Source organism: Pseudomonas psychrophila HA-4 (assembly GCF_000282975.1).
Lineage (GTDB): Bacteria > Pseudomonadota > Gammaproteobacteria > Pseudomonadales > Pseudomonadaceae > Aquipseudomonas > Aquipseudomonas psychrophila_A.
Map to the genome: position 1 here is coordinate 1 of NZ_ALJC01000018.1, position 115,343 is coordinate 115,343.

The window sequence follows — 115,343 nt, forward strand, 5'->3', positions numbered from 1 at the left end:
CCAAAAAGTTGGATGGGTGTCCAACTTTTTGGGGGCAGTTCATTCTGTGGGAGCCAGTCTGGGGAATACTGATCGATGGCTTGACCTTCTTCTGCGCTGCGATTTACACCGCTCAGTTGCCGAATGTTGGCCATCATGAATCAGAAGAAAAGTTCTCGCTGAGTGAAGCGCTCAATGGCATCACTGTGGTTATCAATCACGCGACGCTGTTGCTGGGGTTTGCCGCGACGCTGGTGCTGAACGTTCTGTGTTTTCCGATTTTTCTAGTGGTTGCACCTTACGCGATCAGTCATCGCTTCAGCGAAGAAATGTGGGGCTATTGCCTGGCAGCATCGGGGTTCGGCGCGTGTGTCGGCTCAGTTGTCACCGTGGTGGCTTCGGGGCATGAGCGACTGTTGGGGCTTGCGGTCATTTGCGGGCTGTTTCTGGCGGGTGCCATGGCGTTGCTCGGGCTGGGTACGTCGGCATGGATGGCTATTCTGGGGGCGACATTCGTCGGTATCGTCGAAGCCTCCTGGCTCACGGGCTGGGCAACCGCCATGCAGACACTTTCCCCGGAGAAGGATCTGGGCAAAGTCGTGGCGGTTGATACCTTCGTCACCAGCGGCGCGCACCCCTTTATTTATTTGGGCAGCGGTGTGGTCGGCGGGATTATCGGCTACTCCCAGACCCTGACGCTCACCGCTGTTGTCAGTGCGGTCGCACTACTGCTGATTGTCCTGACTGCCAACCTGTTCATGCCCAGGAGTGCGCGTCATGATCAAGTGCAATAACGTACAGGAACAGGCTCAGGATCTCTCGGTTCAGATCTTTGCGCGCTGGCAGGAACTACTGCAATCGGGCGACTTTATTCTGGGCGACGAGGTTCTGGCGTTCGAAGCTTGGATGTCGGGTCGGGTCGGGTCGGTGCGGCGGGGCGCACGCCGTGGCCCTCAACTCAGGAAACGTCTTTAACCTTTGCCGAAGACACTGCACGCCGAAAGGCCAGAAAAGCTGATGAGTAAAAATGAACGCGTGTTTCAGTTGGACGCTTTCGCGAAGTACCTCGTCGCCTTTTCCAGAATGTCGCGCTCCATTTTTGACGCGTGCCAGCTCAGCTCGCAGTCGGCTGATGTCAGCTGGGGTGAGCCTGCCTTAATACGTACCGGAGCGCAAAAAAACGAAGTAAATCGTGCAGGCCCCAAACGGTAATCTATATTCAGATTCAGCCAGATAGCCACATGCCATCTTTTCATCCTTGAATGGCTGGAGATTACCGTGAAAAAACTGTTCGTCGCTTTGACTTGCGTCGCTCTGCTATCTGGTTGTGTTGGGGATTTTGCACCGACACCGAAATGGCCATGGAAAGAAAAATCTCCTTGTAAAGAAGCCTGTACTGACGAAGCGGCTAACAAAGCGTACTCGGATGCGATGACCTACTGCAGTGAGACACAGGATTATTTCTATCGGGGTGGTAAGTACATTGCCGGAGGTCGTTTTGCTACAGCTGCTGTGGGCACGCTTGCAGGAGCTGTATTAGCGCCAATCACAAGTGGCGCCGCGTCCACGGCTTGGTCAGGCATTTCTGGGTCTTCTAATGCCTTGCAAGCGTCTATGGATGACAACTTCACTCAGGCTGCAGCTATACGCCGCAGAGCAAGCGTTGCCGAAGCAGGAAAAACTGGCATTCTGGCTTACAGCAATGCAACTACTCCTGGAGCAAAGGTCACGATTGCAGTCTCTATGGCTTTTAACTGCAGCGTGGCTGGTGCAGCGGCAGATGCATCCAGCTTGCAGGCTATTGCAGCGGCACCGATCAGTCCGCCCAGTGGTGCAGCCGCTACACCAACATCATTTCCGTCGGTTCCCGTGACAGTGCCATCTGAAGCACCCGCTGCGGCTACCCCTTCAGCAAAATAAAGGGCTATCCGGTTTTGCTAAAACATCAGCGCCTGATCCAACCCAGGGGGGTTAACCTGTTGCTGATGCTCGATGGCTGGCGGACGATGTTCTTAGCTTTCGCCAGCTCACGCGTGCTGATTGAATTGATGCAGTCGTCCCGCCTGAGAAGGAGCATAACTGTCTGCTCCTTCTCAGCTTTGCAGTTGCCGCGTAAAGTCGCACAGTTCGACAGCCCGAGAGGTCACTTCGCTGACGAAAGCTGAAGGCCGATCATTTCGATACATCGCCCTGTAAGGGACAGGAGGCAATGGCGGGTCGGTGATTATGATCGTTAATTTGCCTTCATCGACCAGCGGGCGAAAGCATTCCAGTGGAAGGTAAGTAACGCCTAACCCAGCAGCGGTTAGCCCGAGCATGGCCGTCAGGCTGTTGGAGGACAGCACCTTGGGAGGCTCGATGCCCATCGTCCCCAGCCATTTGTTGACGAACAAGCCGGATCCCGACTTTTTGCCCTGTACCAGTAAGGGGTATTTGGCCAATTCGCCAAGCCCGACTACCCCTGCGTGCCCGATCAGTCCGGGCGCAGCCATCCACGCGTTTTCAACGATGGCCAACGGGACCGAAGTGATCTCGGGTGCGGTGAATGTGTCCGGGATGATGATGAGGTCCACTAGATCATCCATCAGCTTTTCATGGAGGTTGCGGCTCATATCGACTTCAGCCTCCACGGTAAGTCCTGGAAAGTCGTTCACCAGTCTGGCAATCAGCCGAGGCAGCCATGTCAGCGCCGTCAGCTCTGTTACGCCCAGTCTGAGTCTTCGGGTAACAACGTGAGTTCCGTCCTTCAATGAAGTGATCCGTTCGGCCAAGATGAGCATTTCCCGAGCAATCACCAGCAACTCTTCCCCGGTCGCGGTGAGGCGTGCGCCACGCTGCGAACGATCGAACACTTGCAGGCCAGTTGACGCCTCCAGTTCCTGTATTCGCTTGGAGATGGCTGACTGCGTTGTATTGAGGTGTTCTGCCGCACGTTCGAAAGTCCCTAGACGTTCTATCCAGTGCAGGGCAAGCAGTTGCCGAAGATTGATCATTAACATTCCAATTGGGCATGTTTGGGCATCCGATAATATCGCTTTTTCTATTTGTCAGGGTCTTTATCCTCAGAGCCACACATCACCTGAGGAACACCCATGAGCGCTATCGATTCAACTTCAGAATTAGCGACGTTGCTGGCCGCTTTTTCCCGTACCTCTACGTCGATTATCAGCGACTGCCTGGATCGTCTTCCCGGGGCTCCACTCAAACCGTTTCATCGTATCCAAGGCACGATGGTCGGGGTGGCCCTGACGGTAAAAGTCCCGTGCGGTGATAATCGTGCTATCCATCAAGCGTTGGAAATTCTGAGCCCGGGCCAGGTTCTAGTCGTCGATGGCGGGGGGGATATCAGCCGGGCATTGATGGGCGACATCATGGCTGCGATCGCTGAAAAGCGCGGCGCGTCAGGCATTGTTGTCGATGGGGCTATTCGTGATCTGGCAACGATTGGCAAGAGTGCCTTCCCGGTGTTTGCCCGGGCAGCGTTCCATCGTGGCCCCTATAAGAACGGGCCTGGCGAAATCAACGTGCCTGTCAGTATTGGCGCTATGGTGGTTTCGCCCGGAGATATCGTTGTCGGTGACCACGATGGCATTGTGGCTTTCCCTGCATCGCAAGCAGAAGAACTCCTGCAACGGTGCTTGGGCACTGAGCAAAAAGAAGCAGAGATGCTGGCGCAGATCGCGTCCGGAACTTACAAAGGCGCCTACGCGGCCAAATAATCGGAATTGTCGGAGTGGGGAGGTCGGCTTCACATCTGCGTGGTCATGGTCAGTGGCGGGGCATGACGTCATCCTCGATCCGTGGCCGAGCGGGTAGCGCAATCAGGTAGCTGACGCTCTGCTCAGGGCGTTTCATTGATTGTGCTGATGATGACTATCGAAGGGGTCGTCTGTTTAATCGCCAAAACTGACTTCTATAATCGCCTCTAATTTCTTCTCGCCATCCGCCTGTTTTCAGGCAGCATCCCTTCTGGAATCCTACCCAATGCCAAGCGCCAGCCAGGCCCCTAGCGGCCTGCCCGAACATAATCAACAGAGTGTCAAACAGCAGTGGCTGGCGATTCTCTCGGTCGCCGTTGGGGCCTTCGCCTTGGTGACCAGTGAGTTTCTTCCGGTGGGCGTACTCAACGACATCGCTGGCGACCTCTGCATCAGCGCCGGTCACGCCGGACTGATGGTGACGCTGCCCGGCATCATGGCCGCTCTCGCTGCGCCAGTGCTGTCTGTCGGCATTGGCACCATGGACCGTCGCTATCTGCTTATCGGCCTGACCCTGATAATGATCATCGCCAACTTGGTGGTGGCTTACGCCAGCGACTTTGATTTACTGCTGTTCGGCCGTGTACTGCTGGGCATCAGCATCGGTGGTTTCTGGGCGACGGCCATCGCCCTCAGTGGTCGCTTGGCCCCCAAAGGGGTGGGCGTTGCTCAAGCCACCTCGATCATCATGGTCGGGGTGACCTTGGCCACCGTGCTGGGTGTGCCCGTGGGCACGTGGCTGAGTGGCTTGATGGGCTGGCGCATGACCTTCTTGGTCACGGCGCTCGTAGGTGTGCCGGTGCTACTGGCGCAGATATTTTTGCTTCCGCGCCTCACCCCACATAAGGCTATTCGCATCAGCGACCTACCGGCCTTGTTTATCAACCCGCAATCGCGAGTCGGGTTGATCGCCGTCTTACTGATTGGGTTGGCACATTTTGCTGCGTACACCTATGTCGCCCCTTTCTTCAAAAACAGTTCCGGTTTCGACGGGCCGACTATTGGCTCCTTGCTGCTGCTCTATGGCGTGGCCGGAGTCATGGGCAATATATTTGCCGGTTTTGCCGCCAACCGCAGTGTTCGTTACACCCTGTTGCTGGTCGCACTGATGATCGGCACCAGCACGGCGTTGTTTCCTTACTACGCCACCAGCATGACCGGCGCAGTGATGCTGATCGCGCTGTGGGGGTTCGCCTTCGGCGCCTTCCCGGCCTGTGCCAGTATTTGGATGTTTGTCGTCGCGCCCAAAGATGTCGAGCGCGGCATGCCTCTCTTCGTGGCCTTGTTCCAAGTGATCATCGCCTTGGGCTCGTTCTTCGGCGGGCAGATCGTTGATCAGATGGGCAGCACGGCGTTGTTGAGTCTGGCTACGGTTCTGGTGGGTTGTGGCTTTATGACGGTGCTCGTGCTGGGGCGTAACGTCAGTAATAGCCTGGCGGCCGAGCCCGCATAACCCGAGCGATGTACAAGCTAGCGGTTCTTTAAAAAGATCCCAAGACCACGCCTCAGGTATCAGGTATCCACGCACGCGTGGATCACCCGCTGCAAGGCGGCTCGTGTAGAATGCCGCGCAGGGTGTCACCGCAAACGCGGGAGGGCAGGTTTAATTCAGCGCAGGTCGGGCCGCCGCGCGGAGTAACCGTGCCTATGAGCCTGGATCCTTCACGTCAGCAAAATACCCGCGACAATCGCGCGTCACTTTCCGCTGCTGCATTTCTTTCGCGTTTCTTCGCTGCTGAATCAGCCGGCGGCTTGATACTGATGGCTTCTGCTTTGGCAGCACTTATCGTTGCCAACTCGCCTTTGGCTGGGAGTTACTTCGCGACATTGCACATCAACGTGGCTGGCCTTTCGATTGAGCATTGGATCAATGATGGCCTGATGGCTATCTTCTTCATGTTGGTCGGCCTTGAGATCAAGCGCGAAATGCTGATCGGCCAGTTGTCGAGCTGGAGCCAGCGTGCGCTGCCTGGTTTCGCCGCGCTAGGTGGCATGCTTGTGCCTGCGCTGATCTACATCGCTATCAACTGGGGTAACAGTGAAACCTTGGGCGGCTGGGCCATTCCCGCTGCCACCGACATCGCCTTTGCGCTGGGCGTGCTCGCGCTGCTCGGTAAGCGTGTCCCACTTTCCTTGAAAATCTTTTTGTCCGCCTTGGCGATTCTTGATGACCTGGGTGCGGTGCTTATCATTGCGTTGTTCTACACCAGTGGCTTGTCGGTCAGCATGCTTCTGGCATCGTTGGCCGTGATTGTTTTTCTGGTGATACTCAACCGTTGCGGTGTGACGCGGCTGTTTCCCTACCTGATCGCGGGTGGTCTGCTGTGGTTCTTCATGCTCCAGTCCGGTATTCATGCGACCTTGGCGGGCGTCATTCTTGCCCTGTGCATTCCACTGGGCGACTCGAACAATGAAAGAAAGTCCCCGCTTCTTTATTTGGAAGAAAAACTGCACCCGTGGGTCGCGTTCGCCGTTGTCCCCATCTTTGGTTTTGCTAATGCCGGGGTTTCCCTCGCCGGTGTTTCCCCCAATAACCTGGTCGACCCGGTGCCGCTAGGCGTCACCCTGGGGCTGCTACTCGGTAAACAAATCGGGGTATTTGGTCTGGCCGCGCTGGCTATTCGCGCAGGCCTCGCGAAACTGCCTGAGGAGTGCGGCTGGTTTCAGCTTTATGGCGTCTCGCTCCTATGTGGCATTGGCTTCACGATGAGTCTTTTCATTGGAGCGCTGGCATTCCCGGACAGCGCGCACTTGGTCGATGAGGTCAAAGTCGGCGTATTGATGGGCTCTGTTCTCTCCGCTGTGCTGGGGGTTGTTGTTCTTATTAGGGCCAACCGCGTTAGGTAAACCGCGCATAACCCGCTGGAGCAGCGAGCTGGCACACCTTGATGCAAGGTTGCGGCCAGGGGTATCCCGGCCTATGGTCGTAGGAGATTTACCGGCGTTTGGCGCAACAGGACGTTGCCGCCAGCCGCTGTCCATCCAGTGCAAAAACACGGGAAGTGACTCCATGCCAAACAATGCTCAACCTGCTGTTCTGGAATTGATCGGCAATACGCCGCTGGTGCGCGTTAGCCGCTTTGATACTGGGCCTTGTACGCTGTTTCTCAAGCTTGAATCGCAAAACCCTGGAGGGTCGATCAAGGACCGGGTGGGGCTGGCAATGATCGATGCCGCTGAGCGTGACGGGCGTTTGCGCCCCGGTGGCACCATCGTTGAGGCCACCGCTGGTAACACTGGCCTAGGTCTGGCGCTGGTCGGTCGCGCCAAGGGTTATCGGGTGGTGTTGGTGGTGCCGGACAAGATGTCCACCGAGAAGGTATTGCACCTCAAGGCGATGGGCGCCGAAGTTCACATCACCCGTTCGGATGTGGGTAAGGGCCATCCAGAGTATTACCAGGACATGGCCGCCCGTTTGGCTGCGGAAATTCCCGATGCTTTCTTCGCCGATCAATTTAATAACCCGGCGAACCCTCTGGCCCACGAATGCAGCACCGCGCCGGAGATTTGGGCACAAACCCAGCACGATCTGGATGCGATTGTCGTCGGGGTCGGTTCTGCCGGGACGTTGACCGGCTTGACCCGTTTCTTTAAGCGTGTGCAACCGGACCTAGAAATGGTGCTCGCCGATCCGCAGGGTTCTGTGATGGCCGAATACAGCCGAAGCGGCATCATTGGCCAGGCCGGTTCATGGGCGGTTGAGGGCATTGGTGAAGACTTCATTCCCTCGATTTGCGACCTGTCCAGCGTGCGCCATGCGTATTCGATCAGCGACGAAGAAAGTTTTGATCACGCGCGGCAATTGCTGCGTGCCGAAGGCATTTTGGGCGGCTCTTCGACGGGCACCTTGCTCGCTGCCGCACTGCGTTACTGCCGTGAACAAACCGAGCCCAAGCGCGTTGTCAGTTTTGTCTGTGATACCGGTACCCGCTACTTGTCGAAGGTTTACAACGACCAATGGATGAAGGATCAGGGCCTGTTGCCGTACACGCATTACGGCGATTTGCGTGACCTGATTGCTCGACGCTTTGAAGACGGTCGAGTAATCAGCGTAGGGCCGGACGACACGCTGCTCACGGCTTTCCAGCGCATGCGTTTGGCCGATGTGTCGCAATTGCCCGTGTTGGTGGGCGGCAAACAGCTGATCGGAGTGATTGATGAATCCGACATTCTGCTGGGTATGCATGAAGACGCTTCGCACTTTAGACTGACCGTCGCCAGCGCCATGGCAGACACGCTGCACACCTTGCCACCGAGCGCCAGTTTGGCTGAGCTTCAAGCCGAGCTTGACCGTGGGCTGGTCGCAATCATTGCTGACGCTTCAGGCTTTCACGGCCTGATTACCCGCGTCGACCTGCTCAATCACTTACGGAGATCCCTTGTATGAGTCAACACGATGAAACGGGCGCGCCCCACGCTTTTGCCACCCGAGTGATCCACGCAGGGCAGGTGCCGGATCCAACCACCGGGGCGCTGATGCCACCTATTTATGCCAACTCCACTTATCTGCAAGAGAGCCCCGGTGTTCACAAGGGCTTTGACTACGGGCGCTCGCACAACCCGACTCGGTTTGCACTTGAGCGTTGTGTTGCCGACCTCGAAGGCGGCAGCGCTGCGTTCGCTTTTGCATCCGGGCTGGCGGCCATTTCGACCGTGCTTGAACTGCTCGATGCGGGTTCGCACATCGTCTCGGGTAATGACTTGTACGGCGGCACCTTTCGCCTGTTCGATAAGGTACGCCAACGCAGCGCCGGGCATAGCTTCAGCTTTGTCGACCTGACTGACCTTGCGGCCTTCGAGGCCTCGCTGCAAGACAACACGCGGATGGTTTGGGTTGAGACGCCAAGCAACCCGCTGCTGAGCCTCACCGATCTGGCGGCCGTTGCGCGCATCTGCCGCGCACGGGGCATCATCTGCGTGGCCGACAACACGTTCGCCAGCCCGTGGATTCAACGCCCGCTGGAGCTCGGCTTTGATGTGGTGGTGCACTCGACCACTAAATACTTGAACGGCCACTCTGATGTGATTGGCGGCATCGCCATTGTTGGGCAAAACCCCGAACTGGCCGAGCGCCTGGGTTTCCTGCAAAACTCGGTCGGTGCGATTGCTGGGCCGTTTGATGCCTTCCTCACCTTGCGCGGCGTGAAAACCCTCGCCCTGCGTATGGAGCGTCATTGCAGCAATGCGCTGGAGTTGGCGCAATGGCTGGAACGCCAGCCGCAAGTTTCGCGTGTCTACTACCCAGGCTTGCCTTCACACCCGCAACACGAACTGGCGCGTCGGCAGATGCACGGCTTTGGCGGGATGATCTCCATCGACTTGAACACTGACCTGGCGGGTGCCCGACGCTTCCTTGAAAGCGTGCAGATCTTTGCGTTGGCCGAAAGCCTGGGCGGGGTAGAAAGCCTGATTGAACACCCAGCAATCATGACGCATGCCAGCATTCCGGCCGAAACCCGGGCCCAATTGGGCATCGGTGATGGGCTGGTGCGGTTGTCGGTCGGCGTTGAAGGGGTTGAGGATTTGCGCGCGGATCTGGCGCAGGCATTGGCGCTGATTTAAGCCGCCGCAACTGCGGGCGTTCCTTGTAGGCGCGAGCTTGCCTACAGGGATGTTGCTGTGAAAAAGCCGATAAGCGCTCAGACAGTGACGTTCAGGTCAAAGTCTAAGCCGACAGGTTCGGGTTTGGCGGGGTCAATGCGAGCAAGCTGCTCAAACGATAGGATTGATCGTGCGCTCAGCCCTCACTCATCCGCGCGTTGGCAGGTGAGTGAGGCCGTTGTGTTGTTAACGCAGGTCTGTGGATCAGATTTTTACTTGCCGGTCAGCGAGCGTACCGCGGTTCTTTTTGCGCCTGTCTGCGTAGCGCCATTCGTCACCGGCCTCAAAGCTTTTGATACGGTCCAAGACGTCTGAACCACCCGCGAGGTGCATTTCTTTTTCAAACAGCTCGCGTAGCCCTTTACGCTGTTGCAAGCGCACAACCGTGGTTTTCAGGAACACTGAATACTCATTGGCGGTGATTTCAAAGGTGCTCTGAATGGCTGCGTCTACCGGTGCGATGGCATGTGCGGCAGGGCGGCTGAAGTCTGTGCAGGGAATGGGCGCAGAGGTCTTGTCACCGCGCAGCAGCGCGTCATACATCGCATACGCTTCTTCATAGGTCTGTTTGAATGCCTCATCTTCCAGCAGTTTCAATGCTGTTTGATGGTGCTTTTCGGCCCGTTCCAGCATCGACTCAATATGCTCTCGTTCCTGACGTTGCAGCGCCAGCATCGGGTCTGTGGCGGTGCTGACCTCTTGTTTGTGATAGGCAAGATCGGTCGTCAGATCCTTTATCGGCTCGTCCTCGGGCTCATCCGGTCGCCAGAAAATCTCACCGTAATTGATGTCTTCCCGACCTATGATGGGGGGCGGCAGGGCTTTGGCTTTCGCTTTGGCGGGTCTGGACGCAGATTGTGCAGTGCCCGCTGCGCTCTGTTGCGCAGGTGTCGGTGTTGCTGAGCGTTTGAGCAGCCAGAACGTGCCCCAAATCACGGCCAGTTGAAAAACGACAACAGGGGGCAAGAACTGGGTGAACACGGTCACAACCGTCCAGATAATGCCGACGGGCAATAACCACTTTGGTCCTAAGTAGCGTGCCAAAATTAACGTCAGAATAATTACCAACTGGTACAGCGCTATTGTCACTTCCTTCCCTCCCTAGATGAGTCGCTACGATGGTGGCGGATAGTCTCAAAGTGCTTTCATTCTGGCTATCCGTTTATCCTCAAACCGACGAATCCCCGATCACCTTTCATCTAACATGGCCTAGCTATTTAAGTGTTTTTTGGCTCTAGGTCATTAGCCATGGCAGCCCTACAGTGAGTCCATCTTTTCTTCTATGGCTGACGAACATGGACTACACGCTTCAACACATTGAAGACGAAACCGCCTTACACGCCAGTTTTGATTTGATGCGGGTTTTGCGCCCACACCTTTGCGATCCTCAACGCTATGTGGCGCAGCTATTGCGCCAGTTCCATCAGGGTTATCGCTTGTTAGCGGCCTGGCACGGGCAAACGCTAGTCGGGCTTGCGGGCTATCGCACGACAGAAAACCTGATCTACGGGCGTTTTGTGTACCTCGATGATCTGGTCGTGAGTCCAGAGCGACAGGGTTCAGGCCTGGGGGCAGCACTGCTGAGTGCAGTCCGCGAAGAAGCCGTGCGCCTTCAGTGTGAAAACTTGGTTCTGGATACCGGATTACACATGGCTTTGGCGCAGCGCTTTTACTTTAGGCAAGGGCTGCTGGCCAAGGGCATGCACTTCACACAGACACTCAACGAGAACCGCGCATGAAAACTGCACTGCTGATCAACGCGAGCCCCTACGGCCGTTTTTCCCATGCCAATCAATTGGCTCACGAGTATGTAGCCGCTTTGCACACGCAGTATCCAGACTTGGAACTGATTAGACGCGATCTGGGCGAACACCCTTTGCCCCCATTGGGCCTTGAATATGGGGCCGCTTTAGTCACACCTACCCCCTTTGAGGCGCCAGTGTTCGAGGTATCTGAAACGCTGATTCGTGAACTGGAACGTAGCGATATCCTGCTGATTGCAACGCCCTTGCACAATTTCACTCTGCCTGCGGCCCTGAAACTGTGGGTTGACTACGTAGTGCGCATCCATCGCACTTTCAGCTCGGGTGCAGAAGGTAAAACCGGTTTGCTTGCTGATCGCCCGGTGTATGTGCTGGTCGGGTCAGGCGGTTTCCATCAGGGGGAGCGGGCGCGCCAACCCGATTTTTTAACGGATTACCTGCGGTTGGTGCTCAACACCCTCGGGCTGTTCGATATCCATTTTGTCTACTTGCAAGGTTTGGCTTTCGGTGACGACGCGGTCGACGCGGCGTTGCGAGAGGCCCGCGAACGTCTAGCCGATCACCAGATGCCGCGTCCGCATAGTTCCAGCTAGTAACTCAACCCCTCGATTGAGTCGGATCTTGCCCAGGGCGAGCTGTACAGTGCGCCCTATGACCTGATCAATGTGCGTCTGGCCGAGCCAAGTCACCGGATGACGGCTCAGACCTTGTGGAAGCGTGCTTGCCCGTGATTGGAACAATGCTGTATACGAGCCCCCGTGTCGTCTGCATCGCTGGCAAACCAGACTCCCATTGAGAGTAGGTTGCTCATGAAGTCTGTAGCCGCTGTCGACATTCGTTTCAGTGATGTTCCGCGATCCAGGAGTTGCCATGTCACCGTTGATCCTTGTGCTGATACTGGCGGCCAATGTATTTTCCAACACCGCTCAAGCTGGCGACATTGCAGCGCTGAGCGTGGTTAAACCAGTGGTCAGTTGCGCGACCTTGACCAAGGTCGATTTGCAAGACATTGGCGGCAAGGGCAGCCAAGTAACGTCTGCGACAGAGACCACCAACAATGGCATCGAGGCCTGTGAAGTGCAGGGTACGCTGGCGCCGAGTATCGTCTTCAAGGTGCTTTTGCCCACGCAGACCTGGACGCAGCGTTACCTGCAAGTGGGTTGTGGTGGCCTCTGCGGACGCCTTTCGCTGCAAGTGGGGGCCGCCGATGGATGTACGCCTCTGAACAACGGTGGTTTTGTGCTGGCTTCCACCGACATGGGCCATCGCTTTACCGATCACCACTTTGGTGACGACCCGCAAAAGCGCGCCGATTTTGCCTATCGCGGGGTTCATCTGACCGCCGTTACGGCGAAAAAACTCACCGCTGTGTTTTACGGCCAACAGCCGGTTTACGCGTATTTCAGCGGTTGTTCCGATGGCGGACGTGAAGCGTTGATGGAAGCTCAGCGCTACCCGGATGACTTCAATGGGATCGTCGCGGGCGCACCGGCGTCTAACTTTCAAGTGCAGAAATTAATCTTTCATGCATGGCAGACGCGTTCCAATCAAGATGAGCAGGGCAAACCCATTTTGATTGCCTCGCGCTTGCCCATCTTGCACAAGGCCGTGTTGCAGCAATGCGATGGCCTCGACGGGCAGGTCGATGGGCTGATCAGCGACCCGCGTGCCTGTCATTTTGACCCGGCCACGGTGCAGTGCGAGGCGTCAGCCACCGACACCGAAAATTGCCTGACCGAACAAGAAGTCACGGCTGCGCGGCGTCTTTACGACGGCCCGCATGAGCCGACCACTGGCGAACGCATGACCATCGGCGGCCCGCTGCCGGGTTCTGAGCTGGCGTGGGCCGGGGTGTTTGTACCGTTCAGCGCCGATCAGCAGACGTACAGCGAAGCGACGGCGCTGGACGTATTGCGCAACCTGTCGTTCGAGCACAACCCCGGTCCCGAGACCAAACTGGCTGACCTGCCGCTTGATCGCAGCACCTTTGATCGGTTGCGTGCCTTGCATCCGCTGTACGACGCGACCAACCCCGACCTTTCAGCGTTTGCCGATCAGGGTGCCAAGCTAATCTTGTGGCACGGCTGGGCGGATCCGTATGTCTCGCCGCTGAATAGCATCGCCTATCAGCAGGCGATGGAAGCCCAAATGGGTGCTTCTAAGGTTCAATCCTTTGAGCGTTTTTACCTGCTGCCCGGTGTCTATCACTGTGCGGGCGGTGAGGGGCCGAGCCGGATCGATCTGCTGACGCCACTGATGTCTTGGGTCGAAAAAGACCAAGCGCCCGATGCCATTCTGGCGATGCCGGCCACTAGTGATGGGCCTGCACGGCCTGTGTTCCCTTACCCGGATGTGGCGGTCTATGACCCACCGCGCGATATGAACTCACCTGCCAGTTATGTGCGCGGCGAGGCGTGGTTAGATGAAAAAACGCCGGACTGGATGGGCTCGGACTTCTTCCAGCCTTACGAGCCGCTGGAGCAGTAAGGCTGTGCCCTCAGGTACGCGGCACTAACGCTGATCGCCCATTGTCTATGCTCCTGACTCTGCCCAGCATGATGCTGCGCAGTTAAGGGCCATACGGCCTGTCGTACAGACTAGGAGGCAGCGATGAGCAAAAAAATACTCGTGGTACTGACCAGCGTCGAAAAGTACCCCAATCTTGATCGTGCGACAGGTTTATGGCTGGGCGAGGCCGTGCATTTCGTGCACAAGGTTGAAGCCGCCGGCTATGCCGTGGATTACGTTAGCCCACAAGGCGGATACACCCCGATTGACCCGCACAGCCTGGCCAAGGACATGGCCTCAGACATCGACTGGAAGTGGTATCACGATAAGGCGTTTATGAATCGCCTTGGGGCTACGCTTAAACCGAGTGAGGTAAACCCGGATGACTACGTGGCTGTTTATTACGCGGGCGGCCATGGGGTGATTTGGGACTACCCGGACAATGCTGAGTTGCAGGCGATCAGTCGTCATATCTATGAGCACGGCGGCGTAGTGTCGTCGGTCTGTCATGGCGCGGTGGGCTTGCTCAATATCACGCTCTCTAGCGGTGAGCTGCTGATTAAAGGCAGACGGGCCACGGGCTTCTCTAATGAAGAAGAAACGTTGGTGGGGCTGGCGGACGTTGTGCCGTATCTGACCGAAACCGAGTTGGTGAAGCGTGGCGCGCACTATCAAAAGGCCGATAAGCCGTGGGCACCTTTCGCCATCGCCGATGGGCGGTTGATCACGGGGCAGAACCCGGCATCGGGTGGTCCGGTGGCTGATCTGGTGCTGGCTGCCATCAAGTAAATCGACCTGCCATTGAGCCGATGCGGGTTCGCCAAGCGTGCATCGGCTCCCTTCAAGACCAACATTAAACTTTTGAATCGCAAACATATTCTGTAGCCTTAGCGCGCTCAATAGCTGGTCCGTGCCTGATAACACACATTCTCCCGGCGGGGCTCGACAGTCCAGAGCCGGTGGTACACTCGACTTTCGCGCACTAGCGCTTGCAGGTCTTGCGAACATGACGCAAATTTCTGAACGACTTCTGGTCCAAGCCCACCTCGACGCCAAGCAGCCAAAACCGCTGACGGCGGCGCAAGAGGCGACTCTTCGTGCAGCCATCGCTGCCGAACTCAAGGCGCGTGATGCGGTGCTGGTTGCGCACTTTTACTGTGACCCGGTGATCCAAGCCCTGGCTGAAGAAACCGGGGGTTGCGTGTCTGACTCCCTCGAAATGGCGCGTTTTGGTGCTGCCCATCCGGCCAAGACCATTTTGGTGGCGGGTGTGCGCTTTATGGGCGAGACGGCGAAAATCCTCACCCCCGAAAAGCGCGTGCTGATGCCGACGCTTGAGGCCACCTGTTCGCTCGACTTGGGTTGCCCGGTTGAGGAATTCTCGGCATTTTGCGACAAACACCCCGAGCGCACTGTGGTGGTCTATGCCAACACCTCGGCAGCGGTCAAAGCCCGGGCTGATTGGGTCGTGACCTCCAGTTGTGCGCTTGAAATCGTCGAAAGCCTGATGGACAACGGCGAGACGATTATCTGGGGGCCGGACAAACACTTGGGGCGTTACATTCAGCGCCAGACCGGGGCTGACATGCTGCTGTGGGACGGTGCCTGCATCGTCCACGAAGAGTTCAAGTCCAAGCAACTCGAAGACATGAAAGCGCTGTACCCGGACGCAGCTATTTTGGTGCACCCAGAGTCGCCGGAATCGGTGATTGAGTTGGCTGACGCGGTGGGGTCCACCAGTCAGTTGATTGCGGCGGCGCAAAACCTGCCGAACACAACCTTCATCGTGGCGACGGATCGCGGCATTTTTTACAAAATGCAGCAGTTGTGCCCGGACAAAGTCTTTATTGAAGCGCCGACTGCTGGTAATGGCGCGGCCTGCCGCAGTTGCGCGCATTGCCCGTGGATGGCCATGAACACTCTGGAGCGCACCCTTGAGTGCCTGCAAAAGGGTACGAACGAGATCTTTGTCGACCCGGCTCTGGTGCCCCACGCCGTTCGCCCGCTCAAGCGCATGCTGGATTTCACCCAGGCCGCACGTTTGAAACTGGCGGGTAACGCCTAAAGGCCCAGCCGATCAAAAGATCGCGAGCAAGCTCGCTCCTACGGGTTTATGGCGTACACAAAACCTGTAGGAGCTGCCGAAGAATGAGGCTGCGATGGGTTGCGCAGCGACTCAGTTCATCATGTCTTTAATCGCCCGCTCCTGATCCATCAACTCTCGCTGGCGCGCATCAAGGCGTGACGACAGCTGGAAGTTGTTGGTGAGCTTTTTAGCAAAAGCGATTTGCTGAATGGCCTTGCGATAGTCACCCATCAAGGCAAAGTACTCGGCTCGGGCCTGATGCAGGCCAATGATGTTGCCCGACAACCCGCGTGTTTCTGCGACCAAATACCAGACATCCGGATCATCCGGGCGACTTTTCAGCAGTGCTTCTAGGGCTTTTTCCGCATCGGCCGGACGGTTTTGCTTGAGCAGCAAATCAACCCGAGCCTGATTCAACGGGTAATTACCCGGGTACAGTGTGCGCATTCTGTCGATTCGTTGCTGGGCATCTGCCAGGCGGTTGCTGTCCATGTCCAGTTGGATTTGCGCCAAGTTGTAGGTGATGTCGTTAGGCGCCTTGTCGAGCAGGGGCTTTAAGTTGGCGCGGGCGTCGTTGAATTGACTGCCCTTGATTTGCGCAATCGCTAGGCCATAACGCGCTACGTCGTTTTTCGGGTTTTCGTCGAGTTGCTGGCGAAAGCGCTTGGCCGCCAAGCCTGGGGTGTCTTCGTATTGCAGTTGCACGCGGGCACGAATCAGTTGATAGCGCAGGCTGTCTTCGGTGCCGCCGATCTTGGCTTGTTCGGCACGGTTGCGGGTGTCAGCGATACGCGACTCGGTCACCGGGTGAGTCAGCAAGAACTCTGGCGGCTTGGCATCGAAGCGGTATTGACGCATCAAGCGCTCAAACATGGTGGGCATGGAACGTGGGTCGTAACCGGCCTTTTCGAGGTTGAGAATGCCGATGCGGTCAGCCTCTTGCTCGTTCTGCCGCGAGAAACGCCGTTGTTCCTGAAACGCCGCCGCTTGAGTACCCGCAATGGTGGCAATGCCGGCATCACCGGCGCCGGAGGCTGCCAATACAATGCCGGCGAGTAAGGCCGCCATCATTGGCAGTTGCATGCGTTGCTGGGCTTCTACCCCGCGGGCGAAGTGGCGTTGAGACAAGTGGGCAAGTTCGTGGGCCATCACCGAGGCATATTCGCCCTCGGTCTGGGCGTTCAGAAACAGCCCGCCGTTAACCCCAATAATCCCGCCAGGTGCCGCAAAGGCGTTGAGCTGCGGGCTGTCGATCAGAATAAATTCGAGCCGTCGGTCTTGTACCTGACTGGTCTCCACCAGCTTGTAAACGCTGTTTTCGACGTAGTCCTTGAGTTGCGGGTCGTTGAGCTGCGCCACCTGACTGCGCAGCATGCTCAACCAGGCACGGCCCAGTTGGTACTCTTGCGCAGGGGAAACGATGGCCGAGCTAGCGTCACCCAGAGACGGTAAATCGTCTGCGAAACTCGGTGATGCGAGCAGGCAAGCGAGCGTCAACAGGGTCGGGCGCAGAAAATTCATGCACAAAGCTCTAGTCAGTAAAGCCCTTACTGTAGCTGGACACTCGCTTGGCGACCAGTGGCGGTCTGCTTGGGGTATTCTAGCGGGCATGAAAAATGCCATTCATGGCATGTCTGAGGACGTAATAAATGACTGATGCGTTGGCGCATGAAGCGCTAGTGGATGCCAGTGGTCTGAATTGCCCATTGCCGTTACTCAAGGCCAAGCTTGCACTTAACAGTCTGGCCAGTGGCCAAACCTTGAAAGTGATCGCGACGGACGCCGGCTCGCAACGCGATTTCCGGACCTTTGCGCGTTTGACAGGGCATACGCTGCTACATGAAGAAGAAGACGCTGGCACCTATCGCTACTGGTTACGCAAGGCTTGAGGCCGGGCGGCACTTTCTCTTAAGGAATTTCGATGTTCAAAGTGTTACGTGATTGGGTCCAGCGCTACTTCTCTGATGAAGAGGCGGTGGTGTTGGCCGTGCTGTTGGTACTGGCTTTTACCGCCGTGCTGACGTTGGGCGGCATGCTGGCGCCAGTGTTGGCAGGTATGGTGCTGGCGTATCTGATGCAAGGTCTGGTGGTGGCGCTGGAGCGGCTGCGGGTACCGGCTGCGGCGGCTGTGGGACTGGTGTTCGCGCTGTTTATGGGGGTGTTGCTGGTCTTTATCGTGGTGGTGGTGCCGCTGCTGTGGCATCAGTTGATCACCCTGTTCAATGAGTTGCCGGGCATGCTGGCTAAGTGGCAGTCATTGCTGTTGCTGTTGCCCGAGCGTTATCCGCACTTGGTGTCGGATGAGCAGGTGTTGCAGGCCATTGAAGTGGCGCGCGGTGAGATCGGCAAGTTTGGGCAGTTGGCGCTGACGTTCTCGTTGTCGAGTTTGCCGTTGCTGGTCAACATCATGATCTATCTGGTTCTGGTGCCGATTCTGGTGTTTTTCTTCCTCAAAGACCGAGCGGTCATTGGCCGTTGGGTGCGTGGTTATTTACCGCGTGAGCGTGCGTTGATTACCCGAGTGGCTGAGGAAATGAACCGCCAGATTGCTAATTACATTCGCGGCAAAGTTATCGAGATCATTATTTGTGGCGGTGTGACCTACATCGCGTTCGTGACCATGGGCCTCAACTACGCGGCCTTGCTGGCGCTGCTGGTGGGGATCTCCGTCGTAGTGCCGTATGTGGGCGCCGTGGTGGTGACGGTGCCGGTGCTGCTGATTGCCTTGTTCCAGTGGGGTTGGAGCGACCAGTTCATCTACCTGATGGCGGTGTACGGAATCATTCAGACGCTGGATGGCAACGTGCTGGTGCCGTTGCTGTTCTCTGAGGCGGTGAGCTTGCACCCCGTTGCGATTATTTGCGCGGTGCTGTTGTTTGGCGGCTTGTGGGGTTTCTGGGGCGTATTTTTTGCGATACCGCTGGCGACCCTGTTCAAGGCCGTGCTGGACGCTTGGCCGCGTGAGCAGCAGGTGGTCGCGCCGCTTCTGTAACCGCTAAATCACAGGCATAAAAAAGCCCCGGCTCTTAAACAAGAGTCGGGGCTTTTTCGTTACATCAGCTTACGCTTGAATAACCGGGATGTTGGCATTTGCTGCCGACTCACGGAATTCGGCGATCTGATCAAAGCTCAGGTAGCGGTACACGTCCGCTGCCATGGTGTTGATCTCTGCCGCGTAGGCCATGTATTCCTCAACGGAAGGCAGACGACCCAAGATCGACGCAACCGACGCCAACTCAGCCGAAGCCAGGTAAACGTTCGCACCGTCACCCAGACGGTTCGGGAAGTTACGTGTCGAGGTCGACACAACAGTGGAATTCGGCTCAACGCGTGCCTGGTTACCCATGCACAGCGAGCAGCCTGGCATTTCCATACGAGCGCCAGCTTTGCCGTAGATACCGTAGTAGCCTTCTTCGGTCAGTTGGTGAGCGTCCATTTTGGTCGGAGGCGACAGCCACAGACGGGTTGGCAGCTGACCTTTGACCTTGTCCAGCAACTTGCCCGCAGCGCGGAAGTGGCCGATGTTGGTCATGCACGAACCGATGAACACTTCGTCGATCTTCTCGCCGGTAACGCTGGACAGCAGACGAGCGTCATCCGGGTCGTTTGGCGCGCAGAGCACAGGCTCTTTGATGTCGGCCAGATCGATTTCGATGATGTGCGCGTATTCGGCGTCAGCATCCGCTTCCATCAACTCAGGGTTGGCAACCCAGGCTTCCATCGCTTGAGCGCGGCGCTCAAGGGTACGAACATCGCCGTAACCTTCAGCAATCATCCAGCGCAGCAGGGTGATGTTGGAGTTCAGGTATTCGGTGATCGATTCTTTGGACAGCTTGATGGTGCAACCAGCCGCAGAACGTTCTGCCGAGGCGTCGGACAGCTCGAACGCTTGCTCGATGCTCAGGTTGTCCAGACCTTCGATTTCCAGGATGCGACCCGAGAATTCGTTGATCTTGCCTTTCTTCTCAACGGTCAACAGGCCTTTCTGGATCGCGACGTAAGGAATGGCGTGAACCAGGTCGCGCAGGGTGATGCCCGGCTGCATTTCGCCTTTGAAGCGAACCAGAACGGATTCCGGCATGTCCAGTGGCATTACGCCAGTGGCTGCGGCGAAGGCAACCAGACCCGAACCTGCTGGGAACGAAATGCCCATTGGGAAACGCGTGTGGGAGTCACCACCGGTACCGACGGTGTCCGGCAGCAGCATGCGGTTCAGCCAGCTGTGGATGATGCCGTCGCCCGGACGCAGGGATACGCCGCCGCGGGTCATGATGAAGTCTGGCAGGGTGTGGTGCGTGGTCACGTCGATCGGCTTTGGATACGCCGCGGTGTGGCAGAACGACTGCATTACCAGGTCTGCTGAGAAGCCCAGGCACGCCAGGTCTTTCAGTTCGTCACGGGTCATTGGACCGGTGGTGTCCTGAGAACCTACGGTGGTCATCTTCGGTTCGCAGTAAGTGCCTGGACGAACGCCAGTCACGCCGCACGCCTTGCCAACCATTTTTTGCGCCAGGGTGAAACCCTTGGTGCTTTCAATCGGGGCTTCAGGCTTTTTGAACAGATCGGTAGGACCCAGACCCAGTTCGGCGCGAGCTTTCTCGGTCAGGCCACGGCCAATGATCAGAGGGATACGGCCGCCAGCACGAACTTCGTCCAACAGAACTGGAGTTTTCAGTTCGAAGGTAGTGATGACTTCGTCAGTGCCGTGCTTGCAGACTTTGCCTGCGTGCGGGTACAGGTCGATCACGTCGCCCATGTTGATGTTGCTGACGTCGAATTCGATTGGCAGTGCGCCAGCATCTTCCATGGTGTTGTAGAAGATTGGAGCGATTTTGCTGCCGAAGCAGAAACCACCGGCACGCTTGTTCGGTACGTAAGGAACGTCGTCGCCGAAGAACCACAGAACGGAGTTGGTTGCCGATTTACGCGACGAACCCGTACCGACTACGTCACCGACGTAAGCGATAGGGAAACCCTGGCCGCGCATTTCTTCGATTTGTTTCATCGGACCGATGGAGCCTTGAACGTCCGGCACGATGCCATCGCGGGCCATTTTCAGCATGGCCAGGGCGTGCAACGGGATGTCAGGGCGTGACCAGGCGTCTGGAGCAGGGGACAGGTCGTCGGTGTTGGTTTCGCCGGTGACCTTGAATACGCGCAGGCTGATTTTGTCAGCCAGGGTTGGGCGGTTTTTGAACCACTCGCCTTCAGCCCAGGACTCAATCACGGCTTTAGCGTGAGCATTGCCATTTTTGGCTTTTTCAGCGACGTCGTGGAAGGCATCAAACATCAGCAGGGTGTGCTTGAGTTGCGCAGCGGCAACCGGTGCCAGCTCTGCGTCGTCCAGCAGGTCAACCAGGGTCACGATGTTGTAGCCGCCTTGCATGGTGCCAAGCAGTTCAACAGCGCGTTCTTTGCTGATCAGGGGTGAGGTTGCTTCACCTTTCGCGATGGCGGCCAGGAAGCCGGCTTTTACGTAGGCAGCTTCGTCAACACCAGGTGGAATGCGGTTGGTGATCAGGTCAACCAGGAATTCTTCTTCGCCGGCAGGCGGGTTTTTCAGCAGCTCAACCAGGCCTGCAGTTTGTTCGGCGTTAAGCGGCTGGGGAACGATACCCAGGGCTGCGCGCTCTTCGATATGTTTGCGGTAGGCTTCAAGCACAGTTATTACCCTCATCATTGGTCCCAAATGGGTGTCCGGGACGCTCATCCAGGAATGCCAGGCACTCATGCGCTGCGGGGCTTTTTGGGCCGCTTAGCCAGAGTTGCAAGGATTCCCAACAGAAGCTGTTTTCAAAGTTTTACGCCTTCCGAACGGGGAGGGTGATGAATATTGATGCGGGTATTTGCAGTGCAAACACCCCGCACCAACACCGTTCTTTAGGATCAACTGTGCTCGTGACGCTTTGAAAACAGCTTCTAACGGACATTGGCGCCTTAAAAGGCAGGCCGATTCTACGGTAAAAATTTGTTAAAGGTAAGTTCGGCCCTGAAGGTTGAGGGGTGATCTGCGTTAGACAAAGGGCTAACATGGCCGTCTGTTTCGTTCTGCAGTGCTCTATTTCGCCATGTCCAATCAAACCATCAAGACTCCCTGCATCGGCCTGTGCTCAACGGTTTACGGCGATCTCGTGTGCCGTGGTTGCAAACGCTTCCACCATGAAGTGATCCATTGGAACGGCTACAACGATGATGAAAAGCGGGCTGTGTGGCTGCGACTTGAGCAGCTTTTGGTGCAAGTCATGGCCGGCAAGGTAGAAGTTTTTGATGTGGCCGCGCTGCGCGGTCAATTGGTGGCGCGCAAAATTCGCTTTGTGCCGCATCAATCCGAATATTGTTGGGCTTACCAGTTGATTGCCCGTGGTGCGCGGGTGATCAATCAGTTGGAGATGTACGGCATGGTGTTGTTGCCGGAATTTCGCGATTGGGGCCTGCCAGAGTTGCGCGACGCCATTGATCGGGAATTCTTCCTTTTGTCCGAAGCCCACTACGAGCGTTACATCGCGCCGGGTTTTCTCAAGGATGTGATGGGGCAGTAAATTATTTTGTAGCCGCTGCCGAAGGCTGCGATGAGGTGCGTAGCGACCCGGCCTCTAAAGGTAAAGCGAAGGTCCTTCAGCCCTTATCGCAGCTTGCGGCAGCGGCAACACAGTCAGACTAGGCTTTGGCCGCTTTTTGCTCTAGATGCTTGACGATGTCATCCGGCTTGAGCACTAGGATGTCGCTGTCGAGCTTGTCGATCACGATTTCTGCCGTGTTGCCAATCAACGCCCCGGACAAACCGGTACGCGCGACAGTGCCAATCACGGTCACCACGGCGTCGAGCTTTTTAGCAATGTGTTGAATGATAATGTCGGCCGGTCCTTCTTTTATGTGCAGGCGATCGTCATCAATTTCGAACTGGCGCTGGAATTCTTTGCAGGCGGCCCGGTAACTGGCTTCGTATTCAGTATCAATCGGGTAGCTCGCATCCATCACGGCCAGTGTCGGTGCGGGGTGGGCGCTGACCACATGCAGTTGGCCGTGGGTCAGGCTGGCGATGCGGAACCCCTGATCAATGATGCTTTTGTGCAAGACCATGTGGTCCTCGTCAGCATTGCCGACGTCAACCGCTGCCAGCACCACGTCATTGCTCCAGGCGCGGGTGGTTTTGACCAGCAATACGGGGCTTGGACAGTCACGCAGCAGCTTCCAGTCTTCGGGGGTGAGCAGTAGCCTTTTTAGGATCGATTCACTGACGTGCTGTTTGATCACCAGTGCGCAACCCTCGGCTTGTTGCTCCCGGATGATGGTGGTGTGCAGGTTCTCGTGCCAGGTTTGTCGTGAGCTTACGCTGAACGCCTCACTTCGCAGGTTGCTCTCCAGCACGCTGAGTAAGCTTGAGTGGTCATGCTCTTTGTCGCAAATCAACAGGTGCAAATGCGCTTTGGTGCTTTTGGCGATTTCTTTGGCGCGTTTGAGGGCGAAGCTTTCCATCAGTTGGGGTTCGATGACGACCAAAAGGCTGCGTATGGTTTGCATGTCCATTGACTCCACGAGTAATAAGGGGGAATGCAGTCACTATAGTTGCTTGCCAGTTAGGCCTGCGTTGATACATATCAAGCTGCGCGGTTGGTGCTGCGGCACGGGGTCCGTATAATCGGCGCCTTTCGCCTCGTCCAGCCTTTGTGAGCCTCATGTCAGCGATTCTTCAAAACACGTTCGGCCCGTTGTGCAATCTCCAGTGTTCGGGGGTGCGTGCATGAACCTTCCTGAAATCCATGAGTTTCTGGGTTGCCGCACGCCGGATGGCTGGATTGCGGCCGCGTTGGCGGATCAGGAAACCCTGCTGATCGACCACAAAAATTGCGAATTCAAGGCCGCTAGCACGGCGCTGAGTTTGATCGCCAAGTACCACTCGCATGTTGACCTGATCAACATGATGTCGCGTCTGGCGCGTGAAGAATTGGTGCATCACGAGCAAGTCATGCGCCTGATGAAAAAGCGCAAGATCGAGTTGCGTCAGCTGTCGGCTGGCCGTTACGCCTCGGGTCTGCGCAAAGTGGTCCGCAATCACGAGCCGGTCAAGCTGGTCGATACACTGGTGGTCGGTGCATTTATCGAGGCGCGCAGTTGTGAGCGTTTCGAAGCGTTAGTGCCGCATTTAGACGACGAACTCGGTAAATTTTACTTCGGCCTGCTCAAGAGCGAAGCACGACACTTTCAGGGCTATCTGAAGCTGGCGTATCAATACGGTGACGCCAAGGACATTGCTCAGGTCATCGAGCGCGTGCGAACTGCTGAGCAAGAACTGATCGAATCCCCCGATATTGAATTCCGCTTCCACAGCGGTGTGCCAGCACTGTCTTAAGCCTTCCCTAAATCAAGGGTCGGAGCGGGCTTGCTCGCGATGGTGTCGGTGCGGTTCACCAAAGAAACGCATCGTCAACATCGCTGGCAAGTCAGGCGCCTACGCCTTTATGTGGCTGAAAAATAACCATATAGATAGCAAGCTAATAATAGCCTTGACATTAGCTGCCTAAGCAGTAACATTTGGACACATTACTGCTTAGGCAGCTTTCTGGTGTCCTAATGAAACACTTTCACCCTGATGATTTTCAAAACTGCATCCTGGGCCTGCTCTTGGGGCGTGCAGCCATTCTTAAAGATCGCATTATCGACAGCCATATGGAGCCTTTCGGCATCACGGCGGCGCAGTTCAAAGTGTTGATCATCATGGAGCAGTGTGATGTCGATACGCCGGCTGAGCTCTGTCGCAATCTATCTGTCGACAGCGGTTCGATGACCCGCATGCTTGATCGTCTTGAGCAAAAAAACTTGCTCATTCGCCAGCGCTCTGAGGCTGACAGGCGCCAGGTTCGGCTGGTCTTGACTGAGGAAGGGCAGGGGCTGGTTGCTCTGTTGCCGAAGATTGGTGCTGATGCCATGAATCAGTTGGCCGGTGCCATTACCCCGCAGGAGCTGCAAAGCCTGGAACAGATCCTCAAAAAAATACTGCTGGGGGCCGGTGATCCGATCACTATCCAACGCTTGGGTGAAAAATGAGCATCAGAACGCTACGAACAGGCTTAAGCCTGATGTGTGTGTCCCTTGCGTTGGCCAGTTGTGCCAGCTACAGCGGGTTGGCAACAGAAGGCACGAGCCTGCATGCCAGAGACCTCAACGCTACCCAAGCCCTGAGTGGCGTTAATGTGAGCCCCGCTGCTTGGCCAGAAAGAAACTGGTGGAAACGCTTGGGAGATGGACAGCTTGACGGTCTGATTGACGAAGCCTTGCGCGACAGCCCGGACATGCAAATAGCCAGCGCGCGTGCCCATCAGGCGACAGCAGCAGCGGGTGCGGCGAATGCGGAGCGCATGCCGACATTGAACGCAGAAGCTGATGTCACGCGCTCCCGTTTGTCGCGCTCGCAAGATCCTACGGGCAAGGGTGGCCGTTATGACACAGTGCGCGACATCGGTCTGACCTTTAATTACACCTTCGACCTGTGGGGCGGTCAGCGTGATGCGTGGGAAGCTGCATTGGGCGAAGCGCGTGCTGCTGAAGTAGACGCTCAGGCCGCGAGCCTCACGCTGGCCGCTGATGTGGCACGCGCCTATAGCAATCTTGGTCATGCCTACAGCGTTCGGGACCTCTCGAACGATGACCTGCAGCGTACCCGCAAAATGCTCGATTTGAGCAAGCAGCGTCTGCAAGCGGGCATCGACAGCCAGTATCAGTACCAGCAAACCGAAAGCCTTGAAGCCAGCTCTCAAGAGCAACTGATTAATGCTGAGAAACAACTCAAAAGTGCGCACATCGCCCTGGCAGTGTTGTTAGGCAAAGGGCCAGATCGCGGTTTTGAGATCGCCAAGCCGAACATTCTATCGCCAGCGGCGGTTGCGTTACCGAGCACATTGCCCGCCGAACTGCTGGGGCGTCGTCCCGATATAGTCGCGGCGCGCTGGCGGGTCGAGGCGGCCAGTAAAAATATTGCCGCTGCCAAAACCCGCTTTTACCCCAACCTCAACCTGACGGCCGCTGCGGGCACTCAGTCGTTGCTGGGGGATGCATTGTTTGGTTCGGCCAGTCGCTTCATGAATATTGCGCCGGCCATTTCGCTGCCGATTTTTGATGGCGGTCGCTTGCGAGCAGGGCTTGACGCCGAAGACGCTAATTACGATTTGGCGGTCGCGCAGTACAACAAAACCTTGGTCGCAGCGCTGGGCGATGTCAGCAACACGCTTGAGCAGTTGAACGCCATGAGTCAGCAAATCAGCACGCAAAAACGCGCAGCCGATATTGCCCAAGATTCTTACAACAGTGGGGTGCAGCGTTACGAATCTGGCGTGGGCAATTACTTGGATGTCCTCAGCATTGAGCAGCAATTGCTCCAGGCCCAACGCCAGTTGGCTGACCTGAATGCCGAACAGATCGATCTTTCGATTCAATTGATGCAAGCCCTGGGCGGTGGCTTTGAGCCCGGGAACACGGCCTCAGCCGTTCCTTCTCAAGCCTCCCTGGCAGAATAATTTCAGGTACTCGTCATGGCCACTGTGCAAACACCGAATGAAGCGCAACACGATCAAGATGCTGCAAGCCAGCGTAAACGCAAGTTCTGGCTGGGTGGGTTGGCTCTCTTGGTTATTTTGGTTGGCCTAGGTATCTGGGGCTGGCATGAAATGTATGGCCGTTGGAGCGAAAGCACTGACGACGCCTATGTAAATGGCAATGTGGTTGAAATCACGCCGCTGGTCACGGGTACGGTGGTGAGCATCGGTGCAGATGATGGCGATCTGGTTCATGAGGGGCAGGTGCTGCTCAATTTCGACCCGAGTGATTCGTTGGTGGGCTTGCAGAGCGCCGAGGCTAATCTGGCACGGACGGTGCGTCAGGTTCGCGGTTTGTTCAGCAATGTGAGCGGGACCAAGGCACAGGTGGCGGCACAAAAAATCGCTGTGCAAAAAGCCCAAGACAACTACAATCGCCGGAAAAATCTGGCCGCGGGCGGGGCAATTTCTCAAGAAGAGCTGTCCCATGCGCGGGATGACCTAGCGTCAGCGCAAAGTGCCTTGCGTAACAACGAGCAACAACTGGATACCACCAGCGCGCTGGTCGACAACACGGCCGTTGCTAACCACCCGGATGTACTGGCGGCCGCTGCGCAGGTTCGCCAGGCCTATCTGGAACACGCCCGTACCACGCTGATTGCACCGGTTACCGGTTACGTGGCCAAGCGGACCGTGCAGTTGGGGCAGCGTGTTCAGCCGGGCACTGCGCTGATGGCGGTCATCCCGCTTAATCAACTGTGGATTGATGCCAACTTCAAGGAAACCCAGCTTCACAAGATGCGCATCGGTCAGCCGGTGGACATTGAGTCGGACATCTATGGCAGCAGCGTGAAGTACAGCGGCACCGTCGACAGCATTGGTGCGGGCACAGGGAGCGCGTTTGCCCTGTTGCCAGCGCAAAATGCCACCGGCAATTGGATCAAGATCGTGCAGCGCGTGCCGGTTCGCATTCATATCAATGCGGATGAATTGGCGACACACCCACTGCGTGTAGGGTTGTCGACCACCGTTGAAGTCAATCTGCATGACCAGAGTGGCCCGGTTTTGGCGCAACAGCCGCCGCAAAAAGCGATGTTCACCACCAATGTCTATGAGCAGCAGTTGGCTGAAGCTGAATCCCTGATTACGCGTTTGATCAACAGCAACAGCGCTGTCACGGGCGCCGCTGCGCAACGCTGATCCGCCAATCCATAAGCCCTGCTGCACTGGCGGGGCTGCACTCCCGGTTTTAAAGGATTTGCGATGAGCACAAACGCGTCTTTTACCCCGCCCAGCTTACTGTTCGCCACCATTGGCTTGTCGCTGGCGACCTTTATGCAGGTGCTCGACACCACCATCGCCAACGTTGCACTGCCTACTATCTCCGGTAACTTGGGGGTGAGTTCGGAGCAGGGCACGTGGGTAATTACCTCTTTTGCGGTAAGTAATGCGATTGCCTTGCCATTGACCGGCTGGTTGAGCCGGCGCTTTGGTGAAGTGAAGCTGTTTCTGTGGGCCACGATTCTGTTTGTGCTGGCTTCATTTCTGTGCGGTATTTCGACCTCGATGCCTGAGTTGGTGGGCTTTCGGGTGCTGCAAGGGCTGGTAGCCGGGCCGCTGTATCCTATGACCCAAACCTTGCTGATTGCGGTGTATCCCCCTGCAAAACGGGGGATGGCACTGGCATTGCTGGCGATGGTCACGGTGGTCGCGCCTATTGCCGGGCCAATTTTGGGGGGCTGGATCACCGACAGTTACAGTTGGCCGTGGATCTTCTTTATTAACATCCCGATCGGCATTTTTGCGGTGATGGTGGTTCGCCAGCAACTCAAGGCGCGGCCGGTGGTGATAACCCGTCAGCCGATGGACTATGTAGGGCTTATTACCCTGATCATTGGTGTCGGCGCGCTACAAATTGTGCTCGACAAGGGCAATGACCTGGACTGGTTTGAGTCCAGCTTCATCTTGATGGGCACGGCGTTGTCTGTGGTGGCGTTGGCGGCATTCATCATTTGGGAAATGACTGACAAACACCCGATTGTGAACCTGCGTCTGTTTGCCCATCGCAACTTTCGTATTGGCACCATCGTGCTGGTGTTTGGTTATGCCGGTTTCTTTGGTATCAACCTAATCTTGCCGCAATGGTTGCAAACCCAAATGGGCTATACGGCCACGTGGGCGGGTTTGGCGGTAGCGCCTATTGGTATTTTGCCGGTGTTGATGTCGCCTTTTGTAGGCAAGTACGCGCACAAATTTGACTTGCGCTTACTGGCCGGACTGGCCTTTTTGGCGATCGGTTTGAGTTGCTTTATGCGCGCAGACTTCACTAATGAGGTGGACTTCCAGCACGTTGCCTTGGTGCAACTGTTTATGGGGATCGGTGTGGCGCTATTCTTTATGCCGACCTTGAGCATTCTGATGTCGGATTTGCCGCCGCATCAAATCGCCGACGGTGCTGGCTTGGCCACGTTCTTGCGGACATTGGGTGGTAGTTTTGCGGCATCCCTGACAACCTGGATATGGATTCGTCGGGCGGATCAGCATCATGCCTACATGAGTGAAAGCATAAGTACCTACGATCCGATCACTCGGCATGCACTGGATAATCTGGGTGGGGCGAGCACTCAAGCCTATGCCCGGCTCGATCAGGTGCTGACCAGTCAGGCCTACATGCTATCGACCGTGGACTACTTCACCCTGATGGGCTGGATGTTTATGGGCTTGATCTTGTTGGTGTGGCTGGCTAAACCACCGTTTGCGGCCAAGCCAGGGCCGGCGGCGAGCGGGCATTAAAGCCTGATCGTATGCAAACCTCGCGATCTTTTGATCTTTTAAAAGATCGCGAGCAATCGAGCATCGACCGGCTGCTCCTACAGCGGGCAGTGTTTATTGGGTGGCGTTAGGCAGCGCTAGTTGCGGATTGACGAAGTCGAACGCTGCTAGCTGCATGCCTTGCTCATCCACTTGCAGTGCCCAGCCTTGCTTGTCCCAGTCACCAAGCACGATGCGCTTGGCGGCGTGTTCGCCGATTTGCAGCTTGTGAATCGCCGGGCGGTGGGTGTGGCCATGAATCAGGGTCTTGACGCCGAAGTGCTCCATGATCCGCGGCACTTCTTCGGGAGTCACATCGACAATGTCATTGGCTTTCATGCGGGTTTGCGCACGGCTTTCGCTGCGCAGCTTGCGTGCGAGTGTGTGCCGAGTTCTCAGCGGCAAGTGGCGCAAAATCCACAATGTCACCGGGTTACGCAGGTAGCGTCGTAGACGCATGTAGGCTTCGTCGCGTGTGCACAGGCTATCGCCGTGCATCAGCAACACCGGCTCGCCGTAGAAATCTACAACGCTAGGGTCTTTAAGTAGGGTGCAGCCAGCGGCCTTGCAAAAGGCCTGGCCCAGCAGGAAATCGCGATTGCCGTGCATCAGAAATACATGGGTGCCGCTGTCACTCAATTCGCGCAGCGCTTCGCAGATGGAGCGCTGGTAGGGCGTCATTGCATCGTCGCCAATCCAGGCTTCAAAAAAATCGCCCAAAATGTACAGCGCCTGTGCCGAGCGCGCCCGCCCGGACAGGAAATCCAGAAACGCCCGGGTTATATCCGGGCGCTCCTCTTCCAGATGCAAATCTGAAATCAGCAATATCACTCAGTGATCTCTGCTTTCTCGATGATCACGTCGTCTGCTGGTACATCTTGGTGACCGGCTTTGGATGTAGTCGATACGCCCTTGATCTTGTCGACAATGTCTTGGCCTTCGGTCACTTTGCCGAATACGGCGTAGCCCCAGCCCTGAACGTTTTTACCGCTGTGGTTCAGGAAGCTGTTGTCAGCCACGTTGATGAAGAATTGAGCAGAAGCCGAATGCGGCTCCATGGTGCGGGCCATGGCAACGGTGTATTTGTCGTTCGACAGGCCGTTGTCAGCCTCGTTCTGGATGCTTGGACGCTTGTCTTTCTTTTCTTTCATGCCAGGTTCAAAACCACCGCCCTGAATCATGAAGTTGCCGATGACACGGTGGAAAACGGTGTTTTCGTAGTGACCGGCTTTTACGTATTCGATGAAGTTGGCGACAGTGATCGGCGCCTTTTCAGCGTTCAGCTCAATCACGATGTCGCCGTGGTTGGTGGTCAGTTTTACTTTTGACATGGTCGTTATCGCTCTATCAGAGAATTCGTTGGGCTTGGGAGATGCGTATTACACCTTGCGCCCCAGGCGGGCTGGGTAGATACAGCCGCGGGGCGGAGTTTAGCGTGCCTGCACCGCATTTCGATGGTGTTTTTGCGATATGGGGACTAAAAGCTAGCATTTCAAATGCGTTGATTGATCACCTGCTCTGTCAGTGGCTTGACGGCATCGGCTATGATAGGCGCTTTGATTTAGTCGGCCGCTTCAGGCCGCGCATCCGTTACGTTCAAGGATCCTATGAGCAAGCCCACTGTCGACCCCACTCTGAATCCAAAGGCTGGTCCAGCTGTACCGGCCAATTTTCTGCGCCCTATCGTGCAGGCGGACCTTGAATCGGGTAAATGCAAACAGATCGTGACCCGCTTTCCGCCTGAGCCAAACGGCTACCTGCATATCGGCCACGCCAAGTCTATTTGCGTGAACTTTGGGCTGGCAGAAGAATTTGGCGGCGTAACGCACCTGCGTTTTGACGACACTAACCCGGCCAAAGAAGACCAGGAATACATCGACGCGATCGAAAGCGACGTGAAATGGCTGGGCTTTGAATGGTCTGGTGAAGTGCGCTATGCGTCGCAGTACTTCGATCAACTGCATGACTGGGCGGTCTATCTGATCAAGGAAGGCAAGGCCTATGTCTGCGACCTGACACCAGAGCAGGCCAAGGAGTACCGCGGCAACCTGACCGAGCCAGGTAAGAACAGCCCGTTCCGCGATCGCAGTGTTGAAGAAAACCTGGATCTGTTTGCGCGCATGAAGGCGGGCGAGTTCGAAGATGGCAAGCGCGTGCTGCGTGCCAAGATCGACATGTCTTCGCCGAACATGAACCTGCGTGACCCGATCATGTACCGCATTCGTCATGCACATCACCACCAGACCGGTGATAAGTGGTGCATCTACCCGAACTATGACTTCACCCATGGTCAGTCGGATGCCATCGAAGGCATTACCCATTCGATCTGCACCCTGGAGTTCGAAGGCCATCGTCCCCTGTATGAGTGGTTCCTCGACAGCCTGCCGGTACTGAGCAAGCCACGTCAGTACGAGTTCTCGCGCCTGAACCTCAACTACACCATTACCAGCAAGCGCAAGCTCAAACTGTTGGTGGATGAAAAACATGTGAATGGCTGGGATGACCCGCGCATGTCGACCCTGTCGGGTTTCCGTCGTCGCGGTTATACGCCTAAATCGATTCGCAACTTCTGCGACATGGTGGGTACCAACCGTTCAGACGGCGTAGTGGACTTCGGCATGCTGGAGTTCAGCATTCGTGACGACCTGGACCACAGCGCTCCGCGTGCGATGTGCGTGCTGCGTCCGTTGAAGGTGATCATCACCAACTATCCGGAAGACAAAGTCGAGAACCTTGAGCTGCCTTGCCATCCTAAAGAAGACATGGGTGTTCGAGTGCTGCCATTTGCGCGCGAGATTTACATCGATCGTGACGACTTCATGGAAGAGCCGCCTAAGGGTTACAAGCGCCTTGAGCCTGCGGGTGAAGTGCGTCTGCGCGGCAGTTACGTAATCCGCGCTGATGAAGCGATTAAAGATGCCGATGGCAACATCGTTGAGCTGCACTGCTCGTACGACCCTGAAACCCTGGGCAAAAACCCGGAAGGCCGCAAGGTTAAAGGGGTTGTGCACTGGGTGCCGGCGGCTGCCAGCGTCGAGTGTGAAGTTCGTTTGTATGACCGTCTGTTCCGTTCGCCGAATCCTGAAAAGGCAGAGGATGGCGCAGGCTTCCTGGAAAACATTAACCCTGACTCGCTGCAAGTTCTTACGGGTTGTCGTGCTGAGCCTTCGTTGGGCAATGCGCAACCGGAAGACCGTTTCCAGTTTGAGCGCGAAGGTTACTTCTGCGCGGATGTCAAGGACTCGAAACCCGGCCAGCCGGTATTTAACCGTACCGTGACCCTGCGTGACTCGTGGGGCCAGTGATCAAGTTTTAAGGAAGAACTCGTGCTAACGATCTACAACACGCTCACCAAGAGCAAAGAAGTTTTCAAGCCTCTGGATGGCAACAAGGTACGCATGTATGTGTGCGGCATGACTGTGTACGACTACTGCCACTTGGGCCACGGTCGCAGCATGGTTGCCTTCGACCTGGTGACGCGCTGGCTGCGTTTCAGCGGTTACGATTTGACGTATGTGCGCAACATCACTGATATCGACGACAAGATCATCAATCGTGCGAATGAAAACGGTGAAACGTTTGAAGCGCTGACTGAGCGCATGATCGCCGCGATGCACGAGGATGAAGCGCGACTCAATATCCGCAAGCCGGATATGGAACCGCGTGCCACCGATCATATCGCTGGTATGCATGCGATGATTCAGACCTTGATCGACAAGGGTTACGCCTACGCACCTGGCAATGGCGACGTGTATTACCGCGTTGCCAAGTTTATGGGCTACGGCAAGTTGTCGCGTAAGAAGATCGAAGACCTGCGTATCGGGGCCCGCATCGAAGTTGATGAGGCCAAAGACGATCCGCTGGATTTTGTGCTCTGGAAAGGCGTCAAGCCGGGCGAGCCAAGCTGGGAGTCGCCATGGGGGGCAGGTCGTCCGGGCTGGCACATTGAGTGCTCGGTAATGTCGACGTGCTGCCTGGGTGAGACGTTCGATATTCATGGCGGCGGCAGCGATCTTGAGTTTCCGCACCATGAAAACGAAATCGCCCAAAGCGAGGCGGCGACAGGTAAAATCTACGCCAATGCTTGGATGCACTGCGGGATGATTCGCATCAATGGCGAGAAGATGTCCAAATCCTTGAACAACTTCTTCACCATTCGCGACGTCCTGGAGAAATATCATCCAGAAGTGGTGCGTTACCTGTTGGTTTCCAGTCATTACCGGAGCTCGATCAACTACTCCGAAGACAATCTCAAGGACGCAAAAGCGGCACTTGAGCGGTTCTATCACGCACTGAAAGGTTTGCCAAAAGTGACGCCGGCTGGTGGTGAGGCGTTTGTAGAACGCTTCACTCAAGTGATGAACGATGACTTCGGTACGCCTGAAGCCTGTGCGGTGCTGTTCGAGATGGTTCGCGAGATTAACCGCTTGCGTGAAACCGATGTGCAGGCGGCAGCGAGTTTGGCGGCGCGCCTTAAAGAGTTGGCGGATGTGCTGGGTGTATTGCAGCTCGAAGCGGATGATTTTTTGCAGGCTGGCGCTGAAGGGCGAGTGGATGCGGCAGAGGTTGATGCTTTGATTGCGGCTCGTTTGGCCGCACGTGCGGGCAAAGACTGGGCAGAGTCCGATCGTATCCGCGATCAACTTGCGGCAATGGGTGTTGTGCTGGAAGACGGCAAGGGTGGAACCACCTGGCGCCTGGCTGACTAAGGGTGCGACTACAGGGCTAGCGATATTCCCTGTAGGAGTGAGCTTGCTTGCGATCTTTTGATCTTGATCGCGAGCAAAGCAAGCGGGCAATAAAAAACGGCACCCTTGGGTGCCGTTTTTGTTGCGAGACGCTAGAGCTTAGTCGTGCAATGTTTCGGCGGCATACAGCGTATTTTCCAGCAAGCAGGCACGCGTCATCGGGCCAACGCCGCCAGGGACTGGCGTGATCCAGCCGGCGCGGGGCAGGGCGGTCTCGTAAACCACGTCGCCCACCAACTTGCCATCAGCCTGACGGTTAATGCCAACATCGATCACGATGGCGCCTTCCTTGATCCACTCGCCTTTGACCAGACCTGGTTTGCCTGCAGCTACAACCACCAGATCGGCACGGCCAACGTGGCCAGCCAGGTCCTTGGTGAAGCGGTGGGTAACGGTCACGGTGCAGCCAGCCAGCAGTAACTCCATGGCCATTGGGCGGCCTACAATGTTGGAGGCGCCGACAATAACGGCGTCCATCCCGTACAGGTCCTGACCTGTGCTTTCTAGCAGGGTCATGATGCCTTTGGGGGTGCATGGGCGCAGCAATGGAATGCGTTGCGCCAGGCGGCCAACGTTGTAAGGGTGGAAACCGTCTACGTCTTTGTCAGGGCGGATGCGCTCTAGCAATTTAGAGGCGTCCAGATGCTCTGGCAGAGGCAGTTGAAGCAGGATGCCGTCGATGTTTGGGTCTTCATTAAGACTGTCGATCAAATCGGTCAATGCTTGTTGAGTCGTATCGCTAGGCAGGTCATAGGCTTGGGATAAAAAGCCTACCTCTTCGCAGTCTTTACGCTTGTGCGAAACATAAACCTGGGAGGCAGGATCGCTGCCGACCAGAATCACGGCCAGGCCGGGAGTGCGCAGGCCTTGCTCGTGGCGCTCGGCGACACGTTTGGCAATCTGCTGGCGCAGGCTGGCGGCGATCGCTTTGCCGTCGATTAGTTGTGCAGTCATTACGCGTGATTAACCATCGTAAAGGGTGGAAAAAGGACGTGCATTCTCGCATGTCAGCGCGTAGGGGCAAAGGCGCTTGGTCTGCTTATTCCCCTAACTCCTTTATATTTCTAAACTTTTTAGAAAAAAGAGTTGACGACTTTCCGGCTCGCCTATAACATTCGTCGCACTTGTCGGGCACAGCCTAGCACTGGTTGAGAAGGTAGAGCGAAGTTGTTGTCCAGCTTGGTGATACTGAAAGCAATTAGTTTGTAATCGTCACAGAGTACAGATTAATAAGGCGCCCGTAGCTCAGCTGGATAGAGCATCCGCCTTCTAAGCGGATGGTCGCAGGTTCGAGTCCTGCCGGGTGCGCCATTAGGCAGCTTTGGCACAAGTAAGGCGATACAGGCAATATGGTGGGCGTAGCTCAGTTGGTAGAGCACGGGATTGTGACTCCCGTTGTCGAGGGTTCGATCCCCTTCGTCCACCCCATATTTAGTAAGGCGCCAGATTAATGATCTGGCGTCTTTGCTTGAAAAGTTTGAATGCGGATGTGGTGGAATTGGTAGACACACTGGATTTAGGTTCCAGCGCCGAAAGGTGTGAGAGTTCGAGTCTCTCCGTCCGCACCAAATTAGGTTTCGCAATGCTTCGCTGGTTTTTGCGGAACCGTTGAAGAGCCGCCTTAGGCGGCTTTTTTCATTTTCGGCAGTGCACTTTGTGAGTGCTTTGCTGCAAGTGATTAGTAGGTCGGTCGGTTCGTCGTTAATCCGGTGGAGTGTGCTGAGGTGCTAATGCCCTACTTGTCCGATCGGCCTTTGGGCTGCTAGGGATTCAGTGGGGTGATACAGGCAATATGGTGGGCGTAGCTCAGTTGGTAGAGCACGGGATTGTGACTCCCGTTGTCGAGGGTTCGATCCCCTTCGTCCACCCCATATTTAAAAAAACGCCAGATTAATAGTCTGGCGTTTTTGTTTTAAAAGTTTAGATTGCGGATGCAGTCGAGTGATAGGGCCTGATCTCATCGCCATTGAAATGGTCGCGTGAGCCTTGGTGTCGTTTCGGGGCGCGAAATTTTCCCGAAACCCAAAAAAGCGCAGTACCTGCAAAGGGATGCGCTTTTTTTTGGTTTGGGCTGTTTTGAATGTGTAGGCGTCGGGCTGCATTGTGTTGCTGGATAATGCCTGCGTTTCGTTTTTTCTGCCCTGCAGGCGTGCTTTCAAGCACTTGCTTGCGGCCTGCTTCTATATAGAAGGCTCTGAACTGGAGCCTGCGTGTAAAGATTCATGTGTTTTCAGGTGGTTAAGCAAATCATTGCTTGCGCTTAATAATGTACCTGCTGTTTCTGTGCGCGATTCCGGTAGGGTGACTTCTTGAGTTTGACCCACTAGAATGCATGCCCTTGATTATGGGGTCGGAAACGGCCGGCTAATGTCTGTGCAACGAGGAATATCCATGCAAGTTTCTGTTGAAAATACTTCCGCTCTTGAGCGTCGCATGACCATTGGCGTGCCAGCTGAGCGTATTGAGGCTGAAGTCAACAAGCGTCTGCAACAGACTGCCCAAAAGGCCAAGATCCCGGGCTTCCGTCCAGGCAAAGTGCCAATGAGCGTGATCCGTCAGCGTTACGAAGCTGATGCTCGTCAAGAAGCGCTGGGCAACGTAATCCAGGCTTCCTTCTACGAAGCAGTGGTTGAGCAAAAGCTGAACCCGGCTGGCGCACCATCGGTTGAGCCTAAAGTCTTCGAGAAAGGCAAAGATCTGGAATACATTGCCACTTTCGAAGTGTTCCCAGAATTCGAAGTGACCGGTCTGGACACTGTCGCTATCGAGCGCCTGAGCGCCGAAGTGGCTGATGCTGACCTGGACAAAATGCTGGACGTGCTGCGCAAGCAAAACACCCGTTTTGAAGTGACTGAGCGTGCAGCTCAGAACGAAGACCAACTGAACATCGATTTCGTTGGCAAGGTTGATGGCGAAGTATTCGCTGGTGGTTCCGCTAAGGGCACTCAACTGGTTCTGGGTTCGGGCCGCATGATTCCTGGCTTCGAAGACGGTCTGGTTGGTGCTAAGGCAGGCGAAGAGCGTGTTCTGACCCTGACTTTCCCAGAGGACTATCAGAATCTCGACCTGGCAGGCAAAGCCGCTGAGTTCACTGTGACGGTCAACACTGTCTCTGAGCCTAAATTGCCAGAACTGAACGAAGAGTTCTTCGCTCAATTCGGTATCAAAGAAACAGGTATTGAAGGTTTCCGCGCCGAAGTTCGCAAGAACATGGAGCGTGAGCTGCGTCAGGCAATCAAGTCCAAGGTTAAGAGCCAGGTAATGGACGGTCTGCTGGCTGCTAACCCGATTGAAGTGCCAAAAGCTTTGCTGTCCAACGAAGTTGATCGTCTGCGCGTGCAGGCTGTTCAGCAGTTCGGTGGCAACATCAAGCCTGATCAACTGCCGGCTGAGCTGTTCGAAGAGCAAGCTAAGCGTCGCGTTGTGCTGGGTCTGATCGTTGCTGAAGTGGTTAAGCAATTCGACCTGAAGCCTGATGAAGATCGCGTTCGCGAAATGATTCAGGAAATGGCTTCCGCTTATCAGGAGCCAGAGCAGGTTGTAGCTTGGTACTACAAAAATGACCAGCAATTGAACGAGGTTCGTTCGGTTGTGCTGGAAGAGCAAGTTGTGGATACTGTTCTGCAGAAGGCTAAGGTGACCGATAAAGCGGTCTCTTACGAAGAAGCTGTCAAGCCGGTGGAAGCTCCACAAGCCGACTGATTCCTGACGCGTTAGAAAACACAACCATAAGCCAGCCTCGAGCTGGCTTATGCGTATTCCAGACAAGACTTTTTGGGAGTGACTGCCGGACATGTCCCGCAATTCTTATATTCAGCAGAACTCTGACATCCAGGCCGCAGGCGGCTTGGTCCCGATGGTTGTTGAGCAATCTGCTCGTGGCGAGCGCGCCTACGACATCTATTCGCGCCTTTTGAAGGAACGAATCATCTTCTTGGTAGGCCCTGTCGAAGACTACATGGCCAACTTGGTTGCTGCGCAGTTGCTTTTCCTTGAAGCCGAAAATCCGGACAAGGACATCCATCTTTACATCAACTCTCCTGGCGGCTCGGTCACTGCAGGTATGTCGATCTACGACACCATGCAGTTCATCAAGCCAGACGTGTCGACCATCTGTATTGGCCAGGCCTGCAGCATGGGTGCTTTCCTCTTGGCTGGCGGCGCACCGGGCAAGCGTCACTGCCTGCCTAACTCGCGCATGATGATTCACCAGCCATTGGGCGGCTTCCAAGGGCAGGCGTCGGATATCGACATTCATGCCAAGGAAATCCTCAACATTCGTCATCGTTTGAACTCGCTGCTGGCTCACCACACGGGTCAGACTCTCGAGACCATCGAGCGTGACACTGAGCGTGACAACTTCATGAGCGCTGAGCGTGCGGCCGAATACGGTTTGATCGACTCTGTGTTTAGCAAGCGTCAAATGCCCGCTTAAGTAACTCAAATGTAGGTGGTTGGGTTAACCGACCACCTGTGGGCTTGAAAAAGCCCGCAGTTGCCTTCATCTTGTGTTGCAAGCCTATCGGATTTGGATCGATCGAATGACTGACACCCGCAACGGCGAGGACAACGGCAAATTGCTCTATTGCTCCTTCTGTGGCAAAAGCCAGCATGAAGTGCGTAAATTGATTGCCGGCCCCTCGGTGTTTATCTGCGACGAATGCGTCGACTTGTGCAACGACATCATCCGTGAGGAGGTGCAGGAAGCCCAAGCCGAAAGCAGCGCGCATAAATTACCTTCGCCAAAAGAAATCAGCGGCATCCTTGATCAATACGTTATTGGTCAGGAACGTGCCAAAAAGGTTTTGGCTGTAGCGGTGTATAACCACTACAAGCGCCTCAACCAGCGTGACAAAAAAAATGACGACGTCGAACTCGGCAAGAGTAACATCCTGCTGATCGGACCCACCGGCTCGGGTAAAACTCTGCTGGCTGAAACCTTGGCTCGTTTGCTGAACGTGCCCTTCACCATCGCTGATGCCACCACGCTGACCGAAGCCGGTTACGTGGGCGAGGATGTTGAAAACATTATTCAGAAACTGCTACAGAAATGCGATTACGACGTAGAGAAAGCCCAAATGGGTATCGTCTACATCGATGAGATCGACAAGATTTCGCGCAAATCTGACAACCCTTCGATTACCCGTGATGTTTCCGGCGAAGGTGTGCAGCAAGCGTTACTCAAGCTGATCGAAGGTACCGTGGCTTCTGTACCACCTCAAGGTGGCCGCAAGCATCCGCAGCAGGAGTTCTTGCAGGTTGATACCCGCAACATTCTGTTTATCTGCGGTGGTGCATTCTCAGGCCTTGAGAAGGTTGTCCAGGCACGCTCTACTCGCGGCGGGATCGGCTTTAGCGCCGAAGTACGCAGCAAGGAAGAGGGTAAAAAGGTTGGAGAATCCCTGCGTGAGGTCGAGCCTGATGATTTGGTCAAGTTCGGTCTGATCCCTGAGTTCGTTGGCCGTTTGCCTGTTCTTGCAACGCTTGATGAGCTTGATGAAGCTGCGCTGATGCAGATTCTTACCGAGCCGAAGAACGCGCTGACCAAGCAATACGGTAAGTTGTTCGAGATGGAAGGCGTTGATCTTGAGTTCCGTGCGGACGCCCTGAAAGCAGTGGCCAAGCGTGCGCTAGAGCGCAAGACGGGTGCTCGTGGCCTTCGTTCGATTCTTGAAAGCGTATTGCTCGACACCATGTACGAAATCCCCTCGCAGTCCGAGGTGAGTAAAGTGGTGATCGACGAAAGCGTCATAGAAGGTAAGTCCAAGCCGCTGTTGATTTATGAAAACAGCGAAGCGACTGCCAAGGCTGCACCCGACGCGTAAGTGTATTGCTGCGTATTACATCTTGCGTGTTAAAGAAGGGGCCTTCGGGCCCCTTTGTTTTTCCTATCGGCCAGCGCTTGTTTTTTTTCTAAGCAGCCCCCATCTTGGCTTCAAGCTTACATCCATCTGATTACGGCCTTATGGCCGCCGTAGAGGCGAAATCATGAAGACAACCATCGAATTGCCTCTCCTGCCATTGCGTGATGTCGTGGTTTATCCGCACATGGTTATCCCACTGTTCGTGGGACGCGAGAAATCAATCGAGGCCCTTGAGGCTGCGATGACGGGCGACAAGCAGATTTTGCTGTTGGCTCAAAAAAATCCTGCTGACGATGATCCGGGCGAAGACGCTCTCTATCACGTGGGCACTATTGCAACGGTCCTGCAACTGCTCAAACTCCCGGATGGCACCGTCAAAGTGCTGGTTGAGGGCGAGCAGCGCGGCGCTGTGGAGTATTTCGGTCAGGCCGATGGCTACTTGAGCGCTGAAGTCTCTCTGATTGATGAGGTGGCTGCTCCGGAGCGTGAATCCGAAGTCTATGTACGTAGCCTGCTCTCGCAGTTTGAGCAATATGTACAGTTGGGCAAGAAAGTCCCTGCCGAGGTGTTGTCATCGCTTAACAGCATTGATGAGCCAAGCCGTCTGGTCGATACCATGGCTGCCCATATGGCACTGAAGATCGAGCAGAAGCAGGAAATTCTTGAAATCATCGACCTGCAGGCGCGGGTAGAGCACGTTCTGGCGTTGCTGGATGCTGAGATCGACTTGCTGCAAGTTGAAAAACGCATTCGTGGTCGTGTCAAAAAGCAGATGGAGCGCAGCCAACGCGAGTACTACCTGAATGAGCAGATGAAGGCCATTCAGAAAGAGCTGGGTGATGGTGACGAAGGTCACAACGAAATCGAAGAGCTGAAAAAACGCATTGATGAGGCCGGCCTACCTAAAGATGCAATGACAAAGGCTCAGGCTGAGCTGAACAAACTCAAGCAAATGTCGCCAATGTCTGCAGAAGCGACTGTGGTGCGTTCATACATTGACTGGTTGGTGCAGGTGCCGTGGAAGGCTCAGAGCAAGGTGCGTCTGGACCTGAAGCGCGCTGAAGACATTCTCGATGCCGATCACTATGGTCTGGACGAAGTCAAAGAGCGCATTCTCGAATATCTCGCCGTGCAAAAGCGCGTGAAGAAAATCCGTGGCCCGGTTTTGTGCCTGGTCGGTCCCCCTGGTGTTGGTAAAACCTCTCTTGCAGAGTCCATTGCCAACGCGACTAACCGTAAATTCGTGCGCATGGCCCTGGGCGGTGTACGTGATGAAGCGGAAATTCGTGGTCACCGCCGTACCTATATCGGTTCCATGCCGGGTAGATTGATTCAAAAGATGACAAAAGTGGGTGTGCGCAACCCGCTGTTCTTGCTCGATGAAATCGACAAGATGGGCAGCGACATGCGCGGTGATCCGGCATCTGCTTTGCTAGAAGTGCTGGACCCTGAGCAAAACCACAATTTCAACGACCATTACCTTGAGGTCGATTACGACCTGTCCGATGTGATGTTCCTGTGCACCTCGAACTCCATGAACATCCCGCCAGCGTTGCTGGATCGGATGGAGGTGATTCGTCTGCCGGGCTACACCGAAGACGAAAAAATCAATATCGCTATCAAATACCTCGCTCCGAAACAAATTGAAGCGAATGGTTTGAAGAAAGGCGAGTTGGCATTCGACAACGAAGCCATCCGCGACATCATTCGTTATTACACCCGTGAAGCCGGTGTGCGGGGCCTTGAGCGTCAGATTGCAAAGATTTGCCGCAAGGCAGTCAAAGAGCATGCGATGGAGAAGCGCTTCTCCGTCACTGTGACCTCTGAGCTTTTGGAGCACTTCCTGGGTGTCAGAAAATTCAGTTATGGCTTGGCAGAACAGCAAGACCAGATTGGTCAAGTGACCGGCCTAGCCTGGACTCAAGTCGGTGGCGAATTACTCACTATTGAGGCCGCTGTCGTGCCAGGCAAAGGTCAACTGATCAAGACCGGTTCGCTTGGTGATGTGATGGTTGAGTCCATTACAGCGGCTTTGACGGTCGTCCGCAGCCGTGCCAAAAGTCTCGGTATCCCATTGGATTTTCACGAGAAACGGGACATTCACATCCACATGCCTGAAGGTGCTACGCCTAAAGACGGGCCGAGTGCTGGCGTAGGAATGTGTACCGCTTTGGTGTCAGCACTTACGCTGATTCCTGTGCGTGCAGATGTTGCAATGACCGGTGAAATAACCCTGCGTGGTCAGGTACTGGCCATCGGTGGTCTGAAGGAAAAACTGCTTGCGGCCCACCGTGGTGGAATCAAAACCGTAATTATCCCTGAAGAGAATGTTCGCGATCTGAAGGAAATCCCTGACAACATCAAACAGGATCTTCTGATTAAACCGGTTAAATGGATTGACGAGGTCCTGCAAATTGCGCTGCAATACGCCCCGGAGCCCTTGCCAGATGTGGCTCCTGAGATTGTTGCCAAGGATGAGAAGCGCGAGTCTGACGCTAAGGAAAGAATCAGCACGCATTAATACTAATTTGCCTGAGGTGCTTTCTTGACGCTGTTTAGAGCCCTTGTTATAAAGCGGCTCTATAAGTGTCCGCAGCACTCAGGCAAACGTTCAGGTTTTACCAAAAAACTTTAGAAACATACTCAGATAGATATAAGGGGACTTAGAGTGAACAAGTCGGAACTGATTGATGCTATCGCTGCATCTGCTGATATCCCGAAAGCTGCAGCTGGCCGTGCGCTGGACGCAGTAATCGAATCCGTCACTGGCGCTCTTAAGGCCGGCGACTCTGTGGTACTGGTTGGTTTTGGTACTTTTTCTGTAACCGATCGTCCTGCTCGCACGGGTCGTAACCCACAGACTGGTAAAACGCTGGAAATTCCTGCTGCTAAAAAACCAGGCTTCAAAGCCGGTAAAGCATTGAAAGAAGCGGTTAACTAAGTTTCTGCTACACCTTTACCCAACCGGGTCAGGCGCACGCCAGGCTTGGCAGCGGAGCGGTAGTATGGTCAATCTCGCATTGACGTGTTACGCCGGGGGTCGCGGGTTCGAGCCCGGTCCGCTCCGCCAGTTACGAGAAGGCGCATCCTCGGATGCGCCTTTCTTCTATCCGGACTCTACCCACGCTCCACGGTTGCTCATTGTGCAAGACCGTTTCTGGGGGAAGCATGCTGCAAAATATCAGGGACAATTCACAAGGCTGGATTGCCAAGACCATCATCGGTGTCATCGTCGCGCTCATGGCGTTGACCGGTTTCGATGCGATTTTTCAAGCCACCTCTACCAGCAAGGATGCGGCCAAGGTTAATGGTGAGGAAATCACTCAAGTTGAGCTCAGCCAAGCTGTAGACATGCAACGTCGTCAGTTGATGCAACAATTGGGCAAAGATTTCGACGCTTCGTTGTTGGACGAAAAAATGCTGCACGAAGCTGCCCTCAAAGGGTTGATCGATCGCAAGCTGCTGCTGCAAGGCGCCAACAACGCGAAGTTTTCCTTCTCTGAAGCTGCTTTGGACCAAGTCATCCTGCAGACACCTGAGTTTCAGGACAACGGTCAATTCAGCCCTGAGCGTTTCGATCAGGTAATTCGTCAACTGGGTTACGGCCGTCTGCAATTTCGCGAAATGCTAGGCCAAGAAATGCTGATTGGTCAGTTGCGCGCAGGTTTGGCAGGCAGCGGTTTTGTGACCGATGAACAAGTGAACGCTTTCGCTCGCCTTGAAAAGCAAACCCGTGATTTCGCTACCCTGAACATCAAGGCAGATCCTGCTGCGGTGAAAATCAGCGAAGAAGAAATCAAGGCTTACTACGACAAGCACGCCAAAGAATTCATGACGCCTGACCAAGTCGTAATTGATTACATCGAATTGAAGAAGTCTTCCTTCTTTGATCAGGTGGCGGTCAAAGATGATGAGCTACAGGCGCTTTATCAGAAAGAAATCGCCAACTTGGCGGAACAGCGTCGCGCTGCGCACATCCTGATTGAAGTCAACGACAAAGTCAGCGACGTGCAAGCCAAAGCCAAAATTGAAGACATTCAACAACGTCTGGCCAAAGGCGAAAGCTTTGAGGCTCTGGCCAAAGAGTTCTCTCAAGATCCGGGTTCGGCTGCCAATGGCGGTGACCTAGGTTATGCGGGCCCGGGTGTTTACGATCCGGTCTTCGAAGCGGCTGAATATGCCTTGAAAAAAGACCAAGTGTCGGAGCCCGTTCGCACCAGCTTTGGTTACCACTTGATCAAGCTGCTGGGTGTCGAAGCGCCGGAAGTACCGACGTTCGCCAGCCTGAAAGACAAACTAACGCGTGATCTGAAAACACAACAGGTTGAGCGCAGCTTTGTTGATGCGACCAAGCAACTCGAGGACTCTGCGTTTGAAGCCTCTGATCTGGCCCAGCCTGCTCAGGACTTGAAACTGACCGTCCACACCTCGGCGCCGTTTGGCCGTGAAGGTGGCGAGGGCGTTGCTGCTAACCGTGCTGTCGTTCAAGCCGCATTTAGCACTGAAGTGATGGACGAGGGTGCCAACAGCACCGCGCTTGAGCTTGACCCTGAGACTGTTGTCGTACTGCGTGTTAAAGAGCATCGCAAGCCAGAGCAGTTGCCTCTGGAAGCCGTTGCTTCGAGCATTCGCGCACAACTGGTTAAAGAGCACGCGAGTGCGGCAGCTAAAACCAAGGCCGACGAAATCATTGCAGGCTTGCGCGATGGCAAATTGCCGTTGAACCAGCCCGTTGATGGTCAGTCGTGGAAGGTTCAGGAAGCCGTTTCGCGAGGCCAGGACGGTATGGATCCTGCCGTGTTACAAGCGGTGTTCCGCATGCCTAAGCCAGCGTCCAAGGACAAGCCGACATTTGGCAGCGTTACCTTGGCTGATGGCACCGTGGTTGTATTGCGTCTGAACGGTGTTAACGATGCCGCGAAGCCGACTGAAGAAGAGAAAGCGTCGTATCGTCGCTTCCTTGCTTCGCGTGTTGGCCAGCAAGACTTTGCTGCCTACCGTAAGCAGTTGGAAAACGAAGCCAAGGTTGATCGCTACTAAGCGCTCTTCATAGCTTCACAAAAAATGGCCGCTCACTGAGCGGCCATTTTTATGCGCGACATAAAACCAAAAGATCGCGTGGAGCACTTGCTTCTAGACAAACACCATAAGCGTCCGCCACTACACCGTGCGTTATTCAACGGGCTCCCATCTAGGCGGCAGCATTTTGGTAATATCACTCGTCTGCTATGTCCGCAGGCGTGTAAGAGCATTCCTCAAGCAAACATAAGAATCATGCCCGATGAGACGTGCCGGCTAGATCAGAGGTAAGCGCCAATCCAATGGGTGCTGCCAATGTCGCTGTCCTTAGTTGAAATTACCCTTCTAGTTATGAAAGCCTGTCGATAATCACCTTTTGAATCTCTGATATGACTCGCTCCCAACGTCTTTTAGCTTTGATCGAAATTTTGCGGCGCCACCGTTTTCCGGTCGCCGGCGCAGTTTTAGCGAGTGAACTTGGTATCACCCTACGTACCCTGTACAGGGACATAGGTACCTTGAAGGAGCAAGGGGCAAGTATCGAGGGCGTTGCCGGACTCGGGTTTGTCCTGCATCCAGGGTTCACACTTCCTCCCTTGATGTTCACCGAAGAGGAGATAGAGGCTCTCGTGCTGGGTTCACGTTGGGTAGCCGGACGTGCTGACGAGCGTCTGGGGCACGCGGCAAGAAATGCCCTTAGTAAAATTGCCACAGTTCTACCTTCGGCCTTGAGAGACGAGCTCGAGGCTTCTGCATTACTCGTCGGGCCAGGTACCTCGATGATGCACTCAGCAATCGCACAACCGATCATTCGGAATACCATCAAGGCAGAACTGAAAGCGGAAATCATCTACAGGGATCTGAAGGGCATAGAGTCCTCTCGGACGATCTGGCCGTTCGCGCTTGGCTACTTTGATGACTCTCGCGTTTTGGTGACGTGGTGCGAGCTGCGTAATGGTTTCCGTCATTTTCGCGCAGACAGGATCATGACCTTCACCGCGTTGCAAGAACGCTACCCACGCAGGCGGCAAGCCCTACTCAAGGCTTGGCGGCTTCACCAAGGTATCGTCGATCAACAGTGATCACTGCTGACAGAAATGGGTAACGAGAGGACATAGTCTGGTTCGGGCTAGCAGGCGCTACGCCAATAGCTCCCTCTCTCTTTCACCTTATGGTAACCCCAGTGATCGCACCTAATTTCTTCATTCTGTACGTCGACAGCCCAGAGGCCAGCGCGAAGTTCTACACCGATTTACTAAAGATTGAACCGATAGAAGCCTCGGCGACGTTTGCACTGTTTCCTCTTGGGTCAGGGCTCATGCTGGGCCTCTGGTCTAAGCACACTGTAGAACCAGCGGTATCCGATGTTGGAACTGCGGGTGAAGTAGCCTTCTCGGTGGCAGATCGCGCTGTCGTTGACTCAACCTATCAAGCTTGGAGTACGGGCGGACTGAGGGTGGTACAAACACCCGTAGATATGGATTTCGGGTACACGTTTGTTGCTCTTGATCTTGACGGTCACCGTTTGCGGGTATTTGCTGCTTCAAGTATTTAGGGCTGTAAGCGACGAGCGAATACGCCTTGCATAGACTTGGTAGGCCTCCTTTGGTGCGGCGGCAGTGGATCAGGCTCATGATCGTCGCCGCTCTTTTGCCATTGCGTGAGGATATTTTAGGCCTTAAACGCAAAACGCCCGGTGCAGTCAATGCACCGGGCGTTTACGTAAAGGCTACAGCGAAGAGATTACTCTTCGAGGCTGCCCATTGCGGTGGTGTTGAAGCCGCCGTCTACGTACATGATTTCGCCGCTGATGCCCGATGCCAGATCGGAGCACAGGAAGGCGCCGGCGTTGCCGACTTCTTCGATGGTCACGTTGCGACGCAACGGGGTTTGCGCTTCGTTGGCAGCGAGCATTTTACGGAAGTTCTTGATGCCAGAAGCTGCCAGCGTGCGGATCGGGCCAGCCGATACGCAGTTAACGCGAGTGCCTTCAGGGCCCAAGCTGCCTGCCAGGTAACGTACACCCGCTTCCAGGCTGGCTTTGGCCATGCCCATCACGTTGTAGTTAGGCATAGTGCGCTCTGCACCCAGGTAGGACAGGGTCAGCAGGCTGCCATTGCGGCCTTTCATCATCGGGCGGCCAGCTTTGGCCAAGGCCACGAAGCTGTAGGCGCTGATGTCGTGAGCAATACGGAAGCCTTCACGGGTGGTAGCGTCTGTGAAGTCGCCGTCCAGTTGGTCGCCAGGGGCGAAACCTACGGAGTGAACGATGCAGTCCAGGCCGTCCCATTTCTTGCTCAGCTCTTCGAAAACCTTGGCGATTTCTTCATCGCTGGCAACGTCGCAAGGGAAGCACAGTTCCGGGTTAGAACCCCAGCCTGCTGCGAACTCTTCAACGCGGCCTTTAAGCTTTTCGTTCTGATAAGTGAAAGCAAGTTCAGCGCCTTCACGGTGCATGGCGGCAGCAATGCCAGAAGCGATGGACAATTTGCTAGCGACACCGACGATCAGGACGCGCTTACCGGCGAGAAAACCCATGTGTTGTTCCTCTATCAGGTTAATCGACAGCCACTGGTGCCAAAAAGGCGGCTTCCAGCAGCTGTTGTGTATATGGATGTTGCGGTGAGGCAAAGATACTTTGCGCATCACCCTGTTCGACCACTTGGCCGTGCTTGACCACCATCAGTTGGTGGCTCAGCGCTTTGACTACCGCCAGGTCATGGCTGATAAACAAATATGTCAGGTTGTACTTGGCTTGCAGCGAGCGTAACAACTCGACTACCTGGCGCTGTACTGTTCGGTCCAGCGCTGAGGTTGGCTCGTCTAGCACAATGAGCGCCGGTTTTAATACCAGTGCCCGGGCAATGGCGATGCGCTGCCGTTGCCCGCCAGAAAACTCGTGAGGGTAGCGGTGCCGGGTTTCCGGATCCAGACCTACTTCTCTCAAGGCTTCAATAATTGCCTTTTCCTGCTCCTCGGGTGTTCCCATGCGATGGATGCGCAATCCTTCGCCGACAATCTCACTGACGCTCATGCGTGGGCTGAGGCTGCCAAACGGGTCCTGGAACACCACCTGCATTTCCCGTCGCAGGGGTCTTACTTCTTGTCGCGACAAACAGTCTAGACGTTTACCTTCAAAACTGATCGGGCCTTTGCTGGCAATCAAACGCAAAATCGCCAGACCCAAGGTCGATTTCCCCGATCCGCTTTCTCCGACAATGCCCAAGGTCTGGCCCTGAGGTAGGCTGAAGTTTATTCCGTCGACCGCTTTCACGTAATCAACGGTCTTGCGCAACAACCCTTTTTTGATCGGGAACCATACTTTTAGGTCCTCGACTTCCAGCAACGGCGGGCCACTAACCGTGTTGGCTGGGCTTCCGCTGGGCTCTGCGCTGAGCAGTTCCCGGGTGTATGGATGCTGCGGTGAGCGGAACAACTGTTCGCACGATGCTTGTTCGACGATGCAACCACGCTGCATGACACATACTCGATGTGCAATTCGTCGAACAAGGTTCAAATCGTGACTTATCAGTAACAACGACATCCCCAGCCGCGCCTGTAAATCCTTCAGCAAATCCAGAATTTTCAGCTGTACCGTCACGTCTAGCGCAGTGGTCGGTTCGTCGGCAATTAACAACTCAGGCTCGTTGGCCAAGGCCATCGCGATCATGACACGCTGGCGCTGGCCGCCTGACAGCTCGTGAGGCAGCGCTTTAAGGCGTTTGTGGGGGTCTGGGATGCCTACCAGCTCCAGAAGCTCAAGGGTGCGTCGTGTGGCAGCTTTGCCGGTTAGCCCCTTGTGGATGCCCAGCACTTCATTGATCTGTTTTTCAATGCTATGCAAGGGGTTCAGCGAGGTCATGGGCTCCTGGAAAATCATGGCAATTTGATTGCCACGGATATGCCTGAGTTTTTTCTCGTCCAGATGCAGCAAGTCTTGCCCGGCGTACTGGATGCTACCGCTCGGATGACGCGCCATAGGGTAGGGCAGCAGCCGCAGAATGGAATGTGCGGTCACTGACTTGCCCGAGCCGCTTTCGCCCACCAATGCCAGGGTTTCGCCGCGCTTGATGTCGAAATTGATGCTTTGCACCACGCGGTGTGATTGCTCGCCCGTGGAAAACTCGACGGCGAGGTCGCGCACTTCGATCAGATTGTCCTGCGTCATCTCATTTCCTCGGATCGAAGGCATCGCGAGCGGACTCGCCGATAAATACCAGCAGGCTGAGCATGATGGCCAGCACGGCAAAGGCACTGATGCCTAGCCACGGCGCTTGCAGATTGGATTTGCCTTGGGCTACCAGTTCACCGAGTGACGGTGCGCCCGGAGGCAGGCCAAAGCCCAGGAAGTCCAGCGCGGTGAGCGTGCCAATGGCGCCGGTCAAAATAAACGGCATAAAGGTCATGGTTGAGACCATGGCATTGGGCAGGATATGGCGGTACATGATTGCCATGTCTTGCATGCCCAGCGCACGGGCAGCGCGCACATATTCTAGATTCCGCCCACGCAGAAATTCGGCGCGGACTACGTCAACCAGACTCATCCAGGAAAACAGCAGCATGATCCCCAGTAGCCACCAGAAGTTTGGCTGCACGAAGCTGGCCAGAATGATGAGCAGGTAGAGCACCGGTAAACCGGACCATATCTCCAGAAAGCGCTGGCCTGCGAGGTCGACCCAGCCGCCATAGAAGCCCTGAAGGGCGCCCGCGATCACGCCAATAATCGAACTCAAAACAGTCAGCGTAAGGGCGAACAACACTGAAATTCGAAAGCCATAAATGACCCGGGCCAACACATCTCGCCCCTGATCATCGGTGCCTAGCCAGTTTTCGGCCGAGGGTGGCGCAGGTGCCGGAACTTTCAGGTCGTAGTTAATGCTCTGATAGCTGTACGGGATAAGTGGCCAAACGACCAAGGCGTCTTTCTTGGCCAGCAGTTCGCGGATGTACGGGCTTTTGTAGTTGGCTTCGAGTGGGAACTCGCCGCCAAAATCTGTTTCGGGGTAGCGTTTTAGGGCTGGGAAATACCAGTCGCCGTCGTAATGAATCACTAAGGGTTTGTCGTTGGCGATCAGTTCGGCACCCAGGCTGAGCCCGAACAGCACCAGAAAAATCCACAGCGACCACCAGCCACGCTTGTTGGCTTTGAAACGTTCGAAACGTCGTCGGTTTAGAGGGGAGAGTTTCATCTCAATGCTCCCGGCTTTCAAAGTCGATGCGCGGATCAACCAGGGTGTATGAGAGGTCGCCGATCAACTTCACCACCAGTCCGACTAGCGTAAAAATAAACAAGGTGCCAAAGACAACCGGGTAATCGCGATTGATCGCCGCCTCAAAACTCATCAAGCCCAGACCGTCTAGCGAGAAAATCACCTCAACCAGTAATGCGCCGGTAAAGAAGATGCCGATAAAGGCTGACGGGAAGCCCGCGATCACCAGCAACATGGCGTTGCGAAACACGTGCCCGTAGAGCACGCGATGATTGGTCAGCCCTTTGGCCTTGGCGGTTACCACGTACTGTTTGTTGATCTCATCCAGAAAGCTGTTTTTGGTCAGCAAGGTCATGGTCGCGAAGTTACCGATTACCAGAGCGGTGATGGGGAGCGCCAGGTGCCAAAAATAATCGAGGATCTTGCCGCCCCAACTCATCTGCTCAAAATTGTTGGAGGTTAGGCCGCGCAGCGGGAACCAGTCCAGGTAGCTGCCCCCGGCGAATACCACAATCAGCAGAATGGCAAACAAAAAGGCCGGTATCGCATAACCGATAATGATTGCCGAGCTGGTCCAGACGTCAAAGTGGCTACCGTGTCGCGTCGCCTTGGCGATCCCCAGCGGGATCGACACCAAATACATGATCAGCGTGCTCCACAGCCCCAGCGAAATGGAGACTGGCATTTTTTCCTTGATCAGGTCGATGACCTTGGCGTCGCGGAAAAAGCTCTCACCGAAGTCCAGTTGGGCGTAGTTCTTGATCATGATCCACAAGCGTTCGGGGGCTGACTTGTCGAACCCGTACATCTTTTCGATTTCCTGGATAAGCGCTGGGTCCAGACCTTGCGCGCCTCGGTAGTTAGAGCCTGCTACCGAGACCTCGGAGCCACCGCCAGCGATGCGGCTCGTCGCACCGTCGAAGCCTTCGAGCTTGGCAATCATCTGCTCGACCGGGCCGCCGGGAGCCGCCTGGATGATGATGAAATTGATCAGCAAAATCCCGAATAGCGTCGGAATAATCAGCAGCAGTCGCCTGAATATATACGCCAGCATTTAAGGCTCCAGGCTTTCGCTAGTGGGTTTAGTCGCAGTGACGGGCTCGGCGTCAGGTTTTGCCCACCATGTTGTGGTTCCGATGTCGTACAGAGGAGTCACTGCCGGGTGGCCAATGTTGCTTGAGTAAGCCACGCGCCAGGTTTTGATGTGCCAGTTAGGGACGACATAGAAGCCCCATTGCAACACGCGATCCAGCGCTCGGGCATGGTCGATCAGGCTTTGCCGGGTTTCGGCATTGACCAGGCCTTCTGTCAGTTGATCGATGGCTGGGTCTTTGAGGCCGATGAAATTGCGACTGCCGGGCTTGTCGTAACTCTGCGACTCCCAATACTCGCGTTGCTCGCTGCCAGGAGAGTTGGACTGTGGGAACCCCCCAACAATCATGTCGAAATCCCGTGAGCGCAGGCGATTCAGGTACTGGGAGGTGTCGACACGGCGAATTTGCATATCGATGCCCAAGTCGCTGAGGTTGCGTTTGTAAGGCAGCAAAATGCGTTCGAACTCTGATTGCGCCAACAAAAACTCAATGTTGACCGGCTTGCCTTGGGCGTCGACCATCTTGTCGTCGACAATCCGCCAGCCTGCCTCTTGGAGCAATTGATAGGCGCGGCGTTGCTGGTCGCGGATCATTCCGCTGCCATCGGTGACACTCGGTTTGAAGACGTCTGTGAAGACTTTGTCCGGGATCTGGCCGCGCAGTGGTTCTAAAATAGCCAGCTCTGCCTCAGTGGGCGGGGCTTTGGCGGCCATTTCCGAGTTTTCAAAGTAACTGCCGGTGCGGGCGTAAGCGCCGCTGAATAACTGTTTGTTGGCCCACTCAAAGTCGAACAACAGGCTCAGCGCTTCGCGAACACGTACATCCTGAAACATCGGTTTGCGTAGGTTAAACACAAACCCTTGCATGCCGGTCGGGTTGTGGTTGCGTATTTCTTCTTTTTTCAAACGGCCCTGGGTGAACGCCGGGGCGTTGTAGGCGCTGGCCCAATTCTTGGCACTGATCTCGAACCAGTAATCGAATTGCCCGGCTTTGAGCGCTTCAAACGCAACGCTGTTGTCGCGGAAGTAATCGATGGTAATGGCGTCGAAGTTGTACAGGCCCTTGTTGATGGGCAGGTCTTTGCCCCAGTAGTTCTTATTGCGCTCGTAGCGAATTGAGCGGCCAGGTTTGATCTCGGCGATGGTGTAGGGGCCGCTGCCGACAGGGATCTCAAGGTTGCCCTTGGAGAAGTCCCGGCTTTCCCACCAATGTTTGGGCAGCACCGGCAGTTGGCCCAGAATCAGCGGCAGTTCGCGGTTTTTGTTGTGCTTGAAGGTGAACTTCACTTGCAGCGGGTTTTCCGCAATGGCCTTGTCGACATCGCTGTAATAGCCCTTGTACAGCGGTGAACCGTTTTTCATCAGCGTATCGAAGGTAAAGACCACGTCTTCGGCGCGAATCGGGTGGCCATCGCTGAACTTGGCCTCAGGCCGCAAGTAAAACCGTACCCAGCTATTGTCGGGTGCTTTTTCGATTTTTTCCGCTATCAAACCATAAGAGGTAAAGGGTTCGTCCAGCGTCTGACGGGTTAAGGTGTCAAAAGTCAGGTCAATATCATCGGCGGGCACGCCTTTGTTGATAAACGGATTAAGGCTGTCAAAACTGCCCGTCGAAGACTTGCGAAAGGTCCCGCCTTTGGGCGCATCCGGGTTGACGTAGTCCACATGCTTGAAGTTGGCCGGGTATTTGGGCGGCTCATCGTAGAGCGTCAACGCATGTTGCGGTGCTGCCAGCACGACGCTGGTCAGGCTGGCCAATAACAGGCTGGTCAGAGGTTTTAGCCACGTACGCAAAGGCATCATTGGGTTTTCTCCGTAGGCTTTATCCACCACGCGCTAAGGCCCAAGGTATAAGGCGGCGTAGTCACAAAGGCGAACCGGTTGCGGTACGCCAAGCGGTGGTAGTTCAGATACCAGTTGGGAATGATGTAGTGCTGCCAGAGCAAGACGCGGTCCAGTGCCCGACCAGCAGCCAGTTGCTCCTCACGAGTTTGTGCGGCGAGCAGCTTTTCAAGCAATTGATCGACCACCGGGTTGGCAACCCCTGCATAGTTCTTACTGCCCTTGACGTTGACCTGAGAGGAGTGGAAGAACTGCCACTGTTCAAGGCCCGGACTCAGGGTTTGGTCGAGGGTCATGAGGATCATGTCGAAGTCGAATTGATCCAGTCGTTGTTTGTACTGTGCGCGATCCACGGTACGCAGACGGGCCTCGATTCCGATACTGGCCAAGTTTTCTACGTACGGCTGCAATATGCGCTCAAGGTTAGGGTTGACCAGTAATATTTCGAACTTTAACGGTTTACCTTCGCTGTTGAGCAGGCGCTGGCCGGAGAGTTTCCAGCCACCTTGTGCCAGTAGCTCCAGCGTATGGCGCATGGTTTCGCGGGGGATGCCGCGGCCATCGGTCTTGGGCAGGTTAAAAGCTTGGGTGAACAGCTCGGGTGGCAACTGACTGCGCCAAGGCGAAAGCATCAACCATTCGTGGCCTTGGGCAATGCCGCTGGCCGAAAACTCACTGTTGGGGTAAAAGCTCGCGGCGCGTTGGTAAGCGCCGTAGAACAAGGTGCGATTGGTCCACTCGAAGTCGAACATTTGCCCCAGCGCTTCGCGAACCTTTGCGTGCTCGAAGGTGCTGCGTCGGCTGTTCATAAACAGCCCCTGGGTTTGGGTCGGGATTTTGTGCGTGATTTCAGCCTTGATCACATCACCACGTCGTACCGCCGGGAAGTTGTAACTTGTGGCCCAGTTCTTGGCCTGATGCTCGATATAAATGTCGAACTCTGCGGCCTTGAAGGCTTCAAACGCGACGTCGCTGTCACGGTAAAACTCCACTTCCACCCGGTCGAAATTGTATTTGCCGCGATTGACCGGCAGGTTGGCTCCCCACCAGTTTTTGACATGCTCGAACACCACCTGTCGACCGGGGGTGACCTTGGTGATGCGGTATGGCCCGCTGCCCAGCGGTGGCTCAAAGGTGGTGGCCTTAAAGTCGCGCTTCGCCCAGTAGTGCTGAGGCAGAACCGGCAACTCGCCCAGTCGCAGAATCAGCAACGGGTTACCCGCACGCTTGAAGACAAAACGAATGCGCTTGGGGCCTAGGATGTCCACGCGCTGGACTTCTTGCAGGTTGGTTCGGTACTGGGGATGACCTTCTTTGAGCAGCAAGTTGTAAGAAAAGGCTACATCGTAGGCGGTGATCGGGGTGCCATCGTGAAAACGCGCCTCCGGCCGTAGGTTAAAAACTACCCAGCTGCGGTCTTCGTTATATTCCACCGACTGTGCAATTAAGCCATAGCTGGAGGTGGGTTCATCGCCTGAGGGGGCGTATTGGCCCGTACCCGCCATCAGGGTTTCGTTGAGCTCGTTGACACCATATTGCAGAAAGTTGCCCGTCGATACCGGGCTGCTGCCTTTGAAGGTGTAGGGGTTGAGCGTGTCAAAGGTGCCGAACGCCATGATCCGCAGCGTCCCGCCTTTAGGCGCGTCGGGGTTAACCCAATCGAAATGGGTAAATGTAGACGGGTATTTGAGTGTGCCGAACTGTGCATAACCGTGGCTTTCGCTCAGGGTTGCGCTTGCGGGGAAGCTCAAAGCCAGATTGATCAAAATCAGTAGAAGGGGACGCATCAAGTCAGGTATTCGATCCGGGCATTGGGCTTAAGGTTTCCGTACAGTAACAGCTTGTATCTGTAGGAAAAAGGCCACGCCAGAAAGCGTTACGGGCAATCCACTTCCTGCAATTTTGTAGGAGTGTGATTGCCCGCATTCAACTCGCCAGACGTGCTTAGTGTGGTTTGTAGACCGTCAGCACCTGTCCGGGTTTGAGCGCCTTGGCCGAAGTGGGATTCCAGCGTTTGAGGTGCTGCATCTCAACATTGAAACGCTTGGCAACGATGTACAGCGAATCACCTTTTTTCACCGTGTAGGTGGTGGTTTTTTTAGCGACCGGTTTACGTGTGTCTTGCATGACCAGAGTCTGGCCAGCCTTGAGATTTTTGCCGCTGAGGTTGTTCCAGCGTTGCAGGTCTTTAACATCGACTTTATTGGTTCTGGCAATCAACGTCAGATTGTCGCCACTTTTAACCCGGTATTTGCGATTAAGGCGTGCGGGTGTATGACTCGCCACATTGTCGAACACCGCCTTTTTGGGGCGCATGCTGATCAGTTCTTCAGGCTTGAGGTTCGACAGGCTGGCTGTCAGAAGCCGTGCTTTAGAGGTTGGCACCAACAAGTTCTGCGGGCCATCAGTGGTGGCGCGCTGTTTGTAGGCTGGGTTGAGTTGGAACATTTCGTCTTCGTCGATCTCAGCCAGGGCGGCCACACGGGACAGGTCCATGGACTGTTTGATTTCGACCATTTCGAAGTAAGGTTCGTTGGCAATCGGGTTCAGGTTGATGCCATAGGCTTCAGGGGCCAAAACCACTTGTGACAACGCGAGCAACTTGGGGACGTAGTCTTTGGTTTCCTGCGGGAGAGGCAGGTTCCAGTAGTCGGTTGGCAAACCAAGCTTTTCGTTACGCTCTATGGCCCGGCTAACGGTGCCTTCGCCGGCGTTGTAGGCGGCCAGTGCCAACAGCCAGTCACCATTGAACATGTCGTGCAGACGCGTCAGGTAGTTCATGGCAGCCAATGTCGAGGCGGTAATGTCGCGACGTCCATCGTAGGCGCGGGTTTGACGCAGATTGAAATAACGACCGGTCGAGGGAATGAACTGCCAGAGCCCGACCGCATTGGCGTGGGAATACGCCATTGGGTTGTAGGCACTTTCAATTACGGGCAATAACGCCAGTTCGAGTGGCATGTTGCGTTCTTCAAGGCGTTCGACGATGTAGTGGATGTACAGGCTGCCGCGCTCGCCGGCGCCTTGTAGAAATGAAGGGTTGCTGGCAAACCACAAGCGTTGTTGTTCGATTCGCGGGTTGACGCCCAGGCCTTCTTGCAACTGGAAGCCCTGGCGCATCCGCTCCCACACATCTTGTGGGGCTGCGGGGCCAGGTTTTTCCTTGAGCCAGAGCGGCTCTTGCGCAATACGTTTGGTCAGTTTCAGGTTGGGGCGTTCGACGGTTTGGGTCGAGTGATCGAAGCTTTGGCAGCCTGCCAATGTGGCGGCCACAGCCACCGCGATGGCTTTAGCCAAGCGCGTCAATGCGTCTGAACTGATGGAATTACCTATAGATGACGACATTGGCTGAAAGATAGTTTCGGGCAAAAATGTCGGGCGATTCTAGAAAGCAGGGGGGACGCGGTCAACCGTTCAGAATTTTTGTGCCAACCGCGACCCTGATTAGAACTTATCTTTCCAGCTACGCAAGCTGGCAAAGACCGCGCTGGGCGAGTCATTGTCCTGCTTGTTCCATTCGTCAGCTTTTTCTTTAACGGATGTTTCATTGACCCGTAAAAAGGGATTCGTGCGCAGTTCGAGGGCAATGCTGGAGGGCAAACTGATGCTTCCTTCTGCACGCCAAGCTGTCACTTGCGCAATTCTAGCGGCAATATCCGGGTTGTTTGGTTCTACGGCGTGGGCAAAGCGCAAGTTGCTCAGGGTGTACTCGTGAGTGCAGTACACCCCTGTGTGCGCTGGCAAACCTGCCAGTCGGCTCAGCGAGTGGTGCATCTGGTCGGGCGTGCCTTCGAATAACCGGCCACAGCCGGCAGCGAATAAGGTATCGCCGCTAAACAACAACGGGGTTGAAGCATCGTCGTGGTAGTACGCAATGTGGCCCAGGGTGTGGCCAGGTACCAGATACACCTTGAACTCATGGCCCAGCACATTGATCTGATCGTTATCGTTCAGAGCCACGTGCCGTGCGGGGATGGTTTCCAGCGCCGGGCCCCAGACTTTGGCGCCGGTGCTGTTACACAATTGCTCAACACCGCCTACGTGGTCGAAGTGATGGTGGGTGACCAGAATATCGCTGAGTACCCAGCCCGGGTGCTGGTTTAACCAATCTAGGACGGGCGCGGCGTCACCCGGATCGACCACGGCGCAGCGCTTTTGAGTCGTATCCTGTAACAACCAGATGTAGTTGTCGCTAAAGGCGGGCAGGGCGTCGATCTGTAACATGGTGCAATTCCCAAGTGCGAAACAATGGCGCATCTTAGGGGCTGTTGACGCTTTATTGCGAGCCGCATTAAAGCGTCAGCCGCGCGTAAGTTTTGTAACGGGTGGATGGCGAGGTGGAAGAGCAATGACCGATAAAGCATTGGCTCAGGCGGATCCTGAGTGGCTAGCACTGATCAGCTCGGCCCGCGAATGGCTGTCTGGCCCCCTTGGCCAGTTGTTGCTGGAAGACGAGCAGCGGCTGCTTGAGGAAGAGCTGGGGCGCTATTTTGGCGGTTATCTGGTGCACTACGGCCCGGGTGCCGACACGCCGCCCAAAGCGCCGCAAGTACAACGCAATGTGCGTTTAGGTGCGCCTTTGCCGGGGGTCGAGATTATCTGTGAAGAGCAGTCCTGGCCGTTATGCGAGCATGCTGCCGATGTAGTGGTGTTGCAGCATGGTCTGGATTTTTGCCTGTCGCCCCACGGTTTGCTGCGTGAAGCGGCCAGTAGCGTGCGCCCCGGCGGGCATTTATTGATCGTGGGCATCAACCCGTGGAGCAGTTGGGGGTTACGGCATGTTTTCGCCAAAGATGCGCTGCGCAAGGCGCGTTGCATTTCACCTTCACGGGTCGCGGACTGGCTGAATCTGCTGGGCTTTGCGCTGGAGAAACGCCGCTTCGGATGCTATCGTCCGCCGCTTGCTTCCAAGGCGTGGCAAGGTCGATTGTCAGGTTGGGAGCGTAAGGCGGGTAGCTGGCAATTGGCCGGTGGCGGCTTCTATGTATTGGTTGCCCGCAAAATGGTGGTGGGCTTGCGTCCTGTTAAGCCATTACGCCGAGAGCCGAAGGGCAAGCTGATTCCCTTGCAGATGGCCAAGGTCAATCGGCGTCATACAGAACCCTAATTTAATATCGGGTCGGGTTAGCCCGGCCTCAGGTGCTGTCGATCATTAGCTGATTGACAGGCCGTAGCAGCCTTTTTGGATAGTTTGCAATGAGCGATAGCGTTGAAATGTTCACCGATGGTGCCTGCAAGGGCAACCCTGGCCCGGGTGGCTGGGGCGCTTTGCTGGTCTGCCAGGGCGTTGAGAAAGAACTCTGGGGCGGCGAACCCAATACCACCAACAACCGCATGGAGCTGATGGCGGCCATTAGAGGCCTGGAAGAACTTAAGCGTCCGTGCGACGTGTTGTTGGTCACCGATTCGCAATACGTGATGAAAGGCATCACCGAGTGGATGGTCAACTGGAAAAAGCGCGGTTGGAAAACCGCCGCCAAAGAGCCGGTGAAAAACGCCGACCTGTGGAAATTGCTCGATGAGCAGGTCAATCGGCACACGGTTAAATGGCAATGGGTTCGTGGGCACATTGGCCATCCGGGTAATGAGCGTGCCGACCAGTTGGCCAATCGCGGTGTGGATGAAATGAGAGGCGCCAAGTATGCGTAGTGTTGTACTCGATACCGAAACCACCGGTATGCCTGTCACCGATGGCCACCGGGTGATCGAGATTGGTTGCGTGGAGTTAATGGGGCGTCGCCTGACGGGCCGTCATTTTCACGTGTATCTGCAACCCGATCGTGAAAGCGACGAGGGCGCCATCGGCGTCCACGGCATTACCAACGAATTTCTGGTCGGCAAACCGCGTTTTGGGGAAGTGGCCGATGAGTTTTTTGACTTCATCAAAGGCGCGCAGTTAATCATTCATAACGCCGCGTTTGACGTGGGCTTTCTGAATAACGAATTTGCCCTGATCGGGCAGTCGGATCGCACAGACCTGACGCAGCATTGCTCGATCCTCGACACCCTGATGATGGCGCGGGCGCGTCACCCAGGGCAGCGCAACAGCCTCGATGCCTTGTGCAAACGCTATGGCGTTGACAACTCGGGCCGTGAGTTGCACGGCGCGTTGCTCGACTCCGAGATTTTGGCTGATGTCTATCTGGCCATGACCGGCGGCCAGACCAGCTTGTCATTGGCAGGCAATGCTTCAGATGGTAATGGCTCTGGCGAGGGTTCAGGTAATCAGGCCAGCGAAATTCGCCGTTTGTCAGCGGATCGTCAAACTGGTCGGATTATTCGTGCAAGTGAAAGCGACTTGGCCGAGCATGCTGCGCGCCTTGAGACCATTGCCAAATCGGCAGGAGGTCCGTCTTTATGGGCGCAGATTGTCGAGGCCAAAGGCCAGACCTTTCAGTAAGCCTGCGGGGGTTGTTCTGGTTGTCGCAGGTTGCGATGGCTTGCGCAGGAGGATTTCACAGCAAGAAAGAGGGATTTTTCATGCGCCTGGTTATGAGCCCCAACGAACCTGTTGTCTCGGTTCGTTTGGCAGATGAAGGTTTTGCCCCCTATGTGTGGGGCAATGATTTCAGTTTTGAAGTGAATGCCTATGCCCGTGCCGACCGCCATAAAAAGGTCGAGCACTGGCCTTTGGATATGATCACGCCCTATCGCAAATGTTATGGCATTGACCCGGATGAGTTTGCCAGCTACCGGGGAGCACCGGACAGCGCAATTTTTATGGCCTATCTGGATGATCAGCCTGTTGGGCACGTAGTGGTCAGCACTAACTGGAATGGTTTCGCCCATGTTGATGAACTGGCCGTCGCGGCCTTTGCCCGTCGCCATGGGGTGGCTAAGTCTTTGCTGGACGTGGTCAAGTTCTGGAGCCACAAGAAAAACCTGCCGGGCATCGTGCTTGAAACCCAAAACAACAACATCGGTGCCTGCCGCTTGTATGAGCGTTGTGGGTATCAGGTAGGCGGCATCGACTATTTACGCTATCGCGGCATCGACCCGCAGACCTGCGAAGTGGCGATCTTTTGGTACCTGCTGTTTGAGAAGTCTCTCTAATCTGTAGCCCTGCGGACCTTATCGCAGCCTTCTGCAGCGGCTACAAATGCCGACAATTAAAGTGATACAACACCTTGGTCCGCCAGCAAAGCCTCAGCTTTTTCACGCACGATATCGAGCAGGGCCTTAAGCGCCGGGCCGGGCTCTGAGCCTTTACGCGTCAACGCATACAGCGTCACCGGAACCGCAGGTGATAAGGGGCACACGTCTAGCCCGCTGGATTTGGCACCAATCGCTGTGAACGGATCAACCAACGCCAGCCCTTCGCCCGCCTCAACCATGCTGCGCATCATCTGATAGCTCTGCACCTCAATGTGCACCACCGGCGTCGGGCGCAAGGTGTGTAATTTGCTGTCCAGAGCCCGGCTCAACGGGTCGTGCTGTTGCAGTCCGATCATGGCTTGCCCGGCCAAGTCTTGCAGGGCTATGTACTTTTGCTTGGGGGATAGCCAGCCATGTGGCGCCAGCAGTTGAACCTTGCCCTGAACCAGTTTGAGGCAGTCAATGCCTGGCTGCTCGGTAGGGTGCAAGCTAAGGCCTACGTCGTTTTCGCCCATTAACAGGCTGCGCACGATTTCGCTGGGCTGTTGGCAACTCAAGGTGGCGGGTGTGTCAGGAAAGCGCCTTCTGAGTGTTGCAATGCTGTGGGGCAGTAAGGGATGTGCCAGTGTTTCGCTACACACCACGCGCAAGGTCGGTTCTTGATGCTGGCGCAGCGCTTCGCCAAGCCTGCGCAGTGGCTCAACGTCGAGATACAGCTGATTGAGCAGGGGTTGAAGCAGGAGGGTTTCGCGCGTGGCCTGGAGCCGTCCGCGAACGCTGGCAAACAGCATGAAGCCGAGCTGTTGCTCGGCTTCATGCAGCGCGGCACTGAGAGTGGCCACAGGCAATTGCAGCAACTCGGCCGCATGGTCGAGGTTGCCGGTTTGCAAAATAGCCTGGATCACTTCGATGTGACGTAAACGCATGCGTGAAGTCCATGTTCGACGGATGAGGTTTCAGCGTTGCCAAGCCTGACCCAAGTCTCATCCTGTGACTTCTGCGGTATGCCGGGAGTAGAGAGTTACACCGATGTTTCGAGCGTGTCAGGCTTTTGTGTCACTGGATTTTCAGGCTCACGAATCAGCTGGACTTCTGATTGGACCAGTTTGAACTCAGTGTCACTGATTTTTGTTACACGATCGCCAATAGCCAGTTTGTAGGTGATTACGGGCTGACCGTCTGGGGTATCGGAATTTTTAAACTCATGCACTGAATACACGCGGCCTTCCGCGTCTCTTGCATGAAATTGCCCAACTAAAACTGCAGCCATTTGTAGAGAACCTCTGGAGATAAACACCCAATTTTCGGTTCTGTAGACCGTTGATCAGTAGGGGAAGTTTAACGATTTGGAAAAAATAGTCCGGCTACTTTACAGGCTTGTAGGCCGATAGGGTAAACAGAGGTGCAAGAAAGGCGCCCGATCATCTATAACTAATCTTCCTACCGTCACAGACTCGGAGTTTTCCATGAGCAAGGTCTACAACGTAGCAGTGCTAGTTGGCAGTTTGAGGAAAGATTCGCTCAATCGAAAAGTAGCCCGTGCCTTGGCAGAGTTGGCCCCCGCGAATTTGAAACTGAACATTGTCGAGATCGGCGATTTGCCACTGTATAACGAAGACATTGATATCACCCCGCCACCTGCCGCCTACAGTGCTTTTCGTGATCAGGTGCAGCAGGCCGATGCCGTGCTGTTTGTGACACCTGAGTACAACCGTTCGGTTCCGGCGGCGCTTAAAAATGCCCTCGACGTGGGCTCACGCCCTTATGGCAAAAGTGCTTGGAGCGGCAAGCCTGGCGCTGTGATCAGTGTGTCTCCGGGTGCTATCGGTGGTTTTGGCGCCAACCACCATTTGCGTCAATCACTGGTATTTTTGAACGTACCATGCCTGCAACAGCCAGAGGCTTACTTGGGCGGTGCTGGCAGTGCATTCGATGAGTCGGGGGCTTTGTCGGAAAAAACCCGTCCGTTCTTGCAGGCTTTTATCGATGCTTACAGTCAGTGGGTCGAATTACTGAAAAAAGCGTGATTCAAACTGATCTTGATTCAAGGTTGTAGCGAGCTTGCTCGCGATCTTTTGGAGATCAAAAGATCGTGAGGCAAGTTCGCGTCTGTAGGGTCCGATTAGCTGCTTTGTGGCATTTCTCCATTGGCTAGGCGTTTGTTTATGTCGCTGATAACGTCCGGCAGGTCGCTGATGGTGTCTATCAAGTAGTGCGGGCGCGAGCCCTCGAACAGCGCATGAATACGTTTGCGCTCTGCGTTCAATCTGTCGGTGTCCAGCGCGCAGTATTGCTCGTAGGTCAGGCCCAGTGCGTTGCCGGAGCACACCAGTGCGACTGTCCACATGCCAGCACGACGCCCTTCGAGGATGCCGGGCACGGTGTCGTCGATTTTCACACAGGCAGCCACGTCATCAATGCCCAGGGCGATCACATTGGCCAGCGCCTGAGCGGGCCATGGGCGGCCGTTGGGCACTTCGTCGGTCGCCACGACGTGGTCAGCGACGTAGCCATTGATTGCGGCCAGTTCAACCACTTTGGCCATTACTTGTGCCGGGTAGCCTGAGCACGAACCTATTTTGATGCCTTGCTCGCGCAGCGCGGTGATCGTGCGCAGTGCGCCGGGGATCAGCGCTGAATGTTCAGCGATTTTCTCGACTTGCAGCGGCATGAAGCGTTGGTAAATCGCGGTGACATCGTCGTCGGTCGGTGCACGGCCAAACACTTTTTTGTAGCGCTCGGTAATCTGCGGTTGGTCGCACAGGGTGCGGATGTGGTCCCATTTGCCCATGCCCATCGGGCCACGGGCTTCTTCGATAGAAACGGGCACGTCGAACTCGGCAAACGCCTCGACAAAAATCTGAGTAGGGGCGAACGATCCGAAGTCGACGACGGTACCGGCCCAGTCGAGAATGGCTGCCTGAAGTTTGCTTGGGTTGATGTAGTTCATTTCTGTGAATCCTGTGTGAGCGACCTAGGCCGCACGAAAGAATTTGCAACGTCTTGAGGGAAAACTGGGTCAGGTATCCAGCACTTCCATTTCGCGCAACGCTTCGGCTATGGCATTCACGGCAGCGTGCATATCGGCCGAATCGACGTGCCCGATGCAGCCCACGCGGAATGTTTCGACTTGGGTCAATTTGCCGGGGTACAGGATGAAACCCTTGGATTTGACCCGTTCGTAGAACGTTTTGAACTGATAGCACGGGTGGTTTGGAGCATGAAAGGTGACGATAATCGGCGCCTGTATCGCGTCGGGCAGGAAGCTACGCAGCCCTAGTTTTGCCATGCCATCGATCAATGTCCGGCAGTTGTTGGCATAGCGCTGATAGCGTGCAGGCAAACCGCCATCTTCGTTGTGTTGCAGCAGTGCTTCATGCAGTGCCGCGACCACATGGGTCGGCGGGGTGAAGCGCCACTGGCCGGTCTTGGCCAAATAGGCGTGCTGGTCTTGGAGGTCCAACGCCAGCGATTGCGAGTTGCCCGCCGCATTGGCCAGCGACTTTTTGCAGGCGAACACAAACCCCATGCCGGGTACGCCCTCTAGACATTTGCCGGAGGCAGCGATCAGCGCATCGAACGGGACTTTTTGTGCGTCGACAGGTAGCGCGCCGAATGAGCTCATCGCATCAATAATCAGGCGTTTGCCATGTTGGGCGATTACTGCAGCGATCTCAGGCAGTGGATTCAGAATCCCGGTACTGGTTTCGCAGTGAATCAATGCAACGTGGCTGATGCCCGGGTCAGCAAGCAGCAGGTTGTCTATGTCGTCTGCGGTGGTTGGCCGGTCTTCGGCGGTTTCAAAGGTCGTGAAACGACGACCGAGTACCTCACAGATTTTCGCCACGCGTTTCCCATAGGCACCGTTGATGAGCACCAGCACATGGCCGTCCCGCGGCACCAGCGTCCCAATCGCGGCCTCGACCGCAAATGTGCCGCTGCCTTGCAATGGCACGCAGTGGTGAGTGGCGCCGCCATTGATGATCGCCAGCAGGTGTTCACAGAGGCTGGCGGTCAGTTGGTTGAAGCGCTCATCCCATGAGCCCCAATCGACCATCATTGCTTGGCGGGTGCGTGGCGAGGTGGTCAGCGGGCCCGGTGTCAGCAGGATCGGCGCAACAGGGGTCATTCTGGGTTCCTCACAAGCGTTGGGGGTGGCGACTCAATACCCGGCATAAGTTGCAGTTCGAGCGTGCATCAATCAAATTGTTTATTGTTATGCCAGTCATCGGTGAGACTTATAGTTATGAATTTATTTCAGCTCCGCGCGTTTGATGCAGTGGCCCGTGAAGGCAGTTTTACGCGGGCGGCTGCGCGCCTGTTCATCAGCCAGCCCGCGGTTACCGGGCATATCAAGACCCTTGAGGAGCACTACCAAATCACGTTGCTGCGGCGTACCGCGCGGCGTGTTGAATTGACCGAGGAGGGCACCAAGCTGGCGGCCATTACCCGTGCCATGTTTGGCCTAGTGGATGAGGCGCAGGTGTTGCTGGAGGCCAATCGGCAACTCCTCAGCGGACGGCTGGAGGTGGCTGCAGACGGCCCCCACTTGGTGATGCCGATGCTGGCAAGCCTGCGCGAGCGCTATCCTGCGATTACCGTCAATTTGCGTTTGGGCAATGCTCAGGAAACCTTGGCCGCGCTGCTCGCCGAGCATGTCGATGTGGCGGTGCTGACTGAGGTTGAGCCGCGTAAAGGTCTGACCCTGCGCGCACTGAGTGAATCGCGGATTTGTGCCCTGGTGCCCGCCAGTCATCCGTGGTTGGCGCTGGAGGAAGGTGTTGATATTGCGCAACTCGACACGGTGGTCATGGTGCTGCGCGAGCCCGGTTCGATTACCCGCCGCACCTTTGATAATGCCTGTCACGCAGCCGGTGTCAGTCCACGTGTGCTGCTGGAACTCGATAGCCGTGAAGCCGTCACCGAAGCGGTGGCAGCACAGTTGGGCGTCGGTATTGTGTCGTCGGCTGAAGTCAGTCACGACCCGAGGGTAGGTGCGGTGCCGATCAACGGTTCAGGGCTCATCAACCGCCATATGCTGGGCTGTATTGAGCGCCGCGCGCAGCTGCGGTTGATCAAGGCGTTTATGGAGTTGGGCGCGTAATTTGGATTTTTTGGTCGATTGACGACTTTTAGCCGTATAAACTTGCGCCCATTCGACGGCCAATCAATGCCGCGACACACCCGATTGAGAGAGTGAGTAATGGGCGCACAGTGGAAGGTTAAACACAAAGCGGACGCCGCCAATGCACGCGGCAAAATTTTCGGTAAGTTGGCCAAGGAGCTGACAGTAGCGGCCCGTAACGGCGCTGACCCGGACATGAACTCGCATTTGCGCCTGGTTTATGAGCAAGCCAAAAAAGCTTCGATGCCTGCGGACACCATCAAGCGTGCGATCAACAAAGGTGCCGGTATTGGTACTGACATCGTGCAATACCACCGCGTAACCTACGAAGGCTTTGCCCCGCATCAAGTGCCGCTGATCGTGGAGTGCCTGACTGACAACGTTAACCGTACCGTTGCCGAGATCCGTGTAGCGTTCCGCAAGGGCCAATTGGGCGCTTCGGGTTCGGTTGCATGGGACTTTAACCATGTCGGCATGATCGAAGCCACGCCTGATACGCCAGACGCTGATCCAGAGATGGCCGCTATCGAAGCCGGTGCCCAGGATTTTGAGCCGGGTGAAGAAGAAGGCACCACCTTGTTCATCACCGAAATCACTGATCTTGACTCCGTGCAAAAGGCCTTGCCAGAGCAGGGTTTCAAGGTGCTGTCGGCCAAGTTGGGCTACCTGGCAAAGAACCCGGTGACCAGCCTGACTGACGAGCAAATGGCTGAAGTCCAAGAGTTCCTGGCCAAGCTTGAAGAACAGGACGACGTGCAGGACCTGTTCGTAGCCCTGGCTTGATTTAGAGGTAAAGCCTGTAGCCGCTGCCGAAGGCTGCGATAAGGTCCGCAGGACCTTCGCTTTTAGAGGTAAGGGGCTGCTACGCAGCCCATCGCAGCCCGCGGCAGCGCCTACACGATCGTGGGTTTATCCCAAAATCTGGGTTATCTGCGCAAAATCCGGCCGCGCCAATACGTCGGGTTGAGTGCAACGCTGCTGCAAGTCCTCCCATGAAGCCCTTTGTTGATCACTCAAGCCTGAGTCGATTCGCTCCAGCAATTCCCCCAGCAAAATCCCGAATGCACGCACTTCGATACGCTGTAGCGCTCGACTCTGCGGGCTGTCGTCGAGGGCGTGGAAGCACGCCGCGCCAAAGTCACCGAGCAGGCAGTCACCTTCGGCGTTGAACAAAATATTGTGCCCGTACAAGTCTCCATGGCAGATGCCTTGCGCATGCAAGTGGCCCGCCGCCGAGGCAATGCCGCGAGCGATGCGCAAGGCGCTGTCGCGAGTGAAACGCGTGCTTTCGGTATACACATCACGGCTGCAGGTGGCGAAGCTGGGCAGGGCGGCAAGGTTCATGAACGAGGGGTCGATCAACGCCATGACCAGCCCGGCTTGTTGTTCGGGATGGCCCGCCACACGGCCTAGCACATTGATCAGGTTTGGATGCTGGCCAGCCGCGATGCAGGCGTTCATCTCATTGAGCGGCGAACCATCGCTGGTGATATCGCCTTTGTACAGTTTGACCGCCACGGCTCGGGCAGGTTGGCCGCAAGCCTTCCACTGAGCTTGATGAATAATGCCTGAAGCACCTTCACCCAGTTTTTGCTCCAGCGTAAGTTGTGACCAGTCGATGTCAGGCGTGTTGTCGGCTTCGCGCAGGGTGCTGGCGTCTTCACGTAGCGGATTCCCAGCGTAAGCCAGCCAGCTCAGCCCTGGCAGCGCCAGCACGACCTCAGGCAGTTCGGTGAACTGATTGGCGGCCAGCCGGATCAGCTCCAGTCGCTCACAGTTGGCCAAGCTCGCAGGCAACTGTTGCAGACGGTTGCCAGCGAGCATCAGTTTTTGCAGCAGCGGGCGCTGGCCGAGTTCTTCGGGCAGGTGCTGGATGCAGTTGTCGGTCAGGATCAACCAGCGCAATACCGGAGGCAGCGCGGCGGCTGGCACGCGCTCGATCTGATTGGCCTTGAAGCCGATCATGCTCAAATTTGCGCACTGCCCCAAACACGTGGGCAGCTCGGTGAACTGATTATCCGAGCAAAACAGAATGCGCAAATGCGTCAGTCGATGCAGATCGTCGGGCAGACGGCTGAGAGCGTTACCGCTCAGGTTGAGGATTTCCAGGGTGTCAGCCAGTTGGAAAATCTCTTGTGGGAATTCAGTCAGCCCGCACGACAGATCCAGACGTTTGTGGCCGACCAATTGGCCGGCGCGCAGTTTAGCGAAGGTATCCATAAGCAGGCTTTGAGTACTCGTATCCGTAGTAGAAAGTGCACAGTTGAATGTGTGTCAACGCAGCTCGCGCACCATGTGCGACAGGGTGCTCAGCACATCTTTACCCAACTGCATTGAGCGTTTTCCTGACCAGCCGGTGATCGCATCAGGTGCATCGTTGTTGTCCTTGAAGGGCATCTCAAGGGTCAGTGACAGGCAGTCAAAACGTTGGCCGACGCTGTTGCAGGCCAAGGTCATGTTGGCTTGACCGGGCTCGTCACGGGTGTAGCCATGCTCGGTCTGGAAGTCGCGGGTCAGGTTGCTGAGGTGGCTGCGAAAGCGCTCTTCAAGTGCGGCCAGACGTTCGGTGTAGCCGGGGTTGCCTTCACAGCCGGCGGTGAACACATAGGGGATTTCTTCGTCGCCGTGAATATCCAGAAACAGGTCGACGCCATAGGTGTGCATCTGCTCCAGGGCGAAGAACACCTCGGGGCTGACCTGTGGGTCAGTGTTTTGCCAAGCACGGTTCAAATCCTGACCGTTGGCGTTGGTGCGTAAATGCCCGTGATATGCGCCATCCGGGTTCATGTTAGGGATCAGGTACAGGTCGGCATAGTCGAGCAACTTACGCAGGTGCGGGTCGCTGCCTTGCTCCAGACGCTCAAGGACGCCTTGCATGAACCATTCGGCCATGTGCTCGCCAGGGTGCTGTTGAGCAATGATCCAGATCTTGTGTTTGCGACTAGCGCCGCTGCCTTTGCGCAGCAACGGGATGTCGCGGCCCTCTGCGCTTTTACCGACAGCCAGCACTTCGCAGCCCGACCACTGAAGTGCGTTCTTGATCAGTTGCTCATGGCGCTCGCGACTGTAAGGTTCGAAGTAAGCAAACCAGACGTGCGGTTGCTCGGCGTCTAGGGTGAAGGTCAGCGAGGCGCCGTCGAATTGCGTCGGCACGCGAAACCAGTTTTCGTGATCGTAAGACGCAACAGCCTGATAGCCATCCCAGGCTTTGTTGTAGGAAGACTGGCTGGCGTTGCCCAATTCAAAGCGGTGCGTCTGGCCAAGGTTCAAGCCATCTACCTTGAAGTGGAACCACTGAAAATGTGGGCTCTTGGTGTCTGGTTTGATTGCCAAGCGCACATGCAGCGGATTGCTGGCATCCAGTACTTGAATGTTGCCACTGTCAAAGTCGCTGCTGATATGAAGTGCGGAGGGCGCCACGGTCATCGTCCAAATCCTGGAATCAGATAATTGTGGCCGCTACTTTACATCGCAATTGCGACGCGCCAATACGGAATTTTGGAGGAAATGCTGGGGAAATAAGGAGGTGATAACGCGGGGGGCGTCGTCCTTGACGCTTGGCGAGAATAGCGTTTTTGAGAGTGATTCTCAAGTGCTAAATTGCCATTACGCCTATAGTCTTGGGCTTCAGGCTTCCGTTTGCCGATGTTCTTTTGCTATCATCGCCAGCATCGTAGCGGTCACCGAAAAAAACCGGCCGCACACCAGACTTCATTAGCCTGAAGCACGCTGAGCCAGATAACTGGCCACAAAAAAAAGACCCGGCTATAAGCCGGGTCAAATAACCGTGATTAGCCTGATGAGGAGATAATTCGAAAGACCGACCTAAGGTCCTTTGAGTTATCGGCTGATCTCGCGACCAGCTGCATGCAATACTAATCATTCTCATTTGCAAGTCAAATGTTTTTCCTCTTTTTTGGAAATTTATTTTCCATTTCTCCCGCGATCGCTCTAGCACGCTGGTTCTGCTCTTGCGTCATCACGCGCTCAATTACGCTTGATGGCATCTTTGCGTGCAGGCAATTGCTGCATGTCTAGCGCCTTGTCCAGCAGCTGCTTAGCGGATTCGATAAAGAACGCCACGGCCAAAAACTGATCTCGATGCTGACCCTGATGGTTTTCGGCTGCATTTTGCGTCATGGACAAGCCGCATCGTAGGTAATCGGATGCATTGACCAACGCTTCTTCTTCACTCAGGTCATCACTCACCAAGAACAATTTTTTCTCTCGAGAAGGCTGGGAAACAGCTGGTTTCAAATAATAGTCAAGTGCGCGCTGGGTTGCGGCGTTGTCTTTCAGGGCTTCGAGTTCAATGTCGAGGTCGGGATTGAGAGGGATTTTTGTTATAGGCGTCATGATTTACCTGCGTTTCTGAGATTAGTCGGAACTGCTGCACTAAGGTTAGTACAATAGGTATTTATAGCTTGGATATAAATAATACGGAATGTGTATTGTTGCCTCGATTTCATTCCGTATTGTTCCGCAGATGGATAAATGGATCGCTTTAGTCAGAACCAAATTGCGTGAGCTAAAACTCACCCAGGAAAAACTCGCCGAGCGCGTTGGGGCTTCCCAGGGCGGAGTTGGGCATTGGCTCAATAAACGCCGCCAACCTGACTTGCCAACAATGAATAAGGTGCTGCATGCCTTGGGGCTGGAGCACTTGGAAGTTGCCTTGGTGATTCGCGAGCGCAATGCCGCGGCGAATGACCCTCACATTGACGGCAGTGCATACGACATCACGTCAGCCTTCCGCTATCCGGTCAGTGACTGGGCGGGGGCGGGCCAGATTAACGAGAAAATGCTCGCAGGCTATGAGTCCGGCACCGTATTTGAGGTCAGTGACCATTACGCCAAGGGTGCAGCGTTCTGGTTGCAAGTGACGGGCGATGCAATGACTGCGCCGGTGGGCGCCAGCGTTCCGCAAGGGATGATGATTCTGGTAGACCCGGACATTGAAGCCGAGCCGGGCAAAATGGTGATTGCCCGTACGCCGGAATCTGTCGAGGCGACTTTCAGGCAGTTGAGTGAAGAGAGCGGGCAGCTTTACCTCAAGCCATTGAACCCGACTTATCCGAAAATTCTGTTTGATGAGCGCTGCTCGGTTATTGGTGTGGTTGTGCAGGCCACGACAAAGTTTTGAGTTCAACGCCGCACACAGCCCTCTAAAGGCGGGTACCGATATCGGTACCCGTTTTTTTATTCCATTTCGATCAGGGCACTCCCCTCACTGACCATTTCACCTTCTTCGCAGAACAAGGCCTTGACCACTCCGGCATGCGGCGCCCGCAGGCTGTGTTCCATCTTCATGGCTTCGAGCACCACCAACTGAGCACCGGCTTCGACTGCCTGGCCGACCGTCACCAGCACCCGCACAACACTGCCATTCATTGGCGCGGTCAAGCCGCCTTGCTGCCCGTGGCTGGCGCCAACGGCGGCAATCGGGTCGTGGAGGCTCACGCTGTGCATGTCGCCATCCCAGCGCAGGTACAGGGTGTCGGCGCGACGAATGGCCAAATGCTGACGCCGAACGCCGTGGTCTTCAATGACCAATTGTTCGTTGTGCAAGGTCGCCCCTGTCGCGCCAAGACTGACTACATGCTGCACGTCGTTAGCGTTCAAGACGACCAGTGTCTTGGCCGGTAAGCCACTGCGAAAACCCGAGGGTGTTGCCCACGGCGATGTCGGGTCGTCGATGCGTTGCTTCGGTGTCAGGCTTTGGCGGAACGCTTGAGCGGCTGCATCCCAAAATGCACTTGGCAATGGCTGAGCGGGTGGTAGTAATTGCGCCTGATAGCGTGGGATGAATCCAGTATCCAGTTCGGCTGATGCGAAGGCCGGATGTCCGATAATTCGCCGCAGAAAGCTCAGATTGGTTTTCAAGCCGCCAATTGCGAATTCATCAAGCATGGCCAGCAACCTTATGCGGGCTTGTTCGCGGTCTTCTCCCCAGGCAATCAGCTTGCCCAGCATCGGGTCGTAAAACGGTGACACCTCATCGCCTTCACTCACACCGCTGTCCACCCGGCGCCCCGGCCCCGGCGCTGACTCGCGGTACACCTCGAGCCGCCCGGTTTGGGGTAGAAAATCGTTGCTCGGGTCTTCGGCGTACAGGCGCACTTCAATCGCATGGCCGCGCAACGGCACTTGCGCTTGGGTGATCGGCAAGGCTTCGCCACGTGCCACTCGGATTTGCCAATCCACCAAGTCCAGTCCAGTGATGGCTTCGGTCACCGGGTGTTCAACTTGCAGACGGGTGTTCATCTCCATAAAGAAGAATTCGCCCCGCGCATCGAGCAAGAACTCCACGGTGCCCGCCCCGACATAGCCAATGGCCTGTGCAGCGCGTACGGCTGACTCGCCCATCGCGCGGCGTTGCTCCGCGCTCAGGCCGGGCGCGGGTGCTTCTTCAACGACCTTCTGATGTCGACGCTGAATCGAGCAATCGCGTTCATTGAGGTATAGGCAGTTGCCGTGTTGGTCGGCAAACACTTGGATTTCGACATGCCGAGGCTTGAGTACGTATTTTTCAACCAGCATGCGCGCATCGCCAAACGACGAAAGCGCCTCACGCTGAGCCGACGCCAGAGCTTCGGCCAATTGGCTGACATCCTCGACCACTTTCATGCCCTTGCCGCCGCCGCCCGCTGTGGCTTTGAGCAACACCGGGTAGCCGATACGCTCAGCAGCGACACGGAAGGTTTCGACATCTTGCGCTTCGCCGTGGTAGCCCGGCACCAGCGGCACGCCCGCGGTTTCCATTAAGGCTTTAGCGGCGGACTTGCTGCCCATGGCATCGATGGCCGAGGCGGGCGGCCCCAGAAAAATCAGCCCGGCGGCTTCAATGGCTCGCGCAAAGCCTGCATTTTCTGACAAAAAGCCATAACCCGGATGTATTGCCTGCGCGCCGCTGGCGTGGGCGGCAGCGATAATCTTGTCGGTCTTCAGGTAACTGTCGGCGGCTTTGCTGCCTCCCAAATCGACACAGATATCAGCTTCGCGGCAATGCCGTGCATCGCGGTCAGTGCTGCTGTGCACGGCAACGGTGGTGAGGCCCAGAGCCTTTGCGGTACGCATTACTCGGCAGGCAATTTCACCGCGATTGGCCACCAATACAGATGTAATGAGAGGGGCGTTCATGAGCGCGGCTCCTGAGTCGACGTTTCTGTTTGCCAGCACGGGGCTCGTTTTTGCAGAAAGGCGCGCAAGCCTTCTTGGCCTTCGGCGCTGACCCGAATCCGGGCGATGGCATTTTCGCAATAGCGGCGAATGGCCGGGGTCGGCGCGCCGTGGCTGACTTCGCGCAGCAAGTCCTTGCAGGCGCGCATGGCCAGTGGGCTGTTGAGCAATAGGTTGTCGACCCAGTGGGCGATCTGCTGCTCAAGCTCGGCGAGGGGATAGCACTCTGAAAGCAGCCCTAATTCACGGGCACGTTTACCGCTAAAACGTTCGGCGGTCAGCGCAAAACGTCGGGCGGCACGTTCGCCAATGGCCTGCACCACAAAGGGGCTGATCACGGCGGGGGCTAGGCCAATGCGTACTTCAGACAAACAGAACTGAGCATCGTCCGCGCCAATCGCCATGTCGCAAGCGCTGATCAGGCCCAATGCTCCACCGTAGGCGGCGCCTTGTACCACGGCCAAGGTTGGGATTTTAAGCTTGGCCAAGTTGTACATCAGATCGGCCAAATGCCGTGCGTCATCCAGATTGGTGTTGTAGTCGAGTTCGGCCGACTGTTGCATCCAGGCCAGGTCGGCACCGGCGCTGAAATGCTTGCCGCGTCCGCGCAGCAGCAGAAACCGCAGGTTGCTATTGCACTGCACTGCATCCAACGCGAGGATCAGTTCGCGGATCATCTCGGCGTTGAACGCATTGTTTTTTTGCTCGCGACTCAACCACAAGGTGGCAAAACCCCGGGGATCGGTATGCAGTTCGAGGGTGTTGAAATCGTTCATGTCCGTCAGTCCTTAATGGCTGTACGCGTAGAAGCTTTGTAGCGGCCACCGCAGCCCGTTTCGCAGCCTTCGGCAGTGGCTACAAAAGCGCGGTTACATGCGAAACACGCCAAAGCGCGTGGCTTCGATGGGCGCGTTCAATGCCGCCGACAAACCCAGCGCCAAGACCTCGCGGGTTTGTGCTGGATCAATCACGCCGTCATCCCACAAGCGTGCGCTGGAGTAGTAGGGGTGGCCCTGATGCTCGTATTGATCGAGGATCGGTTGCTTGATTTGCGCCTCTTCTTCTTGGCTGAACACCAAGCCGTTACGCTCAGCCTGCTCGCGCTTGACCTGCACCAGCACCCCGGCTGCCTGCTCGGCACCCATCACGCCGATTCGGGCGTTTGGCCACATCCAAAGAAATCGCGGGTCGTAGGCGCGGCCACACATGCCGTAATTGCCTGCGCCAAAGCTGCCGCCGATGATCACGGTGAATTTAGGCACCTTGGCGCACGCCACTGCGGTCACCAGCTTGGCGCCATGTTTGGCGATGCCGCCCGCTTCGTATTTTTGCCCGACCATAAAACCGGTGATGTTCTGCAAAAACACCAGAGGAATGCCACGTTGGCAGGCCAGTTCAATAAAGTGCGCGCCTTTTTGTGCCGCTTCGGCAAACAAAATGCCGTTGTTGGCTAGAATCGCCACCGGGTAGCCCTGCAAATGTGCAAAGCCACACACCAGCGTGGTGCCGAACAAGGCTTTGAACTCATCGAATACCGAACCGTCGACCAGCCTCGCGATGACTTCTCGTGCATCGAATGGCTGTTTGGCGTCAGCCGGGACGATGCCGTACAACTCGTCATTGGCGTACAGCGGGGCCATTGGCGTACGGCATTGCAATTGACCCAGCTTGCGCCAGTTGAGGTTGGCCACGCTGCGCCGGGCCAGCGCCAAGGCATGCTCGTCACTGTCAGCGTAATGGTCGGCGACCCCGGAGATCTTGCAGTGCACATCGGCACCGCCCAGGTCCTCGGCGCTGACCACTTCACCGGTGGCGGCTTTTACCAGCGGCGGCCCGGCCAGGAAAATCGTGGCTTGCTGACGCACCATGATCGCTTCGTCGGCCATGGCTGGCACATAGGCACCGCCCGCGGTGCAAGAGCCCATTACCACGGCAATTTGTGGAATCCCGACAGCGCTCATGTTGGCCTGGTTGAAGAAGATCCGACCGAAGTGTTCGCGGTCCGGAAACACTTCATCCTGACGCGGCAGGTTGGCGCCGCCCGAATCCACTAGATAAATGCACGGTAAGCGGTTTTGCTCGGCAATTGTCTGTGCTCGCAGGTGTTTTTTGACGGTCAACGGGTAGTAAGAGCCGCCTTTGACGGTGGCGTCGTTGGCCACAATCATGCATTCCACGCCTTCCACTCGGCCAATGCCGGCGATGATTCCGGCTGCCGGAACGTCTTCGCCGTACACACCATGAGCGGCCAACTGACTGAGCTCCAGAAATGGCGAGCCGCTGTCGAGCAGTCGGTCAATCCGTTCGCGGGGCAGCAACTTGCCGCGCGACGTGTGGCGTTCCTGTGCTTTGGCACCGCCGCCTTGCTGCACGTGCTCAAGCAAGGTGCGCAGAGCATCGACTTGTTTGAGCATGGCGTCGCGGTTGCTGGCGAACTCCGCCGAGCGCGGGTTGATGGTCGTCTTCAAAATCATGGGTTTGTTCCAAAAAGTTTTGTAAGACAAGCTGCAAGCGCCAAGTCTCAAGCAACACGTGAAGAGCGATATGCACAGAGGCTCTTATTGTTACTTACAGCTTGAAGCTTGCAACTTACCGCGGACGAAATTCATTTCGTTTCGTTAAACAGTTCGCGACCGATCAACATGCGGCGGATTTCGCTGGTGCCCGCGCCGATTTCATACAGCTTGGCGTCACGCAGCAGGCGCCCGGCAGGAAACTCATTGATGTAACCGTTACCGCCCAGAATCTGGATGGCGTCGAGGGCCATTTGCGTTGCACGTTCGGCGCTGTACAAAATCACCCCGGCAGCGTCTTTACGGGTGGTTTCGCCGCGCTCGCAGGCGGCCGCTACGGCGTAAAGGTAGGCACGGCTGGCGTTGAGTTGGGTGTACATGTCCGCGACTTTGCCCTGAATCAACTGAAACTCGCCGATGCTTTGGCCGAACTGTTTGCGGTCATGGATATACGGCACCACCAGGTCCATACACGCTTGCATGATCCCAGTCGGACCGCCCGAGAGCACCACGCGCTCGTAGTCGAGGCCACTCATCAAGACTTTCACGCCCGCGTTCAGCGTGCCCAGCAGGTTTTCTTGCGGTACTTCAACGTCGTCGAAGAACAGTTCGCAGGTGTTTGAGCCGCGCATGCCGAGCTTGTCGAAGTGAGTGCTGCGGCTGAAACCTTTCCAGTCTCGCTCAACAATAAATGCGCTGATGCCGTGTGCGCCTTTTTCCAGATCGGTCTTGGCGTAGATCACATAGGTGCTGGCGTCAGGGCCGTTGGTGATCCAGGTTTTACTGCCGTTCAGCACAAAGTGGTCACCGCGCTTGTCGGCGCGCAGCTTCATTGAGACCACATCCGAACCTGCGTTCGGTTCGCTCATGGCCAAGGCGCCAACGTGTTCGCCGCTGATCAGCTTGGGCAAGTATTTGAGTTTTTGCGCGTGGCTACCGTTGCGGTTGATCTGGTTAACGCACAAGTTGGAGTGCGCGCCATACGACAGCGCGACGGAGGCCGAGCCGCGACTGATTTCTTCCATTGCCACCACGTGGGCCAGGTAGCTCAGGCCGGTGCCGCCGTATTCTTCTGGAACGGTAATGCCGAGCAGTCCCATGTCACCGAACTTGCGCCACATGTCGGCCGGGAAGAGGTTGTCTTTGTCGATTTGCGCTGCGCGTGGCGCAAGTTCAGCGTCGACGAAGGCTTGCACCTGATCGCGCAGCATGTCGATGGTTTCGCCCAAGGCGAAGTTCAAAGTCGGGTAGCTCATGGGGCACCTTTGGTCGTTGTTCTTATAGGAGGCGTTAGGCGCTCTACGAAATGTATCTGCGCTCGGTTATGCGGCGTTGAAAACAGGCCCGCCTCACCTTCGCTCGAAAACATTTTGTACAGACCCGGACTGCATCGCCATGGGTAAGCTTTACGTTAACGTAAACTTGGTCGAGAAAGCTGTCAATGACCTTTACGTTAACGTCAACTTGGTTCAGAGTAATTGCGTTCTTCAAAGTGAGGGGCGCAGTTGCGCGCATTCCTCATGCTCCCAAAACAATCACAAGAGGAGTTGTCATGAAGCCGCATTCCGTCCCCAGTTACAGCCAAGGCGCGCTAGACAAGCCGCTACTGGCGATGACCATCGGTCAGGCTTTTGATCAAACCGCTGCGCGTTACCCCGAGGGCGAAGCGCTGGTGGTGCGTCATCAACAACAACGTTACACCTGGGCGCAATTGGCCCAAGAGGTCGACTTGCACGCCAAGGCGTTGTTGGCGCTGGGGTTGCAAACGGGTGACCGGCTGGGGGTTTGGGCGCCTAACTGTGCCGAGTGGTTTATCTGTCAGTTTGCCAGCGCGAAAATTGGCGTGATCTTGGTCAATATCAACCCTGCTTACCGTTTGTCCGAACTTGAGTACGTACTTAAACAGTCCGCGTGTCAGTGGCTGGTGAGCGCGAGTATGTTCAAAACTTCGAACTATCACGCCACGCTTCAGGAGCTGATTCCGGAGCTGGCCGAGCAGCCGGTAGGGCAACTGAGGAGTGAGCGTTTTGACGCCTTGCGCGGGGTTATCAGCCTGGATGCGCAGCCGCCCGCAGGCTTCTTGCCATGGTCGCAACTGACGGCATTGGGCAATGCGGTTGAACCTCAACAACTCGACGCACGACACGCCAGCCTTAATGTTGACCAGCCGGTGAATATTCAATACACCTCTGGCACCACGGGCTTTCCCAAGGGCGCAACCCTCAGCCATCGCAACATTCTCAACAATGGCTATATGGTCGGCGAAAGCTTGGGCCTAACGGCCAAGGATCGGCTGGTCATTCCAGTGCCGCTGTATCACTGCTTTGGCATGGTGATGGGTAACCTGGGTTGCGTGACCCATGGCACTACGATGATTTACCCCAGTGAAGCCTTTGACCCAGGCCTAACCCTGCAAGCGGTCGCTGAAGAGCGGGCGACGGGGCTTTACGGCGTGCCTACCATGTTTATCGCCATGCTCGACCACCCACAGCGTGCAAGCTTTGACTTATCGAGTCTGCGGACCGGGATCATGGCCGGCGCAACGTGCCCGATAGAAGTGATGCGCCGCGTCATCAGCGAGATGCACATGGGGGAGGTCCAAATTGCCTATGGCATGACCGAAACCAGCCCGGTTTCAATGCAGACCGCTCCGGATGATGATCTGGAATTACGCGTAACGACTGTAGGGCGTACTCAGCCACAGCTAGAGAACAAGCTGATCGACGCTGAAGGCAACATCGTTGCGCGGGGTGAGATAGGTGAACTGTGCACCCGTGGCTACAGCGTGATGCTTGGCTACTGGAACAACCCACAGGCGACCCGCGAAGCTATCGACAGTGAAGGCTGGATGCATACGGGGGACTTGGCCGAGATGAATGAACAGGGGTATGTACGCATCGTCGGGCGCAACAAGGACATGATCATTCGTGGCGGCGAGAACATTTATCCGCGTGAGCTAGAGGAGTTCTTTTTTACCCATCCGGCGGTGGCCGATGTGCAGATCGTGGGGATCCCCGACGAAAAATATGGCGAAGAAATTGTGGCCTGGATCAAATTTCATCCTGGCCACACCGCTAATGAGCTTGAGTTACAAACCTGGTGCAAGTCGCGCATCGCTCATTTCAAAACGCCGCGTCACTTCAAGTTTGTGGATGCATTTCCGATGACGGTGACCGGCAAGATCCAAAAATTCAAAATGCGTGAAATCAGTATTCTGGAGATCGGAAAGCTCTAATTCCCTGTTAGAGCGAGCGTGCTCGCGATCTTTTGTACATTCAAAAGATCGCAACACACGCTCGCTCCTGCAGCGGTAGCGTGAAACCCAGAAAGCACAAAGGGGAGCCGAGGCTCCCCTTTAATGTGGTGTTGTATGCTCTTTTTTTATTATTGAAGGGCGGTCTATTGTTGTTTTTGGAACTCACCCTTTGCTGCGTTTTTTTGCGATCCCCATTCGGGATCAAGAGCAAACGTATTTTTTTGAGCGCTGATCCACTTTCATCACGGTCTATCAAACCTGTGATCCAACCTGTGCGGGTGCTACCTGAAGGTAGTTTTATTGTTCTCTGCCCGGTTGCGAGGTGGCTCTTAAGCTCCTCGGAAAAGTAAACCTTCTCCAAAAAAATCTGTTAGCTGCGTCTCTGCCGTGTTGTTTTTGTTATGTCAGAGTCGTTTCGTATTGTTTTTATTATGTTGCTGCGGTTTTTATTCTTGTTATGCCATAGAGATAGCAGGAGCCGTGCCAACTTTTTAAAACCCTTATAAATCAACGGCTTGGTTTTTAAGGCAATAAAAAACCGGCCTGGGTTAGGGCCGGTTTGTTTCCGTGTTACTCGTTTGTGTGAGGGTGCGGTAACACCACGGCACACTTTTTTAACCCTGACGTGCCTTGGCGACCCGAGACCCGGTAACACGCCCCAGCACCTTGCAGATGTGTTCGCCGGCCAGTAACAGTTTGTCCATGTCGACCCCGGTTTCAATGCCCATGCCGTTGAGCATGTACAACACGTCTTCGGTGGCCACGTTACCGCTGGCGCCTTTGGCATACGGGCAGCCGCCCAACCCCGCAATCGAGCTGTCGAATACGTTTATACCTTCGAGCAAGCTGGCGTAGATGTTGACCAGCGCTTGACCGTAGGTGTCGTGGAAGTGCCCGGCGAGCTTTTCCCGTGGCACAACTGCGCCGACCGCCTCAAACATTGCCCGCGTGGCTGTCGGCGTGCCGGTGCCGATGGTGTCCCCCAGGGACACTTCGTAACAGCCCATGGCGTACAGCTCTTTTGATACGGCGGCGACTTGTTGCGCCGAGACGTGGCCTTCATACGGGCAGCCCAGCACGCAGGACACATACCCGCGCACGCTGATGCCGTGCTGTTGGGCTGACTCGATGATGGGTACGAAGCGCGCTAGGCTTTCACTGATCGAGCAGTTGATGTTGCGCTGCGAAAACGCCTCAGACGCGGCGGCGAAAACGGCGACCTCTTTTACCCCGGCTGCGACTGCGTCTTCAAAACCGCGCATATTCGGCGCCAACGCACCATAGACCACACCCGGTTTGCGCTGGATCTGGGCGAAGACATCAGCCGAACCGGCCATTTGCGGCACCCACTTGGGGGACACGAAACTGCCGACCTCTATATAGCCTAGGCCTGCGTCGGTCAGGGCGTTAACCAACTGCACCTTGTCGGCGACGCTGATGGGTTGAGCTTCATTTTGCAGGCCGTCGCGCGGGCCGACTTCAATCAGGCGCACATGGGCAGGAAGTGTCATTGGGGTCACCTATCAATGTGGATGATCCCTGTAGGCGCGAGCTGGCCTACAGGATTCAGGCAGTTTGGTTTTTTATGGTTTGCTCGAGTGCCTGAATACAGCGCTCTTCGGCGGTATCGAGCTCAAGTTGCATCTGCTGAATATCCAAAAGCTGTTGCTCGAGTTGCTGACGACGTTCGGCTATTTTGCCCAGCATGCTGTTCAACTGTTTTTGATTGCCGCTGCTCGGGTCGTAAAGCTCAATCAGTTCGCGGCACTCGGCCAACGAAAAACCAATGCGCTTGCCGCGCAGAATCAGCTTCAGGCTGACCTTGTCCCGTGCCGAATATATTCGCTCCTGGCCACGGCGCTCGGGGGAGAGCAGGCCTTGTTCTTCATAAAAGCGGATGGCGCGGGTGGTGATGTCCAGTTCACGGGCAAGATCGGAAATGCTGTACGTCTGGCTGCTCATGGGCACGCTCTTAAAGGATCATGCCGTTAAGCTAATGGTTGGTTGACGTTTACGTCAAGCAAGCGTTGCCCCTCGGACTTTTTTTCCAGCGCCAGTTGTTGCTGGCATACCTCGATCAATTGCTCGCGCATCCAGCGGTTGGCGGGGTCTTGTTCGGTGCTTTCGTGCCAGTACAGATGAGTTTCTACGTTCGGCAACTCACTGATCGGCAACGGCACAAAATGCAGGCGATGGCGATGGGCAAAACGCTCTGGCACGGTCATCACCATGTCGGTTTGATGCAACACATTCGACGCCATTAGATAGTGCTGCGAACGCAGGGTGATTTTACGTTGCAAACCGATTTTGCCCAGCGCCAGATCCACCTGGCCGAGGCCATTGCGGCGGGTTGATATATGAATGTGGGTCAACCCCAGATACTCATCCAGACTGATCGCGGCCTTGCTGGCCAAGGGATGGCCTTGGCGCATGGCGCACACATAACGGTCTTCCATCAATTTGACGTGACGCACCTGAGCGTCGGTATTGAGCGGCGCATCGACGGCGAAATCCAGACGTCCTGCCGCTAGGTCGCTGGTGGTCTCACGGCGATGGGACAAAAAGCTTTCAATCACCACCGCGGGTGCCTGACGGCGCAGACGCTGAAACAGTGGCGGCAAGATCACCGCTTCGGTCAGGTCGGTCATGCTGATACGAAAGGTCTTGTTGGCCTGCAACGGATTAAAGGTGCGACTTTCTTGTACCGAAACGCGCAACAGGGCCAGGGCGCTGCGTACCGGACTGATGATGTTTTGCGCCATGGGAGTGGGCACCATGCCTTGGGCAGTGCGTACGAACAACGGGTCGTTGAAGCTTTCACGCAGTCGGGCCAGAGCGTTGGACACCGCGGGCTGAGTGATGCCGATAATCTGTCCGGCACGGGTCAGGTTGGCTTCGGTGTAGATGGCGTCGAAGACGACAAACAGATTGAGATCGACCTTATTCAGGTTCATGGCGCGTAGCTCTTGTTGTTTGAGGTGAGGCAGCGGGCGAATCATATATTGCTTATGAATGGTAATACACACCGTAAATAGGCAGCGCAAATGATGGGCGGCTGATCTAGCATCACGCCGTCACCTACTCACATTGACGCTAAAAGGTTGCCACTCATGGATTTCGCCTACTCCCCGAAAGTTCAAGCGCTGCGCGAACGCATCACCGCGTTTATGGAGGCTTATGTGTATCCGGCGGAGGCGATTTTCGATCAGCAAGTGGCAGAAGGTGATCGCTGGCAACCGACCGCGATCATGCAAGAGCTGAAACTCAAGGCCCAGGCTGAAGGCCTGTGGAATCTGTTTTTGCCCGAGTCTGAACTGGGTGCCGGGTTGACCAACCTGGAATACGCGCCCTTGGCCGAGATCATGGGCCGTTCGATGTTGGGGTCCGAGCCGTTCAACTGCTCGGCACCCGATACCGGCAACATGGAAGTGCTGGTGCGTTACGCCAATTCGCAGCAAAAGCAGCAATGGCTTGAGCCGCTATTGCGCGGTGAGATTCGTTCGGCGTTCGCCATGACCGAGCCAGATGTGGCCTCGTCGGATGCGACCAATATGGATGCCCGTGCCGTGCGCGACGGTGATGAGTGGGTAATCAATGGTCGTAAGTGGTGGACGTCCGGCGCCTGCGACCCACGCTGCAAAATCCTGATTTTTATGGGGCTGAGTCACCCAGACAACGCGCGCCATCAACAGCATTCGATGATCTTGGTGCCTGTCGATACGCCGGGGGTGAAGATCGTGCGCGCACTGCCTGTGTTTGGTTACGACGATGCGCCCCATGGGCACGCTGAAGTGCTGTTCGACAATGTACGGGTGCCGTATGAAAACGTCCTGCTTGGCGAAGGCAGGGGGTTTGAGATTGCTCAAGGCCGCCTTGGGCCTGGGCGTATTCACCACTGCATGCGCTCAATCGGCATGGCCGAACGCGCCTTGGAACTGATGTGCCAACGCTCGTTGGCGCGCACAGCGTTTGGTAAGCCGTTGGCGCGACTGGGGGGCAATATCGACAAAATCGCCGACTCGCGGATGGAGATCGACATGGCGCGACTGTTGACCTTGAAAGCGGCCTACATGATGGACACGGTCGGTAACAAGGTCGCGAAAAGTGAGATCGCGCAGATCAAAGTCATCGCCCCCAACGTCGCGTTGAGAGTGATTGATCGGGCGATCCAGATTCATGGCGGGGCAGGGGTTTCGGGGGATTTTCCGCTGGCGTACATGTATGCCATGCAGCGCACATTGCGCTTGGCTGATGGCCCAGACGAAGTGCACAGGGCAGCGGTCGGCAGGTTTGAACTGGATAAGTACGCGACGAACCCGTAGGCGCCAGCGTGCCCCGCGATCTTTTGATCATTAAAAGTATCGCGGGGAAATACTTAATACACCCACACCTCAACCCGGCGATTCTTTACCCGGCCTTCGTCTTCGGTGTTGGTCGCCACCGGCATTTGTGCGCCATAACCACGAATTTCACGCAGTACCACGCCACTTTTGACCAGCTCTCGGCGCACGGTCATTGCCCTGAGTTTTGACAGCAACTGCGCGCGCTCCGGATCGTCCTTTGCATCACCAAAGCCCACCAGCGTGACCTCCTTGTTTAGTTTGTTGTGCGCCTTTAAATAATGGATCACGCGCAGTAAGTCCTGCCGTGCCTTGTTGTCGAGCGTGGCACTGCCTTCTTCGAAGCGAAAATTGACCGACAGGCGCTGCGCTTCTTTTGTCAGTGCCTGATAGTCCTCGGGCATGTGCGCGCCGGGCTGCACGTGGCTGGCCTGGACGGTTTGCGCGATAAAACCGTTTTGCGCCACGATGGCCTGACCTTTGGCACTTTGAGTGAATGTCACCAGTGCCTTGGCCAGCGGGTTCTGATTGAGAGGTGGTAAGTAAAAAAATAGACGTCGCGACAATGGGTAGTCTTCGCTAGCAATCAGACTGTTGAGCGGCAGCATGGGCTGCGACGCACCATCGACAATCGCCAGCGCTTTGGCAGCGCGAATGTACGGCAAGCCGATGAAGCCGATGGCGTGCGGGTCTTTGCTGACGGCGTCCGATAACGCCTCGCTGGACTCAAAACGCGACGCCGTGGCGCTCAGTGGGCGAGCGGCACGGCTTAGTACCAATTCTTTAAACGTGTCCCAAGTACCCGATTGGTCATCGCGGGCATACAAATGAATCGTGCCACCGACACCGCCAAGCGCTTCCCAAGTGCTGATTTCACCATTGAACACCTTGGCTAATTGCTCGGTATTGAGCTGATTCAGCGGGTTTTGCGGGTGCACAATAATTGCCAGTCCGTCGATAGCGATCACCTGTTCGGCTTCAGGACTTTTCAGGTCGCCGAGGGCTTCGAGTTCGACCAGTTCGCGGTCCTTGATCGGCCGTGATGAGGCCACCAAGTCGGCTTTTCCGGCTTTGAGCGCACTGAAACCTGTGCCTGAACCGTGAGCTGACACATCCACACGGATCTGCTGGCCCAAGGTCTTGGTGGCGACAATGCTGTACTCGTTGGGCGGGATGACCGGCACGCTGTGAATGTCGTGAAAACCTTGCTCTGCAAGCATGGCCGCCACCAGGGCGGGGCCGAGGTTGGCGCCGATGGTGTTAGAACCCTGAATGCGCAAGTCGGCAACAGGCCCGGCAAAGGCCATATGCGTGATTGCACATAACAGAATCAGCAACTTAAAACGCAGCATTAACGGGCACCTTTCTGGAGCCAAAGAAGTGCCAGCAATTTAAGTTAGAAACGTTTCAATAGAATGACGCGCAAGCGAGCTAGATCAGCTCAATTCCAACCAGATAGGCGCATGGTCAGACGGTTTTTCCATGGCGCGCAAATCGTAGTCAACGCCCGCGGCCTTGATCCGTGGCACCAGGCTTTGAGACGTCAGAATCACGTCGATGCGCAGTCCGCGCTTGGGTTCATCTTCGAAGCCGCGGCTGCGGTAGTCGAACCAACTGAAGCGGTCGGCCACTTCTGGGTGCAGGTAGCGGTAGCTGTCGACCAGGCCCCAGTTCTTGAGGCGCTCCAACCATTCACGTTCTTCTGGCAGAAAGCTGCACTTACCGGTTTTCAGCCAACGCTTGGCGTTGTCCGGGCCAATGCCGATGTCGCGGTCTTGCGGGGAGATATTAATGTCGCCCATCACCACCAGCGGCTGTTCGTTGCTGAACTGACCTTCGAGCAACTGCTGCAAATCGCTGTAAAAGCGCTGCTTGGCTGGAAACTTGGTTGGGTGGTCGCGGCTTTCGCCCTGTGGGAAGTAACCATTCATGATGGTTACTGGCTGGTCGTTTTCGTCAGCAAACGTGCCCCAGATAAAGCGGCGCTGCACGTCTTCTTCATCGCTGGCAAAGCCTTTGTGCAACGTCAACGGCGGTTTGCGCGAGAGCAGAGCAACGCCATAGTGGCCCTTTTGCCCATGAAAATGCACGTGATAGCCCAGCGCTTCAATGTCTGCGACAGGGAACTGATCATCATGGACTTTAGTTTCTTGCAGGCCGATGACGTCGGGCTGGTGTTTTTCGATCAGCGCTGCCAGCTGATGCGGCCGAGCACGCAGGCCATTGATGTTGAATGAAACGATTTTCATGGGCGGGCAGTCCTGAGTAAAAGGGCGATGTTAGTCGCTGTACGAAATGTTTTCGAGCGAAGGTTAGGCAAGGCGAAAACAGGCGAGAAGGCAGAGTCTACGGGTTGTAAATGAGTATTTCGAGCCTGTTTTCAACGCCGCATAACCGCGCGCAGATACATTTCGTACAGCGCCTTAGCGGCCAGCGTGCAGTGGGGCAAAAGCACTGCTACCGTAGGATGTGTTCTACCCAATGGAACTGTTGCGGCCCTTGCAGGCTCGTACTCAATACAAGTGCCGCCCTTCACGCGGTGCCATGGAGATTTGTGGACATGCCCACCTGCCAGATCCAAGTGCTCGACAGCGGCTATTCAAAAGAAACGCGCTCTTTGCTGTACCAGGCTTACCACCATGACCCGACTTTTCGTTATGTGTTTGAGTCGCATCGCAGGGGGTATGCACACCGGGTTCGGGCCACCGTTCGGGCGTTGGTCAAACAGCATTTTTTCCAGGACCTGCCTGCGTTGGGATTACTGGTCGATGACCGGCTGGTTGCCGTGGCGTTGATTGCCCCCCCGCAACGCCGGTTGGGCATTACCGAGAGCTGGGCGTGGCAGTTGCGCATGTTGCTCACCGCGGGCTTGCGGGGCACTCGGCGCTATCTTGAATACCATCAGGCGATCCAAGCGTGTGTGCCAGGCGACGCCGTTCACATGTTGCCGCTAGTGGCTATTCACCCTGATTTTCCAGAAATGTCCTATGGTGAACAGCTGCTTGAGGCCGTACATAATTGGTGCGCTCAGGACGAACATTCCGAAGGCGTCGTACTCGACAGCGGCAACCCGAGTTACCAAGCTTTTTATAAACGCCATGGCTACGTACAAATTGGTGAAGTAACGATAGGACCGGTTGTTGAGCAAGTATTTTTCCACGCCAACCCTCAGGTGTTACAAACAGCAACGGCTTAAGGGCATTTTTTTGCCCGTTGGCGCGCTCTATGACCACCTCTGCCCGTGATAGCATCCGCGCCTATGAAGTTTCCAGGAAGATTTACCAGTGGTGTTGTCCTGCTGATCAGTAGCTTTGCGGCATTTGCCCAAAGCGAACTGGTGGTTAAGGTCAAACCGGCAAACGATGCCCTCAAGGCCAACGTGGAAGGCTATATAGGCAGCCTCGGCGACCGCGATGAAGCGGCTTTGTCGCGCTTCAAGCGTGGCGCCGAAGAGCAGGCCCTGAAAGCCTCCCAGGCCTTGGGCTACTACCAACCCAAAATTGAAGCCGAAGTGACGGCTGGCGATCATCCGCGGCTGGTGTTGAGCATTGATCCGGGCGAGCCGGTGCATCTGCGAAACATCACGGTGCGTGTTGAAGGCCCGGCCGCCTCACTCAAAGCCTTTCGAATCCCTTCCAGTGATGATCTAAAACCGGGCGCCGTACTCAATCAGGGCAACTACGAAGACGCCAAGCGCCTGATTCAAAACCGAGCCCTGCGCTATGGTTTTTTCAACGGCAAGTTTCTTAAACACGAACTGTTGGTTGACCCTAAAGGCGGATTTGCCGACATCAATCTTATTTACCAAAGTGGCCCGCGTTACTCGCTCGGTAAGGTCAGCTTTGCCGGTGACGCGCCTTTCGACCAAACCCTTTTGGACCGAATGGTGCCCTTTAAGCCAGACACTCCGTACGACTCTGAACTGGTCGCGGAACTGAATCAAAACCTGCAATCGAGCGGCTATTTCGAGACCGTACGGGTGGGCGCTGCGCCAAGTACGGCGGTGGGGCAGGTGATCCCGGTGGACGTTAATCTTGAAACCCGCAAGCCGCGCACCATGACGCTTGGTCTTGGTTATTCAACCGACACCGGCCCGCGTGGCAAAGCCAGCTGGACCCGCCATTGGGACAACCCACGCGGCGACAGTTACGGTTTTGAATCCGAAATTTCCCAGCCCAAGCAAAACATCGGGGCCTGGTATGACATCCCGCTAGATCCTCCTCTGACCGATAAACTGCGTTTTGCCGCCGGTTATCAATACGAAGAAATTGCCAATACCGACACCTTGAGCAAGCTGCTCACCGTCGGCCCCGAGTGGCATAGCAAACTGGACAACGGCTGGACGCGGGTGGTGTCGCTGAAGTGGCAACACGAAGAATATCGCCTAGGCGATGACTCAGGTTTGAGCACTTTGCTGATGCCGGGCGTGAGTTACTCGGTGCTGCGCAGCGATAACCGCATTGACCCCAGTCACGGTTATAGCGTGGCGTTCGAAACCCAGTTGGCCAAACAAGGGTTGATGTCCGACACCAACCTGCTGCACGGCGATGTGAGATTCAAAGCGCTGAAAACAGTGTGGGACAAACACCGCTTTTTAGGCCGTATTGAGTTTGGTGGCAGCGCCACCAACGGCTACAAATCCGTCCCGCCGTCGTTACGCTTCTTCGCGGGTGGCGACCAAAGCGTGCGCGGTTATGACTACCAGACCTTGTCACCAAAGAACTCGGAAGGTGATCGAATCGGCGGGCGCTACCTGCTGGCAGGCAGCCTTGAGTATCAATATCAGTTTGCTGAAAAGTGGCGCTGGGCGACCTTTGTCGACAAGGGCAATGCGTTTAACAAGCTGGACTTTCCGAGCTTGAAAACCGGGGTCGGCGTGGGCATTCGCTGGATCTCGCCGATTGGCCCAATACGCCTCGATCTGGCCCATGCGCTGGATGACGATGGCGGTGTTCGTTTGCACTTCTCGATGGGGCCAGAATTGTGATTCGTGGTTTTAAAATAGCGGGCCTGGTGCTGTTGGCGTTGGTGCTGCTGGTGATTGCCAGCGTCGGTGTGATTGTGGGTACGCAAGCGGGCAGCCGCTGGGCGTTGGATCAAGTACCCGGTTTGCACGTGGATAACTTTGCCGGGCGCCTAGGTGCGCAATGGAGTGCCGATCACCTGTTGTGGGAGCAAGGCAGCAGTCGCGTCGAAGTCAGTCGGCCAATTTTTGCCTGGTCGCCCGGGTGCCTGATGCGAATGACGCTGTGTATCGATCAGTTGCAGGCAGATCAGGTCACTCTGCAATTTCCGCCGAGTGAAGACAGCAGCAGCGGGCCGATTAGCTTGCCTGATCTCAAATTGCCGTTGGCGATTGAGGTGGGGGTGATCAAGGTCGGCAACGTGTTGTTCAACGGAGTTGAGCAGCTTAAGGGCATGCAGATGACCGCGCAGTGGACGGCCAAAGGGCTGCAAATTGACTCGGTGCAGATTGAACGCGAAGACCTGAGCGTGGACGTGTCTGGCCTGTTGCAGCCCAATGGCGATTGGCCGCTGACCTTGCAAGGTACCGTTAACCTGCCTGCACAAGACAACCAACCGTGGGCGCTGGCGCTTAAGGTTGACGGTAATCTGCGGACAACGCTCAACCTCACCGCTGACAGCAGTGGTTATTTGGATGCTCATCTGAGTGGTGCTTTGGAGCCATTGGCCGAGAATCTCCCCGCGCAGGTCAACATCACCTCCGCGCAGTTCAAGGCCAGCAGTGAGCTGCCTGACACCTTGCAGCTCAATCAATTGGTGTTGTCGGCCAAAGGTGATCTCAAGGGCGGTTACGAGCTGAACGGCAGCGCCAGTTTGCCTGCCGAGCAAGCCCCCGTGAACCTGTTGCTCAAAGGTCGGGTGGATGCCAATGGCGCGCAAATCACGGCGCTGGATCTGACCGCTGGCGCGCAGCAACACCTGAAGTTATCCGGTCAGGTGGCGTGGCATTCAGGGTTGAGTGCCGAGGCCAAAGTCGACTGGCTGGAGTTTCCCTGGCACAACCTGTATCCGGTCATTGCCAAACCGGACGTCGACTTGCGCAAGCTTAGCGGCGAAGTCTCCTACACGGACGGCAAGTACCTAGGTAACGTCATGGCCGACCTTACCGGCCCGGCGGGGCCGTTCAGTGTCAGCAGCCCATTCAGTGGTGACCTCGAAAAAATCTTCTTGCCGCAACTGGAACTGGTCGCGGGCCAGGGTAAAGCCCGTGGTCATGCCAATGTGCAGTTTGCTGATGGAGTGGCCTGGGACACGGCGCTGGACCTCAGCGCGATCAACCCTGCGTATTGGGTGGCCGAGTTGCCTGGCACGTTGGCTGGCCCATTGCGCAGCACTGGTGAGTTCAAAAACGAGCGCCTTAAACTGGATGCCAACCTCGACCTTAAAGGCCGTCTGCGTGGCTTGCCAGCCATGCTTCAGGCCAAGGCTGTAGGCGAGGGCGAAGCTTGGACTGTCAGCGCGCTGGATATTCGTCTGGGGGACAACCGAATCAACGGCACCGCCAGCTTGCAGCAGCAAATCAAGGCTCAGCTTGAGCTGAACATGCCGCGACTGGGGCAGTTGTGGCCAGAGCTACGTGGGCAACTCACAGGTCGGGTCGACCTAGCGGGCACGCTCAAGGCGCCACAAGGCAAGGTCATGCTGCGAGGCCAGCAGTTGGCCTTTGCCGACAATCATCTGCAAAACCTGACGTTGGACGCGAACCTTGATCAGGCCCAGCGGGGTCGCATTGAGCTTAAAGGCAGCGGGATTCAATCCGGTGATACTCAACTCGGAGTGCTGACAGTCAGTGGCAGTGGCGACATCAAGCGTCAACAACTGCAAGTGGGACTGCAAGGACCGATGCTGCAACTGGGGTTGGCACTGGACGGCGGCCTCGACAAGGACAACTGGCGTGGACGCTTGCTCAAGGGCGACATCAAGGCCGGCGGTCAGGCGTGGGTACTGCAAAACGCGGCACGGCTCGAACGTTTGGCAGATGGCCGGATCACCCTGGGTGCGCAATGCTGGGCTTCTGGCCCGGCCAGTCTGTGCACTGAAGAACAGCGCCTGATGCCTGATCCAAAACTGCGTTTGCACCTTAAACAGTTCCCGCTTGAGAGCCTCGCCGAATGGTTCCCCAAAGACTTTCAGTGGCAAGGGCAACTTAACGCTGACATGGTGCTCGACATGCCAGCCAGCGGGCCTAAAGGTCAGGTGGTCGTGGATGCTAGCGGCGGCACCTTGCGCATTAAAGACAAAGGCCAGTGGATCGACTTCCCGTATCAGGCCTTCAAATTAACCAGCAACCTGACCCCTAGCAGGGTCGACGCGCGGTTCGATTTTGATGGTGGAAAACTGGGCCAAGTGATGTTGGCGGCCCGCATAAACCCGCTGCCCAAAAATAAGCCGATCACGGGTGAATTCCGCCTGAGCGGGCTAGACGTGTCGGTGGTTCGTCCGTTTGCGCCGATGGTTGAAAAACTGACCGGGCAATTGAATGGTTCGGGTTCGATCACCGGCGGTTTGGTGGCGCCTCGTATCACGGGTGACGTGTCGCTTACGGGCGGTGAAATCTCTGGTCCCGAGCTACCGACTAGCTTTGAAAACCTTCAGCTCAAAGCCCACATCATGGGCGAAACCATGCAACTCGAGGGTGGCTGGACCAGCGGCAAGCAAGGCCAGGGCACCATCAGCGGCAACGTCGCCTGGGGCCAAGCGATGGCGGTGAATATAGTGCTCAAGGGCAATCAGTTGCCAGTGACAGTTGAGCCTTACGCCAAACTGGAGGTGGCCCCGGACCTGAGAATCTCCCTTAAGCCGGACAACACCTTGTTGATCGCGGGCACGGTGAACATCCCCAAAGGAGAGATCACCGTGCGCGAGCTGCCGCCATCAACAGTCAAGGTGTCGGATGACACGGTGATCGTGGGGCAACAAACGGACGATGAGTCGGGTTCGCCTCCAATGGTGGTCGACATGGACATCACGGTGGTCGTGGGCCAAGAGTTGCTGACCTTCTCAGGCTTTGGCCTGAACGCAGACTTGGCGGGGCAGGTTCATATTGGCAATGACATGGACACCCGTGGCGAGTTGCGCCTGAACAATGGCCGTTACCGTGCCTATGGCCAGAAACTGACCATTCGCCGGGCGCGGCTATTATTCGCCGGGCCGATTGATCAGCCGTACCTCGACATTGAAGCCGTCCGCCAGACCGACAACGTGATCGCCGGGATTCGCCTCACGGGCAGTGCTGAGCAGCCGACCACACAAGTCTTTTCCGAGCCGGCCATGAGCCAGGAGCAGGCGTTGTCCTACTTGATTCTAGGCCGACCACTGACCGGTACTGGCGAGGACGAAAACATGCTGGCGCAAGCTGCGCTCGGGTTGGGATTAATGGGCAGTTCGGGCATTACCACCAGTTTGGCCAACCACCTTGGGCTTAAGGATTTTGAGTTGGACACCCAAGGCAGTGGCAATAACACCGCTGTGGTGGCCAGCGGCAAGATCAACGAACGGCTGAGTGTGCGCTATGGGTATGGGGTGTTTGAGCCGGCCAGTACCATCGCCTTGCGATACAAACTGAGCAAGCGGGTGTATGTCGAAGTGGCGAGTGGCTTGGCGAGTTCGTTGGATATTTTCTACAAGCGCGACTTCTAAATCAAAAGCCCCTCTCCTTCGGGAGAGGGCTGGGTGAGGGTTGCTCTAGCGATTAAGGTGAGTCATCGATTCTTGCGCATAACGCAAGCCCGAGACCGCGCTGGCAGGGAAGATGGCCGTCAGTGCTGCCAATTCACTGATACTGAGGGTGATGTCCAGCGCTGCGACGTTTTCTTCTAGGTACTTGCGTTGTTTGGTGCCCGGAATCGGAATCAGGTAATCACCTTGATCCAGCACCCAGGCTAACGCCAGTTGCCCAGCGGTCACGCCTTTATCAGAGGCCAGCGCCTGAACTTGTTTCACTAGCAGCAGATTTTTCGCAAAGTTGTCGCCTTGAAAACGCGGGTTGAAGCGTCGGAAATCATCTGCGGCAAAGTCGTCCGGGCTTTTCAGGGCACCGGTCAAAAAGCCCCGCCCCAGCGGGCTGTAGGGCACAAAAGCGATGCCCAGGCGCTGGCATGCTGCTAAGCAGCCGTTGTCTTCCGGGTCGCGGCTCCACAGCGAATATTCACTTTGCAACGCGCTGATTGGGTGCACCTTGTGCGCCCGTTCAAGGGTGGCCGCCGAGGCTTCGCTGAGCCCCAAGTACCGAACCTTGCCAGCCTTGACCAGATCCGACATCGCGCCAACGGTCTCTTCTATCGGTACGTTCGGGTCCATGCGGTGCTGGTAGTACAGATCCAGTGTTTCGACGCCAAGGCGTTTGAGGCTGCCTTCGATGGATTCACGAATGTACTCGGGCCGGCCGCTGATCCCTCGGGCTGCAGGGTTGGCCGGGTCACGCACAATGCCGAATTTGCTGGCCAGGAAAACCTGATCACGTTTGCCGCGAATGGCTTGGCCGATCAATTCTTCGTTGGTATGCGGGCCATACATGTCGGCGGTATCGAGCAGGTTGATGCCCAGTTCCAGCGCGCGGTGCAAGGTGGCCACGGCTTCACGGGTGTCGCTGCCGGTGGTGTAGAAATCGGTCATGCCCATGCAGCCCAAACCAATAGCGCTGACGTGTGGGCCGTTTTGACCCAGTTGGCGAGTGTCCATGCGAGGTGCTCCTGAATGAGGGTGACGCTATTGTTGACCTCGACACCTGCAAGATAAACCGGGTAAAAACGCTATCACTATTCGTTTTTTCTAAACAATAAGGTGGGAGACATGGACCGATTCAACGCGATGCTGGTCTTCACCCGCATTGTCGAGTTGGGTGGTTTTGCAAAGGCGGCCGACAGCCTGCATATGCCTCGGGCTTCTGTGACGGTATTGATCAAACAATTGGAATCACATCTGGGTGTGCAACTGTTGCATCGCACCACGCGGCAGGTGAGTCCGACGCTGGATGGTGCGGCGTATTACCAGCGCTGTGTTCGGCTGTTGTCAGACCTTGAAGAGTCCGAGGGGCTGTTCCGGGGCAGTCAACCCAAGGGCACGCTGCGGGTCGAGATGCCGTCAGCGGTAGGGCGTTTGGTGGTGTTCCCGGCGTTGCAGGAGTTTACCCGGCGTTATCCGCTGATCGAGTTAGAAGTCGGCCTTAATGATCGACCGGTGGACTTGATTCGTGAGGGCGTTGATTGCGTGATTCGCGGGGGGCTGACCTTGGATGATTCGCTGGTGGCGCGGCCCTTGGTGTTGATGGATCAAATGACCTGCGCCAGCCCAGGTTACTTGCATAGCCACGCAGAGCCGCATTCGCTGGAAGACTTGAGCGGGCATCAGATGATCGAATATTTTTCCAGCGCCTCTGGCAAGCGCTACGGACTGGAGTTTCAGATTGGCGATGAGGTGCGTTTGATCGACTTGCCCAAGCAAGTGTCGGTCAACAGCGCAGAAGGGTATCTGGCGGCGTGTACTGCCGGTTACGGCTTGGTCCAAACACCGTGTTATCACGTGGCGCAGCTGGTTCGCGATGGGCTTTTGCAAGAAGTGTTAAACGATTGTCTGCCGCCGCGTCTGGCATTGACCGCACTGTATCCACCGCATCGGCAACTGTCGCCGCGAGTGCGTGTGTTTGTCGATTGGTTGGTGGACCTGTGCAGCCGGCCCGACAGCGGTTTCACGCGTTAAACGAACTGTAGCGGGCTCTCCTCGTGATCTCTTGATCGCTTAAAAGATCGTGAGGCAAGTCCGCTGCTACAGGTGAGTCGGCTTTAACGGTGGTAATACCCAGGGCCGCCCTCGTAGTAGCGGTGATCGTTATGCCATCCATGACCAGGAAAAAACACGCATCCGCTCATGGCCAAGATGAGCAGCAGCGGTACCAGCCGTGTGACTCGACGTAACATGTGTACATCCTCATGGTTAGAGCGGGTGGCAGCTAAAAAGCTTCCCCGGCTGTAAGATGAGACCTTGTTTGTTTCAATTCATCTCCGTTAATCCAGCCTATTTTTTCAGGAACAAGTAATGACTCCTAAGCAACGTTTGGCATATTCGATTCTGATCGCCGTGGTGGTACTGGGCATCATGTTTGGTCTTTCGTACTTGCAAAACACCGGCGTGATCAACGAAAAAACCTTCCAGTACATCGCCATTGGCGTGGCTGTAGTGGTGGTAGTGATCAATGGCATCATGCGCCGCAAGACCAAGCTTTAAGCCTCGATTTTACCCATCAGCACGGCTTCAGCCTGTGGATGCAGGCTGTAGCTTTTATCGCTGTTGAGCACCACGACGCCTTCACTGCATAACCGTTTGAGTACCTCGCGGACGCTCAAAAACGACAGCGGAATATCCAGGGCCAGCAAATGGCTGTGCATACCGCGCACGCCCAATCGGCGATCATTTCCAGCGGCTGTCACCAGTGCATCAATGACCTTGAGTCGCACCAGGCTGGTACGCAGCCCAAAGCATTTGAGTAAGTGGCGGATCCGTTCATTACCTTGCAACGGCGCAAGCGCTTTTAGTAGCCCAGGATCGGGTTGAAAAGCGGTGTCGCGATGCTGTGGGTGGCCATCCGTTGGCAGTTGCGGGTTTTGCATGCAAAAACTCCTTTTCAGAGCCTGATCAGGAAAATAAAAAAGCGCTCTTATGTAACTAGACGAATGAGCGGCGTAAATCATGAACATTCACATGTAGAAAATTTGTCGTGAATGACTCTCAATTGCGAAACAACCCTGACTGGATAAGGGTTTCAAGCGATTATTAAATTTTTTTCATCCGGCTCGTTTTAGTAGAGACATTTGCCGGGTGATGTTTTCAATGGAGTGAGCGGCCGGGCTTTTTGTAATGAACGAAAAGGAGTCCGAGTGATCATTTCCAAACCGTTGAGCAAGACGTGTTTTGCCGTGCTGTGCCTAGGGCTGAGCATGAATCTGAGCCTGCCTGTGCTGGCACAAACGCCTGCCACTGATGTGCGTGCAGACATCCGCCGCACCACGTTTGGCGTGCCGCATATTCGCGCTGCCGATGAACGCGGGCTGGGCTACGGGATTGGTTACGCTTACGCCCAAGACAACCTGTGCCTGCTGGCCAACGAGGTGGTGACCGTCAACGGCGAGCGCTCGAAATACTTCGGCCCTCAACAACTGACGCTAGACGAACGCGATAACCTGTCCAGCGATGTGTTTTTTACCTGGCTCAACAACCCCGAGGCGGTGGCTGCCTTTTGGCAGGCGCAAACCCCCGAGGTACGCGATCTGGTCGAGGGGTATGTGGCGGGATTTAACCGCCAACTCAGCGAGCGTAATGGGCTGCCCGCACAATGCGACAACGCCTCTGTGCGGCCGATCACAGCGTTGGACTTGGTCAAGTTGACGCGTCGTTTGTTGGTAGAAGGTGGCGTAGGTCAGTTTGCTGAAGCCTTGGTGGCGGCCACTCCACCGCAACCCGCCTCGGCACAGATCAGCCGCCCAGCGGGTAGTTTCCAAGTAGCCGCCGAACGGATGCAGCGTTTTGCCTTGGACCGCGGCAGCAACGCCGTCGCGATTGGCAGCGGCCGTTCGCAAACGGGCCACTCGATGCTGCTGGCCAACCCGCATTTTCCGTGGGTGGGCGGCATGCGTTTTTATCAGATGCACCTGACCATCCCCGGCAAGCTGGACGTGATGGGCGCGGCCCTGCCGGGCTTACCGATGATCAACATCGGCTTTAACCCGCACGTGGCTTGGACCCACACGGTCGACACGTCCAAACACTTCACCGTGTACCGACTTGAACTCGACCCCAAGGACCCCACGCGCTACCTACTCGATGGCCAGTCGCGAGCGCTCGACAGAGACACCGTTACGGTCAGCGTCAAACAGGCTGACGGCAGCCTTCAGCCCGTGTCGCGAACGCTCTACAGTTCGGTGTTCGGCCCCATCGTGCAATGGCCTGGCCGAATGGATTGGGATAATCACGTAGCGTTCAGCCTGCGCGATGCCAACCTGCACAATGACCGCGTGTTGCAGCAGTGGTACGCGATGAACCACGCCAGCAGCCTCGATGATTTGCAGGCGTCTGTGAGTACGATTCAGGGCATTCCATGGGTCAACACCGTGGCGGTGGATGACGGGGGGCAAGCACTGTACCTAAACCTGTCGGTGGTGCCGTATGTCGACGCGGCCAAACTGACCGCGTGCAGCGATCCGCGTGCCGGCCTTGAGATCATTCTGCTCGACGGCAGCCGCAGTGCCTGTGACTGGACTGTTGATCCGAGTGCGGCACAGCCGGGTATTTACCCTGCGAGCAAACTGCCGCAATTGCGCCGCGACGATTACGTTCAGCATTCCAATGACTCGGCCTGGATGGCTAACCCTAATGCGCCACTGACCGGCTTTTCGCCGCTGATTAGCCAAGACAGCCTGCCGCTGGGGCCACGTGCGCGTTTTGCCTTGCAACGTTTGAGTCAGCCGGGCGCCATCAGCGTGTCGGACCTGCAAGGCCTTGTGATGGACGATCAGGTGTACTTGGCGGGGCAGGTCATGCCAGACCTGCTGGCATTCTGTGATGACGCCTTGAACGCTGGACAAGCACCCTTGGCGTCGGTGTGTACGAGCCTCAACGCGTGGGATCAACACGCGAACCTCAACAGCGGGATTGGCCTGGTGCATTTCCAAAACATCATGGCGCATCTGTCTGAGGTGCCGGATGTGTGGCGGGTGCCGTTTAACCCGGCAGACCCGCAACACACGCCGCGCGGCCTGAGTTTAGATAAGCCTGCGGTGGTCAAGGCGGTGCGTGAGGCGTTTATGGATTCGGCTGCAAAAGTGGCTGAAGAGGGTTTAAAGCCCGACGTGACCTGGGGTGAGATCCAAGTGGTCAGCAGTGGCGGCCAGCAGGTCCCGATTCACGGCGGTCCTGCGGCCCTGGGTGTGTACAACGCCATGCAAAGCGTGCCGAGCGGGGATGGCAAGCGAGAAGTGGTTAGCGGTACCAGCTATTTGCAAACCGTGACCTTTGACGAACATGGGCCACATGCCCAAGGTTTACTGGCCTTCTCGATCTCCAGCGACCCGGCTTCAAAGCATTCGCGGGATCAGACTCAAGCATTCTCGAAAAAACAGTGGCAGCCGTTACCGTTTACCGAAGCGCAGATCAAGGCTGATCCGAATTACCAACTGACCCAAATAAAAGGGGCTCTGTAACCGCTTATTTGGACCTTGGAGCGAGCTTGCTTCGCGATCTTTTGATCGTTTAAAAGACCGCGAGCAAGCGTGCTCCAACAGTTGATTTCAGCCGCGGGGCAGGGAGTTGATGACCGGTGTTCCGTTCTGGCTTACGCTCACGTACACCGGTAATACCTTGGGCAGAGACGCCGCTAGGTTGGGGATTTCCTGGGTCTTGAATACGCCCCCGATGCGCAATTGGCCAGTGGCGTTGTCTGCCAGCGCCAGCGGTGTACTGAGGTAGCGGTTGATCAATGGCAAGGCGTCGGCGAGTGTCAGGTTGTCCAGAATCAGCTTGCCGCTGCGCCAAGCCAGATCAGGCGCGTTGGCGTAGGTCTGGCTGATTTGCGGCGCGTCGTCCCCTGCCTTGAAGCGGGCCTGCATCCCAGGCTCCAGGCGCAAGCCGTCGCCACTCAGGTTTTTGTTACTGGTCACCAGCACCGAGCCTTCAAGCAGCGTGACACGCACCTGATCTTCGTACATCCACACATTGAACTGGGTACCGGTGACCCGGATTCGCCCGTCGGCCGCCTGAACCACAAACGGGTGAGTGACATCGTGACTGACCTTGAAAAACGCCTCACCCTTGCTCAGGGTGACGTGGCGCTGGTCTTTGTAATCGCTGAAGGTCAGTTGTGTGCTCAGGTTTAATTCAACCTCGCTACCATCGGGCAGGGTCACGTTGCGCACGCTAGTGCCTGCTTCTAGGCGCTCGTATGAGCTGGGTATCCAGCCGAGTTGCCAGCCGCTGTAGGCGGCCAGGGGCACGGCGACCACAGCGATAGCTGCTGCAATACCCAGCTGTTGCCAAGTGCTGCGACGAGGTGCGCGGGCCAGTGCAATCACTGGCGCGGGCGTCGGCGCTGTAGGCGGCAAATGCTCGCTAACATCCCAGATGTCGAGCATGGCTTCATATTCAAATGCATGCAGAGGATTTGCGTTTAGCCACACAGCGAAAGCCTCACGTTCCTGCTCGGTGCAATCGGGCTCGTGCAGACGCATACACCACTGGGCCGCAGCTTCAGTGATGGCATCGTATTCAGCTTCTGTGAGGCGTGTTTCGCTCATTTGCGCTCCTTGGTGCGGTGCATTCTAACCCTGCGCTTGCGCTTACGAGAACATGAGCCATGTCAAAAGGAGATCATTTAGCCTTATGCCTGGACTTTTCTCTGCTACGGTTATTTCGGCGATTGGTTACCAGACGCAACATCAATTAATGGAGTTAAGAAAATGTTGAAGAAAACGTTTGCTGCTGCGATCACTGCTGCTGTGTTGTTGGGCTCTAGCGCCGTCATGGCTCAGCCAAATCTGGATCCCAACTGGGCCTTTTCCAAAGAGCTTATTCAAGTCCTCAAGGATAAACACGGGTACACCGTGATCAAAAAGATTGAAGCTCAAGACCCTGCCAATGGGATCTGGAAGGCTGAAGGCATCAAATCCGAAACGGGTGTTGAATACGAAATTGTGTTCGATTCGGCCGGTAAAGTGATCTCCGAGAAGAAAGATTAAGGCTGAGTTTAGTCGTTCTCGGCAAAATCCTCTTTGAGCGATTACAGCCCGCTCGCACCTTGTGCGAGCGGGCTTGCTTTAGACCGTGCCTCGGTGTTTCAGCCATTGCTCCTGGGTTATCTCCCACAGATCACAAGAAAATTTCCCGCTGACAAAGCTACCTTCCTGACTGCTGACTAAGCGCATTCCACCACGTTCCGAAATCCGCCGCGAGCCCTCATTGGGCGCTGCTTTTGGCACGCGCATTAACGCGCGGCCTAGGGTGTGAAACCAGTAGGCGTCTATCACCTCGCATGCCTCGCTCATCAAGCCTTGCCCTTGCCAAGGCGGCGATAGCCAAAAGCCCCGATTGTTATCGACCTGATCCATCAGGCTGATGCTGCCGATCACGTCTTCAGGGCGGTCCAGCAGTCTGAGGGTCCAGTGCCACTCCTCGCCACGCGCCATGGCTGGCAGCGCGACATCACGCAAGAAACTGAGCGCTCCGTCTTCAGGGTAAGGCCACGGAACCCGGTCATTCAGGTAGCGGACCACTTCCCAGTGCGGGAATCGCTGCTGGATGGCACCAGCGTCCGCTAGGCTCAAGGGCAGCAACAATAATCGGGACGTCTGGAGGGTGGGCAGGACGTGCATGGGATATGGCTCCTTGCCATGGGTTTGCGTCGAGCTTAACCCTCATCAGCGTCCATAAAAAAGCCCTCGCAAGCGAGGGCCATTTGTAATGCCGTGATTAGCCGTTTGAACAGCCATTACCCATCACGCGGTACTCGAGAATATGACGCTGACCTTGATGGTCTTCGTACGTCATTTGTGCTGGAACCACCTCACACACATTAGCAATAGGCGACACGCTAATGACGTTGGCAATGTCCAATTCGGTGGCGTAAGTGTAGTGCTCAACGGCGGGTTGTTGTTGTGCAACTTTAAGATCGTCAGCCACGGCTAGTGTAGACAGACCCATAAGAGCAAGAACAATCAAACGTTTCATTTTCAATAAGACCTTAAACAATCACGACTAACTGACTTCACGTGCCTAATGGCGGTAGAAGTTGCCAGGCAACGGCTGTGTGTGCCTGGCACGAAGTACCGTGCCCTGTATCAATCTTGTGTGTAGGGATGGCTCTATAGTAGGGATTTACGGGTGTAGTTAAAGACCCAATACAGACACGCAGTTATTCCAAATGAGTAACAATGCGCTAGCAAATCGAACGCATAAAAAACCCCTCTTCTGAGGGGTTCCTGTTCATTTAAACGCTTTGCACGGCCAACGGTAAGCGCGAGCTTAAGTGAGCATTCTTTTAAGCCGCGGGGTCTAGCGTACGCTGCAGCCGTCACCCATCACTTGGTATTCAAGTACGTGGCGTTGACCCTGATGATCTTCATAGACCATTGTTGCCGGTACAACGTCGCAGACGTGAGGAACTTCGGACAGACTGATGACTTTGGCAATGTCCAGTTTTGTTCCGTAAGTGTATTGCTCTGGTGTCGGTGAAGCTTCATTGGCCAGTGCCATGGTTGCGAAACTTGCCAAGCATAATGCAATTAAGGTTTTCATGATGAAGGCCTTTAAAGTAACCAAGCGCTAGCGCTCACTGACTTCATTTGCCGATGGGGCGGGGGAAGTTACGAAGCGCATTGAATAACCAATGGCTGCGTACGAAGTACCGTACTGCGGTGTCTGTTCTTTCGGTTGATGGCCTGAATTTTACGCCGATTTCTCGAATTAAAAAGCGGTAATGGCAAAATGCTCTGTTACCGCATGGGTAACAATCTGGCTGTGCGTGGGTTATTTCAAGTGCCGAAAACCTTGGCCTTACTGGCATACTGCCGCCTCTGATTCAGGAGCCAGTCATCGCAATGAATGTCGAGTCCCCCCTCAGTGCCTGGCAACAGGCCGTCGAACAGCAAGGTTTTGTTCATGATCCCGCCCAGTGGCGCGCGGTGCAGGCGTTGCAGGAGTGCCATGAGGCCCTGCACAACGGAGCCCGCTCGGTCAAAGGCGTGTATTTGTGGGGGCCGGTGGGGCGCGGCAAAACCTGGTTGATGGATCAGTTCTTCCAAAGCGTACGGGTTCCGGCCCGGCGCCAGCATTTTCATCACTTTATGCAATGGGTGCATCAGCGGCTGTTTCAGCTAACAGGCACCGCAGACCCGCTCAAGGTGCTAGCTAAAGAGTTGGGCAAGGAACTGAAGGTGCTGTGCTTTGACGAGCTGTTCGTCAATGACATTGGTGACGCGATCATTCTTGGGCGCTTGTTCCAAGTGATGTTCGACGAAGGCGTGGTGTTGGTGTGCACTTCCAACCAGCCGCCGGAGCAGCTTTACAGCCAGGGCCACAACAAAGAGCGCTTTGCCCCCGCAATCAGCGCGATCCTCGCTCACATGCAGGTGGTGTCGGTGGATGGCGCAGAAGACCATCGTTTGCACCCCGGTATTGCGCATCAGCGCTATTGGGTGAAAGGCGCGGGACAGCCCAGCGTGATTGGTCAGGTCTTCAAAGACCTGACACGCGGGCAGGAAACGTCAGACGCACCGATCGTGGTTGGCCATCGTTCACTGAATGTGGTGCAGGCCAGTGCGGCCGTGTTGTGGTGCAACTTCCACGAGATGTGCGAACAACCGCTGGCGGCCAGCGAATTTATGGACATGTGTGATCGTTACAAGGTGATTTTGCTTAGTGAAGTGCCTTGCCTAAGTGCTGAGCAGCGCGAGGGCAAGATTGCCCGAGGGACCGAAGACGGTCCGGTGAAGGTCGAAGCGGGTGATCGTCAATTGCCGCAGTTGTCTAAATATGACGACAGCGTGCGGCGTTTTATCGCGTTGGTCGACGAGTGTTACGACCGCAAAGTGCCGCTGTGCCTAGAGGCACACGTGCCGATGGATCAGTTGTACACCCAAGGTTATTTGGAATTTGCCTTCCGCCGGACCTTGAGCCGCCTGCAAGAAATGCAACTGCAGCGTTTTGGTGTGCAATAACCCTGCGGCAGCGGGTTGAACGATGGGAAAAACTATCGTTCAAGCAACGCTATCTGCACCGTGCGGTATGAATCGCTGCTCCTAGGCCGGGCTAAATTTCATCGTTGAGCAAACGTTCTAGCTTGGATAACGCCTGCATTCGGGCTGGGACAGGTAGGGCAATGACGATTTCTCGACGATGGTTTATCGCGGGCTTAGCGATCACCGGCGTAGCAGCGCCAGCGGCGTATTTTGGGCATCGCGAGTTAACGCGCATAGACGAACCGATCACGCCCGGTGAAGCGACTGTCGATCTGGCCGACACCGCAGGGCAGCAGATTGCCGACCAACTGCGCGGGCTATGGAGCATTCGTTTTGAGGGGCGTGATGCCGGACTTGAAGGGCTGCCCGCCGCGGGGCTTGAAGTGTGGCTGGACATTGCTGCGCGTGGACGCGGAGTACGCGGTTATCTCGACACCGCGCACGTGCTGAAAAGCGAGCACGCACCGCGTTATCGGGTGCTGGGAGACCTTGTGACGCCTGATCCTGGGTTGATGTACTGGCGGCTTACTGGCCGCGATTCGGCTCAGCCCGACTACGAATTCAGTTTTAGTCTCGATGAAGTTTGGGGCGCGTACGGCAACGCTGGCAGCGGCACCCTTAGCGGCCGGGTGCAGCGACTGGATCGGCCTTTGGCATTGCCCGAGCAAGACAATCGCTTTGTTGCGCTTAAACGCACCTTCCCCGAGGCCCGCGAACGCATCGGCCTCAACCCGGCGCTGCTGGCCTGGCTGGTCTCGCCCCAACACCGTCTATTTCATCAGCTCTGGCATGCGTCCCGCGACACTTGGCATGAACTCTCCGAAGACAAGCGCAACGCTTTGCGCGGCCTCGGCTGGCAACCCGGTCAGCGCGACAAAGAGCGCGATGCCCGTGGCCCGCGTAAAGACCGCAATGGCTCGGGCGTGGACTTCTTTTATATGCATCGGCACATGCTGCTGACTGCGCGCTCCCACCAGCATTTACCTTCGTGGCAAGCGTTCCCCTTGCCGCAGCCCGCGCTTGAACGCGACCGTGCGGGGTTCGCCCGCTACTTTGACAACCAAGACGGCAGCGCCTTGCCGCCGACCTGGCTGGCGGAAGGGGATGAAACCTATTCCCAATGGCTGAGTGACATCAAGCAGGCCGAGACCTTTCACAGCAACTTCGAGGTCTGGGAATCGCGTTATCGCGACCCGCGCTATTTGTCGACATTGACCTTGGGCCAGTTTGGTTCCGAGGTCGAATTGGGCTTACATGACTGGCTACACATGCGCTGGGCTTCGATGCCACGTGACCCGTCAAATGGTGCGCCGGTGCCCATGGCGCGCGATCCGGCAGATTTTGCCGGACGTTGGTATGTGGCGGAAAACGACTTTCTCGGCGACCCATTTTCCTCTCACGTAAACCCGGTGTTCTGGCGTTTTCATGGCTGGATCGATGATCGCCTAGAGGACTGGTTTAGGGCGCACGAACGCTTTCATCCGGGGGAACTGACACTTCATGAGGTCAACGGTGTGCCGTGGTTTGCACCGGGGCGCTGGGTGGAAGTCGATGACCCGTGGCTGGGGCCAGAGACACACGGTTGTAGCACCACGCCGGGATTGGCAACGGACAAGACCGTAGAGATGGACCCCGAAACGATGAAGCTGGCGTTGCGCATTACCTTTGGCGACGAAAAGAAAATGACCGGCTTGCTGCGCCGAGTGCCACGTCGACCCTGGTATGCGCGCAATTTAGTGGTTAAAGACTAAAGACGCCCTCTCCCGAAGGAGAGGGTTAGGGTAGGGTTTTTGCCCCAAAGCCTAAATTACATCACCCGCCAGCCCCCACCCAACGCCTTGTACAACGCAATACTTGCCTGCAACCGCGCCATGCGCAGTTGCACATGTTGATCTTGCGCCTGATACAGCGTGCGCTGCGTCTCCAGCACCGTCAGCAGCACTTCGGCCCCGGCCTGGTAGCGGCTCTGGGCGATGTCGAAGGCGTGTTGCGCTTGTTTAAGTTCTTCGTCTTGCCATTGCCGTTGCTGGTCCAGACCGCTGGCGCTGTTAAGGGCTTTTTCGACGTCAGCAAAAGCGCTGATGATGCTTCCTCGGTAGGTTTGTAGCAGTTCTTGCTGGCGCGCCGTGGCTTTGTCGCGCTCGGCGCTGAGGCGGCCGTTGTTGAAGATCGGTGCCGCCAACCCCGCTGTGAGGTTGTAGAACGGGCTGCGCAATACGTCGCTTAAACGGTCTGCGCCTGAGCCCAGTGTTGCGCTCAAGGTCAGGTTGGGGAGCATGGCCGCACGGGCCACGGTGATGTCGGCCGAGGCCGCCGCTAGTTTGGCTTCGGCGTTGGCAATGTCGGGGCGCTGGCTCAGGAGCGCGCTGGGCAGTCCGCTGCCAATGCCCGGCCAGTTCAGTTGGGCGAACGTCGTGTCGCCCAACGTGAGGTTTTGCACTGGCTCGCCCAGTAGCACGGCGAGGGTGATGCGCGCTTCCTGGGCCTGTTGCGCAACCAGCGGCAATTGCCGTTGCTGGGCCGCCACCAAGCTTTTTTGTTGTGCCAACTCTAGGGCCGTGGCAGAACCTGCGTCATAGCGGGTTTGCACCACGTGCAGCACGCGCTGTGCATTGGCCAGATTGAGGCGGGCAATGCGCAGTTGTTCGTCAAACGCCAAGGTTTGCACGTAACTGGTGGCGACACCGCTGAGCAAGGTCAGCTCAACCGTGGCCTGATCAAATTCGCTGGCCTTGAGGGTGTGCAACGCACTGTCGCGGGCCGCGGCTTTGCCACCCCAAAAGTCCACCTCGTAGCTGGCCGTCAGATTGGCGTTAAAGTAGTCCACCGCTTTGTTGTCGTCGGTGGCATCCAGTTGGCTGTAGCCTTTTCCGCGCAGCAGTTTTTCGCGATTAGCGTTGCCGCCAAATTTCACTTCAGGCAGCAATGGAGCACCTGCGATCACCGCTGTAGCGCGGGCCTGCTGCACCCGGGCGACCGCTGCTGCCAAGTCGTAACTGCCGACTCGCGCCTGCGCTATCAGGCGATCAAGTGGCGGGCTACCAAAATGGCTCCACCAGTGTTGGCGGCTCAGTTGACTGGCTTGGGCGTGCGGCGATTGCCAGGCCGCAGGCGTCAGCACAGCGTTATCGTCGCGTGGCGCGGTTTGGCTGCACGCGCCCAGCAACAGGCACGTGGTCAGCACGCTCAAAGACAGCTTCATCAATAGGTTATTCACTGGTAAGGGCCGTGACCGGGTCGAGCCGGGCAGCTTTGCGGGCCGGCATAAAGCCGAAAATTACGCCAGTCACCAACGCGCAACCAAAGGCGCCGAGGACCGCGACCATCGAGAACGCCACTGCCACGTCGCACAGCAGCAGAATGGCGCCGATGACAAAGGCCAAGGTGATACCCGTCACCCCGCCGACCACCGAGAGCATCAGCGCTTCGGTCAAGAACTGGCGCAGGATGTCGCGCTGGCGGGCGCCCGTGGCCATGCGAATGCCAATTTCGCGGGTGCGTTCGCGCACAGTCATCAGCATGATGTTCATCACCCCGATACCGCCCACCAGCAAGGAGATGGCCGCAATCGAGCCGAGCATCAATGACAGGGTGTTACGGGTCTTGGCTTCGGCCTGGATCATCGCTGCGTTGTTGGTGATTTCGAAATCGCGGTTGCCGTGATGCAATTTGAGCATGAGCTGTTCGATAGCTTTTTCGGTCTGTTTAACCTTGCTCGCGTCGACGGCGGCAATCACGACGTATTCCGGATTGTGCGTGCCGAACAGGCGCACGCTGGCGGCGGAGTAGGGCACCACGATGCGCGTGTCACTGTCCGAATCGCCGGAGCTGGCACCTTTTTCGGCCAGCACGCCGACGACACGAAAAGGTACGTTCTCCAACAGGATGTATTGGCCAATTGGGTTGGGTACGTCCTTGAGGACTTTATCGCGCACTTTCTGCCCGATCACCGCCACGGCAGCACCTGCGTCTTCATCGGCCTGGGTGAAGAAGCTGCCTTGCACCACTGGCCAGTTAAAAATCGCTGAGAAATCGATGCCGTTACCGCCGGTGTACATCGTGTGGTCGACATTGCCGTAGCGCACACCAATTTCGGCGCCATTGATCGGCATGATCATCTTCACCTGTGGCAAGGTCGACAGGGCGGCCACGTCATTCAAGGTGATGATGCCCAGCGGCGCTCGTGGCCTGGGTGACATGCCGCTGAGGTAAATGATGTTGGAGCCAAAGGCGCCCATCTCAGCCATGACCTGACGTTTGCTGCCTTCGCCGACCGCCAGCATCACCACCACCGATGCCACGCCGATAACGATGCCCAGCAAGGTTAGGGCAGTACGAAAACGGTTAATCCACATCACCCGCCAGGCCGCGTGCAAGGCGTCCACCAACTCGCCTTTCCAAGCGCCACGGGCTTCGCTGCCTTCTTTTAGACGCTGGCGCAAGTCAATCGCTTGCAGGGCTTTGGGGTTGTCAGTGGTGGGCGGCGGGGCGCCATTGGCGCTGTCACTGATGACCTCGCCATCGCGCACTTCAATAATCCGGTTGGCACGCGCTGCAACCTCGCGGTCATGGGTAATCAGAATCACCACATGGCCCTGGCTCGCCAGTTCATCGAGCAGCGCCATCACTTCGGCACCGCTGTGGCTGTCGAGCGCGCCCGTGGGTTCGTCAGCGAGGATGATGTGCCCGCCGTTCATCAAGGCGCGGGCAATCGACACCCGTTGTTGCTGGCCACCCGACAGTTGATGTGGACGGTTGGCCATGCGATCTGCCAACCCCAAGCGCTTGAGCAGAGCCGCCGCCCGGGCGTGACGTTCGGCTGCTGGCAAGCCTGCGTAGATGGCCGGCATTTCGACGTTTTCCTGGGCCGAGGCCGAGGGGATCAAATGGTAGCCCTGGAACACAAAGCCGAAGGCTTCGCGGCGTAGCCAGGCCAGTTCATCAGACCCCAGGTGCGCGACGTCTTCTCCGGCAAACAGGTAGCGGCCCGAGGTCGGGCGGTCGAGACAGCCGAGGATGTTCATCAGGGTCGATTTGCCCGAGCCCGAGGCCCCGACAATGGCCACGAATTCGCCCGCATGAATCGACAGGCTGACGCCTTTGAGCACGTGAACTTCGGGCGAGTCGATGCCGCCATAGACCTTGCGAATGTCTTGCAGGTCGATCAGGGGAGTGGCCATTTAGCCTCCGTTACCGGTGGCCGGGCCGATCAGCAAGTGATCGCCTTCGTTCACGCCGTCGAGCACTTGCACCCGCAGGCGGTCGCTGATGCCTGTATGAATTTCGCGGGGTTCGATTTTGCCTTTTTGAGTCACCACGTGAGCGGTTTGCCGATTGCCTTCGGTGGTGCCTTGCAGGGCTACAATCGGGGCCAGCAGCACGTCCTTGGCCTGATCGGCGACGAAAAACACTTGGGTGGTCATTTCCGGCATCAGCACCTGATCGGTGTTGTCGACATCCAGCAACACGGTGTAAAGCACCACGCGGGCGCTGCCGCTTTTGCCCGAGCTGGCGGGGCTGCCGCCGCCTTGGCTGGCTTCATTGAGGGGTTTGGGTGGTACCGGCAAAATCTGCCGCACGGTGCTGTTCCAGCGTCGGTTGCCGCCGCTCAACGTGGTGAAGTACGCCTGCATGCCCGGTTTGACGTAGCCAATGTCGGCCTCTGACACCTCGGCCCACACGGTCATCGGCGACAGTTTGGCGATGCGCAGGATTAAGGGCGTTTGCTGTTGTGCGTTAAGGGTTTGACCTTCGCGGGCATCCAGCGCGACGACTGTCCCGGCCATAGGTGCGTAGATACGCGTGTAGCCCAGTTGGGCCTCGTCACTGCGCAAGCTGGCCTGGGCCTGACGGATTTGCGCTTGGAACATATCAATGCGTGCTTGGGTGGTTCGCACTTCAGCCTGCGCCGCCTGTAGGTCTTCGTCTCGAGTGGCGCCGCCTTGGGCAAGGTGTTGCTGGCGCAGGTATTTCTGTTTGGCCAAGTCGTGCAGAGCGCGCTGTTCTTGCAGTTGGGCCTTGAGGTTTTCAATGGCATAGCGGCTGGCGTCGAGCTTGGCGGTCTGGGTCGATGGGTCAATCTCGACCAGCAACTGGCCTTCTTTGACCTCGTCACCGACCTCGACATGGATCGTTTTGATTTGCCCTGAAGCCTGCGCGCCCACGTCGACATATTGCCGGGGTTGCAGCGTGCCCAGCGCGGTCACGCTGCTTTCAATGTCGCCACGGGTGACGGGCACAGTGTCATACGCTTCGCGACCTGGCGTCAGAAAGGGCCAGGCTGCCAAGGCGGCAACGAGCAATAAACACAGGATGATGAGGAGCGCACGGCGGGTCTGTCGAGGGCGTTTCATGCAGGGTTCCGGCCAATGGGGATCGGCCCGTCTTCGTAGCGCAGGGCCGGTTAGAGCCTGAAGCGAACGCTGTCGTCCATACGACAGACACGGGGAGCTGTTGAGTAAACGAAGGATAACGATAGGAATTTAGGCAGTTGTTTATCGGTATGTGACTGAATATTTCAGAGCTGTTTAAGCGTTCACACTTAAATCTATATGAGAATTACTATAAATTACGCCGGCGCAAGTGCCATCATCATGCTGCTACCTTATTCGGTCTGTTTCTGCGCTCATGGAATGTTGCCGCTGCTGCTGCGGCCAGGAGTCATGTTGGAAAACTACTATCGCGAACTGGTGAGTTTTTTGAGTGCCAGATTAGGCAATGCACATGCCGCCGAAGATGTGGTGCATGACGCTTATGTGCGCGTGCTGGAGCGCGTAAGCGATGACCCGATCGAGCAACCGCGTGCATTTCTGTATCGCACGGCGCTCAATCTGGTGATCGACGGCCATCGCCGCAGTGCCTTGCGCCAGGTTGAACCGTTGGAGGTGCTGGACACCGAAGAGCGTTTTTTCAGCCCTTCACCCCAATTGCTGATGGACCGTCATCAGCGTCTGGAAATGATCCAGCAAGCGCTGTCCGAATTACCGGCTGCGTGTCGCGAGAGCTTCTTGCTGCGCAAGATTGAAGGCTTGTCTCACCCTGAGATTGCCGAGCGCCTTGGGGTGTCACGCAGCGTGGTTGAGAAGCACATTGTTAACGCCATGAAGCACTGCCGAATTCGTATTAGGCAGTGGGACAACGCCTAAATTTTATTTCCGTATTCTCGTTCCTACTCAACAGACGACCTGCTGATCTGCCACAGAACAGTCAGGTCACGGGTATTTCTCCCTCTGTTGAGGGGCAATCCAGAGGACACTGGAAATGACACAGGCAATTGCTTCGGCCGTCGTTCATGATCTGATCGGCATCGGTTTCGGGCCTTCCAATCTGGCCCTCGCCATCGCCCTAGAAGAGCGCGGGCAAGTGCAAGGTCCACTGGATGTTCTGTTTTTGGACAAGCAGGCTGACTATCGCTGGCACGGCAACACGCTGGTGTCTCAGAGTGAATTGCAGATTTCCTTCCTCAAGGATCTGGTCACGCTGCGCAACCCTACCAGCCCTTATTCGTTCGTTAATTACCTTAAAGCCCACGGACGTCTGGTTGATTTCATCAACCTTGGAACCTTCTATCCGTGCCGCATGGAGTTCAACGACTACCTGCGTTGGGTGGCGTCGCACTTTGCAGCGCAAAGCCGTTACGGCGAAGAAGTACTGGCCATTGAGCCGGTATTGCATCTGCAGCAGGTCGAAGCGCTGCGGGTTATTTCTCGCGATTCCCATGGGCAGCATCATGTGCGGACCACGCGTTCGGTGGTGGTCAGCGCTGGCGGCACGCCACGTATTCCGACAGCCTTCAAGGCACTCAAGGATGACAGCCGGGTATTCCATCACTCGCAGTATCTGGCAAGCATGGCCAAGCAGCCGCGCGTGAGTAGTCAACCGATGCGTATCGCGATCATTGGCGGCGGCCAGAGTGCAGCGGAAGCGTTTATCGATTTGAATGACAGCTACCCGTCGGCCCACGTGGATTTGATCTTGCGCGGCTCGGCGCTTAAGCCAGCGGATGACAGCCCGTTCGTCAACGAAGTGTTTGCGCCGCAGTTTACTGATTTGGTCTATCAGCAGAACACCGCCGAGCGCGAACGTTTGATCAACGAGTATCAGAGCACTAACTATTCGGTGGTCGACATTGACCTGATCGAACGTATCTACGGGATTTTCTATCGTCAGAAAGTATCGGGCGTTGCGCGTCATGTATTCCGCAGTCTGACTAGCATTGAAAACGCGGTAGCAGACGGGCAGGGCATCAAGCTTGCGTTGTGTAATACAGCGAGCGGCGAATTGAGCGAGCAGCATTACGACGCCGTGATTCTGGCTACTGGCTACGATCGTCAGTTGCACCGCCACTTGCTGGCGCCGCTGGCCGAATACCTGGGCGATTTTGAGGTTGATCGTGATTATCGAATCGTGACCGACGCGCGCTGCAAGGCCAGTATTTACATGCAGGGCTTTTGTCAGGCGAGCCATGGTTTGAGCGACACCTTACTGTCGGTTTTGCCGATTCGTGCTGAGGAAATTTCTGCTTCGCTATATACCCATGACAAGCAGCATAAGCAAAACAGCGTTGCGGTGGAGCGGTTGCTGGCGACGGCCATTTAACCGGTGGCATAAACCTCGTAGTCGTAGCCTCGCGCTGCTCGACAACGACTGCGGGGCGGGGGCGTGGCCGCGACAAACTGAACCCTTCCTGAAGATAAATCTGATTCACAAAACGGAAGCTTTCCTACGGTTTACTCTCCTAAATGCCGGGAGTAAGCTGCCGGCGTTTTCATCAATAGCGGAGCCCCTCAGTGGTTGCCAGTTCGAGTGACAGTAGTCGGCCGGTTTTGAAGACCGGCACATTCTCGGCAAGCTAACGCGCAGATTCCCCTGTCGTTGCTTGCTGATCAGCGAGCAGCGGCGTCTCAACCGGGTCAATAGTGAGCCCGAGACTGAAGCCCTCTCATCGACACTGAAACATGTGCGACCGACGCCTATAGCGTTGCGGTTATTCACATGACGTACGCGCGTGCCTTATGGCGCGGGGCGCACGCTCGGCTGCGCCGCCTTCAGGGTTCCGTTGACCGTTAGGGGAAGTCTCATGAGCCATATTTTTATGCCAATTCGTCGTCGCCAGCACCGTCCCGCCTTGCCAGGGTGTGTGTACGCCAATTATTGACGGCGGGCTTCTGGCCCGCTCCCCGAGATTCAAACCATGAATGACGGTTCGAGATTAAGGTCGCCTGCGTAGTCACCCTGAACGGAGTGAGCGCAGGCGGCGCAGGAGTATCACCATGAAACTCACTCTGAAAGAATTCTTCGCAGGTTTTCTGCGCACTCGCCACATTGGACGGCACTTCCGCCGCTTGGCGTTGCTCGACAGCCTGACCAACACCACGGTCAGCCGTGAAGTGCCGCCAACCCTGGCGCAAACTTTGGTGACGGCGGCCAACGCTGAAAGCGCGGCCCTGATCGACAACCTCAGCACTCACACCGATGGCCTGAGCGAAGCCGAAGCCGATGCGCTGCGCCTGCGGCATGGCCTTAACGAGGTTGAACACGAGCAGCCACTCAGCCGCTGGGTGCACTTGTGGCATTGCTACAAAAATCCGTTCAACTTGCTGCTGACGTTGCTCGCTGCGGTTTCGCTGGCCACCGATGACATTCAAGCGGCCGTGGTGATTAGCACCATGGTGGTGCTGTCGACCTTGCTGCGTTTCTGGCAAGAAGCCAAGTCCAACAAGGCGGCAGATGCGCTCAAGGCGATGGTAAGCAACACCGCCACGGTGATGCGTCGCGACTTCAGTGCCGAAACCTCACCGATGTTTGGCCGGTTTTCTGGCGCGGCCCAGCAAATTAAGGGCGCACAGCGCATTGAACTGCCGATCAAACAGTTGGTGCCGGGCGACCTGATTGTGCTGTCGGCGGGTGACATGATCCCGGCTGATTGCCGCGTGTTAAGCGCCAAGGACTTGTTTGTCAGCCAGGCGGCGATGACCGGCGAGTCGATGCCGGTCGAGAAGTTTGCGCGTCAGTCAGACAGCCAGACCAGCAACCCACTGGAACTGGACAATATTCTGTTCATGGGCACCAACGTGGTGTCCGGTGCTGCGACGGCGGTGGTGCTGACCACTGGCAATAACACGTATTTCGGGGCGTTGGCTCAGCGCGTCGGGGCGACCGATCGTGGCCCAACATCGTTTCAGACCGGGGTTAACAAAGTTAGTTGGTTGCTGATCCGCTTTATGTTCGTGATGGCGCCGTTGGTGTTGTTCATCAACGGTTTCACGAAGGGCGACTGGACTGAAGCCTTGCTGTTTGCGCTGTCTATTGCTGTCGGCCTGACCCCTGAAATGCTGCCGATGATCGTGACGTCGACCCTGGCCAAAGGCGCAGTCTTTCTGTCGCGCAAAAAAGTCATCGTCAAACGTTTGGACGCAATCCAGAACTTTGGTGCGATGGATGTACTGTGCACGGACAAAACCGGGACCCTGACCCAAGACAAAATCTTCTTGGCTCGCCACGTGGATGTCTGGGGGCACGAGTCTGACGACGTGCTGGAAATGGCCTACCTCAACAGCTACTACCAGACGGGGCTGAAAAACCTGCTGGACGTGGCGGTGCTGGAACACGTTGAAGTCCATCGCGAATTGAATGTGGGCACAGCGTTCAACAAAGTGGATGAAATTCCGTTCGACTTCAACCGTCGCCGCATGTCGGTGGTGGTGGCCGAGCAAGACCAGCCTCACGTGTTGATCTGTAAAGGCGCGGTCGAAGAAGTGCTGTCGGTGTGCAAAAACGTGCGCCACGGTGAGTTGGAAGAAGCCCTGAGTGACTCATTGCTGGCGCGTATTCGCCAAGTGACGTCGGCCTTTAACGAAGAAGGTTTGCGGGTGGTGGCCGTAGCCGCGCGCTCAATGGCGCCTGGCCGTGACACCTATAGCCTGGCAGACGAACAAGAACTGACGCTGATTGGCTATGTCGCATTCTTAGACCCGCCTAAAGAAAGCACCGCCCCTGCACTCAAAGCGTTGGCGGAGCACGGGGTGGCAGTCAAAGTACTGACCGGTGATAACGAACTGGTGACCGCGAAGATTTGCCGCGAAGTGGGCCTGGAGCAGCAAGGCTTGCTGATGGGTAACGACATCGAGCGCATGACCGATGCTCAGTTGGCCGTGGCGATTGAAACCACCAACGTGTTTGCCAAGCTCACGCCGTCGCACAAAGAACGCATCGTTCGCCTGCTTAAAGCCAATGGCCATGTGGTGGGCTTTATGGGGGACGGGATCAACGATGCCCCGGCACTGCGCACCGCTGACATCGGGATTTCGGTTGACAGCGCGGTGGACATTGCCAAGGAAGCAGCGGACATCATTCTGCTGGAAAAAAGCCTGATGGTGCTGGAGGAGGGCGTACTGGAAGGGCGCCGCACTTTCGCCAACATGCTCAAGTACATCAAGATGACCGCCAGTTCTAACTTCGGCAACGTGTTCTCAGTATTGGTTGCCAGTGCGTTCATCCCGTTCTTGCCCATGTTGCCGATGCACCTGCTGGTGCAAAACCTGCTGTACGACGTGTCTCAAATCGCGATTCCGTTTGATAACGTCGATGACGAAATGCTGAAAAAACCACAACGCTGGCAGCCAGCGGATGTCGGACGTTTCATGCTTTTCTTTGGGCCGATCAGCTCAGTCTTCGACATTCTGACCTTTTGCCTGATGTGGTACGTGTTCAAGGCCAATACCCCTGAGCATCAGACCTTGTTCCAGTCCGGCTGGTTTGTGGTGGGGTTGCTGACTCAAACCTTGATCGTGCACATGATTCGGACACCGAAAATCCCGTTCCTGCAAAGCCGCGCGGCGATGCCGCTGATGGTGATGACCGGGGTGATCATGGCCGTGGGTATTTTCCTGCCGATGGGCCCATTGGCCGGCTACTTTAAATTGCAGGCATTGCCGCCGCTGTACTTCGTTTTCTTGCCTATCATCTTGCTGGCGTACATGGCGCTGACCCAAGCGGTAAAGGGTTACTACATTCGCAAGTTTGGCTGGCAGTAAAGCGTTAATCCCAGCGAGGTCTTTTGTAGGAACGAGCGTGTGATCTTTTAAAAGATCGCGATGCAAGCTCGCGCCTACAAGGCGGGCGCGTGGCAGTTTTCTGAATCAAGGAGTGATGCATGCAAGCCATCGACAATATCAATCTGGCTTCGCTGGTCGACACACTGGTCAGCCTTAGTTCGGCATTTATTCTGGGCGGGCTGATTGGCTTTGAACGTCAATACCGCCAGCGCACTGCGGGTTTGCGTACCAACGTGCTGGTGGCAGTGGGCGCTGCGATTTTTGTCGATATGGCCAACCGGCTGGGAGGGGCAGACGGGGCGGTACGCGTTGTAGCTTATGTGGTCTCTGGGATCGGCTTTTTAGGTGCCGGGGTCATCATGCGTGAAGAGGGCAATGTGCGCGGGCTCAACACTGCCGCGACATTGTGGGCATCGGCGGCAGTGGGCGCCTGTTGCGGGGCGGATCTGATTCTCGAAGCACTGCTCGGCACCTTGTTTGTGCTGGCGGCCAATACGTTGTTGCGGCCGATCGTGAACAACATCAATCGTCAGCCACTGGATGTGATTTCGTCTGAGGTCACGTACATGGTGTACGTGATTGCCCGTCGTCATCAGCAAAAAGCGGCACTGGCATTGCTGGAAGCTGAGCTTGAACGCAGCAACTACCCAGCGAGCGATCTGGATGTTCACGCTTTTGGGCAGGACGAAGTCGAAATTGAAGGCACACTGATGGCCACCTCAGTGGATGGCGATGAGCTGGATGCACTGATCACGCGTATCTCAATCTCGCCGCTCGTGGTTCAGGCCTTTTGGAGCCCAAGTACGACGGAGTAGTCAGTCTTGAGCGGTCATGTATCTGTTTGAGAAATATCCTACAGGTTATGTAGTAGATTCCCTTCTCGTGAGTTGCATTCGAATAGTGATTATTCGCGGCTTGATTTAAATCAGGTGTCAGCATGCAGCGTTTAAATTGTGCGCAGGGTGCAGTAGAAGCTTGTGGGAAATATCCTATACTTTTCTTATCACTCATTAAGGCGTTTTTTTTGGAAATTTTACAATTCAATCTATTCATTCGAATATGTTTGTGTCGAGTGCGTCCTGTTTGTGAGGCGTTTGGCTGGAGGTCAGATGTATAGCGTATTGATTGCGGATGATCATGCTTTAATTCGTTCGGCTGTGCGAATGGTCCTCGAAAACCAGGGGCACACCGTCGTGGCAGAAGCGACTAACGGAATTGATACAGTGCAACTGGCACGCCAGCATGCGGTAGACCTGATTGTGCTGGATATCACCATGCCAGGGCTGGATGGTCTGGATGTGATTGGCCGGATCAAGGCGTCAGGGTTGGCGAGCCGAATTCTGGTGCTCACGTCTCAATCGGCGTTGTTTTTCTCGCAGCGGTGCATGAAGGCCGGGGCGGCCGGGTTTGTGACTAAAAACCAAGACCTCAGTGAGTTTGAGAGAGCGGTCAAAGTGATCATGGACGGTTATACGTTCTTCCCCAATCTGGCGATTAGTTCAGTGCGTAATAGTGATACGACGCTGACCGATCTGGAAATGATTGAACGCCTATCTGCGCGCGAGTTAAGTATTTTGCAGCAACTTGCCCGAGGGACGAGTAATAAACAGATTGCTCTGGACATGACCTTAAGCAGCAAAACCATCAGTACGTATAAAGCGCGTTTAATTGAAAAGTTAAACATGAAGTCTGTGGTGTATTTGGCAGATTTTGCCAAACGCAATAACTTGATTTAAATGGACGTTCTTGTGCAGCGGGGACTTTTACTCCTGTTGTTTGTGCTTGGCTTGCCATGCGCGTTTGCAGCGCCCGCGATACCCACATTGCAGTTGTTAGGCCGCTCAAATGTAGAGGCCTATAACGTTGTGCTTGAGGCGCCGGACTGGCAGTGGCTCAAGCAACATGGCACGTTGCGTCTGGGGATTTCTGCCCCCGATTACGCGCCCTTTGACATGACCGCCAACGGCCAGGATTTCGAAGGGCTGACAGCGGATTACGCGCAACTGCTGTCTGAGCTATTGCATGTCAATATCGAGGTTAAACGCTACGGCTCTAGGCCGCGGGCGATGGCTGCGCTCAAAGATGGCGAATTGGACCTGCTAAGCAGTGCCAATGGCTTTGAGGCGCAAGACCGCACGCTGGTGCTGACCCAGCCTTACGCCGACGACTCCCCAACACTGGTGACTCGCAGTGGTAATCAACAGGCACTGCCCGCAGACCTGGCG

At 56.1% G+C, this 115,343-nt stretch carries 98 protein-coding genes, 4 tRNA genes and 2 pseudogenes (1 of these 104 running past the window's edge); 60 read left to right on the forward strand and 44 right to left on the reverse strand.

Annotated elements, in window-relative coordinates; translation table 11 throughout:
• Together B347_RS0101815 and B347_RS26645 are read left to right on the forward strand one after the other, a co-directional pair.
• Positions 1-773: pseudogene (locus tag B347_RS0101815) on the forward strand (MFS transporter); the annotation flags it as partial.
• Positions 757-954: a hypothetical protein gene (locus B347_RS26645; protein WP_019408007.1), complete on the forward strand. Its 198-nt coding sequence runs from the start codon at positions 757-759 to the stop codon at positions 952-954. The pseudogene B347_RS0101815 and the gene B347_RS26645, both read left to right, overlap by 17 nt.
• A gap of 12 nt (positions 955-966) precedes the next feature.
• Here the strand turns inward: B347_RS26645 and B347_RS25725 are convergent.
• Positions 967-1,134 (reverse strand): annotated as a pseudogene (locus B347_RS25725) (IS3 family transposase); the annotation flags it as partial.
• 123 nt (positions 1,135-1,257) lie between these two features.
• Between B347_RS25725 and B347_RS26515 the strand changes: the two are divergent.
• The gene (locus tag B347_RS26515) at positions 1,258-1,899 is read left to right on the forward strand and encodes a hypothetical protein (RefSeq protein WP_157786875.1); all 642 of its coding nucleotides are present in this window, start codon (positions 1,258-1,260) and stop codon (positions 1,897-1,899) included.
• A gap of 173 nt (positions 1,900-2,072) precedes the next feature.
• Here the strand turns inward: B347_RS26515 and B347_RS0101835 are convergent, their stop codons facing one another.
• Positions 2,073-2,972 carry a LysR family transcriptional regulator gene (locus B347_RS0101835; RefSeq protein ID WP_019408010.1) on the reverse strand — a complete coding sequence of 300 codons (900 nt, stop codon included), beginning with the start codon at positions 2,970-2,972 and terminating at the stop codon, positions 2,073-2,075.
• A 99-nt stretch (positions 2,973-3,071) separates the two neighbouring features.
• Here B347_RS0101835 and B347_RS0101840 point away from each other — a divergent pair, with 99 nt between their 5' ends.
• From B347_RS0101840 to B347_RS0101860, 5 genes are all read left to right on the forward strand, one after another.
• Positions 3,072-3,698: an RraA family protein gene (locus B347_RS0101840; RefSeq protein ID WP_019408011.1), complete on the forward strand. Its 627-nt coding sequence runs from the start codon at positions 3,072-3,074 to the stop codon at positions 3,696-3,698.
• Between the two features lie 265 nt (positions 3,699-3,963).
• A complete protein-coding gene (locus B347_RS0101845) occupies positions 3,964-5,190 on the forward strand; it encodes an MFS transporter (protein WP_019408012.1) in 1,227 nt (408 codons plus the stop codon).
• Between the two features lie 194 nt (positions 5,191-5,384).
• Positions 5,385-6,584, forward strand: a complete 1,200-nt coding sequence (gene nhaA, locus B347_RS0101850; RefSeq protein WP_019408013.1) for a Na+/H+ antiporter NhaA — start codon at positions 5,385-5,387, stop codon at positions 6,582-6,584.
• Positions 6,585-6,747: 163 nt separating this feature from the next.
• Positions 6,748-8,124, forward strand: a complete 1,377-nt coding sequence (locus tag B347_RS0101855) for a pyridoxal-phosphate dependent enzyme (protein ID WP_019408014.1) — start codon at positions 6,748-6,750, stop codon at positions 8,122-8,124.
• Entirely contained in the window at positions 8,121-9,299 is a 1,179-nt protein-coding gene (locus tag B347_RS0101860) for a cystathionine gamma-synthase (RefSeq protein WP_019408015.1), read from the forward strand. Before B347_RS0101855 ends, B347_RS0101860 begins: the two co-directional genes overlap by 4 nt.
• Positions 9,300-9,542: 243 nt before the next feature.
• Here the strand turns inward: B347_RS0101860 and B347_RS0101865 are convergent, their stop codons facing one another.
• Positions 9,543-10,406, reverse strand: a complete 864-nt coding sequence (locus B347_RS0101865; RefSeq protein ID WP_192812344.1) for a hypothetical protein — start codon at positions 10,404-10,406, stop codon at positions 9,543-9,545.
• 227 nt (positions 10,407-10,633) lie between these two features.
• Between B347_RS0101865 and B347_RS0101870 the strand changes: the two genes are divergently transcribed.
• The 5 genes from B347_RS0101870 (at position 10,634) to nadA (ending at position 15,674) form a co-directional block, all read left to right on the forward strand.
• Positions 10,634-11,077, forward strand: a complete 444-nt coding sequence (locus B347_RS0101870; RefSeq protein WP_019408017.1) for a GNAT family N-acetyltransferase — start codon at positions 10,634-10,636, stop codon at positions 11,075-11,077.
• Positions 11,074-11,694, forward strand: coding sequence for an FMN-dependent NADH-azoreductase (locus B347_RS0101875; RefSeq protein WP_019408018.1), 621 nt, complete (start codon positions 11,074-11,076; stop codon positions 11,692-11,694). The genes B347_RS0101870 and B347_RS0101875 overlap by 4 nt, the downstream gene beginning before the upstream one ends.
• A 277-nt stretch (positions 11,695-11,971) precedes the next feature.
• A complete protein-coding gene (locus B347_RS0101880) occupies positions 11,972-13,588 on the forward strand; it encodes a tannase/feruloyl esterase family alpha/beta hydrolase (protein WP_019408019.1) in 1,617 nt (538 codons plus the stop codon).
• Positions 13,589-13,711: 123 nt separating this feature from the next.
• Positions 13,712-14,398, forward strand: coding sequence for a type 1 glutamine amidotransferase domain-containing protein (locus tag B347_RS0101885; RefSeq protein ID WP_019408020.1), 687 nt, complete (start codon positions 13,712-13,714; stop codon positions 14,396-14,398).
• 217 nt (positions 14,399-14,615) lie between these two features.
• Entirely contained in the window at positions 14,616-15,674 is a 1,059-nt protein-coding gene (gene nadA, locus B347_RS0101890) for a quinolinate synthase NadA (protein WP_019408021.1), read from the forward strand.
• Between the two features lie 111 nt (positions 15,675-15,785).
• Here nadA and B347_RS0101895 read toward each other — a convergent pair whose 3' ends face one another.
• Positions 15,786-17,216, reverse strand: a complete 1,431-nt coding sequence (locus B347_RS0101895) for a M48 family metalloprotease (protein WP_019408022.1) — start codon at positions 17,214-17,216, stop codon at positions 15,786-15,788.
• Between the two features lie 128 nt (positions 17,217-17,344).
• Between B347_RS0101895 and B347_RS0101900 the strand changes: the two genes are divergently transcribed.
• Positions 17,345-17,584: a sulfurtransferase TusA family protein gene (locus B347_RS0101900; RefSeq protein WP_019408023.1), complete on the forward strand. Its 240-nt coding sequence runs from the start codon at positions 17,345-17,347 to the stop codon at positions 17,582-17,584.
• Positions 17,585-17,616: 32 nt separating this feature from the next.
• A complete protein-coding gene (locus tag B347_RS0101905; protein ID WP_019408024.1) occupies positions 17,617-18,687 on the forward strand; it encodes an AI-2E family transporter in 1,071 nt (356 codons plus the stop codon).
• Positions 18,688-18,756: 69 nt separating this feature from the next.
• Here the strand turns inward: B347_RS0101905 and acnB are convergent, their stop codons facing one another.
• Entirely contained in the window at positions 18,757-21,357 is a 2,601-nt protein-coding gene (gene acnB / locus B347_RS0101910; protein ID WP_019408025.1) for a bifunctional aconitate hydratase 2/2-methylisocitrate dehydratase, read from the reverse strand.
• 406 nt (positions 21,358-21,763) lie between these two features.
• On the opposite strand from acnB, the gene B347_RS0101915 reads away from it, so the two are divergent.
• A complete protein-coding gene (locus B347_RS0101915; RefSeq protein ID WP_019408026.1) occupies positions 21,764-22,234 on the forward strand; it encodes a DUF1289 domain-containing protein in 471 nt (156 codons plus the stop codon).
• A gap of 118 nt (positions 22,235-22,352) precedes the next feature.
• On the opposite strand, the gene B347_RS0101920 is transcribed toward B347_RS0101915, so the two are convergent.
• The gene (locus B347_RS0101920) at positions 22,353-23,216 is read right to left on the reverse strand and encodes a universal stress protein (protein WP_019408027.1); all 864 of its coding nucleotides are present in this window, start codon (positions 23,214-23,216) and stop codon (positions 22,353-22,355) included.
• Between the two features lie 220 nt (positions 23,217-23,436).
• Between B347_RS0101920 and B347_RS0101925 the strand changes: the two genes are divergently transcribed.
• The 5 genes from B347_RS0101925 (at position 23,437) to B347_RS0101945 (ending at position 29,017) form a co-directional block, all read left to right on the forward strand.
• Positions 23,437-24,045 (forward strand): tRNA-(ms[2]io[6]A)-hydroxylase, encoded by a 609-nt coding sequence (locus B347_RS0101925; protein WP_019408028.1) that lies wholly within the window; start codon positions 23,437-23,439, stop codon positions 24,043-24,045.
• Between the two features lie 221 nt (positions 24,046-24,266).
• Positions 24,267-24,740: a MarR family winged helix-turn-helix transcriptional regulator gene (locus B347_RS0101930; protein WP_019408029.1), complete on the forward strand. Its 474-nt coding sequence runs from the start codon at positions 24,267-24,269 to the stop codon at positions 24,738-24,740.
• Positions 24,737-26,206, forward strand: coding sequence for an efflux transporter outer membrane subunit (locus B347_RS0101935; RefSeq protein ID WP_026013933.1), 1,470 nt, complete (start codon positions 24,737-24,739; stop codon positions 26,204-26,206). Before B347_RS0101930 ends, B347_RS0101935 begins: the two co-directional genes overlap by 4 nt.
• Positions 26,207-26,221: 15 nt before the next feature.
• Positions 26,222-27,424, forward strand: coding sequence for an efflux RND transporter periplasmic adaptor subunit (locus B347_RS0101940; protein ID WP_019408031.1), 1,203 nt, complete (start codon positions 26,222-26,224; stop codon positions 27,422-27,424).
• Positions 27,425-27,487: 63 nt separating this feature from the next.
• On the forward strand, positions 27,488-29,017 hold the full coding sequence (locus B347_RS0101945) for a DHA2 family efflux MFS transporter permease subunit (protein ID WP_019408032.1): 1,530 nt from the start codon (positions 27,488-27,490) through the stop codon (positions 29,015-29,017).
• Between the two features lie 93 nt (positions 29,018-29,110).
• Here the strand turns inward: B347_RS0101945 and lpxH are convergent, their stop codons facing one another.
• Both lpxH and B347_RS0101955 read right to left on the reverse strand, forming a co-directional pair.
• The gene (lpxH, locus tag B347_RS0101950) at positions 29,111-29,866 is read right to left on the reverse strand and encodes a UDP-2,3-diacylglucosamine diphosphatase (protein WP_019408033.1); all 756 of its coding nucleotides are present in this window, start codon (positions 29,864-29,866) and stop codon (positions 29,111-29,113) included.
• The gene (locus B347_RS0101955) at positions 29,863-30,366 is read right to left on the reverse strand and encodes a peptidylprolyl isomerase (protein WP_019408034.1); all 504 of its coding nucleotides are present in this window, start codon (positions 30,364-30,366) and stop codon (positions 29,863-29,865) included. Before B347_RS0101955 ends, lpxH begins: the two co-directional genes overlap by 4 nt.
• A gap of 276 nt (positions 30,367-30,642) precedes the next feature.
• On the opposite strand from B347_RS0101955, the gene B347_RS0101960 reads away from it, so the two are divergent.
• Positions 30,643-32,340, forward strand: a complete 1,698-nt coding sequence (locus tag B347_RS0101960) for a glutamine--tRNA ligase/YqeY domain fusion protein (RefSeq protein WP_019408035.1) — start codon at positions 30,643-30,645, stop codon at positions 32,338-32,340.
• A gap of 21 nt (positions 32,341-32,361) precedes the next feature.
• Positions 32,362-33,744 (forward strand): cysteine--tRNA ligase, encoded by a 1,383-nt coding sequence (cysS, locus tag B347_RS0101965; RefSeq protein WP_019408036.1) that lies wholly within the window; start codon positions 32,362-32,364, stop codon positions 33,742-33,744.
• A 138-nt stretch (positions 33,745-33,882) separates the two neighbouring features.
• On the opposite strand, the gene folD is transcribed toward cysS, so the two are convergent.
• Positions 33,883-34,737, reverse strand: coding sequence for a bifunctional methylenetetrahydrofolate dehydrogenase/methenyltetrahydrofolate cyclohydrolase FolD (gene folD / locus B347_RS0101970; RefSeq protein ID WP_019408037.1), 855 nt, complete (start codon positions 34,735-34,737; stop codon positions 33,883-33,885).
• A 280-nt stretch (positions 34,738-35,017) separates the two neighbouring features.
• Between folD and B347_RS0101975 the strand changes: the two genes are divergently transcribed.
• The 4 genes from B347_RS0101975 to B347_RS0101990 all read left to right on the forward strand — a co-directional run bounded on the left by B347_RS0101975 (position 35,018) and on the right by B347_RS0101990 (position 35,654).
• A tRNA-Arg gene (locus tag B347_RS0101975) sits at positions 35,018-35,094 on the forward strand.
• 41 nt (positions 35,095-35,135) lie between these two features.
• Positions 35,136-35,211, forward strand: a tRNA-His gene (locus B347_RS0101980).
• A 55-nt stretch (positions 35,212-35,266) separates the two neighbouring features.
• Positions 35,267-35,351 (forward strand) — tRNA-Leu (locus B347_RS0101985).
• Between the two features lie 227 nt (positions 35,352-35,578).
• Positions 35,579-35,654, forward strand: a tRNA-His gene (locus B347_RS0101990).
• 3 nt (positions 35,655-35,657) lie between these two features.
• On the opposite strand, the gene B347_RS24565 is transcribed toward B347_RS0101990, so the two are convergent.
• Positions 35,658-35,942 (reverse strand): hypothetical protein, encoded by a 285-nt coding sequence (locus B347_RS24565; RefSeq protein ID WP_019408038.1) that lies wholly within the window; start codon positions 35,940-35,942, stop codon positions 35,658-35,660.
• Between the two features lie 232 nt (positions 35,943-36,174).
• On the opposite strand from B347_RS24565, the gene tig reads away from it, so the two are divergent.
• The 8 genes from tig to B347_RS0102035 all read left to right on the forward strand — a co-directional run bounded on the left by tig (position 36,175) and on the right by B347_RS0102035 (position 46,221).
• On the forward strand, positions 36,175-37,485 hold the full coding sequence (gene tig / locus B347_RS0102000) for a trigger factor (protein WP_026013934.1): 1,311 nt from the start codon (positions 36,175-36,177) through the stop codon (positions 37,483-37,485).
• A 91-nt stretch (positions 37,486-37,576) separates the two neighbouring features.
• Positions 37,577-38,218, forward strand: a complete 642-nt coding sequence (clpP, locus tag B347_RS0102005; protein ID WP_019408040.1) for an ATP-dependent Clp endopeptidase proteolytic subunit ClpP — start codon at positions 37,577-37,579, stop codon at positions 38,216-38,218.
• 106 nt (positions 38,219-38,324) lie between these two features.
• Positions 38,325-39,608 carry an ATP-dependent Clp protease ATP-binding subunit ClpX gene (gene clpX, locus B347_RS0102010; RefSeq protein ID WP_019408041.1) on the forward strand — a complete coding sequence of 428 codons (1,284 nt, stop codon included), beginning with the start codon at positions 38,325-38,327 and terminating at the stop codon, positions 39,606-39,608.
• A gap of 163 nt (positions 39,609-39,771) precedes the next feature.
• Positions 39,772-42,168, forward strand: a complete 2,397-nt coding sequence (lon, locus tag B347_RS0102015; protein WP_019408042.1) for an endopeptidase La — start codon at positions 39,772-39,774, stop codon at positions 42,166-42,168.
• 147 nt (positions 42,169-42,315) lie between these two features.
• Positions 42,316-42,588 carry an HU family DNA-binding protein gene (locus B347_RS0102020; protein ID WP_003183171.1) on the forward strand — a complete coding sequence of 91 codons (273 nt, stop codon included), beginning with the start codon at positions 42,316-42,318 and terminating at the stop codon, positions 42,586-42,588.
• Between the two features lie 227 nt (positions 42,589-42,815).
• Entirely contained in the window at positions 42,816-44,687 is a 1,872-nt protein-coding gene (locus tag B347_RS0102025) for a SurA N-terminal domain-containing protein (RefSeq protein WP_019408043.1), read from the forward strand.
• Positions 44,688-45,055: 368 nt separating this feature from the next.
• Positions 45,056-45,748 (forward strand): helix-turn-helix transcriptional regulator, encoded by a 693-nt coding sequence (locus B347_RS0102030; protein WP_019408044.1) that lies wholly within the window; start codon positions 45,056-45,058, stop codon positions 45,746-45,748.
• 89 nt (positions 45,749-45,837) lie between these two features.
• Positions 45,838-46,221: a VOC family protein gene (locus tag B347_RS0102035; RefSeq protein ID WP_019408045.1), complete on the forward strand. Its 384-nt coding sequence runs from the start codon at positions 45,838-45,840 to the stop codon at positions 46,219-46,221.
• A 188-nt stretch (positions 46,222-46,409) separates the two neighbouring features.
• On the opposite strand, the gene fabI is transcribed toward B347_RS0102035, so the two are convergent.
• From fabI to gloB, 8 genes are all read right to left on the reverse strand, one after another.
• Positions 46,410-47,204: an enoyl-ACP reductase FabI gene (gene fabI / locus B347_RS0102040; RefSeq protein WP_019408046.1), complete on the reverse strand. Its 795-nt coding sequence runs from the start codon at positions 47,202-47,204 to the stop codon at positions 46,410-46,412.
• A gap of 19 nt (positions 47,205-47,223) precedes the next feature.
• A complete protein-coding gene (locus B347_RS0102045; RefSeq protein WP_019408047.1) occupies positions 47,224-48,834 on the reverse strand; it encodes an ABC transporter ATP-binding protein in 1,611 nt (536 codons plus the stop codon).
• 1 nt (position 48,835) lies between these two features.
• Positions 48,836-49,855 carry an ABC transporter permease gene (locus B347_RS0102050; protein WP_019408048.1) on the reverse strand — a complete coding sequence of 340 codons (1,020 nt, stop codon included), beginning with the start codon at positions 49,853-49,855 and terminating at the stop codon, positions 48,836-48,838.
• A gap of 1 nt (position 49,856) precedes the next feature.
• The gene (locus tag B347_RS0102055; protein ID WP_019408049.1) at positions 49,857-50,930 is read right to left on the reverse strand and encodes a microcin C ABC transporter permease YejB; all 1,074 of its coding nucleotides are present in this window, start codon (positions 50,928-50,930) and stop codon (positions 49,857-49,859) included.
• Positions 50,931-52,772: an extracellular solute-binding protein gene (locus tag B347_RS0102060; RefSeq protein WP_019408050.1), complete on the reverse strand. Its 1,842-nt coding sequence runs from the start codon at positions 52,770-52,772 to the stop codon at positions 50,931-50,933.
• The gene (locus B347_RS0102065) at positions 52,769-54,598 is read right to left on the reverse strand and encodes an extracellular solute-binding protein (RefSeq protein WP_019408051.1); all 1,830 of its coding nucleotides are present in this window, start codon (positions 54,596-54,598) and stop codon (positions 52,769-52,771) included. The genes B347_RS0102060 and B347_RS0102065 overlap by 4 nt, the downstream gene beginning before the upstream one ends.
• Positions 54,599-54,755: 157 nt before the next feature.
• The gene (locus B347_RS0102070) at positions 54,756-56,156 is read right to left on the reverse strand and encodes a LysM peptidoglycan-binding domain-containing protein (protein WP_026013937.1); all 1,401 of its coding nucleotides are present in this window, start codon (positions 56,154-56,156) and stop codon (positions 54,756-54,758) included.
• 99 nt (positions 56,157-56,255) lie between these two features.
• Positions 56,256-57,035 (reverse strand): hydroxyacylglutathione hydrolase, encoded by a 780-nt coding sequence (gene gloB / locus B347_RS0102075; RefSeq protein WP_019408053.1) that lies wholly within the window; start codon positions 57,033-57,035, stop codon positions 56,256-56,258.
• Positions 57,036-57,159: 124 nt separating this feature from the next.
• Between gloB and B347_RS0102080 the strand changes: the two genes are divergently transcribed.
• The 4 genes from B347_RS0102080 (at position 57,160) to B347_RS0102095 (ending at position 59,864) form a co-directional block, all read left to right on the forward strand.
• The gene (locus B347_RS0102080; protein WP_019408054.1) at positions 57,160-57,918 is read left to right on the forward strand and encodes a methyltransferase domain-containing protein; all 759 of its coding nucleotides are present in this window, start codon (positions 57,160-57,162) and stop codon (positions 57,916-57,918) included.
• Between the two features lie 89 nt (positions 57,919-58,007).
• On the forward strand, positions 58,008-58,460 hold the full coding sequence (gene rnhA, locus B347_RS0102085) for a ribonuclease HI (RefSeq protein WP_019408055.1): 453 nt from the start codon (positions 58,008-58,010) through the stop codon (positions 58,458-58,460).
• Positions 58,453-59,211, forward strand: a complete 759-nt coding sequence (dnaQ, locus tag B347_RS0102090) for a DNA polymerase III subunit epsilon (protein WP_019408056.1) — start codon at positions 58,453-58,455, stop codon at positions 59,209-59,211. The genes rnhA and dnaQ overlap by 8 nt, the downstream gene beginning before the upstream one ends.
• Positions 59,212-59,291: 80 nt before the next feature.
• Positions 59,292-59,864, forward strand: a complete 573-nt coding sequence (locus tag B347_RS0102095; protein WP_019408057.1) for a GNAT family N-acetyltransferase — start codon at positions 59,292-59,294, stop codon at positions 59,862-59,864.
• A gap of 56 nt (positions 59,865-59,920) precedes the next feature.
• Here the strand turns inward: B347_RS0102095 and B347_RS0102100 are convergent, their stop codons facing one another.
• Both B347_RS0102100 and B347_RS0102105 read right to left on the reverse strand, forming a co-directional pair.
• On the reverse strand, positions 59,921-60,832 hold the full coding sequence (locus B347_RS0102100) for a LysR substrate-binding domain-containing protein (protein WP_019408058.1): 912 nt from the start codon (positions 60,830-60,832) through the stop codon (positions 59,921-59,923).
• 95 nt (positions 60,833-60,927) lie between these two features.
• Positions 60,928-61,176 (reverse strand): hypothetical protein, encoded by a 249-nt coding sequence (locus B347_RS0102105; protein ID WP_019408059.1) that lies wholly within the window; start codon positions 61,174-61,176, stop codon positions 60,928-60,930.
• 196 nt (positions 61,177-61,372) lie between these two features.
• Here B347_RS0102105 and B347_RS0102110 point away from each other — a divergent pair, with 196 nt between their 5' ends.
• Entirely contained in the window at positions 61,373-61,933 is a 561-nt protein-coding gene (locus B347_RS0102110) for an NADPH-dependent FMN reductase (protein WP_019408060.1), read from the forward strand.
• 95 nt (positions 61,934-62,028) lie between these two features.
• Here B347_RS0102110 and phnX read toward each other — a convergent pair whose 3' ends face one another.
• Positions 62,029-62,856 (reverse strand): phosphonoacetaldehyde hydrolase, encoded by an 828-nt coding sequence (gene phnX, locus B347_RS0102115; RefSeq protein ID WP_019408061.1) that lies wholly within the window; start codon positions 62,854-62,856, stop codon positions 62,029-62,031.
• 69 nt (positions 62,857-62,925) lie between these two features.
• Positions 62,926-64,035 carry a 2-aminoethylphosphonate--pyruvate transaminase gene (locus B347_RS0102120; RefSeq protein ID WP_019408062.1) on the reverse strand — a complete coding sequence of 370 codons (1,110 nt, stop codon included), beginning with the start codon at positions 64,033-64,035 and terminating at the stop codon, positions 62,926-62,928.
• 117 nt (positions 64,036-64,152) lie between these two features.
• Between B347_RS0102120 and B347_RS0102125 the strand changes: the two genes are divergently transcribed.
• Positions 64,153-65,010 (forward strand): LysR substrate-binding domain-containing protein, encoded by an 858-nt coding sequence (locus tag B347_RS0102125; protein ID WP_019408063.1) that lies wholly within the window; start codon positions 64,153-64,155, stop codon positions 65,008-65,010.
• A gap of 99 nt (positions 65,011-65,109) precedes the next feature.
• Entirely contained in the window at positions 65,110-65,814 is a 705-nt protein-coding gene (locus tag B347_RS0102130) for a YebC/PmpR family DNA-binding transcriptional regulator (RefSeq protein ID WP_019408064.1), read from the forward strand.
• A 126-nt stretch (positions 65,815-65,940) separates the two neighbouring features.
• Here the strand turns inward: B347_RS0102130 and B347_RS0102135 are convergent, their stop codons facing one another.
• From B347_RS0102135 to B347_RS0102150, 3 genes are all read right to left on the reverse strand, one after another.
• A complete protein-coding gene (locus B347_RS0102135; protein WP_019408065.1) occupies positions 65,941-67,251 on the reverse strand; it encodes a protein kinase in 1,311 nt (436 codons plus the stop codon).
• Positions 67,252-67,305: 54 nt separating this feature from the next.
• Positions 67,306-68,457 carry a M14 family metallopeptidase gene (locus B347_RS0102140; RefSeq protein ID WP_019408066.1) on the reverse strand — a complete coding sequence of 384 codons (1,152 nt, stop codon included), beginning with the start codon at positions 68,455-68,457 and terminating at the stop codon, positions 67,306-67,308.
• Between the two features lie 561 nt (positions 68,458-69,018).
• A complete protein-coding gene (locus tag B347_RS0102150) occupies positions 69,019-69,387 on the reverse strand; it encodes a DUF6124 family protein (RefSeq protein WP_019408067.1) in 369 nt (122 codons plus the stop codon).
• A 130-nt stretch (positions 69,388-69,517) separates the two neighbouring features.
• On the opposite strand from B347_RS0102150, the gene B347_RS0102155 reads away from it, so the two are divergent.
• Positions 69,518-70,174 carry a LexA family protein gene (locus B347_RS0102155; RefSeq protein WP_026013938.1) on the forward strand — a complete coding sequence of 219 codons (657 nt, stop codon included), beginning with the start codon at positions 69,518-69,520 and terminating at the stop codon, positions 70,172-70,174.
• A gap of 56 nt (positions 70,175-70,230) precedes the next feature.
• Here B347_RS0102155 and B347_RS0102160 read toward each other — a convergent pair whose 3' ends face one another.
• The 4 genes from B347_RS0102160 to B347_RS0102175 all read right to left on the reverse strand — a co-directional run bounded on the left by B347_RS0102160 (position 70,231) and on the right by B347_RS0102175 (position 75,979).
• Positions 70,231-72,171 carry an acetyl/propionyl/methylcrotonyl-CoA carboxylase subunit alpha gene (locus B347_RS0102160; protein WP_019408068.1) on the reverse strand — a complete coding sequence of 647 codons (1,941 nt, stop codon included), beginning with the start codon at positions 72,169-72,171 and terminating at the stop codon, positions 70,231-70,233.
• Positions 72,168-72,986 (reverse strand): gamma-carboxygeranoyl-CoA hydratase, encoded by an 819-nt coding sequence (locus B347_RS0102165; protein WP_019408069.1) that lies wholly within the window; start codon positions 72,984-72,986, stop codon positions 72,168-72,170. The genes B347_RS0102160 and B347_RS0102165 overlap by 4 nt, the downstream gene beginning before the upstream one ends.
• A 93-nt stretch (positions 72,987-73,079) precedes the next feature.
• On the reverse strand, positions 73,080-74,684 hold the full coding sequence (locus B347_RS0102170) for a carboxyl transferase domain-containing protein (protein ID WP_019408070.1): 1,605 nt from the start codon (positions 74,682-74,684) through the stop codon (positions 73,080-73,082).
• A gap of 131 nt (positions 74,685-74,815) precedes the next feature.
• Positions 74,816-75,979 (reverse strand): isovaleryl-CoA dehydrogenase, encoded by a 1,164-nt coding sequence (locus B347_RS0102175; protein ID WP_019408071.1) that lies wholly within the window; start codon positions 75,977-75,979, stop codon positions 74,816-74,818.
• Positions 75,980-76,275: 296 nt separating this feature from the next.
• Here B347_RS0102175 and B347_RS0102180 point away from each other — a divergent pair, with 296 nt between their 5' ends.
• On the forward strand, positions 76,276-77,958 hold the full coding sequence (locus tag B347_RS0102180; RefSeq protein WP_019408072.1) for an AMP-binding protein: 1,683 nt from the start codon (positions 76,276-76,278) through the stop codon (positions 77,956-77,958).
• Positions 77,959-78,593: 635 nt separating this feature from the next.
• On the opposite strand, the gene B347_RS0102185 is transcribed toward B347_RS0102180, so the two are convergent.
• The 3 genes from B347_RS0102185 to B347_RS0102195 are packed head-to-tail and all read right to left on the reverse strand — an operon-like array spanning position 78,594 to position 80,933.
• Positions 78,594-79,490 carry a hydroxymethylglutaryl-CoA lyase gene (locus tag B347_RS0102185; protein WP_019408073.1) on the reverse strand — a complete coding sequence of 299 codons (897 nt, stop codon included), beginning with the start codon at positions 79,488-79,490 and terminating at the stop codon, positions 78,594-78,596.
• Positions 79,491-79,545: 55 nt separating this feature from the next.
• Positions 79,546-79,941 (reverse strand): MerR family transcriptional regulator, encoded by a 396-nt coding sequence (locus tag B347_RS0102190; RefSeq protein ID WP_019408074.1) that lies wholly within the window; start codon positions 79,939-79,941, stop codon positions 79,546-79,548.
• A 26-nt stretch (positions 79,942-79,967) separates the two neighbouring features.
• Entirely contained in the window at positions 79,968-80,933 is a 966-nt protein-coding gene (locus B347_RS0102195) for a LysR family transcriptional regulator (protein WP_026013939.1), read from the reverse strand.
• Between the two features lie 156 nt (positions 80,934-81,089).
• Between B347_RS0102195 and B347_RS0102200 the strand changes: the two genes are divergently transcribed.
• A complete protein-coding gene (locus B347_RS0102200; protein WP_019408076.1) occupies positions 81,090-82,301 on the forward strand; it encodes an acyl-CoA dehydrogenase in 1,212 nt (403 codons plus the stop codon).
• 53 nt (positions 82,302-82,354) lie between these two features.
• Here B347_RS0102200 and B347_RS0102205 read toward each other — a convergent pair whose 3' ends face one another.
• The gene (locus tag B347_RS0102205; protein WP_019408077.1) at positions 82,355-83,671 is read right to left on the reverse strand and encodes a substrate-binding domain-containing protein; all 1,317 of its coding nucleotides are present in this window, start codon (positions 83,669-83,671) and stop codon (positions 82,355-82,357) included.
• An 84-nt stretch (positions 83,672-83,755) separates the two neighbouring features.
• Entirely contained in the window at positions 83,756-84,568 is an 813-nt protein-coding gene (gene xthA, locus B347_RS0102210) for an exodeoxyribonuclease III (RefSeq protein WP_019408078.1), read from the reverse strand.
• A 311-nt stretch (positions 84,569-84,879) separates the two neighbouring features.
• Between xthA and B347_RS0102215 the strand changes: the two genes are divergently transcribed.
• From B347_RS0102215 to B347_RS0102225, 3 genes are all read left to right on the forward strand, one after another.
• Positions 84,880-85,515: a GNAT family N-acetyltransferase gene (locus tag B347_RS0102215; protein WP_019408079.1), complete on the forward strand. Its 636-nt coding sequence runs from the start codon at positions 84,880-84,882 to the stop codon at positions 85,513-85,515.
• 63 nt (positions 85,516-85,578) lie between these two features.
• Positions 85,579-87,306, forward strand: coding sequence for an autotransporter assembly complex protein TamA (locus tag B347_RS0102220; RefSeq protein ID WP_019408080.1), 1,728 nt, complete (start codon positions 85,579-85,581; stop codon positions 87,304-87,306).
• On the forward strand, positions 87,303-90,983 hold the full coding sequence (locus B347_RS0102225; protein WP_019408081.1) for a translocation/assembly module TamB domain-containing protein: 3,681 nt from the start codon (positions 87,303-87,305) through the stop codon (positions 90,981-90,983). The genes B347_RS0102220 and B347_RS0102225 overlap by 4 nt, the downstream gene beginning before the upstream one ends.
• A gap of 45 nt (positions 90,984-91,028) precedes the next feature.
• Here the strand turns inward: B347_RS0102225 and B347_RS0102230 are convergent, their stop codons facing one another.
• Positions 91,029-92,024 (reverse strand): aldo/keto reductase, encoded by a 996-nt coding sequence (locus tag B347_RS0102230; protein ID WP_019408082.1) that lies wholly within the window; start codon positions 92,022-92,024, stop codon positions 91,029-91,031.
• 111 nt (positions 92,025-92,135) lie between these two features.
• Here B347_RS0102230 and B347_RS0102235 point away from each other — a divergent pair, with 111 nt between their 5' ends.
• Positions 92,136-93,041: a LysR family transcriptional regulator gene (locus B347_RS0102235; RefSeq protein WP_019408083.1), complete on the forward strand. Its 906-nt coding sequence runs from the start codon at positions 92,136-92,138 to the stop codon at positions 93,039-93,041.
• Positions 93,042-93,124: 83 nt separating this feature from the next.
• On the opposite strand, the gene B347_RS27025 is transcribed toward B347_RS0102235, so the two are convergent.
• Positions 93,125-93,259: a hypothetical protein gene (locus B347_RS27025; RefSeq protein ID WP_272942643.1), complete on the reverse strand. Its 135-nt coding sequence runs from the start codon at positions 93,257-93,259 to the stop codon at positions 93,125-93,127.
• A gap of 118 nt (positions 93,260-93,377) precedes the next feature.
• Between B347_RS27025 and B347_RS0102240 the strand changes: the two genes are divergently transcribed.
• On the forward strand, positions 93,378-93,566 hold the full coding sequence (locus B347_RS0102240) for a hypothetical protein (protein ID WP_019408084.1): 189 nt from the start codon (positions 93,378-93,380) through the stop codon (positions 93,564-93,566).
• Here B347_RS0102240 and B347_RS0102245 read toward each other — a convergent pair.
• Positions 93,563-93,949 (reverse strand): hypothetical protein, encoded by a 387-nt coding sequence (locus tag B347_RS0102245; RefSeq protein WP_019408085.1) that lies wholly within the window; start codon positions 93,947-93,949, stop codon positions 93,563-93,565. The two genes, B347_RS0102240 and B347_RS0102245, sit on opposite strands and share 4 nt — an antisense overlap.
• Positions 93,950-94,216: 267 nt before the next feature.
• Between B347_RS0102245 and B347_RS0102250 the strand changes: the two genes are divergently transcribed.
• Positions 94,217-96,535 carry an acylase gene (locus B347_RS0102250; protein WP_019408086.1) on the forward strand — a complete coding sequence of 773 codons (2,319 nt, stop codon included), beginning with the start codon at positions 94,217-94,219 and terminating at the stop codon, positions 96,533-96,535.
• Positions 96,536-96,622: 87 nt separating this feature from the next.
• Here B347_RS0102250 and B347_RS0102255 read toward each other — a convergent pair whose 3' ends face one another.
• Entirely contained in the window at positions 96,623-97,624 is a 1,002-nt protein-coding gene (locus B347_RS0102255) for a FecR family protein (RefSeq protein ID WP_019408087.1), read from the reverse strand.
• Positions 97,625-97,786: 162 nt separating this feature from the next.
• On the opposite strand from B347_RS0102255, the gene B347_RS0102260 reads away from it, so the two are divergent.
• Complete coding sequence (locus B347_RS0102260) at positions 97,787-98,065, forward strand: PepSY domain-containing protein (RefSeq protein WP_019408088.1); 279 nt, start codon at positions 97,787-97,789, stop codon at positions 98,063-98,065.
• A gap of 78 nt (positions 98,066-98,143) precedes the next feature.
• Here B347_RS0102260 and B347_RS0102265 read toward each other — a convergent pair whose 3' ends face one another.
• The 3 genes from B347_RS0102265 to B347_RS0102275 form a co-directional block, all read right to left on the reverse strand.
• The gene (locus B347_RS0102265) at positions 98,144-98,698 is read right to left on the reverse strand and encodes a GNAT family N-acetyltransferase (RefSeq protein ID WP_019408089.1); all 555 of its coding nucleotides are present in this window, start codon (positions 98,696-98,698) and stop codon (positions 98,144-98,146) included.
• A 97-nt stretch (positions 98,699-98,795) separates the two neighbouring features.
• On the reverse strand, positions 98,796-99,053 hold the full coding sequence (locus B347_RS0102270) for a DUF2790 domain-containing protein (protein WP_019408090.1): 258 nt from the start codon (positions 99,051-99,053) through the stop codon (positions 98,796-98,798).
• A gap of 324 nt (positions 99,054-99,377) precedes the next feature.
• Entirely contained in the window at positions 99,378-99,620 is a 243-nt protein-coding gene (locus tag B347_RS0102275) for a DUF2790 domain-containing protein (protein WP_019408091.1), read from the reverse strand.
• A 302-nt stretch (positions 99,621-99,922) separates the two neighbouring features.
• On the opposite strand from B347_RS0102275, the gene zapE reads away from it, so the two are divergent.
• Both zapE and B347_RS0102285 read left to right on the forward strand, forming a co-directional pair.
• The gene (zapE, locus tag B347_RS0102280; RefSeq protein WP_019408092.1) at positions 99,923-101,041 is read left to right on the forward strand and encodes a cell division protein ZapE; all 1,119 of its coding nucleotides are present in this window, start codon (positions 99,923-99,925) and stop codon (positions 101,039-101,041) included.
• 161 nt (positions 101,042-101,202) lie between these two features.
• Positions 101,203-102,813 (forward strand): hypothetical protein, encoded by a 1,611-nt coding sequence (locus B347_RS0102285; RefSeq protein WP_019408093.1) that lies wholly within the window; start codon positions 101,203-101,205, stop codon positions 102,811-102,813.
• 56 nt (positions 102,814-102,869) lie between these two features.
• Here B347_RS0102285 and B347_RS0102290 read toward each other — a convergent pair whose 3' ends face one another.
• Genes B347_RS0102290 through B347_RS0102300 form a run of 3 tightly spaced genes read right to left on the reverse strand, consistent with a single transcriptional unit; the run spans position 102,870 to position 107,415 of the window.
• The gene (locus B347_RS0102290) at positions 102,870-104,264 is read right to left on the reverse strand and encodes an efflux transporter outer membrane subunit (protein ID WP_019408094.1); all 1,395 of its coding nucleotides are present in this window, start codon (positions 104,262-104,264) and stop codon (positions 102,870-102,872) included.
• A gap of 7 nt (positions 104,265-104,271) precedes the next feature.
• Complete coding sequence (locus tag B347_RS0102295) at positions 104,272-106,242, reverse strand: MacB family efflux pump subunit (protein WP_019408095.1); 1,971 nt, start codon at positions 106,240-106,242, stop codon at positions 104,272-104,274.
• Positions 106,243-107,415, reverse strand: coding sequence for an efflux RND transporter periplasmic adaptor subunit (locus B347_RS0102300; RefSeq protein WP_019408096.1), 1,173 nt, complete (start codon positions 107,413-107,415; stop codon positions 106,243-106,245).
• A gap of 309 nt (positions 107,416-107,724) precedes the next feature.
• Between B347_RS0102300 and B347_RS0102305 the strand changes: the two genes are divergently transcribed.
• The 6 genes from B347_RS0102305 to B347_RS0102330 all read left to right on the forward strand — a co-directional run.
• On the forward strand, positions 107,725-108,207 hold the full coding sequence (locus B347_RS0102305) for a sigma-70 family RNA polymerase sigma factor (protein WP_192812345.1): 483 nt from the start codon (positions 107,725-107,727) through the stop codon (positions 108,205-108,207).
• Between the two features lie 115 nt (positions 108,208-108,322).
• Positions 108,323-109,660, forward strand: coding sequence for a lysine N(6)-hydroxylase/L-ornithine N(5)-oxygenase family protein (locus tag B347_RS0102310; protein WP_019408098.1), 1,338 nt, complete (start codon positions 108,323-108,325; stop codon positions 109,658-109,660).
• Positions 109,661-110,334: 674 nt separating this feature from the next.
• The gene (gene mgtA / locus B347_RS0102315) at positions 110,335-113,097 is read left to right on the forward strand and encodes a magnesium-translocating P-type ATPase (RefSeq protein WP_019408099.1); all 2,763 of its coding nucleotides are present in this window, start codon (positions 110,335-110,337) and stop codon (positions 113,095-113,097) included.
• A 119-nt stretch (positions 113,098-113,216) separates the two neighbouring features.
• The gene (locus tag B347_RS0102320) at positions 113,217-113,933 is read left to right on the forward strand and encodes an MgtC/SapB family protein (RefSeq protein ID WP_019408100.1); all 717 of its coding nucleotides are present in this window, start codon (positions 113,217-113,219) and stop codon (positions 113,931-113,933) included.
• Positions 113,934-114,227: 294 nt separating this feature from the next.
• Positions 114,228-114,854 (forward strand): response regulator transcription factor, encoded by a 627-nt coding sequence (locus B347_RS0102325; RefSeq protein WP_019408101.1) that lies wholly within the window; start codon positions 114,228-114,230, stop codon positions 114,852-114,854.
• A protein-coding gene (locus tag B347_RS0102330) for a transporter substrate-binding domain-containing protein (RefSeq protein ID WP_019408102.1) crosses the window boundary here: on the forward strand, positions 114,855-115,343 show its 5' portion. The gene runs 2,772 nt beyond the window's last position; 489 of the gene's 3,261 nt are visible here — the first part of the coding sequence; its start codon is at positions 114,855-114,857; its stop codon lies beyond the right edge, outside the window. It begins immediately after the preceding gene.

Excerpts from the sequence above, each read along its gene's own strand:
- B347_RS26645 (WP_019408007.1), top strand. The coding sequence starts at position 757 with ATGATCAAGTGCAATAACGTACAGGAACAGGCTCAGGATCTCTCGGTT.
- B347_RS0101835 (WP_019408010.1), bottom strand. The coding sequence starts at position 2,972 with ATGATCAATCTTCGGCAACTGCTTGCCCTGCACTGGATAGAACGTCTA.
- B347_RS0101840 (WP_019408011.1), top strand. The coding sequence starts at position 3,072 with ATGAGCGCTATCGATTCAACTTCAGAATTAGCGACGTTGCTGGCCGCT.
- B347_RS0101845 (WP_019408012.1), top strand. The coding sequence starts at position 3,964 with ATGCCAAGCGCCAGCCAGGCCCCTAGCGGCCTGCCCGAACATAATCAA.
- nhaA (WP_019408013.1), top strand. The coding sequence starts at position 5,385 with ATGAGCCTGGATCCTTCACGTCAGCAAAATACCCGCGACAATCGCGCG.
- B347_RS0101855 (WP_019408014.1), top strand. The coding sequence starts at position 6,748 with ATGCCAAACAATGCTCAACCTGCTGTTCTGGAATTGATCGGCAATACG.
- B347_RS0101860 (WP_019408015.1), top strand. The coding sequence starts at position 8,121 with ATGAGTCAACACGATGAAACGGGCGCGCCCCACGCTTTTGCCACCCGA.
- B347_RS0101870 (WP_019408017.1), top strand. The coding sequence starts at position 10,634 with ATGGACTACACGCTTCAACACATTGAAGACGAAACCGCCTTACACGCC.
- B347_RS0101875 (WP_019408018.1), top strand. The coding sequence starts at position 11,074 with ATGAAAACTGCACTGCTGATCAACGCGAGCCCCTACGGCCGTTTTTCC.
- B347_RS0101880 (WP_019408019.1), top strand. The coding sequence starts at position 11,972 with ATGTCACCGTTGATCCTTGTGCTGATACTGGCGGCCAATGTATTTTCC.
- B347_RS0101885 (WP_019408020.1), top strand. The coding sequence starts at position 13,712 with ATGAGCAAAAAAATACTCGTGGTACTGACCAGCGTCGAAAAGTACCCC.
- nadA (WP_019408021.1), top strand. The coding sequence starts at position 14,616 with ATGACGCAAATTTCTGAACGACTTCTGGTCCAAGCCCACCTCGACGCC.
- B347_RS0101895 (WP_019408022.1), bottom strand. The coding sequence starts at position 17,216 with ATGAATTTTCTGCGCCCGACCCTGTTGACGCTCGCTTGCCTGCTCGCA.
- B347_RS0101900 (WP_019408023.1), top strand. The coding sequence starts at position 17,345 with ATGACTGATGCGTTGGCGCATGAAGCGCTAGTGGATGCCAGTGGTCTG.
- B347_RS0101905 (WP_019408024.1), top strand. The coding sequence starts at position 17,617 with ATGTTCAAAGTGTTACGTGATTGGGTCCAGCGCTACTTCTCTGATGAA.
- B347_RS0101915 (WP_019408026.1), top strand. The coding sequence starts at position 21,764 with ATGTCCAATCAAACCATCAAGACTCCCTGCATCGGCCTGTGCTCAACG.
- B347_RS0101920 (WP_019408027.1), bottom strand. The coding sequence starts at position 23,216 with ATGCAAACCATACGCAGCCTTTTGGTCGTCATCGAACCCCAACTGATG.
- B347_RS0101925 (WP_019408028.1), top strand. The coding sequence starts at position 23,437 with ATGAACCTTCCTGAAATCCATGAGTTTCTGGGTTGCCGCACGCCGGAT.
- B347_RS0101930 (WP_019408029.1), top strand. The coding sequence starts at position 24,267 with ATGAAACACTTTCACCCTGATGATTTTCAAAACTGCATCCTGGGCCTG.
- B347_RS0101935 (WP_026013933.1), top strand. The coding sequence starts at position 24,737 with ATGAGCATCAGAACGCTACGAACAGGCTTAAGCCTGATGTGTGTGTCC.
- B347_RS0101940 (WP_019408031.1), top strand. The coding sequence starts at position 26,222 with ATGGCCACTGTGCAAACACCGAATGAAGCGCAACACGATCAAGATGCT.
- B347_RS0101945 (WP_019408032.1), top strand. The coding sequence starts at position 27,488 with ATGAGCACAAACGCGTCTTTTACCCCGCCCAGCTTACTGTTCGCCACC.
- B347_RS0101955 (WP_019408034.1), bottom strand. The coding sequence starts at position 30,366 with ATGTCAAAAGTAAAACTGACCACCAACCACGGCGACATCGTGATTGAG.
- B347_RS0101960 (WP_019408035.1), top strand. The coding sequence starts at position 30,643 with ATGAGCAAGCCCACTGTCGACCCCACTCTGAATCCAAAGGCTGGTCCA.
- folD (WP_019408037.1), bottom strand. The coding sequence starts at position 34,737 with ATGACTGCACAACTAATCGACGGCAAAGCGATCGCCGCCAGCCTGCGC.
- tig (WP_026013934.1), top strand. The coding sequence starts at position 36,175 with ATGCAAGTTTCTGTTGAAAATACTTCCGCTCTTGAGCGTCGCATGACC.
- clpP (WP_019408040.1), top strand. The coding sequence starts at position 37,577 with ATGTCCCGCAATTCTTATATTCAGCAGAACTCTGACATCCAGGCCGCA.
- clpX (WP_019408041.1), top strand. The coding sequence starts at position 38,325 with ATGACTGACACCCGCAACGGCGAGGACAACGGCAAATTGCTCTATTGC.
- lon (WP_019408042.1), top strand. The coding sequence starts at position 39,772 with ATGAAGACAACCATCGAATTGCCTCTCCTGCCATTGCGTGATGTCGTG.
- B347_RS0102025 (WP_019408043.1), top strand. The coding sequence starts at position 42,816 with ATGCTGCAAAATATCAGGGACAATTCACAAGGCTGGATTGCCAAGACC.
- B347_RS0102030 (WP_019408044.1), top strand. The coding sequence starts at position 45,056 with ATGACTCGCTCCCAACGTCTTTTAGCTTTGATCGAAATTTTGCGGCGC.
- B347_RS0102035 (WP_019408045.1), top strand. The coding sequence starts at position 45,838 with ATGGTAACCCCAGTGATCGCACCTAATTTCTTCATTCTGTACGTCGAC.
- fabI (WP_019408046.1), bottom strand. The coding sequence starts at position 47,204 with ATGGGTTTTCTCGCCGGTAAGCGCGTCCTGATCGTCGGTGTCGCTAGC.
- B347_RS0102045 (WP_019408047.1), bottom strand. The coding sequence starts at position 48,834 with ATGACGCAGGACAATCTGATCGAAGTGCGCGACCTCGCCGTCGAGTTT.
- B347_RS0102050 (WP_019408048.1), bottom strand. The coding sequence starts at position 49,855 with ATGAAACTCTCCCCTCTAAACCGACGACGTTTCGAACGTTTCAAAGCC.
- B347_RS0102055 (WP_019408049.1), bottom strand. The coding sequence starts at position 50,930 with ATGCTGGCGTATATATTCAGGCGACTGCTGCTGATTATTCCGACGCTA.
- B347_RS0102060 (WP_019408050.1), bottom strand. The coding sequence starts at position 52,772 with ATGATGCCTTTGCGTACGTGGCTAAAACCTCTGACCAGCCTGTTATTG.
- B347_RS0102065 (WP_019408051.1), bottom strand. The coding sequence starts at position 54,598 with ATGCGTCCCCTTCTACTGATTTTGATCAATCTGGCTTTGAGCTTCCCC.
- B347_RS0102070 (WP_026013937.1), bottom strand. The coding sequence starts at position 56,156 with ATGTCGTCATCTATAGGTAATTCCATCAGTTCAGACGCATTGACGCGC.
- gloB (WP_019408053.1), bottom strand. The coding sequence starts at position 57,035 with ATGTTACAGATCGACGCCCTGCCCGCCTTTAGCGACAACTACATCTGG.
- B347_RS0102080 (WP_019408054.1), top strand. The coding sequence starts at position 57,160 with ATGACCGATAAAGCATTGGCTCAGGCGGATCCTGAGTGGCTAGCACTG.
- rnhA (WP_019408055.1), top strand. The coding sequence starts at position 58,008 with ATGAGCGATAGCGTTGAAATGTTCACCGATGGTGCCTGCAAGGGCAAC.
- dnaQ (WP_019408056.1), top strand. The coding sequence starts at position 58,453 with ATGCGTAGTGTTGTACTCGATACCGAAACCACCGGTATGCCTGTCACC.
- B347_RS0102095 (WP_019408057.1), top strand. The coding sequence starts at position 59,292 with ATGCGCCTGGTTATGAGCCCCAACGAACCTGTTGTCTCGGTTCGTTTG.
- B347_RS0102100 (WP_019408058.1), bottom strand. The coding sequence starts at position 60,832 with ATGCGTTTACGTCACATCGAAGTGATCCAGGCTATTTTGCAAACCGGC.
- B347_RS0102105 (WP_019408059.1), bottom strand. The coding sequence starts at position 61,176 with ATGGCTGCAGTTTTAGTTGGGCAATTTCATGCAAGAGACGCGGAAGGC.
- B347_RS0102110 (WP_019408060.1), top strand. The coding sequence starts at position 61,373 with ATGAGCAAGGTCTACAACGTAGCAGTGCTAGTTGGCAGTTTGAGGAAA.
- phnX (WP_019408061.1), bottom strand. The coding sequence starts at position 62,856 with ATGAACTACATCAACCCAAGCAAACTTCAGGCAGCCATTCTCGACTGG.
- B347_RS0102120 (WP_019408062.1), bottom strand. The coding sequence starts at position 64,035 with ATGACCCCTGTTGCGCCGATCCTGCTGACACCGGGCCCGCTGACCACC.
- B347_RS0102125 (WP_019408063.1), top strand. The coding sequence starts at position 64,153 with ATGAATTTATTTCAGCTCCGCGCGTTTGATGCAGTGGCCCGTGAAGGC.
- B347_RS0102130 (WP_019408064.1), top strand. The coding sequence starts at position 65,110 with ATGGGCGCACAGTGGAAGGTTAAACACAAAGCGGACGCCGCCAATGCA.
- B347_RS0102135 (WP_019408065.1), bottom strand. The coding sequence starts at position 67,251 with ATGGATACCTTCGCTAAACTGCGCGCCGGCCAATTGGTCGGCCACAAA.
- B347_RS0102140 (WP_019408066.1), bottom strand. The coding sequence starts at position 68,457 with ATGACCGTGGCGCCCTCCGCACTTCATATCAGCAGCGACTTTGACAGT.
- B347_RS0102150 (WP_019408067.1), bottom strand. The coding sequence starts at position 69,387 with ATGACGCCTATAACAAAAATCCCTCTCAATCCCGACCTCGACATTGAA.
- B347_RS0102155 (WP_026013938.1), top strand. The coding sequence starts at position 69,518 with ATGGATAAATGGATCGCTTTAGTCAGAACCAAATTGCGTGAGCTAAAA.
- B347_RS0102160 (WP_019408068.1), bottom strand. The coding sequence starts at position 72,171 with ATGAACGCCCCTCTCATTACATCTGTATTGGTGGCCAATCGCGGTGAA.
- B347_RS0102165 (WP_019408069.1), bottom strand. The coding sequence starts at position 72,986 with ATGAACGATTTCAACACCCTCGAACTGCATACCGATCCCCGGGGTTTT.
- B347_RS0102170 (WP_019408070.1), bottom strand. The coding sequence starts at position 74,684 with ATGATTTTGAAGACGACCATCAACCCGCGCTCGGCGGAGTTCGCCAGC.
- B347_RS0102175 (WP_019408071.1), bottom strand. The coding sequence starts at position 75,979 with ATGAGCTACCCGACTTTGAACTTCGCCTTGGGCGAAACCATCGACATG.
- B347_RS0102180 (WP_019408072.1), top strand. The coding sequence starts at position 76,276 with ATGAAGCCGCATTCCGTCCCCAGTTACAGCCAAGGCGCGCTAGACAAG.
- B347_RS0102185 (WP_019408073.1), bottom strand. The coding sequence starts at position 79,490 with ATGACACTTCCTGCCCATGTGCGCCTGATTGAAGTCGGCCCGCGCGAC.
- B347_RS0102190 (WP_019408074.1), bottom strand. The coding sequence starts at position 79,941 with ATGAGCAGCCAGACGTACAGCATTTCCGATCTTGCCCGTGAACTGGAC.
- B347_RS0102195 (WP_026013939.1), bottom strand. The coding sequence starts at position 80,933 with ATGAACCTGAATAAGGTCGATCTCAATCTGTTTGTCGTCTTCGACGCC.
- B347_RS0102200 (WP_019408076.1), top strand. The coding sequence starts at position 81,090 with ATGGATTTCGCCTACTCCCCGAAAGTTCAAGCGCTGCGCGAACGCATC.
- B347_RS0102205 (WP_019408077.1), bottom strand. The coding sequence starts at position 83,671 with ATGCTGCGTTTTAAGTTGCTGATTCTGTTATGTGCAATCACGCATATG.
- xthA (WP_019408078.1), bottom strand. The coding sequence starts at position 84,568 with ATGAAAATCGTTTCATTCAACATCAATGGCCTGCGTGCTCGGCCGCAT.
- B347_RS0102215 (WP_019408079.1), top strand. The coding sequence starts at position 84,880 with ATGCCCACCTGCCAGATCCAAGTGCTCGACAGCGGCTATTCAAAAGAA.
- B347_RS0102220 (WP_019408080.1), top strand. The coding sequence starts at position 85,579 with ATGAAGTTTCCAGGAAGATTTACCAGTGGTGTTGTCCTGCTGATCAGT.
- B347_RS0102230 (WP_019408082.1), bottom strand. The coding sequence starts at position 92,024 with ATGGACACTCGCCAACTGGGTCAAAACGGCCCACACGTCAGCGCTATT.
- B347_RS0102235 (WP_019408083.1), top strand. The coding sequence starts at position 92,136 with ATGGACCGATTCAACGCGATGCTGGTCTTCACCCGCATTGTCGAGTTG.
- B347_RS27025 (WP_272942643.1), bottom strand. The coding sequence starts at position 93,259 with ATGTTACGTCGAGTCACACGGCTGGTACCGCTGCTGCTCATCTTGGCC.
- B347_RS0102240 (WP_019408084.1), top strand. The coding sequence starts at position 93,378 with ATGACTCCTAAGCAACGTTTGGCATATTCGATTCTGATCGCCGTGGTG.
- B347_RS0102245 (WP_019408085.1), bottom strand. The coding sequence starts at position 93,949 with ATGCAAAACCCGCAACTGCCAACGGATGGCCACCCACAGCATCGCGAC.
- B347_RS0102255 (WP_019408087.1), bottom strand. The coding sequence starts at position 97,624 with ATGAGCGAAACACGCCTCACAGAAGCTGAATACGATGCCATCACTGAA.
- B347_RS0102260 (WP_019408088.1), top strand. The coding sequence starts at position 97,787 with ATGTTGAAGAAAACGTTTGCTGCTGCGATCACTGCTGCTGTGTTGTTG.
- B347_RS0102265 (WP_019408089.1), bottom strand. The coding sequence starts at position 98,698 with ATGCACGTCCTGCCCACCCTCCAGACGTCCCGATTATTGTTGCTGCCC.
- B347_RS0102270 (WP_019408090.1), bottom strand. The coding sequence starts at position 99,053 with ATGAAACGTTTGATTGTTCTTGCTCTTATGGGTCTGTCTACACTAGCC.
- B347_RS0102275 (WP_019408091.1), bottom strand. The coding sequence starts at position 99,620 with ATGAAAACCTTAATTGCATTATGCTTGGCAAGTTTCGCAACCATGGCA.
- zapE (WP_019408092.1), top strand. The coding sequence starts at position 99,923 with ATGAATGTCGAGTCCCCCCTCAGTGCCTGGCAACAGGCCGTCGAACAG.
- B347_RS0102285 (WP_019408093.1), top strand. The coding sequence starts at position 101,203 with ATGACGATTTCTCGACGATGGTTTATCGCGGGCTTAGCGATCACCGGC.
- B347_RS0102290 (WP_019408094.1), bottom strand. The coding sequence starts at position 104,264 with ATGAAGCTGTCTTTGAGCGTGCTGACCACGTGCCTGTTGCTGGGCGCG.
- B347_RS0102295 (WP_019408095.1), bottom strand. The coding sequence starts at position 106,242 with ATGGCCACTCCCCTGATCGACCTGCAAGACATTCGCAAGGTCTATGGC.
- B347_RS0102300 (WP_019408096.1), bottom strand. The coding sequence starts at position 107,415 with ATGAAACGCCCTCGACAGACCCGCCGTGCGCTCCTCATCATCCTGTGT.
- B347_RS0102305 (WP_192812345.1), top strand. The coding sequence starts at position 107,725 with ATGTTGGAAAACTACTATCGCGAACTGGTGAGTTTTTTGAGTGCCAGA.
- B347_RS0102310 (WP_019408098.1), top strand. The coding sequence starts at position 108,323 with ATGACACAGGCAATTGCTTCGGCCGTCGTTCATGATCTGATCGGCATC.
- mgtA (WP_019408099.1), top strand. The coding sequence starts at position 110,335 with ATGAAACTCACTCTGAAAGAATTCTTCGCAGGTTTTCTGCGCACTCGC.
- B347_RS0102320 (WP_019408100.1), top strand. The coding sequence starts at position 113,217 with ATGCAAGCCATCGACAATATCAATCTGGCTTCGCTGGTCGACACACTG.
- B347_RS0102325 (WP_019408101.1), top strand. The coding sequence starts at position 114,228 with ATGTATAGCGTATTGATTGCGGATGATCATGCTTTAATTCGTTCGGCT.